At 72.9% G+C, this 101737-nt stretch carries 81 protein-coding genes, 2 tRNA genes, 2 rRNA genes and 1 riboswitch (1 of these 86 cut by a window edge); of the genes, 50 read left to right on the top strand and 35 right to left on the bottom strand.

Going from position 1 to position 101737, the window contains the following annotated elements; all coding sequences use genetic code 11:
• Positions 1-110: 110 nt before the first annotated feature.
• Together ACPYN7_RS02490 and rrf are read left to right on the top strand one after the other, a co-directional pair.
• Positions 111-3241: ribosomal RNA gene (locus ACPYN7_RS02490) — 23S ribosomal RNA — on the top strand.
• 216 nt (positions 3242-3457) lie between these two features.
• Positions 3458-3574, top strand: a 5S ribosomal RNA gene (gene rrf, locus ACPYN7_RS02485).
• Between the two features lie 179 nt (positions 3575-3753).
• Here rrf and ACPYN7_RS02480 read toward each other — a convergent pair.
• From ACPYN7_RS02480 to ACPYN7_RS02470, 3 genes are read right to left on the bottom strand one after another with little or no spacing between them, the layout of a single operon-like run.
• Positions 3754-5427, bottom strand: coding sequence for an FAD-binding oxidoreductase (locus ACPYN7_RS02480; RefSeq protein ID WP_424346589.1), 1674 nt, complete (start codon positions 5425-5427; stop codon positions 3754-3756).
• 36 nt (positions 5428-5463) lie between these two features.
• Positions 5464-6228: a lysophospholipid acyltransferase family protein gene (locus ACPYN7_RS02475; RefSeq protein WP_424346588.1), complete on the bottom strand. Its 765-nt coding sequence runs from the start codon at positions 6226-6228 to the stop codon at positions 5464-5466.
• 23 nt (positions 6229-6251) lie between these two features.
• The gene (locus ACPYN7_RS02470) at positions 6252-7040 is read right to left on the bottom strand and encodes an SDR family NAD(P)-dependent oxidoreductase (RefSeq protein ID WP_058874256.1); all 789 of its coding nucleotides are present in this window, start codon (positions 7038-7040) and stop codon (positions 6252-6254) included.
• A 148-nt stretch (positions 7041-7188) separates the two neighbouring features.
• Between ACPYN7_RS02470 and ACPYN7_RS02465 the strand changes: the two genes are divergently transcribed.
• Together ACPYN7_RS02465 and ACPYN7_RS02460 are read left to right on the top strand one after the other, a co-directional pair.
• Positions 7189-9447 carry an HAD-IB family hydrolase gene (locus tag ACPYN7_RS02465; RefSeq protein WP_058874257.1) on the top strand — a complete coding sequence of 753 codons (2259 nt, stop codon included), beginning with the start codon at positions 7189-7191 and terminating at the stop codon, positions 9445-9447.
• A 37-nt stretch (positions 9448-9484) separates the two neighbouring features.
• The gene (locus ACPYN7_RS02460) at positions 9485-10060 is read left to right on the top strand and encodes a TetR/AcrR family transcriptional regulator (protein ID WP_424346587.1); all 576 of its coding nucleotides are present in this window, start codon (positions 9485-9487) and stop codon (positions 10058-10060) included.
• Between the two features lie 22 nt (positions 10061-10082).
• Here the strand turns inward: ACPYN7_RS02460 and ACPYN7_RS02455 are convergent, their stop codons facing one another.
• Positions 10083-11360 (bottom strand): DUF4032 domain-containing protein, encoded by a 1278-nt coding sequence (locus ACPYN7_RS02455; RefSeq protein WP_424346586.1) that lies wholly within the window; start codon positions 11358-11360, stop codon positions 10083-10085.
• 86 nt (positions 11361-11446) lie between these two features.
• Between ACPYN7_RS02455 and ACPYN7_RS02450 the strand changes: the two genes are divergently transcribed.
• Positions 11447-12268, top strand: a complete 822-nt coding sequence (locus ACPYN7_RS02450) for a MurR/RpiR family transcriptional regulator (protein ID WP_424346585.1) — start codon at positions 11447-11449, stop codon at positions 12266-12268.
• 130 nt (positions 12269-12398) lie between these two features.
• Complete coding sequence (locus tag ACPYN7_RS02445; protein WP_058874261.1) at positions 12399-12602, top strand: hypothetical protein; 204 nt, start codon at positions 12399-12401, stop codon at positions 12600-12602.
• 95 nt (positions 12603-12697) lie between these two features.
• Here the strand turns inward: ACPYN7_RS02445 and ACPYN7_RS02440 are convergent, their stop codons facing one another.
• From ACPYN7_RS02440 to ACPYN7_RS02430, 3 genes are all read right to left on the bottom strand, one after another.
• Positions 12698-13837, bottom strand: coding sequence for an ABC transporter ATP-binding protein (locus tag ACPYN7_RS02440; RefSeq protein ID WP_424346584.1), 1140 nt, complete (start codon positions 13835-13837; stop codon positions 12698-12700).
• Positions 13838-13987: 150 nt separating this feature from the next.
• Positions 13988-14794, bottom strand: a complete 807-nt coding sequence (gene otsB, locus ACPYN7_RS02435; RefSeq protein WP_058874262.1) for a trehalose-phosphatase — start codon at positions 14792-14794, stop codon at positions 13988-13990.
• Entirely contained in the window at positions 14794-16257 is a 1464-nt protein-coding gene (locus ACPYN7_RS02430) for an alpha,alpha-trehalose-phosphate synthase (UDP-forming) (protein WP_424346597.1), read from the bottom strand. The genes otsB and ACPYN7_RS02430 overlap by 1 nt, the downstream gene beginning before the upstream one ends.
• 204 nt (positions 16258-16461) lie before the next feature.
• Between ACPYN7_RS02430 and ACPYN7_RS02425 the strand changes: the two genes are divergently transcribed.
• From ACPYN7_RS02425 to ACPYN7_RS02415, 3 genes are all read left to right on the top strand, one after another.
• On the top strand, positions 16462-17325 hold the full coding sequence (locus tag ACPYN7_RS02425) for a DsbA family protein (protein WP_424346583.1): 864 nt from the start codon (positions 16462-16464) through the stop codon (positions 17323-17325).
• Between the two features lie 170 nt (positions 17326-17495).
• Positions 17496-17572: transfer RNA gene (locus ACPYN7_RS02420), tRNA-Thr, on the top strand.
• Between the two features lie 443 nt (positions 17573-18015).
• The gene (locus ACPYN7_RS02415; RefSeq protein WP_424346582.1) at positions 18016-18639 is read left to right on the top strand and encodes a hypothetical protein; all 624 of its coding nucleotides are present in this window, start codon (positions 18016-18018) and stop codon (positions 18637-18639) included.
• 136 nt (positions 18640-18775) lie between these two features.
• Here ACPYN7_RS02415 and ACPYN7_RS02410 read toward each other — a convergent pair whose 3' ends face one another.
• Complete coding sequence (locus ACPYN7_RS02410; RefSeq protein ID WP_424346581.1) at positions 18776-19648, bottom strand: alpha/beta fold hydrolase; 873 nt, start codon at positions 19646-19648, stop codon at positions 18776-18778.
• A gap of 209 nt (positions 19649-19857) precedes the next feature.
• On the opposite strand from ACPYN7_RS02410, the gene opgC reads away from it, so the two are divergent.
• The 4 genes from opgC (at position 19858) to ACPYN7_RS02390 (ending at position 26848) form a co-directional block, all read left to right on the top strand.
• A complete protein-coding gene (gene opgC / locus ACPYN7_RS02405; protein ID WP_424346580.1) occupies positions 19858-22353 on the top strand; it encodes an OpgC domain-containing protein in 2496 nt (831 codons plus the stop codon).
• 255 nt (positions 22354-22608) lie between these two features.
• Positions 22609-23664, top strand: coding sequence for a glycoside hydrolase family 26 protein (locus ACPYN7_RS02400; RefSeq protein WP_424346579.1), 1056 nt, complete (start codon positions 22609-22611; stop codon positions 23662-23664).
• Positions 23665-23962: 298 nt separating this feature from the next.
• Positions 23963-24598: a hypothetical protein gene (locus tag ACPYN7_RS02395; protein ID WP_058874268.1), complete on the top strand. Its 636-nt coding sequence runs from the start codon at positions 23963-23965 to the stop codon at positions 24596-24598.
• Between the two features lie 21 nt (positions 24599-24619).
• Positions 24620-26848, top strand: coding sequence for a L,D-transpeptidase family protein (locus ACPYN7_RS02390; protein WP_424346578.1), 2229 nt, complete (start codon positions 24620-24622; stop codon positions 26846-26848).
• A 78-nt stretch (positions 26849-26926) separates the two neighbouring features.
• On the opposite strand, the gene ACPYN7_RS02385 is transcribed toward ACPYN7_RS02390, so the two are convergent.
• Both ACPYN7_RS02385 and ACPYN7_RS02380 read right to left on the bottom strand, forming a co-directional pair.
• On the bottom strand, positions 26927-27529 hold the full coding sequence (locus tag ACPYN7_RS02385) for a TIGR03085 family metal-binding protein (RefSeq protein ID WP_058874270.1): 603 nt from the start codon (positions 27527-27529) through the stop codon (positions 26927-26929).
• A gap of 309 nt (positions 27530-27838) precedes the next feature.
• Positions 27839-28294, bottom strand: a complete 456-nt coding sequence (locus ACPYN7_RS02380) for a DUF3817 domain-containing protein (protein WP_058874271.1) — start codon at positions 28292-28294, stop codon at positions 27839-27841.
• Between the two features lie 412 nt (positions 28295-28706).
• Here ACPYN7_RS02380 and ACPYN7_RS02375 point away from each other — a divergent pair, with 412 nt between their 5' ends.
• The 6 genes from ACPYN7_RS02375 (at position 28707) to ACPYN7_RS02350 (ending at position 36388) form a co-directional block, all read left to right on the top strand.
• Positions 28707-29498, top strand: a complete 792-nt coding sequence (locus ACPYN7_RS02375) for a DeoR/GlpR family DNA-binding transcription regulator (protein ID WP_058874272.1) — start codon at positions 28707-28709, stop codon at positions 29496-29498.
• Complete coding sequence (locus tag ACPYN7_RS02370; protein WP_424346577.1) at positions 29495-30469, top strand: 1-phosphofructokinase family hexose kinase; 975 nt, start codon at positions 29495-29497, stop codon at positions 30467-30469. Before ACPYN7_RS02375 ends, ACPYN7_RS02370 begins: the two co-directional genes overlap by 4 nt.
• A 65-nt stretch (positions 30470-30534) precedes the next feature.
• The gene (locus ACPYN7_RS02365; protein ID WP_424346576.1) at positions 30535-32667 is read left to right on the top strand and encodes a PTS fructose transporter subunit IIABC; all 2133 of its coding nucleotides are present in this window, start codon (positions 30535-30537) and stop codon (positions 32665-32667) included.
• A 68-nt stretch (positions 32668-32735) separates the two neighbouring features.
• Positions 32736-34436: a phosphoenolpyruvate--protein phosphotransferase gene (gene ptsP / locus ACPYN7_RS02360; protein WP_058874275.1), complete on the top strand. Its 1701-nt coding sequence runs from the start codon at positions 32736-32738 to the stop codon at positions 34434-34436.
• A gap of 80 nt (positions 34437-34516) precedes the next feature.
• Positions 34517-34795 carry an HPr family phosphocarrier protein gene (locus ACPYN7_RS02355; RefSeq protein WP_058874276.1) on the top strand — a complete coding sequence of 93 codons (279 nt, stop codon included), beginning with the start codon at positions 34517-34519 and terminating at the stop codon, positions 34793-34795.
• Positions 34796-35083: 288 nt separating this feature from the next.
• Positions 35084-36388 (top strand): ATP-grasp domain-containing protein, encoded by a 1305-nt coding sequence (locus tag ACPYN7_RS02350; RefSeq protein WP_424346575.1) that lies wholly within the window; start codon positions 35084-35086, stop codon positions 36386-36388.
• Here ACPYN7_RS02350 and murJ read toward each other — a convergent pair.
• A complete protein-coding gene (gene murJ / locus ACPYN7_RS02345; RefSeq protein ID WP_424346574.1) occupies positions 36304-37854 on the bottom strand; it encodes a murein biosynthesis integral membrane protein MurJ in 1551 nt (516 codons plus the stop codon). The genes ACPYN7_RS02350 and murJ overlap by 85 nt on opposite strands.
• A gap of 309 nt (positions 37855-38163) precedes the next feature.
• Between murJ and ACPYN7_RS02340 the strand changes: the two genes are divergently transcribed.
• Together ACPYN7_RS02340 and ACPYN7_RS02335 are read left to right on the top strand one after the other, a co-directional pair.
• Positions 38164-39246, top strand: coding sequence for a lipid II:glycine glycyltransferase FemX (locus ACPYN7_RS02340; RefSeq protein WP_424346573.1), 1083 nt, complete (start codon positions 38164-38166; stop codon positions 39244-39246).
• Between the two features lie 58 nt (positions 39247-39304).
• A complete protein-coding gene (locus ACPYN7_RS02335) occupies positions 39305-41257 on the top strand; it encodes a threonine/serine ThrE exporter family protein (protein ID WP_424346572.1) in 1953 nt (650 codons plus the stop codon).
• Between the two features lie 63 nt (positions 41258-41320).
• Here ACPYN7_RS02335 and ACPYN7_RS02330 read toward each other — a convergent pair whose 3' ends face one another.
• The 4 genes from ACPYN7_RS02330 to ACPYN7_RS02315 all read right to left on the bottom strand — a co-directional run bounded on the left by ACPYN7_RS02330 (position 41321) and on the right by ACPYN7_RS02315 (position 46638).
• Positions 41321-43282 (bottom strand): DUF222 domain-containing protein, encoded by a 1962-nt coding sequence (locus ACPYN7_RS02330; protein WP_424346571.1) that lies wholly within the window; start codon positions 43280-43282, stop codon positions 41321-41323.
• A gap of 366 nt (positions 43283-43648) precedes the next feature.
• A complete protein-coding gene (locus tag ACPYN7_RS02325) occupies positions 43649-44542 on the bottom strand; it encodes a siderophore-interacting protein (RefSeq protein ID WP_424346570.1) in 894 nt (297 codons plus the stop codon).
• A 37-nt stretch (positions 44543-44579) separates the two neighbouring features.
• Positions 44580-45257, bottom strand: a complete 678-nt coding sequence (locus tag ACPYN7_RS02320) for a uracil-DNA glycosylase (protein ID WP_058874282.1) — start codon at positions 45255-45257, stop codon at positions 44580-44582.
• A 115-nt stretch (positions 45258-45372) separates the two neighbouring features.
• Positions 45373-46638: a YihY/virulence factor BrkB family protein gene (locus ACPYN7_RS02315; protein WP_424346569.1), complete on the bottom strand. Its 1266-nt coding sequence runs from the start codon at positions 46636-46638 to the stop codon at positions 45373-45375.
• Between the two features lie 112 nt (positions 46639-46750).
• On the opposite strand from ACPYN7_RS02315, the gene ACPYN7_RS02310 reads away from it, so the two are divergent.
• The 7 genes from ACPYN7_RS02310 (at position 46751) to ACPYN7_RS02280 (ending at position 52568) form a co-directional block, all read left to right on the top strand.
• Positions 46751-47458: an SDR family oxidoreductase gene (locus ACPYN7_RS02310; protein ID WP_058874283.1), complete on the top strand. Its 708-nt coding sequence runs from the start codon at positions 46751-46753 to the stop codon at positions 47456-47458.
• The gene (locus ACPYN7_RS02305) at positions 47455-47790 is read left to right on the top strand and encodes a DUF3263 domain-containing protein (protein WP_331457114.1); all 336 of its coding nucleotides are present in this window, start codon (positions 47455-47457) and stop codon (positions 47788-47790) included. Before ACPYN7_RS02310 ends, ACPYN7_RS02305 begins: the two co-directional genes overlap by 4 nt.
• Complete coding sequence (locus tag ACPYN7_RS02300; protein ID WP_058874284.1) at positions 47787-48005, top strand: hypothetical protein; 219 nt, start codon at positions 47787-47789, stop codon at positions 48003-48005. Before ACPYN7_RS02305 ends, ACPYN7_RS02300 begins: the two co-directional genes overlap by 4 nt.
• A gap of 125 nt (positions 48006-48130) precedes the next feature.
• Positions 48131-48730, top strand: coding sequence for a GNAT family N-acetyltransferase (locus tag ACPYN7_RS02295; RefSeq protein WP_424346568.1), 600 nt, complete (start codon positions 48131-48133; stop codon positions 48728-48730).
• 250 nt (positions 48731-48980) lie between these two features.
• A complete protein-coding gene (gene groL / locus ACPYN7_RS02290; RefSeq protein ID WP_058874286.1) occupies positions 48981-50612 on the top strand; it encodes a chaperonin GroEL in 1632 nt (543 codons plus the stop codon).
• Between the two features lie 201 nt (positions 50613-50813).
• On the top strand, positions 50814-51521 hold the full coding sequence (locus ACPYN7_RS02285; RefSeq protein ID WP_424346567.1) for an MgtC/SapB family protein: 708 nt from the start codon (positions 50814-50816) through the stop codon (positions 51519-51521).
• A gap of 60 nt (positions 51522-51581) precedes the next feature.
• On the top strand, positions 51582-52568 hold the full coding sequence (locus ACPYN7_RS02280; RefSeq protein ID WP_424346566.1) for an RNase H family protein: 987 nt from the start codon (positions 51582-51584) through the stop codon (positions 52566-52568).
• Between the two features lie 9 nt (positions 52569-52577).
• On the opposite strand, the gene ACPYN7_RS02275 is transcribed toward ACPYN7_RS02280, so the two are convergent.
• The 5 genes from ACPYN7_RS02275 to ACPYN7_RS02255 are packed head-to-tail and all read right to left on the bottom strand — an operon-like array spanning position 52578 to position 58843.
• Positions 52578-54044 (bottom strand): sensor histidine kinase, encoded by a 1467-nt coding sequence (locus ACPYN7_RS02275; protein WP_058874289.1) that lies wholly within the window; start codon positions 54042-54044, stop codon positions 52578-52580.
• Between the two features lie 12 nt (positions 54045-54056).
• Positions 54057-54779: a response regulator transcription factor gene (locus ACPYN7_RS02270; RefSeq protein WP_058874290.1), complete on the bottom strand. Its 723-nt coding sequence runs from the start codon at positions 54777-54779 to the stop codon at positions 54057-54059.
• Between the two features lie 36 nt (positions 54780-54815).
• Positions 54816-56492 (bottom strand): DNA repair helicase XPB, encoded by a 1677-nt coding sequence (locus ACPYN7_RS02265; RefSeq protein ID WP_424346565.1) that lies wholly within the window; start codon positions 56490-56492, stop codon positions 54816-54818.
• Complete coding sequence (locus tag ACPYN7_RS02260) at positions 56480-58582, bottom strand: helicase-associated domain-containing protein (RefSeq protein WP_424346564.1); 2103 nt, start codon at positions 58580-58582, stop codon at positions 56480-56482. Before ACPYN7_RS02260 ends, ACPYN7_RS02265 begins: the two co-directional genes overlap by 13 nt.
• Before the next feature lie 3 nt (positions 58583-58585).
• Positions 58586-58843, bottom strand: a complete 258-nt coding sequence (locus ACPYN7_RS02255) for a hypothetical protein (RefSeq protein ID WP_058874293.1) — start codon at positions 58841-58843, stop codon at positions 58586-58588.
• A 153-nt stretch (positions 58844-58996) separates the two neighbouring features.
• Here ACPYN7_RS02255 and ACPYN7_RS02250 point away from each other — a divergent pair, with 153 nt between their 5' ends.
• The 3 genes from ACPYN7_RS02250 (at position 58997) to ACPYN7_RS02240 (ending at position 61291) form a co-directional block, all read left to right on the top strand.
• On the top strand, positions 58997-59380 hold the full coding sequence (locus ACPYN7_RS02250) for a cold-shock protein (RefSeq protein ID WP_058874294.1): 384 nt from the start codon (positions 58997-58999) through the stop codon (positions 59378-59380).
• 91 nt (positions 59381-59471) lie between these two features.
• Positions 59472-60026, top strand: coding sequence for a DUF3027 domain-containing protein (locus ACPYN7_RS02245; protein ID WP_058874295.1), 555 nt, complete (start codon positions 59472-59474; stop codon positions 60024-60026).
• Positions 60027-60079: 53 nt separating this feature from the next.
• Positions 60080-61291, top strand: a complete 1212-nt coding sequence (locus ACPYN7_RS02240; protein ID WP_424346563.1) for an MFS transporter — start codon at positions 60080-60082, stop codon at positions 61289-61291.
• Here ACPYN7_RS02240 and serC read toward each other — a convergent pair.
• Entirely contained in the window at positions 61288-62427 is a 1140-nt protein-coding gene (serC, locus tag ACPYN7_RS02235; RefSeq protein WP_058874297.1) for a phosphoserine transaminase, read from the bottom strand. The genes ACPYN7_RS02240 and serC overlap by 4 nt on opposite strands.
• 316 nt (positions 62428-62743) lie before the next feature.
• Here serC and ACPYN7_RS02230 point away from each other — a divergent pair, with 316 nt between their 5' ends.
• From ACPYN7_RS02230 to ACPYN7_RS02215, 4 genes are all read left to right on the top strand, one after another.
• The gene (locus tag ACPYN7_RS02230) at positions 62744-63430 is read left to right on the top strand and encodes a metal-dependent transcriptional regulator (protein ID WP_058874298.1); all 687 of its coding nucleotides are present in this window, start codon (positions 62744-62746) and stop codon (positions 63428-63430) included.
• A 405-nt stretch (positions 63431-63835) separates the two neighbouring features.
• A riboswitch (cyclic di-AMP (ydaO/yuaA leader) is annotated at positions 63836-64023 on the top strand.
• Between the two features lie 5 nt (positions 64024-64028).
• Positions 64029-64712 carry a C40 family peptidase gene (locus ACPYN7_RS02225; RefSeq protein ID WP_424346562.1) on the top strand — a complete coding sequence of 228 codons (684 nt, stop codon included), beginning with the start codon at positions 64029-64031 and terminating at the stop codon, positions 64710-64712.
• A gap of 265 nt (positions 64713-64977) precedes the next feature.
• Positions 64978-65883 carry a C40 family peptidase gene (locus ACPYN7_RS02220; protein WP_424346561.1) on the top strand — a complete coding sequence of 302 codons (906 nt, stop codon included), beginning with the start codon at positions 64978-64980 and terminating at the stop codon, positions 65881-65883.
• Between the two features lie 143 nt (positions 65884-66026).
• Complete coding sequence (locus ACPYN7_RS02215; RefSeq protein WP_058874301.1) at positions 66027-66293, top strand: hypothetical protein; 267 nt, start codon at positions 66027-66029, stop codon at positions 66291-66293.
• Here ACPYN7_RS02215 and ACPYN7_RS02210 read toward each other — a convergent pair.
• On the bottom strand, positions 66244-67602 hold the full coding sequence (locus ACPYN7_RS02210) for a DUF4031 domain-containing protein (protein ID WP_424346560.1): 1359 nt from the start codon (positions 67600-67602) through the stop codon (positions 66244-66246). The genes ACPYN7_RS02215 and ACPYN7_RS02210 overlap by 50 nt on opposite strands.
• Before the next feature lie 189 nt (positions 67603-67791).
• Between ACPYN7_RS02210 and ACPYN7_RS02205 the strand changes: the two genes are divergently transcribed.
• A tRNA-Arg gene (locus tag ACPYN7_RS02205) sits at positions 67792-67864 on the top strand.
• A 144-nt stretch (positions 67865-68008) separates the two neighbouring features.
• On the opposite strand, the gene ACPYN7_RS02200 is transcribed toward ACPYN7_RS02205, so the two are convergent.
• Positions 68009-68683, bottom strand: coding sequence for a hypothetical protein (locus ACPYN7_RS02200; RefSeq protein WP_424346559.1), 675 nt, complete (start codon positions 68681-68683; stop codon positions 68009-68011).
• Between the two features lie 150 nt (positions 68684-68833).
• Between ACPYN7_RS02200 and ACPYN7_RS02195 the strand changes: the two genes are divergently transcribed.
• Complete coding sequence (locus ACPYN7_RS02195; RefSeq protein ID WP_424346558.1) at positions 68834-69562, top strand: integrase; 729 nt, start codon at positions 68834-68836, stop codon at positions 69560-69562.
• Between the two features lie 55 nt (positions 69563-69617).
• Complete coding sequence (gene pcrA / locus ACPYN7_RS02190; protein WP_424346557.1) at positions 69618-72083, top strand: DNA helicase PcrA; 2466 nt, start codon at positions 69618-69620, stop codon at positions 72081-72083.
• 168 nt (positions 72084-72251) lie between these two features.
• Here the strand turns inward: pcrA and ACPYN7_RS02185 are convergent, their stop codons facing one another.
• Together ACPYN7_RS02185 and ACPYN7_RS02180 are read right to left on the bottom strand one after the other, a co-directional pair.
• The gene (locus ACPYN7_RS02185; RefSeq protein ID WP_058874304.1) at positions 72252-73700 is read right to left on the bottom strand and encodes a sugar porter family MFS transporter; all 1449 of its coding nucleotides are present in this window, start codon (positions 73698-73700) and stop codon (positions 72252-72254) included.
• Between the two features lie 336 nt (positions 73701-74036).
• Positions 74037-74786, bottom strand: coding sequence for a hypothetical protein (locus tag ACPYN7_RS02180; RefSeq protein WP_058874305.1), 750 nt, complete (start codon positions 74784-74786; stop codon positions 74037-74039).
• Positions 74787-75047: 261 nt separating this feature from the next.
• On the opposite strand from ACPYN7_RS02180, the gene sucC reads away from it, so the two are divergent.
• From sucC to ACPYN7_RS02135, 9 genes are all read left to right on the top strand, one after another.
• Positions 75048-76217, top strand: a complete 1170-nt coding sequence (sucC, locus tag ACPYN7_RS02175) for an ADP-forming succinate--CoA ligase subunit beta (protein ID WP_058874307.1) — start codon at positions 75048-75050, stop codon at positions 76215-76217.
• A gap of 40 nt (positions 76218-76257) precedes the next feature.
• The gene (sucD, locus tag ACPYN7_RS02170) at positions 76258-77175 is read left to right on the top strand and encodes a succinate--CoA ligase subunit alpha (protein ID WP_058874308.1); all 918 of its coding nucleotides are present in this window, start codon (positions 76258-76260) and stop codon (positions 77173-77175) included.
• A 266-nt stretch (positions 77176-77441) separates the two neighbouring features.
• Positions 77442-78401 carry a sugar phosphate isomerase/epimerase family protein gene (locus ACPYN7_RS02165; RefSeq protein ID WP_058874309.1) on the top strand — a complete coding sequence of 320 codons (960 nt, stop codon included), beginning with the start codon at positions 77442-77444 and terminating at the stop codon, positions 78399-78401.
• A gap of 34 nt (positions 78402-78435) precedes the next feature.
• Positions 78436-79347 (top strand): sugar phosphate isomerase/epimerase family protein, encoded by a 912-nt coding sequence (locus ACPYN7_RS02160; protein WP_058874310.1) that lies wholly within the window; start codon positions 78436-78438, stop codon positions 79345-79347.
• Positions 79344-80330, top strand: coding sequence for a 5-dehydro-2-deoxygluconokinase (iolC, locus tag ACPYN7_RS02155; protein WP_058874311.1), 987 nt, complete (start codon positions 79344-79346; stop codon positions 80328-80330). The genes ACPYN7_RS02160 and iolC overlap by 4 nt, the downstream gene beginning before the upstream one ends.
• Positions 80327-81265 (top strand): Cgl0159 family (beta/alpha)8-fold protein, encoded by a 939-nt coding sequence (locus ACPYN7_RS02150; RefSeq protein ID WP_424346556.1) that lies wholly within the window; start codon positions 80327-80329, stop codon positions 81263-81265. The genes iolC and ACPYN7_RS02150 overlap by 4 nt, the downstream gene beginning before the upstream one ends.
• Positions 81262-83232, top strand: a complete 1971-nt coding sequence (iolD, locus tag ACPYN7_RS02145) for a 3D-(3,5/4)-trihydroxycyclohexane-1,2-dione acylhydrolase (decyclizing) (protein WP_058874313.1) — start codon at positions 81262-81264, stop codon at positions 83230-83232. Before ACPYN7_RS02150 ends, iolD begins: the two co-directional genes overlap by 4 nt.
• Complete coding sequence (locus tag ACPYN7_RS02140) at positions 83229-84755, top strand: CoA-acylating methylmalonate-semialdehyde dehydrogenase (protein WP_424346555.1); 1527 nt, start codon at positions 83229-83231, stop codon at positions 84753-84755. Before iolD ends, ACPYN7_RS02140 begins: the two co-directional genes overlap by 4 nt.
• A gap of 99 nt (positions 84756-84854) precedes the next feature.
• Complete coding sequence (locus tag ACPYN7_RS02135) at positions 84855-85868, top strand: Gfo/Idh/MocA family protein (protein ID WP_424346554.1); 1014 nt, start codon at positions 84855-84857, stop codon at positions 85866-85868.
• A gap of 105 nt (positions 85869-85973) precedes the next feature.
• Here ACPYN7_RS02135 and ACPYN7_RS02130 read toward each other — a convergent pair whose 3' ends face one another.
• Complete coding sequence (locus ACPYN7_RS02130; RefSeq protein ID WP_424346553.1) at positions 85974-87005, bottom strand: LacI family DNA-binding transcriptional regulator; 1032 nt, start codon at positions 87003-87005, stop codon at positions 85974-85976.
• Between the two features lie 174 nt (positions 87006-87179).
• Here ACPYN7_RS02130 and ACPYN7_RS02125 point away from each other — a divergent pair, with 174 nt between their 5' ends.
• Together ACPYN7_RS02125 and ACPYN7_RS02120 are read left to right on the top strand one after the other, a co-directional pair.
• The gene (locus ACPYN7_RS02125) at positions 87180-88358 is read left to right on the top strand and encodes a Gfo/Idh/MocA family protein (protein WP_424346552.1); all 1179 of its coding nucleotides are present in this window, start codon (positions 87180-87182) and stop codon (positions 88356-88358) included.
• A complete protein-coding gene (locus tag ACPYN7_RS02120; protein ID WP_424346551.1) occupies positions 88355-89362 on the top strand; it encodes a sugar phosphate isomerase/epimerase family protein in 1008 nt (335 codons plus the stop codon). The genes ACPYN7_RS02125 and ACPYN7_RS02120 overlap by 4 nt, the downstream gene beginning before the upstream one ends.
• Positions 89363-89500: 138 nt before the next feature.
• Here the strand turns inward: ACPYN7_RS02120 and ACPYN7_RS02115 are convergent, their stop codons facing one another.
• The 4 genes from ACPYN7_RS02115 to ACPYN7_RS02100 form a co-directional block, all read right to left on the bottom strand.
• Positions 89501-89893, bottom strand: coding sequence for a tautomerase family protein (locus ACPYN7_RS02115; RefSeq protein ID WP_058874319.1), 393 nt, complete (start codon positions 89891-89893; stop codon positions 89501-89503).
• A 169-nt stretch (positions 89894-90062) separates the two neighbouring features.
• Entirely contained in the window at positions 90063-91445 is a 1383-nt protein-coding gene (locus tag ACPYN7_RS02110) for an MFS transporter (protein ID WP_424346550.1), read from the bottom strand.
• 98 nt (positions 91446-91543) lie between these two features.
• Complete coding sequence (iolB, locus tag ACPYN7_RS02105; RefSeq protein ID WP_424346549.1) at positions 91544-92461, bottom strand: 5-deoxy-glucuronate isomerase; 918 nt, start codon at positions 92459-92461, stop codon at positions 91544-91546.
• Positions 92462-92521: 60 nt separating this feature from the next.
• Positions 92522-93262 carry a GntR family transcriptional regulator gene (locus ACPYN7_RS02100; protein WP_424346548.1) on the bottom strand — a complete coding sequence of 247 codons (741 nt, stop codon included), beginning with the start codon at positions 93260-93262 and terminating at the stop codon, positions 92522-92524.
• A 170-nt stretch (positions 93263-93432) separates the two neighbouring features.
• Between ACPYN7_RS02100 and ACPYN7_RS02095 the strand changes: the two genes are divergently transcribed.
• Positions 93433-94488, top strand: coding sequence for a Gfo/Idh/MocA family protein (locus ACPYN7_RS02095; protein WP_424346547.1), 1056 nt, complete (start codon positions 93433-93435; stop codon positions 94486-94488).
• Between the two features lie 49 nt (positions 94489-94537).
• Here ACPYN7_RS02095 and purU read toward each other — a convergent pair whose 3' ends face one another.
• The 5 genes from purU to ACPYN7_RS02070 all read right to left on the bottom strand — a co-directional run.
• The gene (gene purU / locus ACPYN7_RS02090) at positions 94538-95404 is read right to left on the bottom strand and encodes a formyltetrahydrofolate deformylase (protein ID WP_058874323.1); all 867 of its coding nucleotides are present in this window, start codon (positions 95402-95404) and stop codon (positions 94538-94540) included.
• A 600-nt stretch (positions 95405-96004) separates the two neighbouring features.
• Entirely contained in the window at positions 96005-97150 is a 1146-nt protein-coding gene (locus tag ACPYN7_RS02085) for a VIT1/CCC1 transporter family protein (RefSeq protein ID WP_424346546.1), read from the bottom strand.
• 243 nt (positions 97151-97393) lie between these two features.
• The gene (locus tag ACPYN7_RS02080; RefSeq protein WP_058874325.1) at positions 97394-98632 is read right to left on the bottom strand and encodes a benzoate/H(+) symporter BenE family transporter; all 1239 of its coding nucleotides are present in this window, start codon (positions 98630-98632) and stop codon (positions 97394-97396) included.
• Positions 98633-98765: 133 nt separating this feature from the next.
• Positions 98766-100178: a TY-Chap domain-containing protein gene (locus ACPYN7_RS02075; protein WP_424346545.1), complete on the bottom strand. Its 1413-nt coding sequence runs from the start codon at positions 100176-100178 to the stop codon at positions 98766-98768.
• A gap of 190 nt (positions 100179-100368) precedes the next feature.
• On the bottom strand, positions 100369-101737 hold the final stretch of the coding sequence (locus ACPYN7_RS02070) for an SNF2-related protein (protein WP_424346544.1). The gene runs 1976 nt beyond the window's last position; only the last 1369 of its 3345 coding nucleotides appear in the window; the start codon falls outside the window, past its right edge — the gene reads right to left on this strand; its stop codon occupies positions 100369-100371.

Raw genomic sequence — 101737 nt, 5'->3', positions numbered from 1 at the left:
TGTGTTGTGGTGCCGTGTTCGTGATTGATCGCCGAGAACACTGCTGCGTCGCGGTTCCTGGGAACAGGGTCCGTGGGTGGTGGTGGGTATCGGTGTGTTCTGTGATCATGTGGCAAGTTTTTAAGGGCGCACGGTGGATGCCTTGGCATCAGGAGCCGATGAAGGACGCGGTAATCTGCGATAAGCCTCGGGGAGCTGATAAACGAGCTGTGATCCGAGGGTCTCCGAATGGGGAAACCCCGCCGCGTGTTATGCGTGGTGACCCGCACCTGAATTCATAGGGTGTGTGGAGGGAACGTGGGGAAGTGAAACATCTCAGTACCCACAGGAAGAGAAAACAACAGTGATTCCGTCAGTAGTGGCGAGCGAACGCGGAAGAGGCCAAACCGATGGTGTGTGATACCCGGCAGGGGTTGCATCATCGGGGTCGTGGGGCACGTCGTCTCAGGGTCTGCCGGCCCGGGCGCGTGAGTGCAGGACGATAGTCGAACCGGTGTGAGTGCCGGACCGCAGAGGGTGGGAGTCCCGTAGACGAAATCGTTGCTGCCGCGTGGAGCGTGTACCCAAGTAGCACGGGGCCCGAGAAATCCCGTGTGAATCTGCCAGGACCACCTGGTAAGCCTAAATACTACCTGATGACCGATAGCGGACCAGTACCGTGAGGGAAAGGTGAAAAGTACCCCGGGAGGGGAGTGAAATAGTACCTGAAACCGTGTGCCTACAAACCGTCGGAGCCTTACAAGGGTGACGGCGTGCCTTTTGAAGAATGAGCCTGCGAGTTAGTGTTACGTCGCGAGGTTAACCCGTGAGGGGTATCCGTAGCGAAAGCGAGTCTGAACAGGGCGAGTGAGTGGCGTGATCTAGACCCGAAGCGAAGTGATCTACCCATGGCCAGGTTGAAGCGCGTGTAAGAGCGCGTGGAGGACCGAACCCACTTCAGTTGAAAATGGAGGGGATGAGCTGTGGGTAGGGGTGAAAGGCCAATCAAACTTCGTGATAGCTGGTTCTCCCCGAAATGCATTTAGGTGCAGCGTTACGTGTTTCTTGCCGGAGGTAGAGCTACTGGATGGCCGATGGGCCCTACAAGGTTACTGACGTCAGCCAAACTCCGAATGCCGGTAAGTGAGAGCGTAGCAGTGAGACTGTGGGGGATAAGCTTCATAGTCGAGAGGGAAACAGCCCAGACCACCAACTAAGGCCCCTAAGCGTGTGCTAAGTGGGAAAGGATGTGGAGTTGCTCAGACAACCAGGAGGTTGGCTTAGAAGCAGCCATCCTTGAAAGAGTGCGTAATAGCTCACTGGTCAAGTGATTCCGCGCCGACAATGTAGCGGGGCTCAAGTACACCGCCGAAGTTGTGGCATTGCACCAATGATACCCAGCCAGGACCTGGTCCTGGCTCAGGTGGTGCGATGGGTAGGGGAGCGTCGTGTGGGCAGTGAAGCTGCGGGGTGACCCAGTGGTGGAGCCCACACGAGTGAGAATGCAGGCATGAGTAGCGAATGACGGGTGAGAAACCCGTCCGCCGGATGATCAAGGGTTCCAGGGTCAAGCTAATCTGCCCTGGGTCAGTCGGGACCTAAGGCGAGGCCGACAGGCGTAGTCGATGGACAACGGGTTGATATTCCCGTACCGGCGAAGAACCGCCCCTACCGAACCGGGGACACTAACCACCCGAACCGGGCCACGCGGTGACCATTGGTCGCCGCCGGCTCCGGGGAGCGTGGGACCTGAACCGGGGAGGTAAGCGTATTAACAGGTGTGACGCAGGAAGGTAGCCGAGCCGGGCGATGGTAGACCCGGTCTAAGCGTGTAGGGCGACCCGTTGGCAAATCCGCGGGTCATGTGCTTGAGACGTGACGGGACCCCCATCCGTGGGGGGATTCGGTGATCCTATGCTGCCGAGAAAAGCATCGACGCGAGGTTCCAGCCGCCCGTACCCCAAACCGACACAGGTGATCAGGTAGAGAATACTAAGGCGATCGAGAGAATCATGGTTAAGGAACTCGGCAAAATGCCCCCGTAACTTCGGGAGAAGGGGGGCCCCGACCGTGGACACCACTTGCTGGTGCGAGCGGGTAAGGGCCGCAGAGACCAGGGGGAAGCGACTGTTTATCAAAAACACAGGTCCGTGCGAAGTCGCAAGACGATGTATACGGACTGACTCCTGCCCGGTGCTGGAAGGTTAAGAGGACCTGTTAGCCTCACGGCGAAGCGGAGAATTTAAGCCCCAGTAAACGGCGGTGGTAACTATAACCATCCTAAGGTAGCGAAATTCCTTGTCGGGTAAGTTCCGACCTGCACGAATGGAGTAACGACTTCCCCGCTGTCTCAACCATGAACTCGGCGAAATTGCAGTACGAGTAAAGATGCTCGTTACGCGCAGCAGGACGGAAAGACCCCGAGACCTTTACTATAGTTTGGTATTGGTGTTCGGTGTGGCTTGTGTAGGATAGGTGGGAGACGGTGAAGCGGGCACGCCAGTGCACGTGGAGTCAACGTTGAAATACCACTCTGGTCACTCTGGACATCTAACTTCGGCCCGTGATCCGGGTCAGGGACAGTGCCTGATGGGTAGTTTAACTGGGGCGGTTGCCTCCTAAAGAGTAACGGAGGCGCCCAAAGGTTCCCTCAGCCTGGTTGGCAATCAGGTGTCGAGTGTAAGTGCACAAGGGAGCTTGACTGTGAGAGCGACAGCTCGAGCAGGGACGAAAGTCGGGACTAGTGATCCGGCGGTACATTGTGGAATGGCCGTCGCTCAACGGATAAAAGGTACCTCGGGGATAACAGGCTGATCTTGCCCAAGAGTCCATATCGACGGCATGGTTTGGCACCTCGATGTCGGCTCGTCGCATCCTGGGGCTGGAGTTGGTCCCAAGGGTTGGGCTGTTCGCCCATTAAAGCGGTACGCGAGCTGGGTTCAGAACGTCGTGAGACAGTTCGGTCCCTATCCGCTGCGCGCGCAGGAAATTTGAGAAGACCTGTCCTTAGTACGAGAGGACCGGGACGGACGAACCTCTGGTATGGCAGTTGTACCGCCAGGTGCACCGCTGCTTCGCTACGTTCGGAAGAGATAACCGCTGAAAGCATCTAAGCGGGAAGCTCGCTTCGAGATGAGATTTCCATACACCGCAAGGTGTGAGAGGCCCCCAGCTAGACCACTGGGTTGATAGGCCGGAGGTGGAAGCACGAACCAACGACGTGTGCAGCCGACCGGTACTAATACGCCGACAACTTACACCACACACCCCCACCCCCCGACACGCGTCGGGGACCCATGGTGGGGACACCACAGAACACCGCGTCCACTATACGGCTCCCAACCAACAACCCCACGGTTGTTCGGTGCACGGGAACCACAATTGAATACCGCCCACCACGGGCGGAGCACCACAGTGACTTACCCACCCCCGCCAGCCCGGCACGTAGTCGGCGGCCAGGGGGGGCGGGTACCAGAGTTACGGCGGTCATAGCGTGGGGGAAACGCCCGGTCCCATCCCGAACCCGGAAGCTAAGACCCACAGCGCCGATGGTACTGCACCCGGAAGGGTGTGGGAGAGTAGGACACCGCCGGACCACACCACACAAGGGTCGAGCCCCCGCACCACACGGTGCGGGGGCTCCCCGCATTTAACGAACCCACCACCGTCATCGCACCTGCTGACCACGCCGGTCCGCCGGCCCCTGTCACGGCCTCCGCACGGCGCAGGCCCCCACCGTGGCGGTGGGGGCCTGCGTCTCGCGGACGGCGGGGATCAGCCGACGATCTTGCCCGGATTGAAGTTGTGCCCGGGATCCGCGGCGGCGAACAGGCTGCGCATGAGGCGCACGCCCTCGGGGGAGACGTCCTGCTCCATCCACGGGCTGTGCTCCAGTCCCACCCCGTGGTGGTGGGACAGCGTCCCCCCGGCGTCGATGAAGGCCTGCTGGATCGCACCCTTGATCACGGCGTACTCGCCGTGCGGGTCCTCGCCGATCTCGTAGCCGAAGGTGAAGTACAGGCAGGCGCCGGAGTGGTACGAGTGGGACATGTGGGACATGATCCACCCCGTCTTGCCCTGCGACGCGAACGCCCGGTGTGCGGCCACGTAGACGGCCTGGTGCACGCTGGTGAGCCTGGACCACGGGGCGGCCGTCTCGGAGACGTCGCCGATGGTGTTCTGCTCGAGCAGGAAGTCGCGCAGGTACGGGGTGTCGAACTTCTTCTGGTCGTAGAGCGCGCCGGGGCCGGCGCCCAGGACCAGGGCGCCCTGCTTCTTCACGAGACCGGACACGGCCTTCTTCCTGCCCTCGACCTCCGCCTTGCTGCCCTCGAAGCACACGTAGGCGATGCACATGGCATCGGTGTCCCAGCCGCGGCGGCGCATGAGCTCCCACAGCAGGTCCTGGCCCTTGGCCGTGACCTTCTTCTTGAGGGTGGCCGGGGCCTTCTGGGTGGAGAGCGAGAACGCGGTCTCGTGGGCGTCGGAGACCCGGGCGAAGGTGGTGCTGACGCCGGACCGCGCGATCTCGCGCATCGCGGTGAGTGCCTGCTGCCACGTGGGGAACATGTACGCGATGACCTCGCGGTGCTCGGCGATCCGGTGCACGTGCACGTCGAGCTGGGTGATCACGCCCAGCCGGCCCTCGGAGCCGATGATCATCTCCCGCAGGCTCGGACCGGTGGAGGTCGAGGGGAGGGGCCGCAGCACCACGGTGCCGCCGGGGCGCACCACCCGCAGCCCGCGCACGATGTCGGCGATGTCGCCGTACTTGTCGGACTGCATCCCCGAGGAGCGTGTGGCGGCCCAGCCGCCGAGGGTCGAGTGGGTGAAGGAGTCGGGGAAGTGGCCCAGCGTCCACCCGCGGGCGTTGAGCTGCTCCTCCATGTCCGGGCCCAGCACCCCGGCCTGGATGGTGGCGAGGCCGGAGGTCTCGTCGAGGGACAGCACCTGGTTCATCCGGCCCAGATCCAGGGAAACGATCGTTCGTTCTTCATCGGCGTCCGGCTGCAGGCTGCGGGAGATGCTCGTGCCGCCGCCGAAGGGGATGACCACGAGGTCGCGCTCGACCGCCAGGCGCAGCACCTGGGCCACCTCGTCCTCACCGGCCGGGTAGACGACGACGTCGGGCACGCGCGCGAAGTCGCCCGCCCGGGTGAGCAGGAGCTCGGTGACGGACTTGCCGGCCCAGTGCACGACCCGCAGCTCGTCGTCGAGCGTCAGGTGCTCGGGTCCGGTGACGGCGGCCAGCGCGTCCAGGAGGGCGTCGTCCGCACGGGAGGCGGGGACGCGCACCGTGGAGAAGTCGATGGTGTCGCGCTGGCGGGGCCGCAGGTCCACGTCCAGCGCCTTCTTGACGAACGGTGCGAAGGCGGGCTTGTTGGCGTACTCGAAGTGCACGCCTTCCTCGCCCCACCCCCACCACTTCATGTGCTTCACGGGTGCCATCTGCGCAGTACTCTCCTGGTTCTCGGGGGTGGTGGTTCAGGCGTCGATGCGCGGACGGTGCTCGGCGTAGAGCGACCGCACCGAGGCCTCGATCCGGTCGTTGAACGAGGAGGTGGGCTCCTTCTCGCGCGCGGCCAGCGGCTCGCCGACGGCCACCACCACGCGGGGCCGGCCGCGGCGCGGCCAGCGCGCCCCGCGCGGCATCGCCTCGTACGCCCCGATCAGGGCCACGGGGACCACCGGGACGCCCACGGCCTTGGCCAGGCCCGCCGCGCCGATCTTGAAGGACCCCATCTTGCCCGTGCGTGACCGTGTGCCCTCCGGGAAGATGAGCAGCGGCACCCCCGCCTTCAGCAGCTGCTTGGACAGCCCGCGGTTCGCCCCGGTCCCCGTCCGGTCCACCGGGAAGGCGTTGAAGATCAGCTCGGTGAACATCCGCTTGTGCGACGCCGTGAAGAAGTAGTCCGCGGCCACCCCGGTCGCGAGGTCCCGGCGGATGCGCCGGGGCACCGAGCCCAGGACGAGGGGCGCGTCGAGGTGGCTCGAGTGGTTGGCGACCACGATGCAGGCCCCGTCCAGGGCGTCGGCCGCCGGGTGGGTCACCACGGTCCGGCGGACGGTGCGGTACGCCAGGCCCTGCAGGAAGATCCGCTGGGCGATCCGCCGGGCGAGGCGGCGCCTCGGGTCGCGGAAGCGCTCCGGGCTCAGGTGCGCGGAGGACGCGGGCGGTGCCTCCGGTGCGGCCTCGGCCGCGGAGGAGGGCCCTGCGCCGTTCCCGTCGATGGAGCGCTGGACCGGCACGGGCTCCTGGGGGCCGCGGCGCGTCACGACCCGGCCGCCCGTTCCTTCTGGCGGGCCGAGGCGACGAGCCCCGAGATCCGGCGCACCGCGGAGCGGGGCAGGTGCCGCAGGACGAAGCCGAGCAGCCGGTAGCGCTTGGTGGGCATCGAGAGCACCTTGCCGCGCGCCACGTCGTCGAGCGCCTCCTCGACCACGCGCTCGGGGCTGAGCCACATGAAGGAGGGGATCGAGGACCCGCTGATGCCGGCGCGCTCGTGGAACTCCGTGCGCACCCATCCGGGCAGCAGGGCGGTGACGTGGACGCCCGTCCCGCCGAGCTCGACGGCCAGGGCCTCGGTGAACGCGGTCGTGTAGGCCTTGATCGCCGAGTACGAGCCCATCGTGACGAGCCCCGCGGTGGAGGAGACGTTGATGATCCAGCCGGAGCCGCGCGCGGTCATCGCCCGGGCGGCCGCCGAGGACAGGACCAGCACCGCCCGGCACATGACCTCGAACGCGCGGTCGTGGGCGCCGGTGTCCGGGTCGGTGAAGCGGGTCTTCACGGAGAACCCGGCGTTGTTCACGAGCACGTCCACGGGGCGCTCGGGGTCCTCGACCCGGGCGGCGACCCGGTCCACGTCGGCGCGGTCGGAGAGGTCGGCGGCCAGGACCTCCACCGGCACGCCGTGCGCCGAGCGGAGCCCGGCCGCCGTCTGCTCCAGGCGTTCCGCGTCGCGGGCCACCAGGACGAGTGCATTTCCCCGGCGGGCCAGGGCCTCGGCGAACGCGGCGCCGATGCCGGACGTCCCCCCGGTCACGAGAGCGGTAAGCATGAGATCTAGGCTACACTACGGTAGCCGTAGCGCAGTCGGGTGCGGTCCGCTCGAGGGGCGCCGTCGTCGCCCGCCGGGCGGGATCCGCCCGCAGCCCCCCGCCCGCTCCGCACCGGCCGCGGACCAGCACACCACCGGAGGAACACCGTTGACCGAGACCCCCACCACGCGCGTCCTGCTGACGGGAGCCACCGGCTTCCTCGGGCAGGCGGTGCTCGAACGGCTGCTGTCCGACCACGAGGGGGTCCACGTCACGGCCGTCGTCCGGCCCAGGGGCAGCATCAGCGGCGCGCAGCGGCTGCGGCAGCTGCTGCGCAAGCCGGCCTTCCGCACCTGGCGCGAGGCCGTGGGCGATGACGAGGCCCAGCGGGTCTTCGCGGAGCGCACCGCGGTGCTCGAGGGGGACCTCTCCGCCCTCGCGGAGATCACGGAACCGTTCGACGTGGTGATCCACTCCGCCTCCACGGTGTCCTTCGACCCGCCCATCCACGAGGCCTTCAGCACGAACGTCGGCGGCGCCACGGGCCTCTACGACGCGCTCCTGGCCTCCGGGCAGGACCCGCACGTCATCCACGTCTCCACCTGCTACGTCGGCGGGATCGCGAAGGGCCTGCGCCCCGAGGCGCCCGTGGACCACGACGTCGACTGGGCCGCCGAGTACGCGGCCGCCCAGCGGGCGCGCGACGAGGCCGAGATGGCCTCCCGCACCCCGGAGCGGCTGCAGGCGATCATCGACGATGCCACGGCGCACCACGGCAAGGAGGGCCCCAAGTCGGTGGCCCGCGCCGCGGAGGCCGCGCGCGAGGAGTGGGTGCGCACCCGCCTCGTCGAGTACGGGCGCACCCGGGCGCAGTCCCTCGGCTGGACCGACATCTACACCTTCACGAAGGCCCTGGGCGAGCGCGTCGCCGAGCAGAAGTGGGCGGGCGGCGGGCACCGCCTCTCCGTGGTCCGGCCCTCGATCATCGAGTCCGCGCTGCGCCACCCGTACCCCGGCTGGATCGACGGCTACAAGGTGGCCGACCCCCTGATCATGGCCTACGCCAAGGGCGCCCTGCCGGAGTTCCCGGGGCTGCCGGACTCCGTGCTCGACGTCATCCCCGTCGACTTCGTGGTCAACGCGATCGTGGCGCTGGCCACGGACGGGCACCGCGGCCCGTCGGGCGAGGTCACCTCGGACGGGCAGCCGGAGCCCGCCCCCGCGTACTACCAGGTCTGCTCGGGCGCCTCGAACCCGCTCCCGTTCCACCAGATGTACGAGAACGTCCGGTCCTTCTTCCTCGCCCACCCGCTCGAGGACGCCGAGGGCAAGCCCATCCGCGTGCCCGAGTGGAAGTTCCCCGCCAACAACGCCGTGGAGCGCTCGCTCGCGGTCAAGGAGCGGCTCTCCGCGGTGGGCGGCCGGCTCACCTCGGCGCTGCCCGCGACGTCCCGCACCCGCGAGTGGGCGAGCTCGCTGCACCGCATGCAGTCCGGCCTCGGCTCCCTGCGCACCTACGTGGACCTGTACCAGTCCTACACGCGCACCGAGATGATCTTCGACGACGCCAGCACCCGGCAGCTCAACGACTCGCTGCCCGCCGGCACGCCCGAGGACCGGACCTTCGACGTCCGGTCGATCGACTGGGCCGACTACTGGCAGAACGTGCACCTGCCGGCCCTGACCACGATGACCAAGGCCTACGGCCGGCTCCAGGCGGCGTCCAAGCGGCGCAACGCGGTCCGGCGGGCGCTCAGCGAAGGCACGGACGTGCTCGCGGTCTTCGACCTCGAGGGCACCGTCCTGGACTCCACGGTCATCCGGCAGTACCTGCAGCTGCGCCGCCGGACCCTCCACCTCGCGAAGTGGCCCGCGGAGGTCGCCGACCTCGTCTCGAGCGCTCCGACCTACCTCAAGGCCGAGAAGCGGGACCGCGGGGAGTTCATCCGGGCGTTCATGCGCCGCTACCAGGGCGTGCCCGCCGGGACCGTGCGGGAGCAGGTGGCCGGCCCGCTCGGCCAGGACATGCGGCGCCTCCTGCGCCCCGGGGCCCTGGCCCGGATCGAGGAGCACCGCGCCGCGGGGCACCGGACGGTGCTGGTCACCGGGTCCATCGACCTCCTGGTGGAGCCGATCGCGCACCTCTTCGACGAGGTCGTGGCGGGCCGGATGGACGAGCGCGACGGCGTGATGACCGGCTACCTCGCCACGCCGCCCCTGGTCGACGAGGCGCGCGCCCAGTGGCTCAAGACGTACGCCGAGCAGGGCGGCTACGACCTGTCCCGCTCCTACGGCTACGGGGACTCCCACGCGGACGCCAGCTGGCTGCTGCTCATGGGCCACCCCTACACGGTCAACCCGGACCTGCCCCTGTACCGGCTGGCCCGGAAGAACCACTGGCCCATCGAGGACTGGAAGACCGCCTGACCGCAGGGGCGGCGGACGGCGAGCAGGAGGGGCACCGATGGGCGACGACGACCGGACCGATCCGCGGACCGTCTCCACCGACAAGAAGATCACCGCGGCGGCACTCGCCCTCCTCCGGGAGGGCGGGCCGCACCGGGTGAGCATCGAGGCGGTCTCGGCGGCCTCCGGCGTGGCCAAGACGTCGATCTACCGCCGGTACGCGAACAGCCTGGAGATGCTCGAGGGGGCCCTCGAGGACGCCGTGGCCACGTACTCGCCGCAGCGGCCGAGTTCCCCGGCGAGCTGGGAGGAGGGCCTCGCCGAGGCGCTGGACTTCCTGCTCCACGACATGGGCATCGGCGTGGCCGTCTCGCTGCTGAGCGACCCGGACTCGGAGACGTCCCGGATCCTGCGGGCGCACCTGGTCCGGCCGCGCGTGCAGCGGCTCAAGGAGCTCCTCGCCGCGGAGACGGCGGCGGGGCGGCTGAGCCCGGACCTGGACGTCGACGTCGTCCTCGACTTCGTGCTGGGCTCCGCCTACTCCCACGTGGCCCGCTACGGGAGCCTGGGCGACGACTGGCCCCTGCGGGTGCACCGGACGCTGACCGGCGTACTCCGGGCGCACCGGCCCTGACCGGTCCGCGCCGCCGCCCGGCTCAGAAGACCTCGCGCTCGTCCGGGCGCCGGGCCAGCTGCGAGGCCACGTAGTCCTCGACCGCCGTGTGCGTCGCCACGTCCTTGCCGGCCCGCTCGGAGAGGAACCACCGGTGCTCGAGCACCTCGTGCACGATCTCGGCCGGCTCGAGCTTGCGGCGCATCGGCGGGGTGACCGCCTCCATGATCGGGGAGAAGACCTCCCGCATCCACAGCTGGGCCACGAGCTCCTCGGGCAGGCCCGGGTAGAGGTCCTGACCGAGCTGGGCGATGTCGGTCAGGAGCCTGCGCGCCTGGTTCTCGTGGGCGCCCAGACCGGTGAGCCGCTGCAGGCGACGGGTGTGGTGGCCGGGCTCCACGACCTGCGGTCGCAGCCGGATCCGCCCGTCGACCGTGTCCATGGAGGCTTCCTCGACGTCGAAGCCGAGCTCGTTGAGCCGGCGCACCCGCTCCACCACGCGCCAGCGCTCGTCCATGCTGAAGGACTCCTCGACCGTCAGCTCGCGCCACAGGAACTCGTAGGTGGCGACGAGCCGGTCGGAGACCTCGAAGGGATCCACCACGTCCGCGATGTCGTGCCCCTCCTCGACAGCCCCGGCCAGCAGGTCCATGATCTCCCCGGCCACGTTGGTGCGGGCCAGCTCGATGTCGTACCCCCGCTGGCCGTCCGTGAGCTTCGGATGGATCTCGCCCGTCTCCGCGTCCACCAGATAGGCGGCGAACGCCCCGGCGTCCCGGCGGAACAGCGTGTTGGAGAGCGAGACGTCGCCCCAGTAGAAGCCGGAGAGGTGCAGCTGCACGATCAGCGAGGCGAGCGCGTCCACGAGCCGCTCGACCGTGGCGGCGCTGGGACCGGCGGAGAAGATGGCCCGGTAGGGCAGGGAGAAGCTCAGGTGGTCCGTCACCAGGGCCGCCGGCAGGAGCTCCCCCTCGGGGGTGTACCGGTCCGTGACCACGGAGTCCGGCACCACGGACGGGATCCCCATCCGCTGCAGCCGGCGCAGGGTCGCGTACTCGTGCCGGGCGTAGTGCGGAACGGTCTCCTTGACGGCGACGACCTTCTCGCCGGCGCGGGCGAAGCGCACGACGTGCCGGGAGATCCCCCGGGGCAGGGCGGCGAGGACGTGCTCCGGCCACTGCTCGAGCGGCGTGTCCCACGGCAGCTCGAGGAGCACCGGGTCCGGGAAGGCCGTCTGGATCGACACGCTCCCGGACCGTCCGCCGCGGGCGGGGCGGTGCTGGGGCGCGAGGGGGAAGCGGGGGCCGGGAGAACCCTTCATAACGGGCCATGCTAGCAACCGGGACGGCCCCGGTGCCGCCGCGGGCGCTCCCGCGCCCGGCCCCCGCGGTGGCTAGGGTGGTGAGGGTGTCGATCGAACAGCGCATCCACGCGCACTACGCCGGGCTCTCGCCGCAGGAGCAGCGGGCGGCCGACCTGATCCTGGACCACCTGGACGACCTCGCCCTGTACAGCTCGGCGGAGCTGGCGCAGATGAGCGGCGTCTCCCGGGCCACCCTCTCCCGGCTCTACCGCCACCTGGGCTTCGAGTCCTTCACCGAGCTCCGGGAGACCGCACGCACCCTGCGCCAGCAGGGCGTGCCCCTCGGCCCCGACGCCGATCCGGAGCTGAGCCGGCACCTGGAGCAGGAGCTCAAGAACCTGCGCAAGGTCCTGGAGCAGTCGGGGGAGGATCGCCCGGCCCAGGCCGTGCGCGCGCTGGCGGACGCGAGGACCGTCCTGCTCGTGGGGCTGCGCAACAGCTACCCGGTGGCGCTGCACCTGAAGCAGCAGCTGCAGCAGGTCCGGGACCGCGTGCGGCTCGCCCCCCTGCCCGGTCAGACCCTCGGCGAGGAGCTCGTGGACGTGGGCGAGGGCGACGTCGTCGTCCTGCTGGGCTTCCGGCGGCGCCCCCGCGGGTTCGAGCGCCTGGTGGAGGTCTGCGCGGCCACCGGGGCGCGGACCGTCCTCGTCGCAGACAGCACGGCCCGGCGCCATGCGTCAGCCGTGGACCTGTGGATCGAGTGCCCGCTCGACGGCCTGGGGCCGTTCGACTCCTACGCGGCGGCCATGAGCCTCGTGTCGGTGCTCGCCGACGGCGTGCTGGCCGCGGCGGGACCGGAGGGACGACGACGGGTGAGCCGCACGGCCGAGCTCTACGAAGAGCTCGAGGAGCTGGACCTGCGCTGAGCCGGGCCGTTCCGCTGGACGTCCGGTGCTGGACGCCCGGTGCGTCGACGGGATCCGTCGGCTAGAATCCGTCAGTTGGCTGATCAATCCTGACCGGAACGGGTCCGGTCGGCACCGAAAGGAACTCGCCATGCAGGATTCCCAGGCGCTCGCCCAGGCCGAGACGCATCTCATCCACGTGCTCGAGCACTCCGATCCGCCGCGCGACGCCAGCCGCTACAACGTGACTGCCGCCGCGCGGGCCTACCACGAGCGCACCGGGGACTGGGACGTCCGGAACGCCGACCCCCAGCTCGTCGAGGAGGTGCTCGCCGACCACCCCGCCCGGGACTGATCCGGCCCCGGACACGCCGCGGCGCCCTCCCCGGAGAGGGGAGGGCGCCGCGGCGCCGGTGCGGTGCGGCTGCTGCCGGTCCGCCCGCGCGGACGTCAGTCGGGGAGGCGGTTGCCGGTGGTGGTGTCGAACAGGTGCACGTGCTCCAGGTCCGGGGCGACCCAGATGGTGGTCCCGGCCCGCGGTGGGGTGCGGCCCTCGGCGCGCACGATGATCTCGTGCGCCCCCTCGGCGTCCTCGTCGACTCCCCCGGTCGGGTCCACGGGCACGATCGTGTTGGCGGCGGTGACCGGGGCGAGGTGGCCGTAGACGAAGGCGTCCGCGCCGAGCTCCTCGACCACGTCGGCCTCGATCGGCAGCCCGGTTCCCTCAGCCGCGGGGTGCAGGTCCTCGGGCCGGATCCCGACGGTGACCCGGTCCCCGGTCAGCGCCGACTGCTGCTCCCGGGTCAGTTCCAGGCGCATCGTGCCGAAGGTCGCCGTCCCGCCCTGGACCGGCACGCGGAAGAGGTTCATCGCCGGGGAGCCGATGAACCCGGCCACGAACTCCGTGGCCGGCCGGTCGTAGAGCGCCCGCGGGGTGTCGACCTGCATCAGCAGCCCGTCCTTGAGCACCGCGACCCGGTCGCCCATCGTCATCGCCTCGACCTGGTCGTGGGTCACGTAGACCGTGGTCACCCCCAGCCGGCGGGTCAGCGAGGCGATCTGGGTGCGGGTCTGCACGCGCAGCTTCGCGTCGAGGTTCGACAGCGGCTCGTCCATCAGGAACACCTGCGGGGACCGGACGATGGCCCGGCCCATCGCCACCCGCTGGCGCTGCCCGCCGGAGAGTGCCTTGGGCTTGCGGTCGAGGTAGTCGGTCAGATCCAGGATCTTCGCGGCCTCCTCGACCCGCCGGCGGCGCTCCTCGGGGGAGATCTTGGCGATCTTCAGGGCGAAGCCCATGTTCTCGGCCACGGTCATGTGCGGGTACAGAGCGTAGTTCTGGAAGACCATGGCGATGTCGCGGTCCCGGGAGGGGACGTCGGTGACGTCGCGGTCGCCGATGTAGATGTTGCCGCCGGTGACCTCCTCGAGGCCGGCGAGCATCCGCAGGGTGGTGGACTTGCCGCACCCGGAGGGGCCGACCAGGACGAGGAACTCCCCGTCGGCGATGTCCAGGTTCAGGTCGGTCACCGAGGGCCGCTCGGCCCCGGGGTACTGACAGGTGACGTTGGCGTAGCGCACAGAAGACATGGTTCACAGCCTCTTTCCCGGCAGGCACGTGCCGGACGATCCGAAGGAGAAGAGCTGCCCCCACAGGTGATGGGGACCACAGTGATCCTAGTCACTCCTGCCGTGCAGATGTCCCCGGCTCGCCGTCATCGGCGGTCATGTCGTCCGGGATCACTGCTGCGCGTCCCGGCGCAGCCCGGCCAGACGGGCCAGGGCCGAGGCCAGCTCCTCCGGCGAGGCGACACGGTGCGGGGCCACGGTCTCGCCCGTGCCCACCTTGATCCCGAGGTCGTCCGGGCCGAGCTCGCGCATGGCGTTCTCGTCCGTCACGTCGTCGCCGGCGAACAGGGTGACGTCCGCGCCGGTGGCCTGCATGAAGGCCGTGATGCCCTCGCCCTTCGTCGCGGAGTGCACCGAGGACTCGACCACGTGCTGGCCCGGGGTGATCTTCAGCCCCTCGAGCTGCTCGAACTGCTCGATCATCTCCTGCTCCGCCCGGGCGCACAGGGTCTGGTCCGCCATCGTGCGGGTGTGGAAGGCGGCTCCCGTGGGCTTGAGCTCCAGCTTGGACCCGGGGTACCGGGCCACCTGCGCCTCCACGAGCGCGGTGGCCTGCGCCAGCAGCTCCTCCTGCGCGGGGGAGAGCTGCAGCGCGGTGTCCGCGGCTGCCGCCCCCAGCGCGTCGAGGAGCAGCTCCGCCCCGTGCGAGCCGGACAGGAGCATCCGGCCCGCCGGATCCACCACGGAGCGCAGGAACCGCATGGGCCGCCCGGAGATGACGGCCACGTACGTGCGGTCCAGCCCCAGCAGCTCCTCGAACGCGGACTGGGCCTCCGGCAGCGCCCGGCTGTCGTCCGGGTCGTCCGTGAACGGGGCCAGGGTGCCGTCGAAGTCCAGGGCGACCAGCAGGGTCTCGGCCTCCGCCGCGCGGTGGAGGGACTCCTCGAGGGCCGTGCGGGTGTCGTCGTGCGCGTTCATCACTGCTCCTCCTCACCGGTCGTGCCCGGGCGGGTGCGGGCGAGGTCCCGCAGGAAGGCCTCCGACCAGTCGTTGACGTCGTTGCCCAGGACCTGCCGGCGCATCGAGCGCATCCGCTTCTTCGCCTCGGCGGCGGACATCTCCTTGGCCCGCAGCATCGCGTCCTTGAGCCCGTCGATGTCGTGGGGGTTGATGAGCAAGGCCTGTTTGAGCTGTTCTGCGGCGCCCGTGAACTCGGAGAGGACCAGCGTCCCGGACCCGTCCGTCTTGGCCGCGACGTACTCCTTGGCCACCAGGTTCATGCCGTCCCGGAGGGAGGTGACCAGCATGACGTCGGTCGCCAGGTAGAGCGCCACCATCTCCTCGAAGGGGTAGCCGTGGTGCAGGTAGCGGATCGCGGTGTGCGAGATGGTGTCGTGCTGGCCGTTGAGGTGGCCCACGAGACCCTCCACGTCCTCCCGCAGCTGGACGTAGGACTCCACGCGCTCCCGGGACGGATTGGCCACCTGGACCAGCACCGACGGCCCCACGGTCAGCTTGCCGTCCTCCAGCAGCTCCCCGTAGGCCTTGATGCGGTGCAGGATGCCCTTGGTGTAGTCCAGCCGGTCGACGCCCAGGAACACGGTCTCGGGGTCGCCGAGCTCGTGGCGGATCTCCCGGGCCCGCTCCTTGACCTCCGGCCGCGAGGCCAGCTCCTGGATCGCCTCCGCGTCGATGGAGATGGGGTAGGACCGGGCGTGCACGGTCCACCCGGCGTCGTCCGTGCCGAAGCGCGCCGCCCCGTTCTTGAACGGCACGTCCAGGAACCGCCGCACGCAGCGCTGGAAGTTCTGGGCGTCGCCCGGGCGCTGGAAGCCGATGAGGTCCGCGCCGGAGAGGCCGTCGAGGACGGCGCGCCGCCAGGGCAGCTGCGCGAAGATCTCCAGGGGCGGGAACGGGATGTGGTTGAAGAACCCGATCGTGAGGTCCGGTCGCAGCTCCCGCAGCATCTTGGGCACCAGCTGCAGCTGGTAGTCCTGCACCCACACGGTGGCGTGCTCGGCGGCGATCTCCGCGGTCCGTTCCGCGAAGCGGCGGTTGACCCGGCGGTAGGTGTTCCACCACGTGCGGTGGAACTCGGGCGGGGCGATGACGTCGTGGTAGAGGGGCCAGAGGGTCGCGTTGGAGAACCCCTCGTAGTAGGACTCCACCTCGTCGGCGGACAGCGGCACCGGCGCGAGGTGGAAGACGTCGTGGTCGAAGCGCTCCAGCGTCTCGTCGGCGGCTCCGTGCCAGCCCACCCAGGCGCCGGCGTTGCGGGCCATGACGGGGGACAGCGCGGCCACGAGCCCGCCGGGGGAGCGGCGCCAGGAGGACTCGCCGTGCTCCACGACGCGCTCCACCGGCAACCGGTTGGAGACCACGACGAAGTCGTAGCCCGCCTCCTGCGGCACGTCGGTCCGAGGTTCCGGCACCTGCTCCAGATCGTCCGAGGAGGCGGTGGGAGTCTGCTCTGCACTCACGGGGTGTCCTTCCGGTAGGTCGTCGTCGTCCTGGCCTCAGTCTATTCGTCAGTGTGCTCATGGTTCCGCCTGGGGATCCGCTGAGTCGGCGGGCCGGGAGAGGGTCCGATAATCTGGGCGACGACACGCCCCCATCCGCCCCCGAGGATCTTTCGAAGAGGACCCATGGCATCCAGCAGCAGCACGACCCCCGACCCCCGGAACCGCGACGCCGCCCGGGAGCGGGCGCGGCAGGTCGCGGACCAGCACGCACGGCAGGACAAGCGCTCCCGCCGGATCCTGCAGCTGGGCATCCTCGCCCTGGTCCTCGTCATCGTCGCCGTGATCGGCATCGTGGTGGCGCAGAACCGGGCTCAGCAGATCCCCGAGGCCGGGCCCGTCCCGGCCAGCGCCAACCAGTGGGGCGGCACGGTGCTGACGGCGGACGGGATCCGCACCGGCGAGTCGGAGGTCCAGGAGCGCGACCTCGGTGAGGTCCCCGAGCCCCCGGAGACCCCGGACGAGTCCGCCGTCCCGCCGGGCGTCGAGGCCTCCGGTGACGACGAGCCCGTGCAGGTCGTGATCTTCCAGGACTTCGAGTGCGTGCACTGCGCCGACTTCGAGACCGAGAACGGGGAGGCGATCGAGGAGGCCGTGACCTCCGGCGACATCACCCTCGAGTACCGCAACCTGAACTTCCTCGATCGCTCGACGCCGACGCAGTACTCGTCCCGGGCCGCGGCGGCCGCCTACGAGGTGGGCAACCAGGTCTCCACCGAGCAGTACCTGGCCTTCGTCGAGGAGGTGTTCTCCCACCAGGGCACCGGTGGGCTGGACGACGAGCAGCTCGTGGAGATCGCCTCCGCGCACGGCGCCGACATCGCGAGCGCGCTCGAGGAGAACACCTGGCGGCCGATGGTCAACGTGGTCTCGCAGGAGTCCCTCGCCAACGGCGTGTCCGGCACCCCGACCGTCTTCATCGACGGCGAGCGGCTCGGCAACGAGCCGTTCCAGGACGCCCTCGACGCCGCCGTGGAGGCCAAGGAGTAGGGTCCGCCCCCGCAGCAGCACGACGGCGCCGCGTCCCCGCCCGGGGTGCGACGCCGTCGTGCTGTACGAGCCGTGCCGGTGCGGGGGATTTCGGCGTCCCCCGGCGCGTCCGATATCCTGAGGAACCGGTTGCCCGGGCCGCACCCGTGCGGAGGCCCGAGAGCCGCTCCGCCTCCTTAGCTCAGCTGGCCAGAGCACCTGTCTTGTAAACAGGGGGTCACCGGTTCGAATCCGGTAGGGGGCTCCACCGGTCCACGACTTTGCGGTCGCGACCACTCATGACGTCACATGTTGCGCGGACATCTCGATCTGAGCTGTAAGCCTGCTGTCCTCCGTGCGGCCGTCCGACGAGGACGCGACCCGGCACGATCCGCCCGAGGCGTGTGCGCTCGGGAAGGATGCTCGCAAGATCCGCGCCAACACTGGGTTCCGGAGCGCGCAGTGCGGTGGCCGTCGCAAATCAGGCCGCGCGGGGACCGCGCCGGCGAGGGCCCGGGCAGGACGTGCCGCGCCGGGGATGCCACGAGACGAAACCGTGATGGCGATTGCCCTGGCCGGAGTCTTGAACCGTGACTCAGGACACTCCTACGGTGTTCATACCTATCTCATAGGTGAGACCTCTTGCCCAGGTCTCGGAACATCTCGATCGCATGACGATCCCCATGTCATGCCCTTTCCACAGGAGCAGCAATGAGCAGTCTGCGGAAGACCCTCGTCGGCGCGGCCATGGCCGCCGCCCTCGTGGGAGGAACGGTTGCCACCCCGGCGGTCGCGGGGTCAGGCAATGATAAGCCCGACGATAAATATAGCCATAGCACTTACGAAAAAAGAGATCAGGAACGCGGGGACCGGGACCGCGACAAGGATCGCGACAGGGATCGCGACAGGGATCGCGACCGGGACAGGAACTGGGAGAAAGACCGTCATCGCGATGGCGACCGGGACCGCGACCGCGACGACAAGGGCCGCCACGACCACGATCACGACCGGTACGACAAGGACCGCGACGGCAAGGACCGCGACGGCAAGGACCGCAACGGCAAGGATCGGCACGACCGCGACCGCCACGACCACGACCGGTACGACCGGGACCGCGACCACCGCCACGACAAGGACGGCGACGACAAGAAGTACAACGGCCACGATCACCAGGATCACTGGTGGTACTGCGAGAAGCACGAGAAGTGGCACTTCTACGACGACGACGACAAGCGGAGCCGGGACCACCACGAGGACATGAAGGACGACGGCAAGCACGAGCACAAGAAGGGCCACGACCACGACGACGACCACGAGTACGACCACAAGCACTGATCCGGTCGGCACCGGCTTCGACGCACGCGCACGGTCCGGAACCGGAGGCGGAGTCCACCGGCAGTAGGACCGGGATCCGTGCGAGGGAACGAGCGCCCCGTCCCGAGGTGGACGGGGCGCTCCCGTGCGCGGGGCGTCAGCCGGTCCTGCCGCCGTCGACCGCCGCCGTGTGCTCGAGGACGGCGTCGGCCAGGGGGCCGAGCACGCTGTGCGGCAGGGCGTGGCCCAGGCCGGGGACCGTCACGAGGCGGGCGGACCCGATCGACGCCGCGAGATGCTGGGCGTGGGGCGGCGGGTTCACCGGGTCCTCGGGCGCCTCGACGACCAGCACGGGCACCGTGACGCCGGCGAGTTCCCCGGCGCGGTCCAGGCCGGACTGGTCGGCCAGCGCGTGCGCCGCCGGGTTCTCCGCGGTTCCCGAGTGGACGACGACGCGCTCCTCCAGGCGCAGGAACTCCTCCGGGTCGAACGGCAGCGCGTCGCCGTTGAGGATCCGCCAGTGCTCGACCCGCCACAGGATCTCCTCATCCGGGTCGCGCGGGTCGGCCAGGTGCTGCCACAGCTCCAGCAGGCGCGGATCGGGCCCCGGCAGGCCGGTCTCCCCGGGCCCGGCCGGACCGGTGCCGAGCGCGGACGTCGCGAGGACCGTGGCGCTGAGCAGCCGGCCGGGGTGGTCGAGCAGGAGGAGCTGCACGAGCGTGCCGCCCATCGACATGCCCACCACGTGCGCCCGGTCGAGGCCGAGGGCGTCCAGGACCGCGACCGCGTCCTCGGCGAGGTCGCGCAGCGCGTACGGGTGCTCGGCGAAGGCGCGGGTGGATCGGCCGGTGTCGCGGTGGTCGTAGCGCACCACGCGGTGCCGGGCGCCCAGGCGGGCCACCAGCTCGTCCGGCCAGGTCGCGCCGGACGCGTTGGCGCCCATCACCAGGAGCAGGGGCGAGCCCTCGGGACGGCCCGTCTCCTCCACCCACAGCTCGTAGTGCTCGTCCGCCCGCACCGTCCGTTCCATGACGACCAGTATCGTCCCCCCGCGGGGGCGCCGACAGGGCCGACAGGGGAGGGGCCCGGAGGACACGGGCCGTGCTTCCGGGCGTCCGGCGCCGCGCCGTGATGCTATCGGTGGACGCGCGCGGGACGAGCTGCTCCCCGCGGCGTCCGTCGTCCGAGCCGGGCCCCCCGCACCTGTTCCGGCGCTCCCGGGCGACGGCTCCCCCCTGGGTGCACGACGCCGCACCCGCACCGACCCTGGAGGGCACCCTGGTACCCATCACCCGACGACGCGCGCGCCCCTCCGCCGCGGCGGCGTCGATCCTGTTGCTGCTCGTGCTCCTCGTCGCACCGGCCGGCCCGGCCCGGGCGGCGGAGCACGCCGAGCCCGACGGCCCGTATCTGGGGGCGCTGCTGGACTGGGGCGAGGACACGGCGGCCGGCCACGCCGAGCGCCTCGGCGCACCGGCGGCCGTGTACGGCCGGCCGGTTCCGCTGCCGATGAGCGAGCAGGAGCAGGGCCACCTGCGGGACTACTTCTCCCAGGTCTCCGGGCAGGGCGCCCACGCCCTGCTCACGATCCGTCCCGAGATCTCGCTCGGCCGGGTGGACGAGGCACGGGCCGCCGTCCTGGCGGAGCAGCTGGCGGACGCCGCCGAGGGATACGCCGGCAGGGTCTTCGTCCGCTTCGCCCCGCAGATGAACGCCTCCTGGGTGCCGTGGGGGCAGCAGCCCCGGGCGTACACGGAGGCGTTCCGGACGGTGGCGGCCGCCGTGGACGCCGAGCTCGGGGAGCCGGTCATGGTCTGGTCGCCCACGGCCGGCACGGACTACCCCTTCCGCGCCCCGTCCGGCGACCCTCCGCCGGGTGCTGACCTGGCGTCCCTGGACACGAGCGGCGACGGCGTCTGGGACCAGGACGACGACCCCTACGGTCCCTACTATCCGGGCGACGACGTCGTCGACTGGGTCGGTCTCGTGGCCCCGCACGACGAGACGGGCAGCGGACCGGCCCGCAACGTCAAGCCCTCGCCGGAGTCGTTCGGCGCCCTGCTGGGATCCGCGGGAGGGGCGGAGCCGTCGGAGGAGGACGACTTCTACGCCGCCTATGCCCTCGGCCGCGAGAAACCGCTCATGGTCGAGACGGGGGCCTTCTACAGCCGGGGAGCGGGCGGCCCGTCCGAGGAGGACATCAAGTCGGCCTGGTGGGACCAGGTGCTCTCCACGGTCTCCTCGGGCGACCACGACCGCGTCCGCGCGGTGGTGTGGAACGAGACGGTCGAGCAGCGCGAGAACGGTGCGGTGACCGTCGACTGGAGGATCACGGCCGACCCCGCCCTGGCCTCGGCGGCCGGCGACCGGATGCAGGACTCCGCCCTGGTCACCGGGCCCGTCACCGAACGGTCGGATCTGCCGGGCGCCGGTCCCGCGGCGACGGGGTCCGTGCTCCAGGGCCCGGCCGCGTGGGCAGGGGCGCTCGCCGTGCCGGCCCTGGCGACGCTGCTGTGGGTCCTCCCGCTCCGGGGGCCGGCGAGGGCGTGGGCGTACGCGGACCCCTCCCGGCGGGACCTCCGCATCGACATGCTGCGCGGGGCGGCCATCGTGTTCGTGGTGGTCAACCACGTGGGGATCACCTCGGTGTTCCAGCTGCTGACGCAGGAGACCGTCGGCGTCGTCTCGGGGGCCGAGCTGTTCGTCCTGCTCTCCGGGGCGGTCCTGGGCATGGTGCACGGGTCGCGGGCCAAGGACGAACTCGGGGTCGTGGTCGACCGCACCACCTCGCGGGCCTGGAAGCTCTACGTGACCGCCCTGGTCGTGGTGCTGGCCGTCTACGGGCTCAGCCTGCTCCCCTTCCTGGACGCGGGCGCCGTCACCACCTTCACGGACCAGGGCACCGGGGCCGCCGGGGTCGGTGCCGCGGGCGCCACGTACGACCTCTACTCCGGGATGGAGGGACTCCTGCAGTTCCCCGTTCCCGCCCACCTGATCCCGTCCCTGTTCCTGCTGCAGATCGGCCCGTGGCAGTTCAACATCATGGGGCTGTACGTGGTCCTGCTGCTGGTGAGCCCCCTGGTCCTCGCCGCCCTGGCGCGCGGGCGCGCGTGGCTGGTCCTCACCGTCAGCCTGGCCCTCTACGCGGCGGGCACCGTCTTCCGGATCCGGTTGCTGCCGTCCCAGTTCGAGGACTCGTTCCCCCTGCTGGTGTGGCAGGTGCTGTTCGTCCTCGGCATGACGGCCGGCCACCACCGGCGGCAGCTCGTCGACTGGTTCTCCCGGCACCGCCCCGTGCTGGGCGCGTGCCTCGCGCTGGCCGTCGCCCTCGCGCTCTTCTCCTGGACCAGCCCGTACCTCACCAACGCCTACGACGTCCGGCTGGCCCTGCTGCCGGAGTCGACGTTCCGCACGGTCTACGACGCCTTCTTCGGGCGGACCTACCTGGGGATCGGCCGGCTGGTGAACGTGCTCCTCGTGGTGGTGGCCGGCTACACCGTGCTCAGCGCCTACTGGCGCCCGCTCGAGCGCGCGCTCGGATGGTTCCTCGTCCCCCTGGGGCAGGCCACCCTGTACGTGTTCGTCATGCACGTGTTCCTGATCCTGGCCGTGGCCAACGTCCCCGCCCTGCAGCAGGGGAACCTGTGGGTCAACACCGTCGCCTACGTCCTGGTCCTCGGCCTGCTGTGGGGCATGGTCCGGACCGGATTCCTGTTCCGGCTCGTCCCCCGGTGAGATCCCGGGGGCCGGGCGGATCCGGCCGAGCGGATCCGGCCGAGCGGATCGGGGGTGCGGCGAGCGGACGGACCGCCGTTCATGACGGCCGGTCACCGCCTCCGGCCAGCACGTATGACGCCGCCGGCACGGACCCGGGGCGGCGGTGGCCGCCGGATGCTAGTTTGCGGCTGCTCATTCTCGTCGTTCCGGCGAGGCGCCACCCCCAGCGCGCTCGCCGTCGGCGGAGAGCCCGCTCCCCCCGGAAGGCCCCCCATGCCTGCTCCCGTTCCTCCCCGTGCCCTGTTCTCCCTCACGGCCGCCGCCGCCGCGGTCGCCCTGGGTCTGACGGCCGTCCCCGCGGCCCACGCCGGCCTGTCGGTCCACTCCCCGAGCGGTCCGACGGCGCTCGCCGCGGCGAAGAAGCCGGTCCGGTCCGTCGCGGTCGCGCCGGCCGAACCCCAGCTCCGCACGTGCCCGCTGCGCTTCGGCGTCGGCACGGCCGGTGGTCCCGGGGCCTCCGCCGAGCTCGCCGAGGTGGCCGCGCTGACCGGGGAGAAGCCCTCGATCGTGCTCTCCTACAAGGACGTCCGCCAGCCCGTGCCCTACTGGGAGCTGGAACAGACCCGCGCGTCCGGGGCGACCACCCTCCTGACCTGGGAGCCGTGGGTCTGGGGCGGCGGGACCGACCAGCCCGCCCACTCCCTGGACGCGATCGCCTCGGGCGCCCACGACGCCCACATCACCGACTGGGCCACCCGTCTGGCCGACTGGGGCTCCCCGGTGATGCTGCGCTTCGGCCACGAGATGAACGGGAACTGGTACCCGTGGTCCGAGGGGGTCAACGGCAACGGCGCCGGGGACTACGTGGCCGCCTGGCGGCACGTCCACGACATCTTCACCGCTGCCGGGGCGGACAACGTCCAGTGGGTGTGGAACCCGAACGTCCCGTACTACGGGTCCACACCCCTGGACGGGCTCTACCCCGGCGCCGGGTACGTGGACGTCGTCGCCCTGGACGGCTACAACTGGGGCACCTCCCAGACGTGGTCCAGCTGGCAGCAGCCGTGGGACCTGTTCGCCTACGGGCTGTCCGAGATGCGGCGCCTGGCCCCGGGCAAGGAGATCATCGTCGCCGAGACCGCCGGCGCCGAGGCCGGGGGCTCCAAGGCCGAGTGGAACGCCCACCTGGTGCACTACCTGGCGCAGCAGCCCGACGTCACGGGCCTCGTCTGGTTCCACCTGGACAAGGAGGTGGACTGGCGGATCGACTCCTCCACCGCATCGGCCCAGTCCCTGGCGGCCGAGCTCGCGAAGCGCCCCTGTCCGTGACGGCGGTGGCACGGCGCGCCACACGGTGTCACGCGAATCACAAAAGCAAACCGTCCGTGTAGCGTGACCCCCACGACCGGGGGCGGGGGCCCCCCCCGGCCGGGGGGGGGCGGGGGCGGGGGGGGGGCCCCGGGGGGGGGGGGGGGGGGGGGCCGGGGGCCCCCCGGGTTCGCGCGTCAACAAAACACACCCCCGCGCCGGGGGGGGCCCCCCCCCCCCGGGGCGCCGCCCCCCCGCTCGTCCGGAGGTGGCACGGCGCCGGTCGGTCCCCCCCAGGACCGTGTCGAGGAGTCCCCCCATGGCAGTCACCTTCCCCCCACCACCCGGCCGCCGGCTCGGACCCGTCTGCGCCGCCCTGCTCGTCGTCGCGCTGGCGGGATGCGCCGAGAACGAGGGGCCGAGTGCCACCACGGCCCCCAGCACGAGCCCGCCCGCGGTCTCGGACGGGCCCGCGCCCACGGCGACCGGCGCTGCCGCGACGCCGAGCGCCGGCCCCGCGCCGTCGGGCAACGACGTGGCCCCCTACGACGCCACCTCCACGCGGGACGCCGCCGGGTCCTTCGGCACGGCCCAGCGGCTCGACGGCTCCCTGGAGGCCGTGGTGGAAGGCCCCCGCCCCGCGACCACGGGGGAGCGTCCCGTCCGGGCCGCTCCGGGCACCCCGGTCCAGGTGTTCACGCTGACCCTCACCAACACCGGCAGCACCCCGGTCGACGCCGTGCCGTGGTCCTTCCCGGTCGCCGTCGCCGGTGCGGAGCCGGCGGTCCCCGTCTTCGACGAGTCCCTGGGCGTGCCGATGGAGACCTTCCCGACCATCGCCCCCGGGGAGAGCGCCTCCCTCGAGGTCGCCTTCGCCGCGGCGCACGACGCCGAGCTGGCCGTGCGCGTCTTCGCCACCACCACCCCCGACCACTACGTCGAGTTCACCGACTGATCGCCCAGCAAGGGACCCCCCATGAAGATCTCAGCTCTGCGCATCCCCGCCGCGGTCGCGGCCTGTTTCGCGGTCGTGCTCGCCGGTGCCCCGGGGGCGTCCGCGGCCCCGTCCGCTCCCGCTCCCGGCGTCTCGGCCGGTCCGACGACGACGCCCGGTCCCGCCGCGGGCACCGTCGCGGCAGCCGTCCGGCTCGAGCCGGTGGACGACGCGTCCACCGTGCCCGCCGGGCGCACCGCACTCCTCGACGTCCTGTCCAACGACGGTCTCGACGAGCCCTCGGCGGTGCGGCTCCGGCTCGTGGACCCCTCGGCCGACGACCCCGACGACGAGCTCGTCGACGCACTGCGCACGGACCTCGGGTCCCTGCGCGTGGTGTCCCCGGACGCGGAGCCCGAGTCCCTGCCCGAGGACTGGGAGCTCCCCGGGCACCCGGTCCTCGCCCTGGAGCCCTCCCCGGACCGGCCGGCCGACGCCCCGCCGGTGGAGGTGGCCTACGCGGTGGTGGACGCCTCGGGCGCCGAGGCGCGGGCCGTGCTCACGGTCGCCCCCGACCTCGAGAGCCAGGCGCCCCCGGGCCCCTCCGCCGGGCCCACCGGCCCGGCGGAGGAGAAGCTGCCGGCAGATCCGACGGGCTCGGCCGGACCGACCGCCCCGGCCGAGCGGGCGGTCACCGCCGAGCCGACCGCGGAGCCCTCCGCGGGAGCGGAGCCCGCCGAGGAGCGAGCGGCCGCACCGGAGGCCGGGTCGCAGGAGACGGCGGCCGCGGCCGCCGCGGAGGACGTGGACGTGCCCGTCGAGATCCGGGAGGCGCTCGAGGCCGCCGCGGTCCGGGCGGCGGCCCGGACCGGGGCGCCCACTGCGGGGATGCGCCCCTGGAAGGGCGGCTGGGAGTGGCCGCACGAGCGGGGCGTGGTCCTGTGGTCGGAGGCGCACGGCGCGCACTTCGTGCAGCTCCGGGGCGCGATCGGCCACCGCTGGACCCTCGGGGGCGGGGTCGACACCCTGGGCTGGCCCGTCGACGACGAGTCCTGCCACCTCGTGGGCGGCGGGTGCCGGCAGTCCTTCTCGAAGAACCGCACGGTCTTCTGGACCTCAGCCACGGGGGCCCGGACCGTGAACATGCGGGGCGCGATCGGCCACAAGTGGATCCGCGGCGGGCGCGAGGCCGGGACCTACGGGTACCCCACCACCGACGAGATCTGCGGGTCGTCCGGCGGGTGCCGGCAGTCCTTCTCGAACAACCGCACGGTCTTCTGGACCTCAGCCACGGGGGCCCGGACCGTGAACACCCGGGGCGCGATCGGCCACAAGTGGATCCGCGGCGGGCGCGAGGCCGGGACCTACGGGTACCCCACCACGGACGAGATCTGCGGCCTGGCCGGGGGCGGGTGCCGGCAGTCCTTCACCAGGGCCCACACGATCTACTGGAGCTCCGCCACCGGAGCGCGGGCCGTGAAGACGAACGGTGCCATCGGGCAGCGGTGGATCGCCACGGGACGCGAGCGGGGCTCCCTCGGCTACCCCGTCACGGACGAGATCGGCACCGGGAGCGTGCACCAGACCTTCCAGCGGGGACTCGTCACCTGGAGCCGCGCCACCGGGGCGCGGACGCACCTGTTCCGCGGGGAGTGCCACCACCTCAACACGGGGCGCTCCGTGCAGCCGACCCGCAACGCGGCGCGCGTGTCCCTGACCATCGCGGAGGGCTACGGGCGCTCCCAGGCCACCTTCGTCAACTGCGTGCGCATCGGCGGCAGCTACGTGGAGGAGTGGCGGACGTCGGCCTACGTGGGCGCGAGCGGCTTCAAGCGCCCCGGCGTGCCCTCGGGGCACACGCAGTACCTGTACTCGCCGCAGGGCTCGTACTCGGTCACGGAGTCCTTCGGGGTCTACAACCCGGGCACCGCGCTGCCCTACCGGCAGCTCAACCCGAACTCCCGGTGGGGCGGGCGCCTGGGCACGCTCTACAACAAGTACTTCGAGTCGACCGGCTACACCTGGCCGGACGAGAACATGTGGTACTTCTCGCTCTCCGGCGACTACCGGCTGGGCGTGGTGATCAACTACAACCGCCCGCCGGACTCGACCATCGTCCAGGGCAACGGCTTCGCGATCTTCCTGCACGCCAACAAGAAGCCCACCGCGGGGTGCATCGCCCTGCACGAGCACGAGGTGGCGCGGTACATGCGCACCGCGCGGCCCGGTGACCGGATCATCATGGGCGTCCGGGCGGACCTGTTCCGCTGACGGCCCGCGACGTCAGGAGGGGACCGCACAGCGCGGTCCCCTCCTGACGTCGTCTCCTGATGTCGTCGCGGCGCCGGGCTACTCGACCGTCTCCTCCACCTTGGCCTGACCACGGCGGCCGAGGGCCCACAGCAGCAGCTCGCTCGGCGCGGCGCGGAGCACGCGCACGGTCCCGGTCCGGCCGCGGCCGCCGCGGACGGCGCCGTAGGACGGGGCGATGAGCACCACGGTGTCCTCCTCATCCTTGAGCGCGACCTTGGCCAGCAGGCTCAGGGACCGCCACAGCGCCTGCTCCTCGTCGTGCAGCAGCGGACGCTCGTGCCACTGGGGCTGGGCCCGGCGGACGTCCTCGTGGTGGACGAAGTACTCCACGGTGTTCATCCGCTTGTCCACCGGCCCCAGCCGCGCGGGCGAGTACAGCGGAGGGTGCTCCACCTTCCGCACGAGCTCGTCCCACGGCTGGCTCGCGACGGCCTGCTCGGCACGGCGGGTGCGCTCGCCGAGCACGGGCACCCGCGGCAGCACCCTTCCGGCGAGCAGATCGGGGCGCCCCGCGCGCAGCACGAGGTGCACGGCGAGGTCACGGGTCCTCCAGCCTTCGCACAGGGTGGGGGCGTCAGGGCCCAGGCGGCGCAGGAGCGCGGCGAGGTGCCGGCGCTCGACGTTGGCGAAATTGGTCACGTGGATCCTCCTCGTGGCGCCGCCGCCGGTCGGCGGGGCCGTCCCGACGACCACGCTATACCGGGCGCCCCGCCGCCAGGAACCGGCGCGGCGCGCTCCCGGACCGTCCGCGCGGGAGCGGCGGGGCCGGGCACCATTTGCGGGGGCCGGTGGGCCAGGCACCATTTGCGGGGGCCGGTGGGCCAGGCGCCATCTGCGGGGAACCAGTGGGCCCGGGCACCATCCGCGGGGAACCAGTGGGCCCGGGCACCATCCGCGGGGAACCGGTGGGGCCGGGCACCATCTGCGCGGGGCCGGCAGGTGCAGGCCTCAGCCGCGCGGGACCGGCGGGCCCAGATACAGGAGCACCGAGGCGAGGCCTGCGACCACGACCGCGCCCGCCGCCACCGCCAGCCACGGGCTGCGGAGGGACCAGGCCTCCAGCCTCTCCAGCACGGTGGTGGGACGGTCGCCGCCGGGGGCCAGGCGCCAGCCGCCCTCGAGCCGGCCCGAGCGCTGTGCACGGCGCTCGAAGGGGATCGTGGCGTACGGGACGAAGGCGCTCGCCAGGCCCAGCGCCCCGAAGCCCGCGGTCCACCGCTGGTCCACCCAGACGAAACAGGTCACCACGCAGTACCCCAGGAACACCAGCCCGTGCAGCATGCCGAAGACGGGGACGAAGGCCGCCGAGACCCCCGTGTACTTCAGGACCATGCCGAGGATCAGCAGCGTCCAGGTCACCGCCTCCGCGAGGGCGAAGCGTCCGTAGAGCTCACGGGGTGTCATGGGCAGTGCTCTCCTGGGTCTCGGGGGTGTCGTCGGGCGCGTGGCCGGGGTGTCGTCCGGGGGCGTCGCCGGGCGCGTGGCGGGGCTTCGTGGCCAACGCTTGGAGGTCGACCCGGCCCGAGGGCCGCCGCGGCGCCCTGCTCCACGGTCCGGTCGTCCCCATCCAGGATATCTGCGTGCCGGACGGCGGCGGGACAGTGGTGGAACGGCGGCGGGACGGGGGCGGGACGGTGCTCGGGACCGGTGGCGGGACGGTGCCCGGGACCGGATGCGGGCACCGGAACCGGCTCCACCACCGAATGTGGCATTTCGTGAACTGGATCACCGACACCTCTAGCAAAACCACACGAACTCACATAAACTCAAGGGAACGCAAAGATCCACCATCCTTTCCGACCGTGAGGTGAACGCCATGTTCGCAGAAGAACGCCAGGCCGAGATCGCCGAGCTGGTGGTCGCGACCCGCCGGGTCAACGGCGCGGACCTGGCGCGCCGCTTCGACGTCACCATGGAGACCGTCCGTCGCGACCTCGCGGCCCTCGAGGCCGCGGGCAGGCTCCGCAGGGTGCACGGGGGCGCCGTCTCGGCGGACCAGTCGACGTCCGACGAGAAGGCCATCTCCTCCCGCAAGCACCTGAACACCCCGGAGAAGCGGCGGATCGCGCAGGCGGCGTTCGACCTGCTGCGCACCAGCGGGGCGGGGGCCGTCGTGCTCGACGCCGGAAGCACCGTCGAGGCCCTGGCCGACCTCATCGTCCGCACCGACTCCACCCTGCCGGACGGGCAGGAGCAGCTGATCATCACCCACGCCCTGCACATCGCCGCCAAGCTCGCCGACGCCACGGGCATCGGCCTCGAGCTCGTCGGCGGGCGGGTCCGCAAGCTCACCTGGGCCGCCGCCGGGGGGCGGGCCGCGGAGCACTACACCCGGCTGCGCCCGGACCTCGCGTTCGTGGGCTGCAACGGGATCCACGCCGCGTTCGGGCTGAGCACGCCGGACCCCATCGAGGCGGTCGTCAAGACCGCCATCATCCAGACCTCCCGGCGCGTCGTGGTCCTCTGCGACTCCGCCAAGCACGATCAGGAGACCCTCATGCGCTTCGCGTCGCTCGACGAAGTCGACACCCTCATCACCGACCGGGCCCCCGGTCCGGAACTGGCCGCCGCCCTCGAGGAGGCCGACGTCGAGGTGGTGATCGCGTGATCCTCACCCTCACCCTCAACCCCTCCCTCGACCGCACGGTCGAACTCCCGGCCCCGCTGCGCCGCGGCGCCGTCCAGCGCGCCGACGGCGCCCGGCAGGACGCCGGCGGCAAGGGCGTGAACATCTCCCGGGCCCTGCGCGCCAGCGGCGTCCCGACCCTGGCCGTGCTGCCGGGCGACCCCGGGGACCCGCTGCTGGCGGAGCTCGCCGCGGCCCAGGTGCCCTACGAGACGGTCCCCGTCGGTGCTCCGATCCGCTCCAACATCACGATCACCGAGCCGGACGGCACCACCACCAAGATCAACGCCCCGGGCGCGCCGCTGAGCCCCGGGCACGTCGACGCCGTCGTCGACCTCCTCGTGCACCGCGGCGCGGACGCCTCCTGGGTGGTCCTGGCCGGCTCCCTGCCGCCCGGGGCCCCCGAGGACGTCTACGCACGGATCGTCCGCCGCGTCCGGACGGTGCTGGGGGAGCGTTCGCCCCGGTTCGCCGTGGACACGTCCGGGGCGGCGCTGCGCGGTGCCGTGTCCGGGGACGACGCCCTGCCCGACCTCATCAAGCCCAACGGCGAGGAGCTCGCCGAGCTGGTGGGGACGGTCGACGGCGAACGGCTCGAGGCCGATCCCGACCTCGCGGCCGCGACCGCCGCGGCGCTCGTGGGGCGCGGCCTGGGCGCGGTCCTCACCACGCTCGGGGCCGGCGGTGCGGTGCTCACCGTGCCGGAGGGCTCCTGGCACGCCGTCCACGAGCCCGTGGCCGTGCGCTCCACCGTGGGCGCCGGCGACAGCTCGCTCTCGGGCTACCTCATCGCCCAGGAGCGCGGCGACGCGCCGTCCGAGTGCCTGCGGCAGGCCGTGGCCTCCGGGTCCGCGGCGGCAGCCCTGCCGGGCACCCGGGTCCCGGCCCTCTCCGAGACCACCCCGGAGGCGGTCACCGTGCGGGAGCTCCCCGCGCGCGCCGTCTCCAGCTGAACCAGACCCACTCCACCTCATCCGAACCACCCGGGCCACCGGCCCGGCCGCTCAAGGAGGACATCGTGTCCGAGCTCATCACTCCCGACCTGGTCTCGCTCGACCAGGACCTGGGAGCAGACAAGGAAACCGTCATCGGCCGGCTCGCCGACCTGGTGCAGCGCACCGGTCGCGCCGAGCAGCTGGACGGGCTGCTGGCGGACGCCATCGCCCGCGAGAACAAGACCGCCACCGGCATCCCCGGCGGCATCGCGATCCCGCACTGCCGCTCCACCGCCGTGCTCGAGCCGACCCTGGTCATGGCCAGGCTGGCGCAGGGCGTCCCCTGGGGCGCCAAGGACGGCCCCGCCGACATCGTCTTCTTCATCGCGGCGCCCGAGGGGGCCGACCAGACGCACCTGAAGCTGCTGGCCAAGCTCGCCCGCTCGCTCATGAAGAAGGACTTCGTGGCGGCCCTGCGCTCCGCGCGCTCCGAGCAGGAGATCGTCCGGATCGTCGACGACGCCCTGGGCCTCGGCGGGACGGCCGACACCGCACCCGCCGAGGGGGCCTCCGCGGCCGGCGCCACGTCCGCCACCGCGGTGCCCGCGTCCGTGGACGCCCGGTCCGAGGACGGCGGTGCCGCACCGGCGCCCGCCGCGGCGCAGACCGGGGGCGACGCCGAGGGCGCCGGCCCGCACGCCGGCAAGAAGATCGTGGCCGTCACCGCCTGCCCCACCGGCATCGCCCACACCTACATGGCCGCGGACGGACTGACCTACGCCGCCGAGGAGATGGGGGTCGACCTGCAGGTCGAGACCCAGGGCTCCGCCGGCTTCACCAAGCTCGACCCCGCCACGATCGCCGCGGCGGACGCGGTGATCTTCGCGACCGACGTCGACGTCCGGGACCGCTCCCGGTTCGCCGGCAAGCCCTACGTCGCCTCGCCGGTCAAGCGCGGCATCGACGAGCCGAAGGTCATGATCGAGGAGGCCCTGGCCAACGCCGGGAACCCGAACGCCAAGCGCGTGCAGGGAGCCGCCGGCGCCGCTGACGAGTCCGACTCCTCCGGCGGGCGCGAGGGGTGGGGGACCAGGATCCGCAAGGCCGTGATGACGGGCGTCAGCTACATGATCCCCTTCGTGGCTGCGGGCGGCCTGCTCATCGCCCTGGGCTTCATGATCGCCGGCGCGGACATCGCCAACGTCGCCGACGACATCCTGGGGACCTCCACCCTGTGGGCCCTCGGGGACGCCACCGTCGCCCAGTACATCGGGGCCGTGCTGTTCAAGATGGGCGCCCTGGCCATCGGGCTGCTCGTTCCGGCGCTCGCCGGCTACATCGCCTACGGCCTGGCCGACCGGCCCGGCATCGCGCCCGGCTTCGCCGCCGGCCTGGTCGCCAACTTCATGGGCGCCGGCTTCCTCGGCGGCATCGTGGGCGGCCTGCTGGCCGGCCTCGCCGCCTACTGGCTGGCCCAGCCGCGGCTCCCGCGCTGGCTCGGCTCCCTGATGCCGGTGGTCATCATCCCCCTGCTGGCCACGCTGTTCTCCTCGGGCCTGCTGCTGCTCGTCCTGGGCGGGCCGATCGCCACCTTCATGGCGTGGCTCACCGAGTGGCTCAACGGCATGACCGGCGCCAGCGCGCTGGCCCTCGGCGCGATCCTCGGCCTGATGATGGGCGCGGACCTCGGCGGGCCGATCAACAAGGTCGCCTACACGTTCGCCGCCGCCGGCCTGGGTGCCGCCACGGCCGTGAACACCGCCCCGCAGGAGATCATGGCCGCCGTCATCGCCGCCGGCATGGTCCCGCCGCTGGGCCTGGCCCTCGCCTCGCTCGTGGGCAAGCGCTACTTCACCGTGGCCGAGCAGGAGAACGGCAAGGCGGCGTGGCTGCTGGGCGCCTCCTTCATCTCGGAGGGCGCGATCCCGTTCGCGGCCGCGGACCCGCTGCGCGTGCTGCCCTCCACCATGGTGGGCGGCGCCGTGGCCGGCGCGATCTCCCTCAGTGCAGGGGCGCTCTCCCCGGCACCGCACGGCGGCGTGTGGATCCTGCCGCTGATCGGCAACCCGCTGATGTTCCTGCTCGCGGTGGTTGTCGGTACCTTGGTCACAGCAGCCGTCGTCGTCGCCCTCAAGCACGTGGGTGGAGCGCACGGGCGGGTGGCCGACGCCACCCGTTCGCGCGAGGATGCCGCCGCTGTGCCGACCACCGCCTGAGCGACGTGCACGGGCCCCATCGGGGGCCCGTGCACGGTCAGCTCTTTTTCTCGAGGAAGAGGAACACCATGCAGACACTGACAGGCGTGGGAGTGTGCGCGGGCCGCGTCATCGGCGAGCTCGTGAGCATGCCGGATCCCGTCTCCGAGCCGGCCGCGGGACTGGCCCTGCGGGACGAGGAGCCCGAGGCGGCGGTGGCCCGGCTGCAGGCGGCCGCGGCCGCCGTCAAGGCGGATCTCAAGGGGCGCGCCGAGGTCGCCGTCGAGAAGGACGCCGCGGACGTGCTCAAGTCCACGGCCCTCATGGCGGGGGACAAGGCGCTCCTGAAGAACGCCGCGAAGCTCATCACCGGGAAGGGGCTCGCCCCCGAGCGCGCCCTGTGGGAGGCCGCGAGCGACTACGCGGAGCAGATGCGCGCCCTGGGCGGCTACATGGCCGAGCGCGCCGCCGACATCGAGGACGTCCGGGCGCGGCTCGTGTCCCAGCTGCAGGGCCTGCCCATGCCGGGCGTGCCGCAGCGGGACGTTCCATTCGTGCTGACCGCCGAGGACCTGGCGCCCGCGGACACGGCGACCCTGGACCCCGAGATGGTCCTGGCGCTGGTCACCTCCGGCGGCGGGCCGCAGTCCCACACGGCCATCCTGGCCCGCAACCTGGGCCTGCCCGCGATCGTGGCGGCACGGGGTGTCGAGGCGCTCGCGGACGGCACGCGCGTGTTCGTGGACGGGGCCACCGGCGAGCTCCGTACGGAGCCGGGCGAGGAGGAGCAGGAGCTCGTGGAGGCGTGGGTGCGCAGCGCCGCGGCGCGCACCGCCTTCGACGGCCGGGGCGTGCTCTCGGACGGCACCGAGGTGCCGCTGCTCGCCAACGTGGGCACCCCCGAGGACGCCCGCACGGCGGCCGCGGCCGGCGCCCAGGGCGTGGGACTGCTGCGCACCGAGTTCTGCTTCCTGGGCCGGGACAAGGAGCCGTCCGTCGAGGAGCAGGTGGAGCAGTACACCGCGATCCTCGAGTCCTTCTCCGGGAAGAAGGTCGTGGTCCGCACCCTCGACGCCGGGGCGGACAAGCCCCTGCCCTTCCTCACCGACACCGCCGAGCCCAATCCGGCGCTCGGCGTGCGCGGCTTCCGCACCGACCGGTCGGTGCCGGGCGTGCTGGCCCGCCAGCTCGAGGCGATCGCGCTGGCCGAGCAGGCCACGGAGGCCGACGTGTGGGTCATGGCGCCGATGATCGCCACGACCTCCGAGGCCCGGGACTTCGCCGCCATGACGGCCGACGCCGGGCTGCGCGTTCCCGGGGTCATGGTGGAGACGCCGTCCGCGGCCGTCACCGCCGACCAGATCCTGCGCCACGTCGACTTCGTCTCGCTGGGCACGAACGACCTGACCCAGTACACGATGGCCGCGGACCGGATGATGGGCTCGCTCGCCGAGCTCAACAACCCGTGGCAGCCCGCCGTGCTGCGCATGATCCGCTACACCGTGGAGGGCGCCCGCCGGGCCGAGTCCGAGGGCGCCGGACCGCGCAACGTGGGGGTCTGCGGCGAGGCCGCGGCGGATCCCGCGCTCGCCGTCGTGCTCGTGGGCCTCGGGGTGCACACCCTGTCCATGAGCCCCCGGGGACTGGCCCCGGTGGCGGCCGTGCTGCGCAGCGTGGACCTCGCCACCGCCCGGGCCCTGGCCGAGCTCGCGATCGAGCAGCCCAGCGCGGAGGACGCCTCCGCTGCCGTGCGCGCCGAGCTCGACGTGCTCGCCGAGCTCGGTCTCTGACCCGCGGCCCGGGCCGCAACGCACCACCCCAACCCCCGGGGTCCGACACCCCGGACCCCGCAACCCGAAGGAGAACCACCATGGCAGAACGCACCGCCACCATCGCCTCGTCCGTGGGCCTGCACGCCCGCCCCGCCGCGATCTTCGCCGAGGCGGCAGGGGAGTACGACATCGAGATCACCATCGCCGCCGAGGGCGAGCCCGAGGACGAGGCCATGGACGCCTCAAGCGTCCTGTCGCTGATGTCCCTCGGCGCCGGCCAGGGGGACAAGGTCGTCCTCCGCGCCGAGGGCGAGGGCGCCGACGACGCGCTCGACAACCTCGTGCGGATCCTCGAGACGGACCACGACGCCGAGTAGGACCTCCCCGCACCGGCCCCACGGCGCCCGCCCACCGCACGGTGGGCGGGCGCCGTGCTGTGCCGTGCTGTGCCGTGCTGTGCCGTGCTGTGCCGTGCTGTGCCGTGCTGTGCCGTCCCGTCCCGTGCTGCCCTGCGCCGTGCCCTGCTGCGCCGTGCCCTCCTGTGCGGTTGCTCTCCTGCGCTGTGCCGAGCCCGGACCCGGTCCGTGGCCGCGCACGCGTTTCACGGTCTCCCACGTGCGGCGACTACCGTGGAAGGGATGCCCGCCCACCTCGATGGAGGACCGATGACCGCCGACCGACCACCGCTCGACCACCGCCGCCGGGAGTCGGAGAGCGCCGCGCCGGCGCAGCGACGGGCGCTCATCGTGGGCACGGGCAGGGACCGGGGAGCCCTCGCGGCGGCGCGCGCGCTCGAGCGGGCGGGCTGGCACGTGGGCGTCGGCACCCCGGACGGGCCCGGCATGCTCGGCGCCACGCGGGCGGCCGCGGTCCGCCACGAGGTGCCGCGCCCGCGCGGCGACGGGGCAGGCTTCATCGACGGCGTCCGCCGCGCCGTGGCGGAGGGAGCGTACGACCTCGTCTTCGGCGCCGGCGACGACTGGATGGCCGCGGTCTCCGCGTACCGTCAGCACATCCCGGCGGCCGTGGCGCACCCGGGCCCCGACGTGGTCGCGGCGGCCCTCGACAAGGTCGGCCTGGCGGACCGGGCGGCCCGGGCGGGGCTGAGCGCTCCCCGGACGCTGACGGCCACGGACGAGGCGCTCGCCGCCTGGGACGGCCCGGTCGTCGTCAAGTGCCGGGCGCACTGGGCGCCGGGGCAGACCCGGCCCCACCGCATCGAGGCCAAGCTCTTCCGGGACGCCCCCGCGGCGGCGGGACAGGTCCGGCGCATCCGGGAGGCCGGGGCCGAGCCGGTGCTCCAGGCACCGGTGCGCGGCACCCTCGGGGCCCTGATCGGGGTCCACCACGACGGACGCCTGCACGGCCGGGTGCAGCAGGTCACCTCCCGGCTGTGGCCCACCCCCAACGGCGTCTCGGCCCGCGCCCGGACGGTGCCCGTCGACGAGGAGCTCGCCGCGCGCGCCGAGGTGCTGCTGCGCGAGCTGGGCTGGTGGGGCCTCGTGGAGCTGCAGTTCCTCACCGGGGACGACGGCGTCCCGCAGCTCATCGACCTCAACGGCCGCTTCTTCGGTTCGATGGCTCTGGCCGAGGCCGCCCGCCCCGGGCTGGCCGACGCGTGGGGCAGGCTGGTCCTCGGCGGGCCCGTGCCGGACCTGCCGGACGCCCGGACCGGCGTCCGCTACGCCTGGCTCGCCGGGGACCTGCGCCGGGCGTCCGTGGAGCGCCGCGGCGGTCTGGCCGCGGACGTCGCCGACACCCTCCGCTGGGGCCGTGGCGCCCAGCACAGCGTGTGGGACCTGCGCGACCCCGGCCCCACGTGGCACCTGGCCACCTGGCGGCTCGGGAGCGGCATCCGCTCCCGGTCGGGCGGCCGGTCGGCTCGTCAGCGCCGTCGGCGCACCGTCCGCAGCGTCTCGCCGACGAGGCGGCGCTCGGGAGCCCGCAGCACGACGAGCCCGAGCAGGTAGGTCCCGCCCACGACGGCGGCGCAGAGCGCCGCGAGAACCAGCGACGGCAGCGCGGGCAGCGCCTCGCGCGCGCCCAGGCCCGCGGCGACCGCGACGGCCGCCAGCACCAGGGCCCGGAGCACGAGGGCGGTCGCCCCCCGGGTGTCCAGCCCGGCGTGGCGGCGGTGCAGCAGCCACGCGTTGAGCAGCGCCGCGACGACCAGGGACGCGCTCGTGGCCGCCGCGATGCCGGCGAGGCCCAGCACGGGGGCCAGGACGAGGTCGCCCACCACGTTGACGACCATGGCCAGCACCGCCACGACCACCGGCCCGCGGGAGTCGCCGAGGGCGTAGGACGCCCGGACCACCACCTGGCGGACGCCGAGGGCGAGCAGGGCCGGCGCGTACCAGGCGACCGCGGTGGCCGTCGCCGCGACGTCCCCGGCGTCGAACGCGCCGTGCCCGAAGGCCGTGGCGACCAGGGGCCCGGCCGCGACCACGAACACCGCGCACACCGGGGTGAGCACCGTGACGACCACGGACAGCCCGCGGTTCACGAGCCGGCGCAGCTCGGGGCGGTCGTCCGCGGCGGCGCCCAGCGCCGGGTACAGGGGGACGAGCAGGGCCGCGATGACGACGGTCTCCGGAAGGTCGACCAGGCGCCAGCCGTAGGTCAGGGCCGTGATCGTGCCGTCGCCGAGCGTGGAGCCCACCGCCCGGTCGACGAGGGTGTTGATGTTGACTACGGCGTTGCCCACCAGCATGGGCGGCACCAGCCGGGCGATCTCCCGGAAGCCCGGGTCCCGCAGCTCCCACCGGGGCCGGAGCCGGGTGCCGAGCGACCGCACCGGGGGCACCTGCATCAGCAGCCGCGCCGCGGAGCCCACCACGTAGCCCACGGCGAGCGCCGAGATCCCGTACCGGGGCCCGAGCAGGCCCGCCGCGGCGATCATGACCAGGTTGAACGGGACGCCCTGCAGGGAGGACCACGCGAAGCGGCCGTGCGCCTGCACGAGCGAGGCCAGCAGGTCGGTGCCGGCCACGAGCACCGTGGCGACGAGGACGATGCGGGTGAGCGAGGCGGCCGTGGCGGTCTGGGCGTCGTCGAACCCGGGAGCGAGCAGGGTCGTCACCGGTTCCGCGAGCAGGCCCGTCACCACGGCGGCCAGGCCCAGGACGACGACGGTGACGGTGAGGGAGACCTCGAAGCCGCGGTGGCCGCGGCAGCCCGTGCCGTCCGCGCGCTCCCGGGCGGCTTCCCGGGACGTCACCGGAGTCACGGAGCGGGCCATCGCCCAGGCGAGCAGGCCGAGGACCACGTTCAGCACGCCCTGGGCCACGAGCCACGCGTCGAGCTCGGCCCCCGCGCCGAAGACGGCGCCGACGACGACGTCCCGGAGAAAGCCGAGAACGGTGGAGACGGCGGTCAGTCCGGTCACGAGCACCGCGGCGCGCGCGATGCTCCAGCGCCCGCCCGGTCCACCCACGGCTTCGGCCACCTCCCTGCTCGGGACCGCTCCGGGGATCGGTGCGGGCTGCATCTGGTGCGAGCCGCGGACCTGCCGGTGCGAACCGCCTGAACAGAATACACAGCACGGTCCCCGGGGCCGTCCGGGGTCCGTCCGGGATCCGGGGCGGGGGAGCGGTCCGCGGGGGCGCGGACGGACGTCCGGCACGGCTCAGAAGCCGCTCAGGCCTGCGCGGTTAGACTGACCGGGGCCGGCCCCCGCCGGTGCACCGGTCCGCCGGCCGTCCCCGGCCGGCCGGCCCCGACGACCCCGACGATTGAGAGAGCCTTGCGAGAGTTCACCGCACGCTTCGCCACCGCCCAGGAGATCGCCGACTGGGACGCCCACGTCACGGCGAACCCCCACGGCGGCAACATGCTGCAGTCCGCGTCCTTCGCGGACGTGAAGGCGGACCACGGCTGGCGGCCCCGGCACCTCGTGCACGAGCCCGCCGACGGCGGGCAGGCCTCCTACAACCTGGTCCTCGAGAAGCAGGTGCCTGCCCTGGGCAGGCTGTGGTACATGATCAAGGGCCCCGACGTCGCCTCCGTCGACGACATCCCCGGGATCGCGGCGGCCAGTGCCCGGTTCGTGGCCGAGCAGCAGCTGAACGTGTTCGCGATCAAGATCGAGCCGGACGTGCTGGACTCCGACTACGCGCGGGGCGTGCTCGCGCGGGCCGGGCTGAAGAAGTCCTTCAACATCCAGCCCAACGACTCCACCGCGATCCTCGACACCGACCGCGACGAGGAGGCCGTGCTGAAGTCCTTGCACTCCCGTGGGCGCAACGCCGTCCGGCGGGCGCTGCGCGAGGGCTGCACGGTCGAACGCGTCGAGCTCACCGAGCAGAACATGCGCCGGATGTACGCGCTCATGGACACCGTGGGACAGGGCGACGCGAACGTGAACCTGCGCTCCTACGAGTACTACGCGAAGTTCTGGACGACGTTCGAGCAGGCCGGCCAGGGCCGGCTGTACTTCACCTACGAGGACGGTGAGCCGTCCGTGGGCGCCTACGTCATCGCCTACGGGAACAAGGGCACCTACAAGGACGGCGGGTCGAAGCCCCGGCGCCGCCAGTACGGTGACTCCCACCTGCTGCAGTGGACCGCGATCACGGACCTCATGCGGGAGCACGGGATCGTCGAGTACGACTTCTGCGGCACCCCGCCGAGCGACCAGCTCAAGAACAAGGAGCACCCCTACTACGGGCTGGGCCTGTTCAAGACGAGCTTCACCAAGACCGTCGTCGACTTCGTGGGCGTCCACGACCAGGTGCTGAGCCCGGCCAAGTACGCGGTCTGGACCAACGTGGCCGAGAAGGTCCAGCGCCAGCTGTGGGTCCGCCGCACGGGCCAGCCCTTCTACTGATCCGGCCCCGACCGTCCGGCGGCCCCCCGCCCCCGCGCCACGGAAGGAGGAACACCGCGTGGTGACCGACCAGCGCGCCCCCCTGCGCCCGTTCGCCGCCTACCCCTCGTCGGACGGGGGTGAGGAGCCCGAAGCCCACGTCGTCGAGCCGTTCGGGCCCGGCGGGGACACGACGCTCACGGGCGCCGCCCGCCCGGTCGCCCGGCACGGTGCGGGACTGCCGGCGGTGCGCCCGACCGAGGCCCAGGCCCTGCACGCCCGGCGCCGCGCGGGGACCGCAGCGGCCGACGTGGTGCCCGATGCCCCGCAGGCGCTGCCCGTGCTGAGCGTGGACCTGATCCGCCGGCACGGTGGCGTCCCCGAGCCGGAGCAGCGCCAGGAGCCGCTCACGGCCGCCGAGACCGTGCCCCTCGCGACGGCGGCCCGCCGGCGCCGCCGCACCGACACCGTTCCCGTCTCCCGCCCGGAGACGACGACGATGGGTCCCCTCCCGGCGCCCGGCAAGAGCTCCGATCGGATGCAGCGGGGCGCCTACCCCTCCACCCGGGCACAGGGGGCCCGGCCCGGCGGGCGCTCGCGGCTGCGGTCCATGCTCCAGGGGGAGGCGGCCCCCACAGCCCCCATGCGCGTGGTGGAGCGGCTCAACGCCTCGCCCTTCGCCAACCTGCGCCGGTTCGGGGAGTCCACCAGCCGGCAGGCCCGGCGCACCCTGAACTTCGCCCTGCGGCTCGCGGAGACGATGTTCCACTACGGCGCCGACGCCCTCGACGTCGAGAACGCCATCATCGCGGTCTGCGCCACCTACGGGGTCGAGAACGTCGAGGTGGACATCACCAACCAGGCCGTGACGATCAACTACATCGCCGACGACCAGCCGGACGGCGGGGACACCCGAACCCGCGAGGACGTCTTCAACGACCCGGACACCAACAGCCACACGGTCATGCGGGTCGTGCGCTCCTGGACGGACAACTACGCGGGGCTGGCCGAGACGCACCAGCTCGTCGCGGACATCACGGGCGGGGAGATGCCCCGCGGTGAGGCGGAGCGGCGGCTCGAGGCGATCAACGCCAAGCCCAAGCCCTATCCGCGGTGGATGGTGCGGGCGGCCACGACCGCCGCGGCGATGACCATCACCGCCGGCATCGGCGGCGGTGTCCTGGGCGCCCTCGTCGCCGGCCTGTCCTCGATCCTCAACCAGCTCGTGGCGCACCGACTGGGCGCCTGGCGGATCCCCGAGTTCTTCACCATGGCCGCCCAGTCCGGGATCCTCACCACGATGGCCCTGCTGCTGTCCTGGGGCGGCCTCGACCTGTCCCCGACACGCGTCATCGCGGGCGGGATCATCCTGCTCCTGCCCACCACGCGCATGGTCTCCACCATGCAGGACGCGATCAACGGCTTCCCCGTCACGGCGGCCGGGCGCCTGCTGTCCACGTCGATGGCGTTCCTCGGCATCGTCGCCGGGATCGCGGGGGGCATCTCCATCGCCGGGTACGCCGGCATGCCCCGGGTCGACGTCTCGCAGAGCGCCTTCGACCCGGTGAGCCCGCTGACCAACGCCGTGTTCATGCTGATCGCCACCGGGCTCATCGCGGTCACGATGCAGGCCAAGCCCCGGCACGTGCTCTCCACCGTGGTGGCCGCCCTCGGCGGCCTCGTGGTGTACCACACGGGCATGGCCGCCGGTGTGGGAGCCCGCCTGGACACGGCGCTCGCGGCGATCACGAGCGGGTGCGTGGCGACCGTGCTCGCGGCCCGGCACCGGATTCCCCAACTGGTCCTGGCCATCCCCGCGATGACGTTCCTGCTGCCCGGGCTGTCCATCTTCCGGGGCATGTACACCATCACGGTGGAGACGGACACCTACGGCCCCGGGATCGTGGGCCTCGTCAACGCCATGGCCTCGATCGTGGCCCTGGCCTCCGGGGTGGTGCTCGGCAAGTACCTCATGCGCCCCTTCGTGGGACACCTCAACGGCACCAGCTCCCGGCGCAACCGGCGCCGCTGACCCGCCGATCCGGGTCACTCGGTGCTGGCACCCGCATCGGAGCGGCAGCGAACCGGGGACGGTTCAGAACGGCGGTGGGTCGTCGTGGGGCCGGGGGCCGCAGGAGGACACCGGGCCTCGGAACGTCCACGGGGCCTCGGCCGACGGCGGCCGGGCTGTCGGTGGTCCGGACAGCGGTGGCGGTCCGGCCGATGGTGGTCCGGACAGCGGCGGTCCGGCCGTTGGTGGTCCGGACAGCGGCGGTGGCTCGGACCGCGGTGACCCGCACGGCGGCCGTGGATCGATGCGCAGGTCGTCGAGGATCCGCAGCGGTGTGAGCACGGGGTGGTGATGCTCCTGGGGATAGGTCACATGGACACGACCTGCCGGCGAAGTCCATTCCAGGACGCCCTCCGGGGTCCGCGGGTGGCGGTGCCGGACCTGCCAGCGCCCGAGCGGGCCGTGCCGGTGCTTGAGGACGTGGTGGTGGCGGCACAGGTGAGCGAGATTGTCAGCGGCGGTCCGCCCGCCGTCGACCCAGGCCACGGTGTGGTCGAGGTCGCAGCGCTCCGCCCGGCGCCGGCATCCGGGGAACCGGCAGGTGCCGTCCCGCGCTCGCAGCCGGCGCCTGAGGTCGGCCGGCACGGCGTAGGTGGTGCGGTCGTGGTCCAGGACCGTGCCGGTGACCGGATGGGTCAGCACTCTCGACCAGGACCCGGCGCCGGCGGCGATCCGCTCGGCCACGCTCACCGGGATCGGCCCGTAGCCGGCCAGTTCCGCGCAGTCGGTGGCCCCCGGCGGGTCCCCGGCGCAGGGGCCTCCGCCGGTGTCGAACGATCCGCTCGAGTGCCCGTCGCGGGGGTGTCCGGCGGTGGTCGGTGACCAGCCGGGGTGTTCGTTGCGGGGATCTCCACCGGTGTCCGCTGACCCGTCGGAACGGCCGTCGCGGGCGTGTCCGCCAGTGATCGGTGATCCGCCGGGGTGTTCGTTGCGGGGGCCCCGGCCGGTGCCCGGCGACCCGCTGGGATGCCCGTCGTCGGGCGTCTGCGCGCTGCGCTCCAGCAGGGCGAGCACCGGCACGGTGACCGTGACCTGTCCGCGGATCCCGCGCAGGTGCTCGGGCATCCAGGTGGGCTCCCCGTCCAGCAGCAGCGAGGCGAGCACGTCCGCGCGCAGCTGCCCCGCCGTGCGCCGGCCGCCCTCCCCGTGGCCCGGGTCGAGGTCCTTCCCGCCGCAGGGGCCGTCACCGGCAGCCCCCGGCCCGTCCGGTGGTGGGCTGTGCGGGTCCACCCGAGCGGCGATGGAGACGAGACGGTGCTGGACGGCATGGGCGGTGGCCGCGTCCAGGAGTGCGCACAGCCGCGCCATGCCGTCCTCCTCGGGCTCCACCCACACCCGGCGTCCACGGTGGGCCGCACGGTGGCGGGCCTCCTCGGAGCCGGCGAGCAGCCGAGCCCGCCGCCGCCGGGCCAGCGCCCGCAGCTGCGCCGCGGTGACCGCCGGCGCCTTCTCCAGCAGCTCGTCCGCGACGCGGGCCACGGCCTCGCCGGCGGCCCGCTGCTCGGGCACCCGGCCGGCACCGTCCACGACATCCCGCCACAGGTCAACGATCACCTCGGCCTGCCGCAGGGCGATGGTCCCGGCCTCGAGGGCCTGCAGGACCCGTGGCAGGGACTCCGCCAGCAGGATCGCGTTCTCCACCCGTCGCACCGCCGTGCCCGCCGGCAGCCGCAGGGCAGGACCGATCTCGTCGGCCACGTCCAGCACCGTGCGCTTCTCCGGTTCCGGGAGGTCCTGACCGCGACCACGGGCGCGCTGATGGCACCGGCGCGCCCGGTCCGTCTGCTGCTGCTCGTGGGCCTGCTCCTGCAGCTGCCACATCCGGTGGATCGTCCGGAGCTGCCGGCCTGCGGCCCGGGCCTCCGCCCGGGCGTCACCGACCAGCTCGGCCACGGCGCCCGCGTACTCCCGGTCGAACCCGGCCGCGGTCCTGTCCTCCCGGAGGGTGCCCTCCCGGTTCCACGGCCGTCCGGCGGTGATGGTCATAATCCATGGTCTCCACCAGGTCCGACACCACAAGGGCGGCTCCGGGCGGCTTCGACCGTGCATCCGGCGGCACCCGTCAGCACCTGGGGCGTCGACGTCCGGGGGCACCACGACGACGACGGTCCAGGCGGGCCCGCACCGGATGCCCTCAGCCGGTGCCGGCGCAGGGGTGAGCGCGGGACAGAATCCTGGGCCCGCACCCGATGGCCTCAGCCGGTGCAGGCGCCGGGGCGAGTGCGGGGCAGAACCCTGGTACCGCGCCTGCTCCGGCCTCGGGGACGAGGGGAGGCCTGCACGTACGGAAGCCGACGGTCCGACCGAGGGCGGACGCTCGCAGCGAGTGCGGCCGGCGCCCGCGGAGCCGGGTCAGATGATCTGGCCGACCGGCAGCTTCTTCTCCGCCTGGAAAGCGTCCTCGGTGCGGCCCCGCGCCCAGTAGCCGGACAGCGAGACCTGGTCCCGCTCCAGCCGGCGGCGGGTGAACAGCTCCTCGCGCAGGGCTTTCATGAGCTCCCGCTCGCCGTGGGCGAAGACCTGCACCCCTCCGGGGTCCGCGGGCCACCCGGCCTCGCGCACGGCCCGCACCAGGGCAGGATCCGCCCCGGGCCCGTCGTCCGCGCGGAAGACCCATCGCACCGCCATCCCCGCAGGACCGGAGACCGGCTGGACGTCGCGGGGCGAGTCCACCTCGAGGACAACCTCGCCCTGCGCCGAGGCCGGGAGGGCCTCAAGGACGGCGAGCGCGGCGGGGACCGCGGCGTCGTCGGCGGCGATCAGGGTCCACGCGGCGTCCGGGGAGGGCGTCCACCGGCCGCCCGGACCCAGGGCGATGATGCGGTCCCCGGGCTCGGCGCGGGCTGCCCACGGGCCGGCGAAGCCGTCGTCGCCGTGGAGCACGAAGTCCATCCACAGCTCGTGCCGCTCGGGCACGTACCGGCGGATCGTGAGGTGGCGGGTGACGGGCTGGCGGTCGCCCGGCAGGGTCTCCTTGAGCTCCCAGTAGTCCGGGTTCCGTCCGGGCTCCGCCGGGGTCGGCTGCGCCGTGCCGGGGTGCTCCGCATCGGGGTGCTCCGTGCCGGGGCGGAGGAAGACGAGCTTGACGTACTTCTCGGGCGGGTCGATGTCCGTGTAGCGCTCGGGCTCGTCGAGGCCCAGGACCACCCGGACCATCGACGGGGACAGCTGCTCGCGGGAGCGCACCGTCAGGTTCAGCTGCGGCTTGCGGGGTTTCGCGGGCCGGGCTCGGGGGGTCGTCGTCATGCCGCCCACCCTAACGGAGCCCCGCCGGCCGCCCAGCTCACAGCCGCCAGTCGACGGGCTCCGCTCCCTGCTGCTCGAGGAGCTGGTTGGTGCGGGAGAACGGCCGGGAGCCGAAGAAGCCCCGGGACGCGGACAGCGGGGACGGGTGCGCGGACTCGACGGTGGGGAACCCGTCCAGCCAGGAGGCCGTGCTGCGGGCGTCGCGTCCCCACAGGATCGCCACGAGCGGGGTCCCGCGGTCGGCGAGGACGCGGATGGCGCGCTCCGTCACCGTCTCCCAGCCCTGGCCGCGGTGGGAGGCGGGCGCCCCCTCGCGCACGGTGAGGACCCGGTTCAGGAGCATCACGCCCTGCCGCGACCACGCCGAGAGGTCCCCGTGCTCGGGCGGCTCGACGCCGAGGTCCTCCCGCAGTTCCCTGTAGATGTTCTGCAGGGAGCGGGGCACGGGACGGACGTGGGGCTGCACGGAGAAGGAGAGACCCATGGCGTGGCCGGGCGTGGGGTAGGGGTCCTGGCCGACGACCAGCACCCGCACCTGCTCCAGCGGGTCCTGGAAGGCCCGGAAGACCGCCGCGCCTTCCGGGAGCGTGCGGTGCCCGTCGGCGTGCTCCTCGCGCAGGAACCGGCCCATCTGCCGGATCTGCGGCTCGACCGGGGCCAGGGCCTCCGCCCAGTCGGGGGCCATGATCTCGTCCAGGGGCTGGGGCTCGCTCACGGTGCTCCTCGGTGCAGGTGGTCGGTGCGGGCGGTCGGTGCGGGTCTTCGGTGCTGGTCCCCAGCGCGGGTCACGGTGCGGATGCGGTGACGGCGCGGCGGTGCTGGGCACCACTCTAGGCCGGTCCCGCACGGTCCCCGGCCGGGGCGCCCGTCCCCGGAGCGGCGGCCCGGTACCGGGTGCTCCCGGAACCGGCGCCCCGGTGCTGGGTGCCCCCAGTGCCGGAGCCGGTGCTGGTGTCGGTGCTGGTGTCGGTGCTGGGGCTGCTGCCGGTGCCGGTGCTGCTGCTGGTGCTGGTGCTGGTGTCGGTGCTAGGGCTGGTGCCGGTGCTGGTGCCGGAGTGGCGGCGGCGCAGCGCCCGGCCCTCGGCGACCAGCTCCTGCTCCTTCGCCTCCAGCTTCCGGACGCCCCGGAGGTCCCGCGGCGGCAGCCGCAGGTTCTCCTCGGCCTCCATCCCCGCCTGGAGCTGGCGGCCGCGCTCGATCTCCGCGTTGAGCTCCGCCCCGGCGAGCAGCACGATGTTCATGATCCAGAGCCACAGCAGCAGGACGATCACCCCGCCGATGGCCCCGTAGGTGGCGTTGTAGTTGTTGAAGTTGGACACGTAGAAGCTGAACCCGGTGGTCGCCGCGACCATGACCAGGATGGCGACCACCGAGCCGATGCTGAGCCACCGGAACCTCGGCTGCCGGATGTTCGGGGTCGCGTAGTACAGCAGGGCGATCATGAAGACGAGCAGCATCAGCAGGACCGGGACCCGAGCGGCCTGCCACAGCTGCAGGGTCGCTCCGCCCAGGCCGATCAGACCGCCCAGGGCCTCGGCGACCGGACCGGAGAGCAGCAGGAGCAGCATCATGCCCACCACCAGGACCACCAGGGACAGGGTCACCCCGATCATCTGGGGGTAGAGCTTCCAGACCGGCCGCCCCTCCTCGACCTCGTAGATCCGGTTCATGGACCGCCCGAAGGCCCGCACGTACCCCGAGGCCGTCCAGAGGGCGCCGACCAGGCCGGTGACCAGGGCCAGGCCCGCGGACGGGAAGGCGGTGAGCTCGCCGATCGGCCCCTCCAGCACGGCCACGGCCCCCTCGGGAGCCCCGAACTCGTCCAGCAGGCGCAGCAGGGTCCTGGTGGTCGCCTCGGCCTGGCCGACGACGCCGAGCGTGGACACCACCGTGAGCAGCCCGGGGAAGACGGACAGCACGGCGAAGAACGTCATCACCGCCGCCGAGTCCGTGCAGGCGTCGCGGCGGAACTCGTGGACCGACCGGCGCAGGATGTAGCCCCACGAGGGCTTGGTGATCTGCGCCGGCGACGAGGGCTTGTCCGCGCTGTCCGGGTCCGCCCCGGGGTCTCCCGTGGGGTGGGGGTCGGCTGCCATGGGGCTCCTCCGCGTGGTCGGCTGCGGGTCAGGATACCGGGGCCGGCACCGCGCCGTCCCGTTCCCTCCCGGGGGAGGGCGGGAGCGGCGGGGGACTGGCTAGAGTGGGCGCATGAGTGCTTCCCCGACCGAGACCCGACCCCGCGCCGTCGTCACCGGGGCCACCGGAGGCATCGGCCGCGCGTGCGTGGTGGACCTCTCCCGCGACCACGACGTCCTGGCGCTGGGCCGCGACGCCGGCCGGCTGGCCGAGCTCGCCGATCTCCCGCACGTCACCGTCCGCGCCGCGGACCTGACCGACGTCGCAGCCCTGCCGGACGTCGTGGCCGACCTGGACCGGGTCGACGTCCTCGTGCACTCGGCGGCCCTCGCGGGGCGCACCACGGTGGAGGCCGCCTCCGTGGCGGACTGGCGGGCGCAGCTCGAGCTCAACGTGGTGGTCCCCGCCGAGCTGACCCGGCTCCTGCTGCCCGCCCTGCGGGCCGCCCGGGGCAAGGTCGTGTTCCTGAACTCCGGCTCGGGCCTCACCGCCCGCGGCGGGGACGCCGTCTACGCGGCCTCGAAGTTCGCGCTGCGCGCGCTCGCCGACTCGCTCCGCCAGGAGGTCGAGGCCGACGGGATCGTGGTCAGCTCGGTGCACCCCGGTCCTGTCGACACGCAGATGCAGCGCGACATCCAGGCGAGCCTGGGCAACGACTACGTCCCGGAGCGCTACATCCGCCCGGAGTCCGTGGCCGCGGCGGTGCGCGCCGTCGTGGACGCGGGCGAGGACGCGCAGCTGACGACCGTCTCCGTGCGGCCCCGGGCCGAGTCGCGGTGACCGGCGAGGACGACGCGCCCGGCGCCGGGCCGGAGCCGGACCGGGACACCGCACCCGAGCCGGTGCCGGACGAGGACGCCGCGGCCGGTCCGGAGCCGGACGGCGAGCCGTCCGGCACGGGGCTGGGCGACGTCGACCGTGAGATCCTCGCCCTCGAGAAGCTGCAGTGGAAGTACCAGGGGGCGAAGGAGATGGAGATCCGCCGCCGCCTGAAGCTCTCGCCCACGCACTACTACCAGCGGCTCAACGTCCTGATCGACACCCGCGCCGCCCTCGAGCACGACCCGATGCTCGTGGCGCGGCTGCGCCGGCAGCGAGGAGGCCAGGAGTGACCCAGTACCCGCACGACGAGTTCGACGACGTCCCCGAGGAGGGTCCCCGCCAGGGCGCCCACCGCGGTCTCCGGCCGACCGTCCGCGTGGGGGCCCGGGAGCTCGCCGCCATCGTCCTGGCCGGGGTGCTGACCCTGGGCGTCGGGGTGTTCGCGTTCCTCAACGCCCCCGCCGACGCCGCCCCGGCACCTGCCGGCACGTCCGCGGGCCCCTGATCCGTCCCGGGTCGCGGCGGACCGCGCTTCACCCACCCCGACGACGTCGGCCCCCGGCGTCACCCGCCTCGCACGACACCGACCCCCGACGACACCGACGCCTGACGCCACCGGAAGGAACCGCAGTGCAGATCGAAGGACGCAGAGTCCGCCTCCGCGACTGGACCGAGGAGGATCTCGCCGCCTACGAGAGGTGGATCATGCCGCCCGCCGGCGGCGGCGAGCACGAGTGGCAGCGCACGGACGGCCCGTTCTACCCCAACTTCACCGCGGAGGGCGCCCAGCGCTGGCTGGGCACCCTCCGGGCGCGCGTGGCGGCGGGGGACTGGCCGGACCCGCGCGAGACGATGGTCATCGCCGACGCCGCTGACGACCGGTTCATCGGGCAGGTGTCCTGGTACTGGTCGGAGAAGCCCACGGAGGACGCGGGGGACGGCACGCACCTGCTGCCGCTGCGCTCCCTGGGCATCACCGTGTACTCCCCGGAGCACTGGAGCGGCGGCTACGGCACCGAGGCCCTGCGCCTGTGGACCGACTACCTCTTCGCCCGCTCCGACTCCCACCGCCTCGACCTCGAGACGTGGAGCGGCAACGTGGGCATGTGCCGGGTCGCGGAGAAGCTGGGCTTCACGGAGGAGGCCAGGATCCGCCGGGCCCGCAGGGTCAGGGGCGAGTACTACGACCGCATGGTCTACGGCGTGCTCCGCGAGGAGTGGCAGGGCTGAGCGGAATCGGCTCAGGGGTTTGCACTCTCCGGGGACGAGTGCCAAGATTGCGATTAGCACTCAGTCGTGTGGACTGCTAATGGCTCGGTCCCCGGCCCGACCTGGGCAGCCACCGGCACAGGAGTGACACCTCAACCACCACGGTGAGGTGCCGCACGGCGTCGGGAAGACTCCGCCGTCGGGCGCACCGTCCGTCGCGGGCACCGTGGAGGTCGACCGTTTGTCTACCGTCCAGGAGGGACGAAGTCACATGGCAAAGATGATTGCTTTCGACGAAGAGGCACGCCGCGGTCTCGAGCGGGGTCTGAACACCCTGGCCGACGCCGTCAAGGTCACCCTCGGCCCGCGCGGCCGCAACGTGGTCCTCGAGAAGGCCTGGGGCGCCCCGACGATCACCAACGACGGCGTGTCCATCGCCAAGGAGATCGAGCTCGACGAGCCGTACGAGAAGATCGGCGCTGAGCTCGTCAAGGAGGTCGCCAAGAAGACCGACGACATCGCCGGTGACGGCACCACCACCGCCACCGTGCTCGCCCAGGCGCTCGTCAAGGAGGGCCTGCGCAACGTGGCCGCCGGCGCCGACCCGCTGAGCCTCAAGCGCGGCATCGAGAAGGCCGTCGCCGCGGTCACCGAGGAACTGCTGGCCTCCGCCAAGGAGGTCGAGACCGAGGAGCAGATCGCCGCCACGGCGTCGATCTCCGCCGGCGACCCCGAGATCGGCCGCCTCATCGCCCAGGCGATGGAGAAGGTCGGCAAGGAGGGCGTGATCACAGTCGAGGAGTCCAACACCTTCGGGCTGGACCTCGAGCTGACCGAGGGCATGCGCTTCGACAAGGGCTACCTGTCCGGGTACTTCGTCACCGACGCCGACCGCCAGGAGGCCGTCCTCGAGGATCCCTACATCCTCGTGGTCAACTCCAAGATCTCCGCGGTCAAGGACCTGGTCCCCGTGCTCGAGAAGGTCATGCAGGCCGGCAAGCCGCTGCTGATCATCGCCGAGGACGTCGAGGGCGAGGCCCTGGCCCTGCTGGTGCTCAACAAGATGCGCGGCTCCATCAAGTCCGTGGCCGTCAAGGCCCCCGGCTTCGGCGACCGCCGCAAGGCGCAGCTGGCCGACATCGCGATCCTCACCGGTGGCCAGGTCATCACCGAGGAGGTCGGGCTCTCCCTCGAGACCGCCACCGTGGACCTGCTGGGCCAGGCCCGCAAGGTCGTCGTGACGAAGGACGAGACCACCATCGTCGACGGCGCCGGCACTGCCGAGGAGATCGAGGGCCGCGTGGCCCAGATCCGCGCCGAGATCAACAACTCGGACTCGGACTACGACCGCGAGAAGCTGCAGGAGCGCCTGGCCAAGCTGGCCGGCGGCGTGGCCGTCCTCAAGGCCGGTGCCGCCACGGAGGTCGAGCTCAAGGAGCGCAAGCACCGCATCGAGGACGCCGTGCGCAACGCGAAGGCTGCCGTGGAGGAGGGCATCGTCGCCGGCGGCGGCGTGGCCCTGATCCAGGCCGGCCAGAAGGCGTTCGACAAGCTGCAGCTCACGGGTGACGAGGCCACCGGCGCGAACATCGTCAAGGTCGCCATCGACGCCCCGCTCAAGCAGATCGCCATCAACTCCGGCCTCGAGGCCGGCGTCGTCGTGGACAAGGTCCGCGGTCTGGCCCTGGGCCACGGCCTCAACGCCGCCACCGGCGAGTACGAGGACCTGATGGCCGCGGGCATCAACGACCCGGTCAAGGTCACCCGGTCCGCGCTGCAGAACGCGGCGTCCATCGCCGGGCTGTTCCTCACCACCGAGGCCGTCGTGGCCGACAAGCCGGAGCCCGCGGGCGCCGGCGCCGGTGCCGACGACGGCATGGGCGGCATGGGCGGCATGATGTGATCGACGGCTGACCCGTCGAGCGTGCCCAGCACGCATCCGGCACGGGCCGGGCGCCTCGCAGAGGTGCCCGGCCCGTCGTCGTCCCCGTGCCCGTCGTCGTCCCCGTGCCCGTCGTCGTCCCCGCCCCGTCGTCCCTGCATCCGGTGCCGCGGACCCGGAAATGGTGTTCAATCATCAGGACCAGCTGCCGGAGGAGGAGCCGTGGGCGTCGTCGTGTGGGACGCGGTCCCCGTCCAGCTCGCGCTCGTGCTGATCGCCTTCGCGCTCACCTCGCTGGTGGGCCTCGAACGGCGGCTCCGGCGCAAGAGCGCGGGCCTGCGCACGCACGCCCTGGTCGGCACGGGCTCGGCGGTCTTCACCCTCGTGTCCGCCTACGGCTTCGGCGCCCTGCCCGGCATCGACGCGGGACCGGACCCCTCCCGCGTGGCGGCCCAGATCATCACGGGCATCGGCTTCCTGGGCGCGGGCGTGATCTTCACGAACCGGGACGTGGTCCACGGGCTGACCACGGCCGCGAGCATCTGGCTCTCGGCGGCCATCGGGATGGCCTGCGGGGCCGGGCTCGTGCCGCTCGCCGTCGTCGCCACGGGACTGCACTTCGTCTCCGCGATCGTGCTGACCCCGCTCTCCCGCCGCCTGCCCGGGATGGTGGCCCCGCAGGGCCTCCGGCTGCGCTACGAGGACGGCCACGGCGTGCTGCGGGAGGTCTTCACGGTCGTCGACGAGCTGCAGCTGAGCGCCTCCGTGGTCTCGAGCCGGACGGTCGAGGGAGCGGAGGGCGCCGAGGTGGAGCTGCTCCTGCGGCTGGACGGCAAGACGGACCTGCGCACGGCGGCCGTGCAGCTGTCGAAGGTCGCCGGGGTGCGCGACGTCGCCCAGCAGCGGCTCGAGCAGGAGCCCGGCGACTGAGCCCGTGGCGCACCAGGGCCGTGGCGCACGGGGTCCCGGCGCCGTGAAAAGATGGGATCCATGACGATCACTGCTGCCGCCGACGGCTCCGCGCTGGGCAATCCCGGGCCCGCGGGATGGGCCTGGTACATCGACGACAACACCTGGCGGGCCGGCGGATGGCCCCACGGCACCAACAACATGGGCGAGCTGAAGGCCGTCCTGGACCTGCTCGAGGCCACGGCCCACCGCCGCGACGAGCCCCTGCGGGTGCTGTGCGACAGCCAGTACGTCATCAACTCGATCACGAAGTGGATGCCCGGCTGGAAGAAGAAGGGCTGGAAGAAGAGGGACGGCAAGCCCGTCCTCAACGTGGAGCTCATGAAGGCCCTGGACGCCGCGATGGCGGGCCGGGACGTGCACTTCGAGTGGGTCAAGGGTCACGCCGGGCACGAGCTCAACGAGGCCGCCGACCTCCGCGCCCGGGCCGTGGCCACCGCGTTCCAGACCGGGCGGCCCGCGCCCGAAGGACCCGGCTTCGACGGCGCCGCCCCGCGTCCGGACGGGCCGGGCCACCGGTCCCCGGCCTCCCGGCCGGTGGAGGGCCGGCACCGGGCGGAGGCCCCCGAGCCCGAGGCGCTGGAGGACCGCCACGACCCCGACCTGCTGAGCGAGCTGCTCGCCCACGAGGAGGAGCTGGCCCGCGGGCGGACGGCGGGGGAGACCGTCCAGGCCCTCGAGCGGGACCTGCTGCGCCCGGAGGTCAGGGCGGACCCCGGCCGGCTGGGGGAGCTGCTGCACGAGGGCTTCGCCGAGGTCGGGGCCTCGGGCTCGTGGTGGTCCCGGGAGGACGTCCTCGACCGGCTGCCCCGCGAACCGGCCCTCGGCGCGGTGGACGTCCACGTGCTGACGGCCACCGAGCTCGGTCCCGCGGCCGTGCACCTCGTCTACCGGCTCACGGCGGGGGACCGCACGAGCCTGCGCAGCTCGCTGTGGGTCCGGGAGGACTCCCGCAACGAGCTGGGGCCCTGGCAGCTGCGCTTCCACCAGGGCACCTACGAGTCCTGACGGGCCCGGTCACACCTCCGGGGCGTCGTCGGCGGGCTCGATGCCCGGCACGCGCACGGTCATCGTCGCGCCCCCGCCGGGGGTCTCGGTGAGCCGCACGGTGCCGTCGTGCTGCTGCACGATCGCGGCCACGATGGAAAGCCCCAGCCCTGTCCCGCCGGTCTCGCGCGTGCGGGAGGAGTCGGCCCGGTAGAAGCGCTCGAACACGCGCTCCGCGTCCTCGCCGTGGATGCCCGGGCCGTGGTCGCGCACCTGCAGCACGGCGTTGAAGGAGTCGTCGACCGAGCGCTCCACGCCCACCGCGATCTCGATCGGGGTGCCCTCCGGGGTGTAGCGCAGGGCGTTGGTCACGAGGTTCGCCACGACCTGGCGCAGCCGGAACTCGTCGCCGTGCACCCACGCCGAGACCGGTGTCCCGCCGCGCAGGCCCTCGACCGCGATCCGCCGGTCGGGGGCGGAGACCCGGGCGTCCCCGGCGGCGTCGAACGCGAGGTGGAGCAGGTCCACGTCGACGTTCTCGGCCGGCCGCCGCTCGTCGAGGCGCGCCAGCATCAGCAGGTCCTCCACGAGCTGCGTCATCCGCTTGGCCTCGGACTCGATCCGGGACATCGCGCCGGCCACGTCCTCGGGGTCCTGCAGGGCGCCGTGCCGGTAGAGCTCCGAGTAGCCCCGGATGGTCACCAGGGGCGTGCGCAGCTCGTGGGAGGCGTCGGCCACGAACCGGCGCAGCTTGGCCTCGGAGCGGGTGCGGGCGTCGAAGGCGTCCTCGATGTGGCCCAGCATCGCGTTGAGGGACGCCGAGAGCTGGCCGATCTCCGTCTGCCGGTTGTAGCCCTCCATGCGCTGGGAGAGGTCGCCCTCGGCGATGCGGGCGGCGGTCTGCTCCACCCGGTGCAGGGGCGCGAACGCGCGGGTGACCAGGACCCAGCCGACGGCCATGGCCGCGAACAGGGTCGCCACGCCGAAGCTCAGCGTCAGGAGGGTCACCGCGCTGAGCATGGCGTTCATGCGGTCGAGCGGCTCGGCGACCGCCACCACGAGGTTCAGCCGTTCCGTCTCGGCCGCGACCACCCGCCACCGGTGGTCCGGGGCGTCCACGGAGCTCACGGTCGTCGGCTCGAAGGGGTTCTCCCGCACGTGCTCGAGGTCGATCTGGGACAGGTCGGGCCGCCGCTCGAGCACTCCGTCCGGCGTGTGCACCGCCTCGGCGAGCATCTCGCCCTCGGCGTCGAGGAGGAACCCGGCGTGCGGCACCTGGGCCCCCTGCGCGCCGCCCATGTCGGCCACCAGCACGGTGGAGACCGCCTGGACGGAGTCCCGCAGCCCGCGGTCGATGTCGTTCAGGAGCGAGGTCCGCAGCACCGAGATCGCCACGAAGCTCGTCACGAGGATGGACAGCGCCAGCAGCAGGCCCGTGAGCACCATGAGCTGCGAGCGCAGGGAGGTCGAGCGCCACCGGGAGGACAGGGTGTGCATCCCGGGACCGGGTCAGTGGTTCTTGTGCGAGGACCGCAGGAGGTAGCCGACGCCGCGCTTGGTGTGGATCAGCGGGGGCAGCTCCGGGTCGTTGTCGATCTTCCGGCGCAGGTAGGAGATGTAGGACTCCACGATCGAGGCGTCCCCGTTGAAGTCGTACTCCCACACGTGGTCGAGGATCTGCGCCTTGGACAGCACCCGGTTCGGGTTGAGCATGAGGTAGCGCAGCAGCTTGAACTCGGTGGGGGAGAGATCGATCTCCCGCTCGCCCCGGAACACCTCGTGCGCGTCGTCGTCGAGGACCAGGTCGTCCACGCGCAGCCGGGAGTCGTCCTCCTCGGCGGGCTGGGTGCGGCGCAGCACCGCGCGGATGCGGGCGACGACCTCGTCGAGGCTGAAGGGCTTGGTGACGTAGTCGTCGCCGCCCACGGTCAGCCCCGTGACCTTGTCCTCGGTCTCGTCCTTGGCCGTGAGGAAGAGGATGGGGAAGTGCCGCCCGGACGCGCGCAGCCTGCGGGTCACGGAGAAGCCGTCCATGTCGGGGAGCATGACGTCGAGCACCGCGAGGTCCGGGTTCTCGGACTCCGCCTTGGCGAGGGCGTCACGGCCGTTGGCAGCGGTGACCACCTCGAAGCCGGCGAAGCGCAGGGACGTGGCCAGCAGCTCGAGGATGTTGGGCTCGTCGTCCACGACGAGCAGTTTCGCTTCAGGGTTGTCGTTCTTCACACCACCCATTTTCTCGGAACACCCTGAACGCCGCCTGAACGGCCGTCACCGGTCCTCGGGGAGTTCCCCGGGCGCCTCGAGGGCCGCGGCGTCGAGGATCCGGTAGGCGTAGCCCTGCTCCGCGAGGAAGCGGCGGCGCTTGGCCGCGTAGCCGGCGTCCACGGTGTCGCGGGCCACCACGGTGTAGAACGTCGCCGGACGGCCGTCCCGCTTGGGCCGCAGCAGCCGCCCCAGGCGCTGGGCCTCCTCCTGCCGGGAGCCGAAGGCCCCCGAGACCTGCACCGCGACCGAGGCCTCCGGCAGGTCGACCGAGAAGTTCGCGACCTTCGAGACCACCAGCACCGGCAGCTCCCCGGCGCGGAACGCGGCGAAGAGCCGCTCCCGCCGGGCCGTGCTCGTGCTCCCCTTGAGCACCGGGGCGCCGAGCAGCGCGCCCAGCTCGTCGAGCTGGTCCAGGAACTGCCCGATCACGAGCACCGGCTCCCCGCGGTGGCGTGCCGCGAGCCGGGCCACGACGTCGAGCTTGTGCGGGGAGGACGAGGCGAGGCGGTGCCGGTCGGCGTCCTCGGCGGAGGCGTAGGCCATCCGGTCCGCGAGCGGCAGCTCCACCCGGACCTCGACGCAGTCGGCGGGGGCGATGTGGCCCTGGGCCTCGATCTCGCGCCACGGGGCGTCGTAGCGCTTGGGCCCGATGAGGGAGAACACCTCGCCCTCGCGGTGGTCCTCGCGCACCAGGGTGGCCGTGAGGCCCAGCCGGCGCCGCGCCTGCAGCTCGGCGGTCATCCGGAACACGGGGGCGGGCAGCAGGTGCACCTCGTCGTAGACGATCAGCCCCCAGTCGTGGCCGTCGAGCAGCTCCAGGTGGGGGTGGATCCCGCCGCGGCGGGTGGTCAGCACCTGGTACGTGGCGATCGTCACGGGGCGGATCTCCTTGACGGCACCGGAGTACTCGCCGATCTCGTCCGCCGTGAGGGTGGTCCGGCGCAGCAGCTCGGCCTTCCACTGCCGCGCCGAGACCGTGTTCGTGACCAGGACGAGCGTCGTCGTGGAGCTCGCCGCCATCACGCCGGCGCCCACCAGCGTCTTGCCGGCTCCGCAGGGCAGGACGACGACGCCGCTGCCGCCCGCCCAGAAGTTCTCCACCGCGTGGCGCTGGTACGGGCGCAGGGACCAGGCCTCGCCCGTGAGCGGGTCCGTCTCCGTGAGGGCGAGGGGGTGTGGCGTGCCGTCCACGTAGCCGGCCCGGTCCTCCGCCGGCCAGCCCACGGTGAGCAGCAGCTGCTTGAGCTGGCCGCGCGCGCTCGCGTGCACCACCGTGGTGGAGCCGTCGATGCGGGGCCCGAGCAGCGGGGCGATCTTCCGGTGCCGGGCGATCTCCTCCAGCACCGGGGCGTCGGAGCTGCGCAGCACGAGCCCGTGCACGGGGTCCTGCTCGAGCACGAGCCGGCCGTAGCGGGACATCGTCTCGTCGATGTCCAGCAGCAGGGCGTGGGGGACCGGGAAGCGGGACCGGGTGAGGAGGACGTCGAGCACCTGCTCGGCGTCCAGCCCGGCGGCCCGGGCGTTCCACAGGCCCAGCGGGGTGATGCGGTAGGTGTGCACGTGCTCCGGGGCGCGCTCGAGCTCGGCGAAGGCGGCCAGCTCCCGCCGCGCGTCGTCGGCGTCCTCGTGGTCGAGCTCGAGCAGCACGGTCCGGTCGCTCTGGACGATCAGGGGTCCCACGGGGCGGCTCCTCCGCTGTCGGTCGGGTCGTCGGTCGGGTCGTCGGCCGGGTGCCGCGCCCGGTCCCGGCCGGTGAGCCGGTCCACCAGGTCCTGGACCTCCTCCGCGGAGGGGACGGGCAGGCGCGGGGCGGGCACCTCGAGCAGCAGGGCCGGGTCGGCGGCGGGGACCGGCGGGGCGGGCTCGGCGGGCGCGACGTCGAGCGCCGGTTCGGTGCCCGTGGCCCGGACGGCGGCGGTGAGCTCCCGGAGCCCGCCGTCCCGGGCGGAAGGGCCGCGGCGGCCGGGGGTCTCCGCACCGGCACCGACCACGAGCACGCCGGGCGCGGGCCGGCGCAGCCGGCGCCCCGCGAGCTCTGGGGAGCCGGCGAGCGCCTCCAGCAGCTCCTCCTCGCCCGTGAGCACCCAGTCCGCCCGGGTGATCCGGATCCGCCCGTGCCCCCGGCCGGCCTCCTCGACCAGGTAGGCCAGCGCCTGCGGCACCGGGCCCCGGCCGTGCTCCTCGAGCCACGCGAGGATCGAGGGCGGGGTCCAGCCCGCGTCGAGCGCGCGGTGCAGGGAGCGCTCGCTGAACCGGTGCCGCGGGACCGGCCCGTGGCCCTCCGGATCCGCCAGCCCGCCGAGGGCGCGGGCCACGTCGGGCGCGAGGTAGCCGGTGGCCGTGGCGGTGAGGTCGCTCTGCAGCAGCACCGTCCGCGAGGGCGCGGGCAGCCACCCCGCCACGGCGCGGACGGCGTCCTCGGGACGGTTCTCCGCGAGGGCCAGGCCGGGGGCGGTGAGGGCGTCGGCGCCCAGCAGGCCGAGCTCGGCGGCCTCCGTCAGCATTCCCGGGCCCCAGCGGTCCAGGGCCCTGCCCAGGCGCGGGCGCCGCCAGCGGGCCAGCGCCAGGACGTCCTCGGTGCCGTGGCCCCCCGGGGCCCGCTCGGCGGCCTCGGCGTGGGCCGCCAGCAGCGCCCGGCGCACGGCCGGGGCCTCCGGGGCGTGCGTGCCCCGCGTGAGGACCCCGACGACCGAGCCGTCGGCCAGGGGCAGCCCGACCGCGGAGGGGACGACGTCGGAGGCCAGCCACGACCGCACCACGTGCCACCACTGGTCGGGGCGCTCGGCGTCCTCGAAGGGGGCCGGCGCGGGGCGCCAGGCCGAGGTGTCCGGGTCCAGCCGGACGAGCCCGGTCAGCTCGCCCCGGCCGAGGAGGCGGACGAGCTCGGCGTGCTCGACGCCGAGGGCCGAGCGCAGGCGGCGCAGCTCGCGCACGCCGATCCCGCCCGCCCGCAGGGTGGTCAGCGGCCGGGCCCGCAGCTCGGCGCGCAGCGCCGCGGTGCGCCGCAGCAGCTGCTCGACCGCCGCGGCGGCGGCGTTGTCCCGCACGCGGTCGGGCACGGGCGCGCCCGGCCCGGCGGGCGGCTCCGGGGGCGTGGTGGCCCAGGGGTCGGGACCGCGCAGGAGCAGGCCGATCTCCCGCGGGAGCTCCACGTGGCGGGCGTCCACGGGGAACAGGACCCCGTGCGCCAGGAGCCAGTCGACCGGCCGGGCGCCGGCGTCGGCCGCGGGGTCGGCGCGGCGCAGGGCGCCGGGCAGGGCGCCCACGGGGTGGGCGCGGAACCGGTCGAGCACCTCCCGCGCCGGGGCGGGCCACTGCGCGAGCTCCTCGGCGGTGCGGGGCACGGACCCGGCGACCGGTGCGCCCGGTGCCTCGCCGCGCAGGCGTGCGGCGAGGACCGCGAGCACCTGCCTCGGCCGGCCGAGCCCCGCCGGGTAGCGGCCGAGGGCCTCAGCCAGCCCGGGCACCAGCCGCAGCACGTCGCCGTCCCGGTGCACGAGGCCCAGGCGGTGCAGCCGGTCCCAGGGCGGGCGGGCCGGCAGCGGCGCGGCGGGCCCGCCCAGCACTACGGCGCGCTCGACGGCGTCCAGCTCGGGCCGGGAGAGCTCGTCGAGGGCCCGGCGCAGGCCCGCGCGGGACAGCAGCGCCTCGGCGAGGTCCTCGACCGACTCCGTGCCCGGGCGGACGGCCTCCGGCCGGGCGGCCAGCAGCTCGCCCAGCTCGGCGGGGGAGCGGGACGCGAGATCCCGGAGCAGGCCGTCCGGGAGCACGGCTCAGGCCCGGCGGCGGCGCAGCAGGGAGCGCACCAGGACCGCGCAGAACAGCAGGAAGGCCACGGGGAACGCGAACCACGGGACGACGGTGAGCCCGTCCCAGGGGTCGGCACCGACGGCCTCGAGCACGAGCAGCAGGGCGAGGCACGCGGCGGACACCAGGCCGAGCACGACCGCGGAGGCGCCCAGGACGTCGACCCCGGGGCGTCGGGCAGGGCGGTCCGCGGGCGCGGCCGCGCGGTCGTCGGTAGCAGGCATGGCTCCAGAATACCGAGCGCGGCGGCGTGCTGGTGACCGCGCCCCGGCGGCTCCCGTCCGTGGGGCAGGGCTAGAATGGGATGTTCCACAGGGTGGCCCGCCGGCAGCGACCGGCGGGCCCCCGCCACGAAACACGAGGACGAGGGAGACAGCGTGCCCACCGGCAAGGTCAAGTGGTTCGATGCGAAGAAGGGCTTCGGGTTCCTGGCGGCCGACGACGGCCAGGAAGTGTTCCTGCCCTCCTCGGCGCTGCCCTCCGGGGCCACCACGGTGAAGCCGGGGACGCGGATGGAGTTCGGGGTGGCGCAGGGACGGCGCGGCGCGCAGGCGCTCTCCGCCCGGATCCTGGACCGCACCCCGTCGGTCGCGAAGAACGTCCGCAAGCCCGCCGACGAGATGGCGGTCATCACGGAGGACCTCATCAAGCTCCTGGACGACATGTCCAACGGCCTGCACCGGGGCCGCTACCCCGACTCCGCGCACGGGAAGAAGATCGCCGCGATCCTGCGCACCGTGGCCGACAACCTGGACGTCTGAGCCCACCGCACCGCCGTCCCGCTCCGCCCCGGCGCACCCGCCGCCGGCAACCGCCACCCATCGCCGACACCCAGCACGAGGGAGACCAGCAGTGACCGAGGAGACCGCCCAGGACGCGACCGCCGAGGCCGCGCCCGCGGCGCCCGAGCCGGCGGCACCGGCGCCCCGCCGCCGCCGGACCCCGAAGCACGACGCCCTGCTCGCGGCCGACGTCGCCACGGCCCGCGCCGCGGTCGAGCAGATCGCGGAGCCCGCGCAGATCGGTCCCGGGCACCGGGTGACGGCGGAGGAGGACCGGCTGGTCGTCCACCTCTTCGAGTGCGCACTGCCCGGGTACCGGGGCTGGAACTGGTTCGCGAGCCTGGCCCGCGCCCCCCGCAGCAAGGCCGTGACGGTCTGCGAGGTGGGCCTGCTGCCGGGGGAGGACGCCCTCCTGGCACCCGAGTGGGTCCCGTGGTCCGCCCGGGTGAGCCCCGAGGAGAAGGCGCAGGAGGAGCAGGACCGGGCCGAGGAGGAGGCCGGGGAGAACGCCGCGGCCGGTGCGCCCGGCGGCTCCGGGGACGCGGCCGGCGGCGACCGGGCCCCCGAGGACCGTGCGGCGGCCGAGGACGGGTCCGTCCCGCCGCAGGAGGGCGAGCGGCCCTGACCGCTCCACCGGGGACCGCCGGGACGGACGAGGCCCCGGAGCCCGCGCGCGGGATGTTCCGGTCCTTCCGGTTCCGCAACTACCGGCTGTGGTTCCTCGGCGCGCTCGTGTCCAACATCGGGACGTGGATGCAGCGCACGGCCCAGTCGTGGCTGGTCTTCGACGAGCTCTCGGACCAGGACGCCACCGCCATGGGCGTGGTGACGGCCCTGCAGTTCCTGCCCCAGCTCTTCCTCGCGCCCTGGGCCGGCGTGCTCGCGGACCGGCTCGACCGGCGGCGCCTGCTGCTGTGGACGCAGACGGCCATGGCGGTGCTGGCGGCCGGTCTGGGAGTGCTGGTCCTGACCGGCGCGGCCACCCTGTGGCACGTCTACGGCTTCGCCCTCGCCCTGGGTGTCGTCTCCACGATGGACGCCCCCGTGCGCCAGACCTTCGTCTCCGAGATGGTCGACGACGCCTACCTCTCCAACGCCGTGGCCCTGAACGCGACCTCGTTCAACACGGCCCGGATGATCGGGCCCGCCGTGGCCGGCGTGCTCGTCGCCTCGATCGGGTCGGGCTGGGTGTTCCTGCTCAACACGCTGACCTTCGGCGCCATGCTCGCCGCCGTCCTGGCGATCCGCACGGACGAGCTGCGCGGGATGCCGCGGTCCGGCCGGGGGCGGGGGCAGATCCGGGAAGGCCTGGCCTACGTCGGCAGCCGCCCCGACATCGTGGCCGTGCTGATCACCATCTTCCTCATCGGCACCTTCGGGCTGAACTTCGCGGTGTTCCTGGCGGCCATGGCCGGCCCCGAGTTCGGCCGCGGCCCGGAGACCTTCGGGCTGCTCAACTCGGTGCTGGCGGTCGGCACGGTGGCGGGGGCCCTGCTCTCGGCCCGGCGCCGCAGCGCCCGGCTGCGCTACGTCTACGGGGGCAGCGCCGTCTTCGCCGTCAGCTGCCTGGGTGCGGCGACGGCGCCCAGCCTGCCGCTGTTCGCGCTGTGGCTGGTGCCCTGCGGGCTGTCCTCCCTGACCATCATGACCACTGCCAACGCGTACGTGCAGTCGACCACCTCACCGGTGATGCGCGGACGGGTCATGAGCCTGTACATGGCCATCTTCATGGGCGGCACCCCGATCGGGGCGCCGGTCGTCGGCTGGATCACCGACGCCCTCGGGGCGCGCTGGGGCATGGGGGTCGCCGTGGCGGCGGGTCTCGGCGGGGCCCTGGTGGGCTTCGTCGTGTGGTGGCGGCTGCGCGCGGGGCGCGTGCCCGCCGGTTAGCGCCCCGACCGTCCGTGGAGCTGCTCGACGAGGTGGTCCACGCAGTGCAGCAGCCGGGCCACGTCGTCGGGCTCGATCGAGACGAACGTGGCGATCCGCAGCTGGTTGCGCCCCAGCTTGCGGTAGGGCTCGACGTCCACCACTCCGTGGGCGCGCAGGACCGCCGCGACACCGGCCGCGTCCACGGCGTCGTCGAAGTCCACGGTGGTGATCACGGTGGAGCGGTCCTCCGGGCGGGCCACGAACGGGCGCGCGAACGGGACCGCCTCCGCCCACGCGTAGACGAGGTCGGAGGACTCCTTCGTGCGGGCCGCGGCCCACGCCATGCCGCCCTGCTCGTTGAGCCACCGGACCTGCTCGTCGAGCATGACCAGGGTGGCCAGGGCGGGAGTGTTGTAGGTCTGGTTCTTCCGGGAGTTCTCCAGCGCCGTGGTGAGCTGCAGGAAGTCGGGGACCCACCGCCCCGAGGCGCCGATCCGCTCGATCCGCTCGACGGCGGCGGGGGAGAACGCGCCGAGCCACAGCCCGCCGTCGGAGCCGAAGTTCTTCTGGGGAGAGAAGTAGTAGACGTCCGCCGCGGCCAGGTCCGCGGCCATCCCGCCGGCCGCCGAGGTGGCGTCGACCAGCACGAGCGCCTCGTCCCCGGTGCCGGCGGGCCGCACCACGGGTGCGGCGACCCCGGTGGAGGTCTCGTTCTGGGGCCAGGCGTAGACGTCCACGCCCTCCTCCGCACGGGCCTCCGGGCGTGCTCCGGGGGCCGACTCCACGATCGAGGAGGCCTCCAGGAACGGGGCGCCGTCGGTGGCCTGGGCGAACTTCGCCCCGAACTCGCCGAACACCAGGTGCTGGGCCCTGCGCTGCACGAGCCCGAAGGCGGCGGCGTCCCAGAAGGCGGTTGCCCCGCCCAGGCCCAGCAGCACCTCGTAGCCCTCGGGGAGCCCGAGGAACTGCGCGAGGCCCTCGCGCACCGAGCCCACGAGCTCCTGCACCGGCGCCTGACGGTGGGACGTCCCGAGCAGGGCGGTCCCGGCGCGGGACACGGCCTCGACCTGGGCCGGGCGGATCTTCGAGGGGCCGGCGCCGAACCGGCCGTCGGCGGGCAGCAGATGCTGGGGGATGGTGACGTGTGCGGGCAACGGGCGCTCCCTCGGGATGACGTGCGGCGGGTGACGGGCGGTGGGCGCGGCCGCCGGGACGGGATGCTCGCGCCGTGCGCGCCTCGGCCCATTCTGCCCCACCCGCGGACGCCGGGCTCCGCGGGTGCCGGGTGCGGGGTGCGGTGGACGCCGGGCTGCGCGGGTGCAGTGGGCGGCCGGGCTCATCGGGCCCCGGGCTCCGCGGGTGCCGCTCTCCGTCCGGACCACAGCGGGGCTCTCGCACTAAGCTCGTGCAGGAAGACCGGACCGGGCAGGATCCCCGGGGCCGGACGGCCGGACGAAGGATGACTGAGGCATGAGCGACCTGATCGACACCACGGAGATGTACCTGCGGACCGTGCTCGAGCTCGAGGAGGAGGGGATCACACCGATGCGGGCCCGCATCGTGGAGCGTCTCGACCACTCCGGGCCCACGGTCTCGCAGACGGTGTCCAGGATGGAGCGGGACGGGCTGCTGACGGTGGGCCCGGACCGGTCGCTGCTGCTCACCGAGGCCGGCCGGGAGCGGGCCGTGCAGGTCATGCGGAAGCACCGGCTCGCCGAGCGCCTGCTCGCCGACGTCATCGGCCTGGACCTGGCACAGGTCCACGACGAGGCGTGCCGGTGGGAGCACGTCATGAGCGAGCAGGTCGAGCGGCGGCTCGTGGACCTCCTGCACAGCCCCCGGCACTCGCCGTACGGCACGCCGATCCCCGGCCTCGCCGCCCTCGGGGTGGAGGACAGCCCCGCCGCGGCGCACCCCTCCCTGCTCGACGCCGCCCGCCACGTCCCGGACGGCCCGCACACCATCGCGCTGCTGCCGGAGGTGGTCCAGGCGGACGCCGACCTGCTGGGCGTGCTGAGCGACGTGGGCGTGCTCACCGGGGCCGAGGTCAGGGCACGGGTGGACGGTCAGCTCGTGCGCATCGAGGTGCCGGCCACGGGACGGTCCGCGGAGGTCGACCTGCGGACCGCCGCGGCCATCCGCGTCCTCGCCTCCTGACGCCCCGCCGCGGGCGGCGGGAGATGTGCCTCGCCGCGGGCGGCGGGGGACATCTCCCGCGGTGCCTCCGGAGGCAGTGCGGCGTCGTCCCCGGTGCCCCGGAGCGCTCCGGGGAGCGGTCCCGTCCCGGATGTGTGGACGTTCACAAGCTACTTTCCGCCAGTCCGCTCCCCGACAGGCTCCCGGAGCGCACCGGCCCTGGTGGGACGCGGTTTTTGCGGGCTCCGAAGGGCACTGCACAGGGCGTCGCAGGGGCAAATTCTTCTTCTGTGAAGACTCAATTCCGCGGGATTGATATGGTGCTCGTTGCCTCTTCGTGATCGGTCGTGATCAAAACGTGACACTTCCGTAATCTGTCATGTACTGTTCAACGCGTGCTGATCACTGGTCGGATCGGCGCCCACGAAGCACATCGCCGAATTCTGCCGGTGCCCGTGGCCTCTACACAGAAACTGCTTGGCAGAAGCGGGGGAACCATTTTCGGTCCCGGTGATCCGGGTCCTTGGGGTTAAGTCGTCAGAGCGCGTGCGTTCTGCGGCCGGGTGTCTCCCACCCGAATCCGACAGCTCACCTCGTAGGCAAAGGGAGGAACTCAACCATGTCGCTTTTCCAGCAGAACTCTGCCCGCCACCGCGCCGAGAGCACCTCGCACGCCGTGCGCAACACCACCATCGCCGCCGCCGCCGGCGCCGCGATGATCGGCTCCATCGCCCCGGCCCAGGCCTACGCCCAGGCCCCCGTCGAGTCCGGCGCGGCCTACTCGGCCCCGGCCCCGGCGTCCGCCTCGCTGGCCGGCTACACCTCGTACACCTATGAGGCTCCGGTCGCCGCGCAGCCCGCGGCCCAGCCCGCCGCCCCGGCCTACGAGGCCCCGGCCCCGGCGCCCCAGCCGGCCGCCGCCACCGCGAGCGTGACCCCCCAGTCCACCGCCACCACGGCCATCTCCCCGGCCGCCGGCGGCATCGTGGGCACCGCGATGTCCGCGCAGGGCGCCGGCTACGTCTACGGCGGCACCGCCTACGGCGCCTGGGACTGCTCCGGCTTCACCCAGTGGGTCTTCGCCCAGAACGGCATCGACCTGCCCCGCACCACCTGGTCCCAGTTCGCGGCGGGCACCCCCACCGCCAACCCGCAGCCCGGCGACCTCGTCTCCCAGAACGGCGGCGCGCACGTGGGCGTCTACATCGGCGGCGGCAAGATGATCTCCGCCCTCAACCCGACCCAGGGCACCCAGGTCCACTCCGTCAACGCCATGCAGCTGGACGGCTACTACACCTTCTGATCGGTCCCGGCCGCCCGCACCCCTCGGGTGCGGGCGGCACCCGATCCCCCCAGGCACGGAGAGCCGCTCTCCCGGCTCTCCGTGCTTCCTGCTGTCCGCCCGGACAGCGACTCCTCCCCTCCGCTCGCCCGGCCGTCGTTCCCGATCCCGGAACACCGTCCTGCCGGACACCGGACCACCCCAGCATCCCCCGGGGCGATCCGTGCTGTCCCCGTGCCCTCCGGCAGGCCGGCTCGGCCCCGCCAGAAAGTCGTCTGAACTCCTCATGACCCGTGACCTGACCTCCTCCAACGGCATCGGCTCGCTCCTGACCGGCAAGGCCCGCACCGTGGCCGCCGTCGCGGCCTTCTCCGGCCTGGCCCTCGCCACCACCGTGTCCGTGCAGGCCGCTCCGGCCCAGGACGCCTCCGCCGACGCCCCGCTGTCCGCCGTGGCCGCCGCCACCCCCGCCGCGGCCCCCGCCGTGTCCCTCGAGCCCGTCGCCCACGTGACGAAGGCCGAGAAGCCGGCGTCGGAGAAGCCGGCCGCGAAGAAGGCTGAGAAGAAGGCGGAGAAGAAGGCCGAGCGGAAGGTGCAGACCCCGGTCGTCGCGGCTCCCGCCGTGGCCGCCCCGGCCCCGAAGCCGGCCGTGCAGGCCGCCCCCGCCCCCAAGCCGGTTGTGCAGGCCGCCCCCGCTCCGAAGCCGGCCGCCGCGCCCGCCCCGGCGGTGGCGGCTCCGAAGCCCGCTGCTCCCAAGCCGGTCGTGCAGGCCGCCCCGGCCCCGAAGCCCGCCGCCGCCCCGAAGCCGGTCGTGCAGGCCGCCCCGGCGGCCGAGCGCACCGTCAGCACCCAGAGCTCCGCCTCCGGCAAGGGCGCGACCATCTCCTCCGCCGCCATGGGCCAGCTCGGCGTGAGCCAGGACTGCACCGCGCTCGTCACGAACGCCCTGCGCGCCGCCGGGATCAACCACCACGGCTGGCCGGCCTCCTACCTGAGCCTCGGCACGCAGGTCTCCGCCGGCCAGGCGCAGCCCGGCGACCTCGTCTACTACGCCGACGGTGGCATGGGCGCGGCCCACATCGGCGTCTACATCGGCGGCGGCAAGGCCGTCCACGGCGGCTGGAACGGCGGCACGACCGTCATCGACAGCGTCAACGTGGGCTCCGGCCCCGTCTACGTCCGCGTGCGCTGAGCGCACGCGAGAGCACCGGTTCGGGTGCGCGGTTCCTGGTCGGCCAGACGGGAACCGCGCACCCGCTGTCGTTCCCGGGTCCTCCCCGGCGGCCGCTGCGGCGCCCGCTCCGGTGCCCGCCCGGCGGCCGATAGACTGGGACCATGTCCACCGACTACAGCCGCAACGCCCGCACGAGCCTCGATCGTGAGTACGCCTACATGGCCTACGGCATGATCGCCGGCGCCGTGCCCGGCATCGCGGCCGGGTTCGTGGTCGCCGCCTTCGTGGGCCACGCCGCGATGTGGCTCTCCGTCCTCGGCGGCATCGGGATCGTGCTGGGCCTGGTCACCGGGATCCTGCTCCACCGGCGGCGGCACGTCACGGCCGGGCGCCCGGACCGCCGGGAGGGCGGCGCAGCGCCGGAATGACGTGCTCCCGCAGCAGCGGGGCCAGGTCCACGGGGAGCGCGTCGAGGACGTCCTCGCCGACGGGCTGCCAGCGCAGCTCCTCGATCTCCGCGAGCGGCACGGGCCGGCCCGTCAGCGGCGCCGTGAACACGGTGCAGCGCACCCACGTGCGGTCCTCGTTCGCGGCCGGCGCCTCGAACTCCCCGAGCAGGCCCAGCTGAGCGGGGTCCAGCCGCAGGCCCACCTCCTCCGCCGTCTCGCGCACGGCCGCCGCCGCCGGGGACTCGCCCGGATCGAGCTTGCCGCCGACCAGCATGAAACGCTCCGTGCCGCGCTTGCGCACCGTCAGCAGCGCCCCGTCGTCGTCCCGCAGGCACACGGCGGTGATGGTCAGCACCGCGGCGTCCGCGGGGGGACCGGAGGGACCCGCCCCGACGGCCGCGCGCAGCCGGGCGATCTCGTCCTCGAGGTTGCGGCCCGCCGCGGTGCCCCACCGCCGCCGGGCGGCCGGGGTCCGGAACAGCGGGCGCCGGTCCCGGAGGTCCTCGAGCACACGCAACCGGGCCTGCGCGAACACCGCCTCCGGCACGTGCGCGTACTCCTTCCGGACCCCCGCGACATAGGCGGCGTAGCCCGCCGGGTCCGCCCCGAGCACCGAGAGATCGGCGTCGAGGAGCAGCCCTCCGGCGGTGTCGTCGTCGGTGACCCGGTGCCCGAGGGTGAGCAGCACCAGCCGTTCGACCTCCGCCGCGAGCGGCTCGGGGAAGCCGGCGGCGGTCAGCCGCGCACGGGCCAGCTCCGCGGACTCCTGCTCGTCGGACCCGGGGCGGCCCCGGTAGACCGCGTCGTGGAACCACGCGGCCAGGACCAGGGCCTCGGACCGGGCGGGGTCAAGCCGGGTCCCGGCCAGCAGCACGTCGAGGGCCTCGAGCACCGCGAGCAGGTGCGCCGGACCGTGGTAGTGCCGGTGCGGCTCGCTCCACCGGTGCACGAGCTCCTCGCCCAGCGCCGGGTGCGCCGGGAAACGGGCGGCCCACCGCCGCAGGAGGACCCGGGCGACTCGGTCCGGGCGCGCCCGCGCGGGAACGCGCAGCCCGCTGCGCACGAGCACGCGCGTGAGGTGCCGGCCGTCGACCGGCCGGGCACCCGCGGCCACCGCTTGCTCGTACCGGCTCTCCGGCACGTCGTAGTGGTCCCGGTCGAAGGCGCGCCGGGAAACCCCCAGCCGGTCCGCGAAGGCGTGCAGCTCCTCGTAGGAGGTGTCGGAGACCAGGTGCGAGAAGTGCGTGCCGTGGGCCGGCCACAGCGGCGGATCGATGTAGACGGGCATGCGATCGATCCTAGTGGGGCTGCACCGGCCGGCTCCCGGCGGGGCGGGCGGGTCCCCGGACCGTGGGCCGGTGGGCCCGCCGGGTCCGGACAAGCCGTGGGCCGGCGGGCCCCGCCGGGTCCGGACAGGCTCGGGTCCGGGCGCGGCCGGTTAGCGGGGGTCCGGGGGAGCCCCTAGACTGTTCGCGTCGCCCTCGTAGCTCAGGGGATAGAGCACGGCTCTCCTAAAGCCGGTGTCGTTGGTTCGAATCCAATCGAGGGCACGCACGGACGCCCCGGACCGCACGGTCCGGGGCGTCCGCCCGTCCGGGGCGGTTCCGAGACCGGAGCGCGGTCCGAGCGGGGCCGGGCGCAGTTCCGGCGCGGGGCCGCGCGCCCTGGGCCCCGTCGGCGCCCGGGCCCGCCGGTCAGCGCCGCGGGGCGGGCGCGCGGTCCCGGGGCGGGGCGTCGGCGGCGCCCGACCGGCGCCGGACCGCCTCCACGGCCACGGCCGCGGTCACGGCGAGCAGCAGCACGAGCAGGACCCAGCGGGCCACCACCAGCACGGAGGCCGTGGTCACGGCGGAACCGTCCCCGGGGTCCGCGAGAGCGGCGTCGATCGCAGCGTTGCCCGCCAGCGAGACGGCCGCGAAGCCGAGCACCACGGCCGAGCGCAGCCATCGCCGCGCGCGGGAGGCCGTGTTGACCGCCACGAACAGCAGCCACGCCAGTCCCACGAACAACGGGGCCAGCAGCCCGGACGAGCGGTGCACCGCCTCGTACTGGGCGCGCCCCTCCTCGCCGAGCGCCGCGGCGAGGCGCTCGGCGTGCTCCTGGCCGAACCCGCCCGGCATCCACTCGGGCAGGGCGAGCCCGCCGGCCGCCGCGGCGCCGAACCGGGGGAGGACCCAGACGTGCACGTACAGCCACAGGAGCGCCGCGACGGACATGGCCACGCCCACCACGAGAGCCGAGCTCGACCGCGTGGGCTCCGGCCGGAGTTCACCGGGTGCCGCCTGGTGCAGGCGCGTTCCCCGCGGCGGTCCCGCGGGTGCCGCGGCGCCGCCGTGCTTGCGTGCCTTCTGTGCGCGTGTCAGTCCCATGCCCCCATTATCCCGTCGTGCGCCCACCGCCCAACGCCGGGACCGAGGGGTAGGCTGGGGCCACCCGCACCGGTCCTGACGGACCGCACGGGGGGCGGCCCGGCCGAGGACGACCGGGCGCTCGACGAGGACGACACGGAGGTGCCGGTCATGGAACTGTCCATCGGACTCCCGGACGGCCTGCTCATGCGGCTGACCGAGGGCAACGTGCTGACGCTGTTCGAGAAGGACCACGAGACGGTGCGCCGCACGGTGGACTGCTCCGTCCTCGGCGGCGCCCCCATCGCGGACATGGTGTGGTCGCACAAGCTCTCGGCCGTGATCGTGGCGGTGCCCTCCCTGCACCGGCTCTTCCGCTGGGACCCGTACACCGACGTGCTGTACGAGTTCGCGGGCACGGGCGAGTCCGGACGGCGGGACGGCAAGGCGGCGCAGGCGAAGTTCGCCGCCACCGTGTCCATCACCGAGGACGGCGGCGGCACCCTCTGGCTCATCGACCGGGACTCCTCGTCCCTGCGCTGCATCGAGATCGACACCGACAAGCCCGACGGCGGCCCGCAGGTCTGCACCGTCGTGGGCCGGGCGGGCGCCGGCTTCACCGACGGCCCCACGGACGTTGCGCAGCTGGACCACCCCGAGGACCTGCAGATCCTCTACGACGGCTCCGTCGTGATCGCCGACACCGGCAACGACGCCATCAGGCACCTCGACCCGGCCAGCCGGGAGCTCGACACCGTCTACGGCGGAGGGGCCGAGAACTCCGTCGAGTTCGACGACGACATCCGGCTGCACCGGCCGGTCCGGGTCACGGTCGCCGACTCGGAGCTGTGGGTCGAGGACGACAACGGCCGGCACCGGCTCGAACTGCACTTCGTCTGAGGACCGTCCCCCGCCCGGCCCGGCTGTCTCCGGGCCTCGGTAGACTGGGCCCACGATGGACTACCTCTTCGACAACCCGCTCCTGCCCTCCGCGTCCGTGGCCCGCCCCGGCACCGCCGCCCCGCCGCGGCGCGGCACCGCCTCCGCCGACGCCCTCGTGGAGGGGCTCAACGAACCGCAGCGGGCCGCCGTCGAGCACTCCGGCTCACCGCTGCTGATCGTCGCCGGCGCCGGCTCCGGCAAGACCCGCGTGCTGACCCACCGGATCGCGCACCTGCTGGCCACCGGACGGGCCCACCAGGGCGAGATCCTCGCGATCACGTTCACGAACAAGGCCGCCGCCGAGATGCGCGAGCGCGTGGTGGAGCTCGTGGGGGACTCGGCGAGGTCGATGACGATCTCCACCTTCCACTCCTTCTGCGTGCGCGTGCTGCGGCGGGAGGCCGCGAGCGTGGGCCTGAAGTCGACCTTCTCCATCTACGACTCCGCGGACTCCCTCCGGCTGATCACGCTCGTGGCCAAGCAGCACGACCTCGACCCCAAGCGCTTCGCGCCGAAGAGCATCCAGCACCGGATCTCCGCGCTGAAGAACGAGCTCGTCGACGACGAGACACACCTGTCCCGGGCCTCCGAGAGCGACCCCTTCGAGAGCGCCGTGGCCCAGGTCTACCGCGGCTACACCGAGCGGCTGCGCGCGGCCAACGCCATGGACTTCGACGACCTCATCAGCCAGACCGTGCACATGCTCCGGGCGTTCCCGCAGGTGGCCGAGTACTACCGGCGGCGCTACCGGCACGTGCTCATCGACGAGTACCAGGACACCAACCACGCGCAGTACGCGCTCGTCCGGGAGCTCGTCGGGACCGGCGCGGACACCGGGCCGGGGGCGAGCCCCGTGCCGCCCGCCGAGCTGACCGTCGTGGGCGACTCGGACCAGTCGATCTACGCGTTCCGCGGGGCCGACATCCGCAACATCGTCGACTTCGAGCAGGACTACCCCCAGGCCCGCACGATCCTGCTGGAGCAGAACTACCGGTCCACCCAGAACATCCTCACCGCGGCCAACGCGGTGATCGCCAAGAACAAGGGGCGCCGGGACAAGCGGCTGTGGACGGCCTCGGGCAGCGGCGAGAAGATCACCGGCTACGCCGCCGAGAACGAGCACGAGGAGGCCCGCTTCATCGCCGAGGAGATCGACCGCCTCCAGGACGAGGACGGCTACCGCCCCGGTGACGTGGCCGTGTTCTACCGCACCAACGCGCAGTCCCGCTCCCTCGAGGAGATCCTCATGCGCGTCGGGCTGCCGTACAAGGTGGTGGGCGGCACCCGCTTCTACGAGCGCAAGGAGATCAAGGACGCCCTGTCCTACCTGCGCGCGATCGTGAACCCGGACGACGACATCAACGTCCGCCGGATCGTGAACGAGCCCAAGCGGGGCATCGGCGACCGCGCGGAGGGCGCCGCCGCGGCGCTCGCCGAGCGCGAGCGGATCTCCTTCATGGCCGCCCTGCGCCGTGCCGACGAGGCACCCGGGATGGCGACCCGTTCGCTCAACGCGGTCAAGGGGTTCGTCCAGCTCATGGACGACCTCGCCTCGGTCGCCGAGGGCTCGGGGGCCGCCTCCGTCCTCGAGGCCGTCCTGGAGCAGTCCGGCTACCTCGCGGCCCTGCGCCAGTCGCAGGACCCCCAGGACGAGTCCCGGGTCGAGAACCTCGCGGAGCTCGTGGCCGTGGTCCGGGAGTTCGAGCGGGACCGCCCCGAGGCAGGGCTGCCCGAGTTCCTCGAGCACGTCTCCCTCGTGGCCGACGCCGACCAGATCCCCAACCGGCCCGCCGCCGGGACCGAGGGCGGGCCGAGCGCCGAGCAGATCGCGGCGGAGGTCGCCGAGGCCCGTGCCCAGGGCGTGGTCACCCTCATGACGCTGCACACCGCGAAGGGCCTCGAGTTCCCCGTGGTCTTCCTGACCGGGATGGAGCACGGGCTGTTCCCGCACCAGCGCTCCCTCACGGACGAGAAGGAGATGGAGGAGGAGCGGCGCCTCGCCTACGTGGGTCTCACCCGGGCCCGCGAGCGCCTCTACCTCACCCGGTCCGAGTTCCGCTCCATGTGGGGGCAGTCCCAGTACAACCCGGCCAGTCCGTTCCTGGACGAGATCCCGGCCGAGCTGCTCGACTGGAAGCGCGAGGGCTCCTCCGCCCCGGCCTCGTGGGGCTCCGCGCTGCACGGCGGCGGCTCCGGGCAGCGGGACCCGATGCGGGGCTCGTACTGGGGCGCGGCGGCGGCGTCGAACGCGGCCTTCGAGCGGATGGCCCCGTCCCGGGCCACCACGGCGGGCCGGGTCCAGCCCAACAAGGAGATCCCGAGCCTGTCCGTCGGCGACACCGTCGACCACAAGGCGTTCGGGAAGGGCACGGTGGTGTCCCTCGAGGGTGCCGGCGACAAGACCGTGGCGAAGGTGCGGTTCGGGGCCGACGAGAAGCGTCTCCTGCTGCGCTACGCACCGCTGACGAAGGTGGGCTGAGCCCGGCGGGCCCGCGGCGGTCCCGTCCGGCGAGCCGCCGCCCGCCGCGGACGCGTGCGGCCGGCGGCCGTGCCGGGACGGAGGAGCCCCCGTGGTGGGGACGGCCCTGTCGACGGGCCGTCCCCACCACGGGGGCTCTGCGCGCGGCGCACCGCCGCGGTCCGGTGCCTAGGAGGTGGGCGCTTTGACCTGGTAGATCGCGCCGGTCGAGACGTCCTCCTCGAGCGCCTCGAGGGTCCGGCCGCGGGTCTCCGGGACCTGCGTGTAGACGAAGATCAGCGCCAGCACGCCGACCCCGGCGAAGAGGAAGAACGTCCCGGTGATCCCGACCGCGTCGACCAGGGAGGGGAAGTAGAGCGAGAGGACGCCGTTGGCGACCCACAGCATGAACACGGACACGCCGATCCCGAAGCCGCGCATGTGCAGCGGGAAGACCTCCGAGAGGTACACCCACACCGCGACGTTGAGGAAGGTCTGCATGGAGCCGACGAAGGCGACGACCAGGGCCAGGATCACCCAGGGGCGCAGCGGGTTGTCCGCGCCCATCGTCATCGCGGCGATCCCGATCAGCAGGTGGCAGGTGGTCGTGAGGCTCAGGCCGATCATGAAGGTCTTCCGCCGGTCGAGCCGGTCCATCATGTACAGCGCGATGAAGCCGCCGACCACGGCGATGACACCGGGGGCGATGTTGGCGATCAGGGCCGCGCTCGCGCTGAAGCCGGACTCGATGAGCACGATCTGCCCGTAGTACATGATCGAGTTGATGCCGGTGAGCTGCTGGGCGATGCCCAGGCCGATGCCGACGAGCATGATCCGGATCAGGTGCTTGTTGGTCAGGATCGTGCCCAGGCCGATCCGGTTCTCCGCCCGCTCCTCCTCGGCGACGTGCTCGACCTCGCCGAGCTCGGCGACCGCCCGGTCCTCGGAGCGCACGGTCTTGAGCACCTCGAGGGCCTCGGCGTGCCGGCCCTTCTCGACGAGCCAGCGCGGGGACTCGGGCATCCGGAGCATCCCGATGAACAGCGCCACGGCCGGCAGCGCGGAGATCGCGAACATGATCCGCCAGACGCCGGTGACATCGCTGAAGACGTTGCCGATGATCGCGTTGATCACGAACGCGGAGAGCTGGCCGATCACGATGGCCACCTCGTTGCGGCCGGCGATCGAGCCGCGGATCTCGTACGGGGCCAGTTCCGAGAGGAAGACGGGCACAACGGCCGAGGCGCCGCCGACGGCCAGGCCCAGACAGATGCGCCCGGCCACCAGGATCTCGTAGGACGGGGTGAAGACGACGATCATCGTGCCGACGAAGAACAGCACGGCCAGCAGGAGGATCGTCTTGCGCCGGCCCCAGGCGTCCGAGATCCGGCCTCCGGAGAGGGCGCCGACGGCGGCGGCGAAGACGAGCGAGCTGGTGACCACGCCCTCCGTGAGCGGGGTGAGGCCGAGCTCGGCCGACATCGGGCGCAGGGCGCCGTTGATCACGCCGGTGTCGTAGCCGAACAGCAGGCCGCCGAAGCAGGCGACGATGGAGATCAGGCCCAGGCGCTTGCGGTGCGGCCCGGAGGTGAGCGGAGGCAGCGTGGCGGCTGCTTCGCGCGGTGACGATGTGGCCATCGGAGGTTCCTTTGTTCGTGCGCAGCCGTGGCGCTCTTCATGATGCGGATCGGTCAGTGCGACGGATCACCGGGAGCGTGACGCAGATCTCACTGATGCTGATGTCACTATGTTAGGACATATGGGTGGGTCAGGGAACCCTGTCGGACGGATTTTTGTGACGGCCGCAACATCCGTCGTCGTCGCGCCCGGAATCGGGTCCTGGACTGGGTCCTGGGCCGGGCCCTGGACCGGACCCGGACCCGGGGGCGACGCCCGGAGCGGAGCCCTGTCCGGGGACGACGGAGGCGAACCCGGCCCGGTGCGGGGAGGGCACGGGTCGGCCGGCGGGTGCCCTCAGACGAACAGCAGCACCGCCACGGCCGCGGGGGCCGTCCAGCGCAACGACCTGCCGGTGAGATTGTGCACCGCGCCCAGCAGGGTGCAGCAGACCACGGCCGTGGCGACGGAGGCCCAGCCGCCGAGAAGCAGTCCGGGCAGGGCGAGCAGGAGTCCGAGGACGAGCCCGCCCACCGGCGCGGCCTGTGCCCAGCGCAGAGGCCGGCGCAGCTCCACGGCCCGCTGCACGCACGTCAGGACCAGCGCCAGGAGCAGGGACCGGCCCACGTGGTAGGCCGCGAAGCCCACCATGCCCAGCCACGCGCCTCCGCCGTAGTCGGCGTAGAGGTCCAGGTAGAGCTGGATCGGCTGGACGCGCCACTCGCCCACGAGGAAGACGGGCAGGATCACCCCGAGCAGGACCGCCAGCACGAACAGGAACAGGGCGGTGGTGGTCCGCCGGTGATCGACCGCGGGGGAGGGAGAAGGGGTCGAGGGTGGGGGAACACCGGGGTCCAGCGCCCGGTGGCGCAGCCACGCCACGAGACCTCGCTGGATCCCGACCCATGCCGCGCCCAGGCAGAGCCAGGCGAAGACCTGCCAGCCCAGCGGATAGACGTCGGGGATCTCGCCGGTGAGGGTGAGCACCGTGCCGTCGACCACGGCCTCGAGCCCGAGGGCCACGAACGCGAAGGTCGCGATCGAGACGAGGAAGCCGGGGTCGGCGGGGGCGAACGCCCGGTTCTCGGGGGGATCGACAGAGCTCATGGGGTCAGTCAATCAAGAAACGCCGGGCCGCACGCGCGCGTCCCCGGTTGTGGCCGCCGATTCGGCATGCACTACAGTCTCGTACAGGGAGTGCACCGGAAAGTCCCGCGCCCGGAACGGCTCCGCGGAACGGTCCGGGCGCATCCGCCGGGCCTCGGCCGGGAGGATGCGGGCGCTCCGTTCACCATCCGGTCGGAGGACGACCCGCGTACTGCCCGGGTCGCCGCCGCCCACGACTTCGACGAAGAAGGGCATATACCCGTGGACCTGTTCGAATACCAGGCACGCGACCTGTTCGAGAAGCACGGCGTCCCCGTGCTCCAGGGCATCGTCGCGACCACCCCCGAAGAAGCAAGGGCCGCCGCCGAGAAGATCGGCGGAGTCACCGTCGTGAAGGCCCAGGTCAAGGTCGGAGGCCGCGGCAAGGCCGGTGGCGTCAAGGTCGCCAAGAACGCCGACGAGGCCTACGAGTACGCCCAGCAGATCCTCGGGATGGACATCAAGGGCCACACCGTCCACCGGGTCATGATCGCCCAGGGCGCGGACATCGCCGAGGAGTACTACTTCTCGATCCTGCTGGACCGCGCCAACCGCTCGTACCTGGCCATGTGCTCCGTCGAGGGCGGCGTGGAGATCGAGCAGCTCGCCGTCGAGCGTCCCGAGGCCCTCGCCCGGGTCGAGGTCGTCCCGACCGAGGGCATCACCGAGGCCAAGGCCCAGGAGATCGTCCGCGAGGCCCGGTTCGACGAGGAGACCGCCGCGAAGGTGGCCCCCGTCCTCGTGAAGCTGTGGGACGTCTTCAAGAAGGAGGACGCCACGCTCGTCGAGGTCAACCCGCTCGTGAAGACCGGCGACGGGCAGGTCATCGCCCTCGACGGCAAGGTCACCCTGGACGAGAACGCCGAGTTCCGCCAGTCCGAGCACGCCTCGCTCGCGGACAAGTCCAGCGCCGACCCCCTCGAGGAGAAGGCCAAGGAGCACGACCTCAACTACGTCAAGCTCGACGGCGAGGTCGGCATCATCGGCAACGGCGCGGGCCTGGTCATGTCCACCCTGGACGTCGTCGCCTACGCCGGGGAGAAGCACGGCAACGTCAAGCCGGCCAACTTCCTGGACATCGGCGGCGGGGCCTCGGCCGAGATCATGGCCGCCGGCCTGGACGTGATCCTCAACGACCCGCAGGTGAAGTCCGTGTTCGTCAACGTCTTCGGCGGCATCACCGCGTGCGACGCCGTGGCCAACGGCATCGTGAAGGCGCTCGAGATCCTCGGCGACGAGGAGGACAAGCCGCTGGTGGTCCGCCTGGACGGCAACAACGTCGAGGAGGGCCGGCGCATCCTCGCCGGCGCCAACCACCCGCTGGTCACCCTCGCCGAGACCATGGACGAGGGTGCGGACAAGGCTGCCGAGCTCGCCCACGCCGCCAACTGATCCGCCGACACGGACGAACACTTCTAAGGAACGAACAGCAATGGCTATCTTTTTGAACAAGGACTCCAAGGTCATCGTTCAGGGCATCACCGGCGGCGAGGGCACCAAGCACACCGGGCGCATGCTCGCGGCGGGGACCCAGGTCATGGGCGGCGTGAACGCCCGCAAGGCCGGCACCACCGTGTCCCACCAGGACAAGGACGGCAACAGCGTCGAGCTGCCGGTCTTCGGCACGGTCGCCGAGGCCGTCGAGAAGACCGGTGCGGACGTGTCGATCGTCTTCGTCCCGCCGGCCTTCACGAAGGACGCCGTGATCGAGGCCATCGACGCCGAGGTCCCGCTGGTGGTCGTCATCACCGAGGGCATCCCGGTGCAGGACTCCGCCGAGTTCTGGGCCTACGCCAAGTCTAGGACCGGTGCGGACGGCCAGCAGACCACCCGCATCATCGGCCCGAACTGCCCCGGCATCATCACCCCCGGCGAGTCGCTGGTCGGCATCACCCCGGCCAACATCACCGGCAAGGGCAGGATCGGGCTGGTCTCCAAGTCCGGGACCCTGACCTACCAGATGATGTACGAGCTGCGGGACATCGGGTTCACCACGGCCATCGGCATCGGCGGCGACCCGGTCATCGGGACCACCCACATCGACGCCCTCGAGGCGTTCGAGGCGGACCCCGAGACCGAGGCCATCGTGATGATCGGCGAGATCGGCGGCGACGCCGAGGAGCGCGCCGCGGACTTCATCAAGGCCAACGTGTCCAAGCCCGTGGTCGGCTACGTCGCCGGCTTCACCGCTCCCGAGGGCAAGACCATGGGCCACGCCGGCGCCATCGTCTCCGGCTCCTCGGGCACCGCGCAGGCCAAGAAGGAGGCCCTCGAGGCCGCGGGCGTGAAGGTCGGCAAGACGCCGTCCGAGACCGCCCAGCTCATGCGGGAGATCTTCGAGGGCAAGTGACGCCCCGGGCCCCGGCCCGCTGATCCTGCACGCACCAGGCCCCGTCCACGCACCGTCGTGGGCGGGGCCTGGTGCGTGTCCGGGGCCACGCCGGCGCGCCGCGTGACCGGGCGCCGGCCGGCGCCGGCCACGCCACGACGTGAATAAGACGGTATGTCTTTACAAACTGACCTGATGTCGTATCCTGGTTGTGATCCGGAACACTGATCGACCCGGCCTCCGGCACCCGCCCGGAGCACCGGCCCGGCACCAGAAAGCAGGTCACCATGGCGCAGCAGAACGCGACCCCCCGGACCGTCGACACGGCGGCCCAGCAGAAGAACCCCGTGCTGATCGGCACCGCCCCGGACTCGTGGGGCGTGTGGTTCCCCGACGACCCCCAGCAGACGCCCTGGGAGCGCTTCCTCGACGAGGTGGCCGAGGCCGGCTACTCGTGGATCGAGCTGGGCCCCTACGGCTACCTGCCCACCGACCCCGCCCGGCTCGCCGACGAGCTGGCCCAGCGCGACCTCAAGGTCTCCGCCGGCACGGTCTTCACCGCCTTCCACCGGGGCGCCGCCCAGTGGGACGAGGCCTGGGAGCCCGCCCGCAGGGTCGCCGAGCTGACCGCCGCCATGGGCGGCGAGCACATCGTGGTGATCCCGGCCATGTGGCGCGACGACGTCACGGGCGAGGCCCTCGAGAACGAGCACCTGAGCACCGAGCAGTGGAACGCCCTGTGCACGGGCCACGACCGGCTCGGCAAGGTGCTGCGGGAGGAGTACGGCCTGCAGCAGCAGTTCCACTCCCACGCCGACTCCCACGTGTGCGGCCAGCCCGACATCGAGACCTTCCTCCAGCGCACCGACCCCGAGCTGGTCACCCTGTGCCTGGACACCGGCCACGCCGAGTACGGGGGAGCGTCCTCCGTGGACCTGATCCGCAAGTACCCCGAGCGGATCGGCTACCTGCACCTCAAGCAGATCGACCCGGTGGTCCTCGAGCGCGTGCGCCGGGAGAACCTGACCTGGGCCGCGGCCAACCTGGCCGGTGTCATGGTCGAGCCGCCCGCCGGCCTGCCCGACCTCGCGGAGGTCATCGCGGAGGTGGAGAAGCTGGAGCGGCCGATCTTCGGCATCGTCGAGCAGGACATGTACCCCGTCCCCTCCTTCGACGTCCCGCTGCCCATCGCGACCCGTACGCGCTCCTACCTGCTGGGCTGCGGCTCCCGCACCCGCGTCCGCTGACCCGTCCGCGCACCACAGACCTGGAGAACCGTCCATGAAGATCGCCCTCGATCCCACACCGTTCCACTCGACCCACTCCCTGCTCGAGTTCCCGCGGCTCGCCGCGGACCTGGGCTACGAGTACCTGCAGCTGACGCCGCACGCGGACTTCCTGCCCTTCTTCAACCACCCCAAGGCCGACGACCGGCTCGTCGCGGACCTGCGGACGGCCTGCCGCGACGCCGGGGTGCAGATCGCCTCCGTGCTCCCGGTGCTGCGCTGGTCCGCGCCGGACCCGGACGCCCGGGAGGCGGCCGTGCGCTACTGGAAGCGGGCCGTCAGGATGACCGTGGACCTCGGGGTGCAGCAGATGAACACCGAGTTCCAGGGCCGGCCCGAGCGGGCCGAGGAGTCCGAGCGGGCCTTCTACCGGTCCATGGAGGAGCTGCTGCCCCTCGTCGAGGCCGAGGGCGTGCACATCGCGATCGACCCGCACCCCGACGACTTCGTGGAGCAGGGCCTGGCCGCCTGGCGCGTGATCCGGGGCGTGAACTCCCCGAGCCTCGGCTTCGCCTACGTGGCCCCGCACACCTTCCACATGGAGGACGCCCCGCTGGAGATCATGGCCGCCGTGGGGGACCGGCTGCGCGTGGTCCACGTAGCCGACTCCATGGACCACCACCGCTCGCACGGGCTGCGCTACATCACCAACCCGCCGGGCAGCAGCGCCCGGGTGCACCAGCACCTGAAGATCGGCGACGGGGACGTCGACTGGGACGAGTTCTTCGGCGGGCTCGCGGCCAACGGCTTCCTCGACCGCGAGGACTCCGTGATGGTCTCCTCGGTCTTCGCCGAGAACGAGAACGCGATGGAGGTCTCCCGCTACCAGCTGGAGCAGATGACCGAGCGGGCCGCCGCGGCCCGCTCCCAGCAGCAGAACGCGCAGAAGGCGGAGGCCCACGCATGAGCTACGACGTCGTGACCCTGGGGCGCATCAGCGTCGACATCTACCCCGACGACATCGGCGTCGGCCTGGAGGACGTGACCACGTTCCGCAAGTACCTGGGCGGTTCGCCGTCGAACGTCGCGGTCGCCGCGGCCCGCCACGGCGAGTCCGCCGCGGTGATCACCCGCACCGGCGACGACCCGTTCGGCGCCTACCTGCACCGGGAGCTCACCCGCTACGGCGTGGACGACCGGTTCGTGAGCCCCGTGCCGGGGCTGCAGACCCCCGCCACGTTCTGCGCGATCCGCCCGCCGGAGGACTTCCCGCTGTACTTCTACGGCCGGTTCCCCACGGCCCCGGACCTGCAGATCCGGCCCGAGGAGATCGACGCCGAGGTCGTGCGCGACACGCGCATCCTGTGGTCCACCGTGACCGGCCTGTGCCAGGAGCCCTCCCGCTCCGCCCACTTCGCCGCCCACGAGGCCCGGCCCCGCGAGCAGCTGCGGAACGACCAGCACACGATCCTGGACCTCGACTACCGGCCCATGTTCTGGGAGTCCGAGGAGGACGCCCGCGCGCAGGTGCACGAGCTGCTCCAGCACGTCACCATCGCCATCGGCAACGACAAGGAGTGCGCGGTGGCCGTGGGGGTGGGCACCCCGGACGAGCAGGCCGACCGGCTGCTGGAGGCCGGCGTGCGGATCGCCGTGGTCAAGCTCGGCCCCGAAGGGGTCATGGCCAAGACCCGCGACGAACGCGTGGTCTCGGCTCCCGTCCCCGTGGAGACCGTCAACGGCCTCGGCGCCGGGGACTCCTTCGGCGGGGCCTTCTGCCACGGCATCAACCAGGGCTGGAGCCTCGAGCAGGTCCTGGACTACGCCAACGCCTCCGGCGCGATCGTGGCGTCGAGGATCTCCTGCTCCGATGCCATGCCCACCCCCGACGAGGTCTTCCGGCTGCTGCTCGAGCGCGGCCGCGCCGTTCCCGAAGGAGCCACCCGATGACCACCACGTCCACCCTCGAGCTCGACACGGCCGATCCGCGCCGCTACGAGCACCTGAGCCGGACCCGGCTCGAGGACCCGCGCGCCGTCCAGCGCGCCGCCGACACCCGCCGGCGCCACCCGGGCCTCGTCCACGGCAAGCAGAACTTCGTGGTCGCCGCGGACCACGCGGCCCGCGGCGCCCTGAAGGTCCGCGACGAGCACGACGCCATGGCCGACCGCCGCAGCCTGCTCGACCGGCTGCAGATCGCCCTGGCGAACCACCGGGTCGACGGCGTGCTGGCGTCCCCGGACGTGCTCGACGACCTGCTGCTGCTGGGCGCCCTCGACGGCAAGCTCGTCTTCGGCTCCATGAACCGCGGGGGGCTGCCGGGCCTGGTCAACGAGATCGACGACCGCTTCACTGGCCACACCGCGGCGGCGCTGGACCGGGTCGGTGCCGATGGCGGCAAGATGCTGACCCGCATCTGCTTCGAGTCCCCGGACACCACCTCCGTGCTGGAGAGCACGGCGCGCGCGGTGGACTCCCTGGCGGCGCTCGGGCTGATCGCGATGGTCGAGCCCTTCATCTCCCGGATCACCGACCGGGGCATCGTCAACGACCTCTCCGCCGACGCGGTGATCCAGTCCGTGGCCATCGCCCAGGGCCTGGGCGGGAGCTCCGCGCACACGTGGATGAAGCTGCCCGTCGTCGAGGACATGGAGCGCGTCATGGCGGCCACCACCCTGCCCACGGTCCTGCTCGGCGGCGACCCCAGCGGCCGGCCCGACGAGGTCTTCGCGACCTGGGAGGCCGCCCTGGCCCTGCCCGGTGTGCAGGGCCTGACCGTGGGCCGCACCCTGCTGTACCCCGAGGACGGCGACGTCGCCGGCGCCGTGGCCACCGCCGCGTCCCTGCTCAAGGGGCACCCCGTCGAGGAAGGAGCCGCCCGATGAGCACCCGCACCCTCTCCGTGTCCCAGGCGCTCGTGGAGTTCCTGGCCAACCAGTGGACCGTCGACCGGATCGGCGGCGAGGAGTACCGGCAGCGCACGATCCCCGGGATGTTCGGCATCTTCGGCCACGGCAACGTGGCCGGGGTGGGACAGGCCCTGAAGCAGTACCAGGCCGAGGACCCCACGGTCATGCCCTACTACCAGGGCCGCAACGAGCAGGCCCAGGTGCACCAGGCCGTCGGCTACGCCCGGCACACCCGGCGCCGGGCGACCTTCGCGGTGTCCACCTCGATCGGGCCCGGAGCCACGAACATGGTCACCGGCGCCGCCCTGGCCACCACGAACCGGCTGCCCGCGCTGCTGTTCCCCTCGGACCAGTTCGCCTCCCGGCGGCCGGACCCGGTGCTCCAGCAGCTCGAGCGCCCCGACGCCAACGACATCACCGTCAACGACGTCTTCCGGCCGGTCAGCCGCTACTTCGACCGCGTGTGGCGGCCCGAGCAGCTGTTCTCCGCGCTGCTCAACGGGATGCGGGTGCTCACGGACCCCGCCGAGACCGGCGCCGTGACCATCGCGCTGCCGCAGGACGTGCAGGCCGAGGCCCTCGAGGTGCCGGAGGAGTTCCTCGCGCCCCGCGAGTGGCGGATCCGCCGGCCCGCCCCGGAGGAGGAGGACGTCCGGGCGGCCGTCGCGGCGATCCGCGCGGCCGAGCGGCCGGTGGTCATCGCCGGCGGCGGGGTCCACTACGCCTTCGCGACCGAGGCGCTGCGCGAGTTCGCCGAGGCCACGGGCATCCCCGTCGCCTACACCCAGGCCGGCGTGGGCGTCCTGGACTGGGACCACCCGCAGTGCCTCGGCGCCGTCGGCTCCACCGGCTCCACGGCCTCCAACGCCGTGGTGGCCGAGGCCGACCTCGTGATCGGCATCGGCACCCGGTACGAGGACTTCACCACGGCCTCCCGCACCGCGTTCCAGCACCCGGACGTGCGCTTCGTCAACGTCAACGTGGCCGCGTTCGACGCGTACAAGCAGGGCACGGCCGTGCCGGTCGTCGCCGACGCACGCAAGACCCTCGTGGAGCTGACGAAGGCGCTCGGCGGGTACCGGGTGGGCGCGGACCTCGCGGCGACCGTCGAGGCCGAGAAGCAGCGCTGGGACGCCACCGTGGACGCCGCCTTCGGCGAGCGGCACCTGCCGCTGCCCAGCCAGAACGAGATCATCGGGGCCGTCAACGAGGCCATGGACGAGCGCGACGTCGTCGTGTGCGCCGCGGGCTCGCTGCCCGGCGACCTGCACAAGATGTGGCGGGTCAAGGACCCGTACGGCTACCACGTCGAGTACGCGTTCTCGTGCATGGGCTACGAGATCGCCGGCGGGCTCGGGGTCAAGCGGGCCGCAGTGGCCGAGGCGGACCGGGCCGGAGCGCCCCGGGACGCGCGGGACGTCGTCGTCATGGTCGGGGACGGCTCCTACCTGATGATGCACACCGAGCTCGTCACGGCCGTGGCCGAGGGGCTCAAGCTCGTGGTGGTGCTGATCCAGAACCACGGCTACGCCTCGATCGGCGCCCTCTCGGAGCAGCTGGGCTCCCAGCGCTTCGGCACCAAGTACCGCTACCTCGACGGGGAGCGGCACAGCTTCGACGACGGCTCGACCCTGCCCATCGACCTCGCCACCAACGCCGAGTCCCTCGGGGTGCGGGTGCTGCGGGTCGAGCCCGGCGAGGGCGTGATCGACCGGCTGCAGGCGGCCGTCGCGGAGGCCAAGGCCGTGCCGGAGGGCTCCGGCCCCGTGCTCGTGCACGTGGAGTCGGACCCCCTGATCGACGCGCCCAGCTCCGAGTCCTGGTGGGACGTGCCCGTGACGGGCACCGCCACCCTCGCATCCACCCACGAGGCCCACGAGGTCTACCAGCAGCACAAGTCCCGGCAGCGTCCGCTGCTCGGGGAGTCCAGGAGGAACGCATGAGCCAGCAGACCCAGCAGCAGACCCAGCACGTCGAGCACTTCATCGACGGCAGGCGCACCCCCGGCACCGGGGACCGCACGCAGGAGATCTACAACCCCGCCACCGGGCAGGTGTCCGGCATCCTGCACCTGGCCACCGACGAGGACCTGCAGACCACGGTGGCCGCGGCCCGCAGGGCCGCCGACTCGTGGGGCGACGTCTCCCTGGCCAAGCGCACCGCCGTGCTCTTCAAGTTCCGCGAGCTCGTGGCCGCCCACACCGACGACCTCGCCGCCCTGATCACCGCCGAGCACGGCAAGGTGCTCTCCGACGCCAAGGGCGAGGTGGGCCGCGGCCTCGAGGTCGTGGAGTTCGCCTGCGGCATCGCCGAGCAGCTCAAGGGGGAGTTCTCCGACCAGTTCTCCACCGGCATCGACGTCTACTCCTTCCGCCAGCCCCTCGGCGTGGTCGCGGGCATCACCCCGTTCAACTTCCCCGTCATGGTGCCGCTGTGGATGGCCCCGGTGGCGATCGCCACCGGCAACGCGTTCATCCTCAAGCCCTCCGAGCGGGACCCCTCCCCGTCCCTGCTGATCGCCGAGCTGTGGCAGCGGGCCGGCCTGCCCGACGGCGTCTTCCAGGTCCTGCACGGCGACAAGCAGGCCGTGGACGGGCTGCTGACCCACCCGGACGTCGACGGCATCTCGTTCGTGGGCTCCACCCCGATCGCCCAGTACGTGCACGAGACCGCCACGAAGCACGGCAAGCGGGTCCAGGCCCTCGGCGGGGCCAAGAACCACGCCATCGTGCTGCCGGACGCGGACATGGACTCCGCGGCGGACAACCTCACCGCGGCCGCCTTCGGCTCCGCCGGGGAGCGCTGCATGGCCGTGTCCGTGGCCGTGGCCGTGGGCGAGGCCGCGGACCTGCTCGTGGACAAGCTGGCGGAGCGCGCCAAGGACATCACCGTGGGCAACGGCATGGACGCCTCCTCCGACATGGGCCCGGTCATCACCCCCGCCTCCCGGGACCGCGTGCGCCGGATCGTCACCGCCGCCGAGGAGGCCGGTGCGGCCGTCGTCGTGGACGGGCGCGACCTGATCGTGGCCGACCACGAGAACGGCTTCTTCGTGGGCCCGACCGTCCTCGACAAGGTCCGGCAGGACATGGAGGCCTACGAGGAGGAGATCTTCGGGCCCGTGCTCGTCGTGCTGCGCGTGGACAGCCTCGACGAGGGCATCGAGGTCATCAACGCCAACCCGTACGGCAACGGCACCGCGATCTTCACGTCCTCCGGCGCCTATGCCCGGCAGTTCAAGCGGCGCGTGACCGTGGGCATGATCGGCGTCAACGTCCCGATCCCCGTGCCCGTGGCCTGGCACTCCTTCGGCGGCTGGAAGGCCTCCCTGTTCGGCGACCACCACATCTACGGGCCCGACGGCGTGCGCTTCTACACCCGCGGCAAGGCCGTCACCGAGCGGTGGCCCGAGCCGCACCACGCGTCCGGGGCGTCCTTCGCGTTCCCGTCCTCGGGCGACCACTGAGCCGACCGCACCCGAGCCCGTCCCCGCCGGTCCCGCGACCGGCGGGGACGGGCCCCCAGACCACCCCGCCCTGCGAGGGGCACAGAGAGGACACAGACCATGAACACTCCGTTGCGCGTAGCCGTCGTCGGAGCGGGCCGCATGGGCGCCGACCACATCGACCGGATCCACCACCGCACCACGGGCGCCGAGGTGGCGGCCGTCGTCGACATCGACCGGCCCCGGGCGGAGGCCGCCGTCGCCCACATCGACGGCGCCCTCGCCGGCACGAGCTTCCAGGAGGTCCTGGACCGTGGTGACATCGACGCCGCCCTGATCGCCACCCCGGGGTTCCTGCACGAGGACGTCCTGCTCGCCGTGATCGAGCACGGCCTGCCCACCCTGTGCGAGAAGCCGCTGACCCCGGACGCCGCCTCGGCGTGGCGCGTGGTGCAGGCCGAGGCCGCCGCGGGCCGGAAGCTCATCCAGGTGGGCTTCATGCGCCGCTTCGACGCCGGCTACCGGTCCCTGCGCCGGCTCATCGAGGAGCAGACCTACGGTGAGCTGCTGACCCTGCACCACCAGCACCGCAACCCGACCACCCCCGCGGGCTTCACCAACGAGATGATCATCAACGACTCCGTGGTGCACGAGTTCGACGCGGTGCGCTACTTCACCGGGGAGGAGATCACCTCCGTCCAGGTCCGGATCGGACGCTCCACCCGCAACGCCCCCAACGGTCAGCGCGACCCGCAGCTCGTGCTGATGGAGACGGAGTCCGGGGTGCTCGCCCAGGTGGAGGCGTACGTCAACGCCCAGTTCGGCTACCAGGTGGCCACCCAGGCCTCCTTCGAGACCGGTGTCGTGGGCATCGGCGGGGACACCGAGCCCTACGTCCGCACGGCCGGCACGTGGGGCGGCAGCATCACCCCCGGCTTCGAGGAGCGCTTCCGGGACGCCTACGACATCGAGCTCCAGGACTGGGCCGACGCGGCCGCGCGCGGCGAGCTGGGCGGGCCCTCCGCCTGGGACGGCTACGCCACCGCGGCGTGCTGCGAGGCCGGTGTCCGGGCCCAGGCCAGCGGGGAGATCGTCCCCGTGCAGCTCGAGGAGAAGCCGGAGCTCTACCGGTGAGCCCGCTCCAGCGGTGATCTCCCACCGCTGGGCCCCCGCCCCGGGCCGGTCCCGGAGCCGCCGCGGCGGCTCCGGGACCGGCTTCTCGCTCTCCTGCGCGGACCCTCAGCCGCTCCGGGGCGCCGCGCACGAGCTGCGCAGCACCAGGCGGGGCGTCAGCAGCGCGGTCCGCACCGGGGCCGCCGCCGTCGTCGTCGCCCGCTGCACGAGGCGCTCGGCGGCGGCGGCCCCGACCTCGGCGTTGCGCCCGTCGACGGTCGTGAGCCGCAGCAGGTGGGTGGCCGCCACGGGGGAGTCGTCGTAGCCGATCACGGACAGGTCCTCCGGCACCCGCAGCCCGCTCTCGCGGGCCGCCGCCAGCGCCCCCATCGCCATGGTGTCGTTGGCCGCGAAGACCGCGGTCGTGGCCGGCGCCTCGGCCAGCAGCCGCAGCGCGGCCCGATAGCCGTCCTCCTCCGTGGTGCCGCCCGCGCCGCGCACCACCGGCGCACGCAGGCCCCGCTCCCGGAGCGCGTCCCGGAAACCCCGGGCCCGCAGCTCCGCCGCCCCGCCGTCACCGGTGAGGTGGCCGAGCCGCCGGTGGCCGAGCTCCAGGAGGTGCTCCGTGGCCAGCCGGCCGCCGAGACGGTCGTCGTCCGCCACGACGTCCGCGCCGGGGATCACGCCACGCCGGCTGCCCGCGACCACCACGGGCAGTCCCTCCGGCACGCGCATGGCGGGCGTCGGTTCCGTGGCGATGACCAGGCCGTCGACGCGCATGGCCAGGAAACCGTCCAGCGGGCCGGTCTCCACGTGCGCGTTCAGCGTGTGGTCGGAGACCGCGATGCGGAAGCCGTGCGGGGCCAGCCCGTCCTGCAGCCCCTGCAGGAGGGAGACGAACCAGAGGTTCCGGAAGTCGTCGAGGACCACGCCGATGGTGCGCGTGGCGGCTCCGGCCAGCGCCGCGGCCGCCTGGCTGGGGCGGTAGCCCAGCTGCTCCACCGCTTCCAGGACGGCGGTCCGCCGGGCCTCGGACACGCTGGGGGAGCCGCGCAGGACGAGGGAGACGAGCGACTTGGAGACGCCCGCGGCCCGGGCGACGTCGTAGATGGTGGGCGGGCGGGGCGGACGCGAGTTCACCACAGCATTCTCTCCCATCTTGTCCTGACAAACCTCTTGACCGGGTCCCGAGGAGATCCTACGCTCGTTGGAGCGCTCCAAAATGTGGCCCGGCACACAATGTCCGGCTCCACGGTGCCGCTCTTTCCCGTCTCACCCCGCGCGTTCTCCCCGCATTCCCCGTTCGTCCCGTCCCCGCTCCAGGAGAGAAGCATGACCGACAGCATCGGCATCGCCGTCATCGGCGCCGGCATGGCCGGGCAGGCCCACACGGCCGCCTACCGTGTGGCGCCCACCCTCTACGATCCCGTCCTGCCCCCGCTGCGCTACGTCGCCGTCGGCGACGTCAACGAGACCCTCGGCGGCCACGTCGCCCGCCGCTACGGCTACGAGAAGGCCGTCGGCTCCTGGGAGGCGATCGCGGCGGACCCCGAGATCGACGTGGTCAGCGTCGTCATCGCCAACCGCTTCCACCGCCGGGCGGTCGAGGGCCTGCTGGAGGCCGGCAAGCACGTGCTGTGCGAGAAGCCGCTCAGCGACACCCTCGAGGACGCCCGCGCCATGGCCGCCGCCGCCGAGCAGGCAGAGTCCATCGCCCGGATCGGCTTCACCTTCCGGCGCACTCCCGGCATCGCCGCGATCCGCGACCTGATCCAGGGCGGAACGCTGGGGAAGGTGCTGCACTTCAGCGGCCGGTACTGGACCGACTACGGCGTGAACCCCAAGGCGCCCATGAGCTGGCGGTACCAGGGCGGCCCCGGCTCCGGGGCGCTGGCCGACGTCGGCAGCCACCTGGCCTACGTCGCGGAGTTCCTCTGCGGCGACATCGCCTCCGTGTCCGGCGGACGCCTGGCCACCACCATCACCGAACGCCCGCTGCCGGTGGGAGCGGTGACCGGGCACGACATCGGCGAGGTCAGCGACGTCCACGAGCCGGTCGAGAACGACGACTACGCGGCCTGCTCCGCCGAGTTCGCCTCCGGCGCCGGCAGTCTGGAGGTCTCCCGGGTGGCCGCGGGGCACCCCAACACCCTGACCTTCGAGGTGTTCTGCGAGAAGGGCGCGGCGCGGTTCACCCAGCTGCGCCCGGCCGAGATCGAGCTGTTCCTGCGCGAGGGGCCTGAGGCCACCAACGGCTATCGCACCGTCAACCTCGGCCCCGGGCACCCCTACCTCGGAGGCGGCCTGGCCATGGACGCCCCGGGCGTGGGCTTCGGGCAGAACGACGCCTTCGGCTACCAGGCACGGGCCTTCCTGGAGGAGGTCGCGGGTCTGGACGAGTCCGTCTCGCTGCCGCGCAACGCCTCCTTCGACGACGGCGTGCACAACATGGAGGTCCTGGCTGCGGCCGTGGAGTCCGCCACCAACAACGGAAAGAAGGTCGTCCTGTGAAGCTCGGCGTCTACAACGCAATCCTGCACGACCGCCCCCTGCCCGAGGCCCTGAAGGTCATTGCCGACCTCGGCCTGACCGGCATCGAGATCAACACGGGAGGTTTCCTGCCGGCCGTCCACGTCCCGGACATGGACGAGATCCTCGTCAGTGACGCCGCCCGCGACGACTACCTGGGCGTCTTCGAGGGCACCGGCGTCTCGATCGCCGGCCTCAACTGCAACGGCAACCCGCTGCACCCCAAGCCGGCGATCGGCGAGAAGCACGCCGAGGACATCCGCCGCTCCATCCGGCTGGCCGAGCGGCTGGGCCAGGACCGCGTGGTGACGATGTCCGGGCTGCCCGGCGGGGAGCCCGGGGCCACGGTGCCCAACTGGATCGTCAACGCCTGGAACTCGGCCTCCCTGGACGTGCTGGACCACCAGTGGGGCCTCGTCGCGGACTTCTGGCGGGAGACCGACCGGATGGCCGCCGACCACGGCGTCAAGGTGGCCCTGGAGCTGCACCCGCAGAACGTCGTGTTCAACACCGCCGACGTCCGCAAGCTCATCGAGCTGACCGGCGCCACCCATGTGGGGGTGGAGCTCGACGCCTCGCACCTGTTCTGGCAGCAGATGGATCCGGTCGCCGTGGTCCGCGAACTCGGCCCGCTGATCTTCCACGCGGCGGCCAAGGACGTGCGGATCAATCGTGAGAACGCCGCGCTCTACGGCGTCCTGGACAACAGCTTCCGCCGGCTCGGCCCCGAGGAGGAGCGCACCAACCTCGGCGGCGACGAGTGGGCCAACGAGTGGCCGACGGATTCCGCCTGGGACTTCGTGGCGCTCGGGCGCGGCCACGACACCGCGTACTGGGCGGAGTTCCTCGCCGCCCTGCACGAGGTCGACCCGGACATGGCGGTCAACATCGAGCACGAGGACGTGTCCCTGGGGCGGATCGAGGGGCTCGAGATCGCCGCGGGCGTCCTGAAGGACGCCGCCGCGTCCGTCCCCGCCCTGCGCTGACCGCGGCCGCCCCTCCGGCGGGTCCCCTCCGGCTCCGGAGGGGACCCGCCCGCTGTCCGGAGGGGACCCGCCTGCGCTCCGGGGCTGCCGCCGCGGCCCTCCGTCCCGGAGCCGGCCGCGGGACGGAGGGCCGCGCGGCTAGAGCTCTCCGGTGAGGAACTGGGCGGTGCCCAGGCCGAAGGACCAGTCCTCGCGGGTGTTCTCGGTGACGGAGACGATGAGGTCCTGCGGGTCCAGGCCGGTGCGCTCCTCGAGGCGGTCGGCCAGGGCGCGGTACATGGCCTGCTTCTGGGCCTCGCTGCGGCCCTGCTGGGTGACCTGGACGACCACGAGGTCGTCGGTGCGGGTGTAGCCCAGCCCGGTGTCCTCGGCGATGATCTGCCCGGGCCGGTGCTCGGTGATGATCTGGTAGCGGTCGCGGGGCGGGGCGGCGAAGGTGTCGAGCATCACGTCCTGGACGGTGTCGGCGAGCTCGCGGAGCTGGGCGGGGGAGCGGCGGTCCTGGACGACGTCGATGCGCACGAGGGGCATGGTCGGAGCCTTTCGTTCGGTGCGGGCGGGAGGGGTGGGTGCGGTGCCGGGCGGTCCTGCAGGGGTGGTCCGGACGGTGCAGAACTCTGCTATGAGAATTTGACCATATGTCAGGACATATTGGAAGAGTGCACGGCATGCCCGACGACGCCGTGGACGCGGCGCCCGGTCAGCCCCGGCGTGCGGACCGAGCACCCCGGGGCGGCCGCTCGGTGACGTGTGCGGCCGCCGTGGGGGAGAGCCGCAGGGCACCGAGCAGGGGCACCAGGAGCAGGGCGGCCACGGCCACGAGGGCGGCACGGTGCGGGAACAGTTCGCCGGTCCCGGGGAGTGCGTCCGCGGTGGCCGCGGACAGCTGCAGGACGAGCGCGCCCAGGGCGATCCCGAGCCCGGTGGCCAGCTGCGCGCTGGTGGCGGACAGGGCGTTGGCGGAGGAGAGCTGCTCCGGTCCCACGTCCGCGAACTGCAGGGAGTTGTAGGCGGTGAACCCGACGGAGCGCAGCGCCCCGCTGAGCAGCAGGAGGCCGGTGACGAGCCACAGGGGCGTTCCCGGGGTGAGCAGGGCGAGCGCTGCCACGGCCGCCGCGCCGCCCGCGACGGAGCCGACGAGGACGGTGCGGAACCCGAACCGGCGCAGCAGCGGAGTGGTCGCGGGCTTGACCCCCACGTTGCCCACGAACACCGCGGTCACGAGCAGTCCGGACTCCACGGGCGAGCGGCCGAAGCCGTCCTGGAGCAGCAGCGGCAGCAGGAACGGCACCGAGCTCACGGCCGCCCGGTAGGCGAGGCCGCCCGAGTTGGCCGCCCGGTAGCCGGGGATCCGGTAGACCCGCAGGTCCAGCAGGGGGTTCTCGGTGCGCAGCAGCCACCGGACGGCCACGGCCCCGCTGAGCGCCGCGGCGCCGAGCAGGACGACGGCGGCGCCGGCCCACTGCCGGTGCGGCAGGAGCTCCAGTCCGGCGACCAGACCGAACACGGCGGTCGTGCACCAGAACAGCCCCGGCACGTCGAGGGGTCGCGGCTCGGTCCCGGTGTCGCGGACGAGCCACAGCGCCGCGACGAGGGCCGCCGCGCCCACCGGGACGTTGACCAGGAAGATCCAGTGCCAGCTCGCCCAGGACGTCAGCAGTCCGCCCACGAGCGGTGCGAGCACGGGCGCGAGCAGCGCGGGCCACGTGATCCAGGCGATCGTCCGCAGCAGGTCCCGCCGGTCCGTGGCGCGCAGCACGATGAGCTGCCCGACCGGGACCATCAGGGCGCCGCCGAGCCCCTGCAGGGCCCGCCCGGCCACCAGGGCCGGGAGGCTGCCGCTCACCGCGCACAGCACGGAGGCCAGCGTGAAGACGGCGATGGACGTGCAGAACACCCGCCGGGGGCCGAAGCGGCCCGCGAGCCATCCGCCCACGGGGATGAACGCGGCCACGGTGACGAGGTAGACGGTCATCGTGAGGCCGACCTCGGCGCTGCCGACGCCGAGGTCGGCCGCGATCCGCGGAGCCGCCGTGACGAGGATCGTGCCGTCGAGGTGCTCCATGAACAGCACCGCCGCCACGAGCAGACCGAGCCGGCGGCTCCACGGGGGAGGGCCCGCCGGCTCGGCCCCGGGGCGGGCCCGGGCGTGGACGCCCGGACGGGACGCCGCGGAGCCGCTCAGCGGCCGAAGGGCAGCCGGGGGTCGACCGCCGACTCGTCCCAGGTCCGGCGGATCCAGCCGTGGTGGGGGTCGTCGCTGATCAGCCACTCCCGCACCCGGCCGGGGCCGGCCATGACGTTGAGGTAGTACAGGTCGTAGCCGGGGGTCGCCATGGCGGGCCCGTGCCAGCCGTAGGGCACCAGGACGACGTCGCCGGAGCGCACCTCGGCGCTGACGTCGATGGGCCGGTCGTCCGAGGCGTAGACGCGCTGGTAGCCCATCGGATCGGTGCCGTGGCCCTCCGGGGCGGGCATGCCCTCGGCGAGCTGCGTCTCGAAGTAGTAGATCTCCTCCAGCGCCGTCTCCCCGTCCTTCTCCTCGTCGTGCTTGTGCGGCGGGTAGGAGGACCAGTTGCCCGAGGGGGTGAGCACCTCGCACACGATGAACCGGTCGGCCTCCAGGGCCGCGGGCGTGCCGAAGTTGTGCACCTGGCGCGAGCAGTTCCCCGCCCCGCGCAGCTCCACCGGGATCTCGTCGCGGCTCACGAGCCGCGTCGGGTGCTCCGCACGGGCGGGCGCCGAGGCCACGGCCACCCGGCCGCCGGTCGGGGTGGACACGGTCAGGTCCCGGCCGATCCCGGTGTAGAGCACGTCGGTGGGGCCGGCGAAGACGGACGAGCGGCCGGCGAGGTCGTAGCTCTCCCCGCCCGTCTCCGCCGTGAAGCTGCCCGTGAGGGGCACCACGATGCGCTCCTCCTCCGCGGCGTCCAGGCTGATCCGCTCGCCCGGGCCGAGGTCGGCCACGCGCAGGCCCGTGTGGGCCCAGCCGGGGACCTCGGTGGTGGAGTCGTGGCCGCCCAGGGAGACGAACCAGCCGTCCTGGGCGGCGGAGTCCTTGGGATGGACCCAGTCGGGGCGGGAGCTGTCGGTGTGCATGAGTGGGTGTGCCTTCCGGTGTCGTCGTCGTGCGGTGGTTCCGGGCCGGAGCGCCGGCGCTCAGCGCTGGACGAGGGTGAGCTCGAACGTGTACTTGTCGGCCCGGTACACGTGCCGGCCGGTCTCGACCTGGCGGCCGAGGTCGTCCATGGCCGTGCGGTGCATGCTGACCAGCGCGGCCCCGGGCTCCACCCCCAGCTGCTCCGCCTGGAACTCGTCGGCCGAGACGGCGCCCACCCGCTGGTGGGCCAGCTGGAAGTTGACGCCCTGTCCGCGCATCAGCGAGTACAGCCCCTCGTTCTCGAGCTGCTCGCGCGTGAGCTCGCAGAGCCCGCACGGGATCCAGTTCTCCATGAGGGCCAGCGGCTCGCCGTCCGTGCTCCGCCGGCGCACGAGGTGGTAGACCTCGGCGCCCGGGGCGAGCCCGAGCAGCAGCGCCACCTCGTCGTCAGCGGGGACCCGGGCGAAGTCCAGCACCGTGGTGCTGGGCCGGCCCCCGCTGCGCTGGAGGTCCTCGTGCAGGCTGGTCAGCTCGAGCGAGCGCCGGACCTGGCTGCCCACCACCTGGGTGCCCACCCCGCGCTTGCGCACCAGCAGCCCGGCGCGGACGAGCTGGTCCATGGCCTTGCGCATGGTGGGGCGGGACAGGTTGAGCCGGTTCGCGAGATCGATCTCGTTGTCCAGCTTGGTGCCCGGGGGCAGCTCACCGCTGCGGATGGCGTCCTCGAGCCCCTGCGCCACCTGGTGGTAGAGGGGCACGGGGGAGGTCTTGTCGACCGTGAGGTGGAGCGGGCCGGACATGGGGACCTCCAGGGGCGGGACCGTGCGTGCAGGACTGCGGACGCCCTCCATTGTGGCCGATGGAATGTGTGCATGTCCATACAATGTGTTGACATTGGTGAGCCGGGTCACCCAGGATGAACCGCGGGCCGGTCCCGGTCCGACCCCCGTCCCGCGAGAGGACCCCTGCCATGACCGTCCGGATCGGACTGATCGGCGCCGGCCGCATCGGCGCCATGCACGCCGCCAACCTCGCCGCCCTGCGCACTCCGGAAGGCGCTCCGGCGGTGCGGCTGAGCATCACGGACGCCGTGCCCGAGCAGGCGGCCGCCGTGGCCGCCCGGACGGGGGCGGCCCTGCGGCCCACGGTCCGGGCGCTGCTCGACGACGGCGTGGACGGCCTCGTCGTGGCGACCGGCACGGCCTCCCACCCGGAGCTGATCCGGGCCGGGCTGCAGGCCGGGCTGCCGGTCTTCTGCGAGAAGCCCGTGGCGCTGTCGGTCGAGGAGGCGATGCCCCTGCTCGACGAGATCGAGCGCGTGCAGGGCGTGGTGCAGATCGGCCACCAGCGCCGCTTCGACCCCGGCTACGTCCGCGCCCGGGAGCTCCACGCCTCGGGGGCGCTGGGGTGGTTGCACACCGTGCGCGCCGTGACCGGTGACATGACCCCGCCGCCCGTGGAGTTCCTCGCGACGTCGGGCGGGCTGTTCCGGGACTGCTCCGTGCACGACGTCGACGTCCTCCGGTGGATCACGGGCCGGGAGGTCACTGAGGTGTACGCCCGCGGGTCCAACCGCGGGGACCCCCGGATCGGCGAGGTGGGCGACGTCGACACCGCGCTCGCCGTGCTCACCCTCGACGACGGCACGGTGGCGACCGTGGCCGCGACCCGCTACAACGGGGCGGGCCACGACGTGCGGCTCGAGCTGCAGGGCTCCCAGGGCTCGGTGGCCGTGGGGATGGACGAGCACATGGCCATGCGCTCGGCCGAGCCGGGCGTCGGGTTCCCCGCGGGGCCGCCGCACACGACGTTCCACGACCGCTTCGCCGAGGCCTACCGCCGGGAGATGGCCGCCTTCGTGCAGGTGGTGCGCGGGGAGATCCCGAGCCCCTGCACGGCCCGGGACGCCGTGGCCGCCTCCCGGGTGGCCGATGCCGCCCAGCGCTCCCTCGAGACGGGCGCCGCCGTCCGGGTGGAGCCCCTCGAGGCGGCCCCCGGGGCGGGACGGGCGGCCGGCCGCCGGTGACCGCGCCCGCCGACGGCCCCGGCGAGGCCGGCCGGGCGGACCAGGTCGTTCAGACCAGGACGATGGTGCGGTTGCCGGAGAGCACCACGCGGCCCTCGGCGTGCCACTTCACGGCGCGGGACAGCGCCTGCATCTCGGCGTCGCGGCCCACCGCCACGAGGTCCGCGGGAGTGTGGGCGTGGTCCACGGGCATGACCCGCTGGGCGATGATCGGGCCCTCGTCGAGGTCCGCCGTCACGTAGTGGGCCGTGGCCCCCACCATCTTCACGCCCCGGGCGTAGGCCTGGTGATAGGGCTTGGCGCCCTTGAACGAGGGCAGGAACGAGTGGTGGATGTTGATGCACCGCCCCGACAGCTCGCGGGTCAGCTCGTCCGAGAGCACCTGCATGTAGCGGGCCAGCACGACCAGCTCGACGTCGTAGCGGTCCACGAGGTCCAGCAGCCGGCCCTCGGCCTGCGGCTTGGTCCCGGCCGTGACGGGGATGTGGTGGAAAGGGATCCCGTGCCACTCCACGAGGCTCCTGTGGTCGAGGTGGTTGGAGACCACCGCCACGATCTCGATGGGCAGCTCGCCGATCCGGGTGCGGTGCAGCAGGTCCGTCAGGCAGTGGGAGAAGCGGGAGACCATCACGAGCACCCGCGTCCGGCGCTGCACGGAGACGAGCCGGAACCGCATGCCGTGCTGCTCCGCGACGGGGGCGAAGCCGTCGGTCAGGGACTCGACGGTGGCCGTGCCGGCCTCGCTGACGGTGTGGCAGCGGATGAAGAACTCGTCGGTGAAGCGGTCGGAGAAGTGCTTCACGTCGAAGATGTCGCAGCCCTGCTGCGTCAGGTTGGACGTGATGGCGCTGACGAGCCCGTGGGCCTCGGGGCAGTGGACGGTCAGGACGTGTTCGACGGTCCCCTGGGCGGGCATGGGCGGGCTCCTCGGCGCTGGTGACGGGTGCGCCGCGCGGTGCGGCCCCGGCTGGGGCGTGCGCGGCCCTCCGATCCTAGCCCCAGCGGGCCGGGACGGTGTGCCGGGCGCGGTGTAGACCGATGGCCGCGGGAACGGGCGGTAGGAGTCCGCCCGGCGCGGGGAGAGATGCGCCTCCCATGGAGGACCCGCGGCCATCGGCAGGCGTTGCACGCCTCAACAGAGGAGAGCCGTGGGCTGAGCGGCTTTCAGAACACGGATGCCGCAGACGGTGCACCCCCCAGTGCGTCCGAATCGGTCCGATCCGTGCAATTTCCCCCATTGCTGTGGTTCTCACCACGTTTGCAACTTTATCCGACGCGGCACCGCGTCCGCACCCGCTTTCCCCAGAAGATTCCCGGAACGGGGCGTGCAGGGCGGGGGAGCGCCGCCCGGTGGGCCGGCCCGGCAGCCTCCCGAGGCCGCGGATCCGCCGGAAATACGGCTCCCACCAGCCCTTTCGCGCCGGGAGCGGCCGGCGTCCGCTGCGGGGGGTGCCGGCCGCTGTCCCCCGAAGTACGGACAGGACCGGTGCGCCCGCACCACCCCGCGGCGGGCGGGTCAGGCGACGCTCGTGTTGAACAGCAGGCCGAGGAGATAGGTGGCCAGGGCGGCGCCGTAGCCGATGGCGAGCTGGCGCAGCCCGCGCTTCCAGGGCGAGGCCCCGGAGAGCAGTCCGACGAGTCCCCCGGTGACCAGCAGGGCGATCCCGACCAGGACGAGGGCCACGGCCATCGCGGGGATCCCCGTGAGGCCCGCGAGGTACGGCAGGATCGGGATGATCGCCCCGGAGGCGAAGAAGCAGAAGCTGGACGCCGCCGCCCCCAGGTCCGTGCCCAGGGCCACGGTGGAGTGCTGGGCCGGCTCGTCCTCGACGGTGTCCTGGAACGACCGGGAGGGATCGCAGTCGCACTCGTAGTAGCCCAGCCGCTCCGCGGCGCGGTGCTCGGCGGCCTCCTCGCTCATGCCCCGGGCCCGGTAGATCAGCACGAGCTCGTTGGCGTCCAGATCCAGGTTCGGGGCCACGTGCAGCGTCACCTGGGTCGGCTGGGAGGCGTCGAGCAGCTCGCGCTGCGAGCGCACGGAGACGAACTCCCCGGCCCCCATGGACAGCGCGCCCGCGAGCAGGCCGGCGATCCCCGCGAAGAGCACCATCCCGGAGGAGGTCCCGGTGGCGCCCACGCCCATCACCAGGGCGAGGTTCGACACCAGGCCGTCGTTGGCTCCGAAGACCGCCGCCCGGAAGTTGCCGGAGAGCTTGTGCCGGCCCTCGGTGGCGAGCGCGCGGATGATCTCCTCGTGCACGGCCTCGTCCGCCGCCATGGCGTCGGACGCGTCCTGCTCGCGCTCGTAGGGGGAGCGGCTCTCGGCCCGCTGGAGCAGGGCCAGGACGAAGACGGAGCCGAAGTGCGCGGCGAGGAAGATCAGCAGCCGGGAGTACAGGGACGGCCGGGCCTCGGACCCGGCGTGCGGGCCGAGGAGCCGGACCCAGTGCTCGGCGTGGCGCCGCTCGGCCTCGGAGACCTGGTGCAGGATCTCCCGCTCCCGGCCGGTGCTGCGGGCGGCGAGGAGGGCGTAGATCCGTGCCTCGGCGCGCTCCTCCGCGAGGTACTTGCGCCAGCGGCGGATCTGCCCCCGCTCGGATCGGCTCGGGTGGGAGGTGTCCTCCCGCGAGGTGGGGGAGTCGGCGTCGGGTGCGGGTGTCATGGGGCCTTCCTCGGGCCCGCGGCGGCAGGGGGCGCGCGGGGTCCGACCGGGGTGCGTACGGTGTGCTGCGGAGGGGCCTGTCCGTCCGCGGGCACGGGCGGACCGTCGGCACCGGTCGTCGGGCCCGGGACGGCGGCGGGCCGACGGGCGGCGGGCACCCGGGAGCGGCTCCCCTTCGCTACCCGACGAGTGTAGACCCGCGGGGGCGCCGCCGGAACTCGGGGCCGGTGCCTTGCGGACCGCTCAGCGGGAACCGGCCGCCGCGGGGCGGCGCAGGATCGCGTACGCGGCGATCCCTGCGAGCATGCCCCAGAACGGGGAGACGATGCCGTAGGGGGCGATCCCGGAGACCGTGACCACCAGGGTGATGAGCGCCGCCTCGATGACCGCCGGCTGGTGCCGGCCGGGGTGCATGCTGTCGAAGAAGGAGCCCTGCAGCGCGCCCAGCAGGGCCACGCCGGCGAGGGCGGTGATCATCCCCGGAGGGATCGCCGAGAACGCGGCCACGATGGTGTCCGCGAACAGGCCGAACAGGACGTAGAAGAACCCGCACGAGACGCCGGCCACGTAGCGCCGGGCGATGTCCGGGTGGGACTCGGGACTGGTGGCGATGCCCGCGGTCACGGCCGCGAGGTTGAGGGCGTGGCTGCCGAAGGGCGCGAAGGCGACCGACGCGACGCCCGAGGCGCCGAGCAGCAGGCGGTCCCGGGCGTCGTAGCCGGCCGTGTGCATCATGGCCAGGCCCGGGGCGTTCTGCCCGGCCGCGGTCACGATCAGCAGCGGAATGCTGATCCCGGCGATCGCGTCCCACGAGAACGTGGGCAGCGTCAGCACCGGCTCGGTGAGGGAGAGGTCCAGGACCACGGGTTCGATCCGTCCCCGGACGAGCGCCGCCAGCACGCCCAGCGCCAGCGCGGCGAACACCGCGTAGCGGGGGAAGAACCGCCGGCCCAGGAGATAGCCGAGGACCAGGGCGCCCGCCACCCACGGGTTCTCGACGACGGCCGCGGCCACCTTGATGGAGAAGGGGAAGAGGACGCCCGCCAGGACGGCGGCGGTGATGGGCTTGGGCACCGCGGCCAGGATCCGGCCGATCAGCCCGGTCACGCCCAGGAGCAGGCCCAGGACACCGGTGACGACGTAGGCGCCCACGGCGTCGGAGAAGGAGTAGTTGCCGAGCGAGGTGATCAGCAGCGCCGCCCCCGGGATGGACCACGCCACCATGACGGGCTGGCGGGTCCACACGCTCATGAGCGCGCACGTGAGACCCGAGCCGACCGAGATGGCCCACAGCCAGGAGGAGGTGAGCTCCGGGCTGAGCCCGCCCGCCCGCGCGGCCTCGAGGACCACGAGCACGGGCCCCGAGTAGGAGACGACCACGGCCACGAGGCCCGCGAGGACCGCCGACGCGGACCAGTCCCGCCGGAGCCCGCGGCCGGAGTGCCCGGCGGACCGGGTGGTGCTCGGCACGTGGCGGCTCATGGAGTGCTCCCGGATGACAGAACGCGCAGCGGTGGAACGGCGGACCGTGCCAGCCTAGGACCTCGCCCCGCGGGAGATAAATATCAGTCCCGCATGATTCCCGGTGCACAGCATATGAGTGCTCCGGCGGGCGTCAGGAGTCGACGGTGTCCGGCGCCGCCGGCGTGCGCCACTGCCGGCGGTCGGGGGCGATGACGTCGGCCTCGTCACGGGTCTCCGCGGGGAAGGACCCCACGCCCCAGTGGAAGCGGTACGGGTCGGCGCAGCCCCAGCCGAAGCGCAGGCCCTCGACGAGCTTCTGCGCCGCCTCCGGGAAGCCCAGCGGCGCGGTGGTCCACGGCTGGTCCCAGCCCGCGGGCTCGTTCCACTCGTCCTCGTGGAAGAAGGTGGCGTCCACGGGCCAGGCCGCGTTCGCGAGCTGGCCGCCCGAGAGCACGGCGCACTCCACGCCGTGCGGGCCGACCCCGGCCCACGCGACGGGCGCCTCCGACCGGTCGTCGCAGCGCTCGTACTCCACGACGAGGAAGTCGTTCCAGGGCAGCCGGGCGAGCACGGTGGCGATGAGCCGGCGCAGGTCCTCCCAGACGTCCTCGCCGGCCACCGGGGTGGTCTCGTCCGGGAGGACCACGCCGATGCCGGCGCGGCCGAGCATCTCCTGGGCCTCCGGGGTGGCCAGGTCGGACCAGGTCCTCGTGTCGGCGAAGCCGTCCCCGGCGGGCTCCCCGGCGGGCTGGCGGGCGGAGGCGAAGCGCATGGCCTCCTCCCACGAGCCGAAGAACCGGCGGACGCCGTCGAAGTAGGGCCTGCGGGTGCTGTGCGCCTCCTGCTCGACCACCCACCGGCCGTAGCGGGCCGTGGTCGGGTGGTGGCCGGCGCTGCGGCAGTGGGAGAGGAACGCCGTGACGGCGGTCGTGTACTCCTCCTCCGTGAAGGCGCGCTCGAGCGCCGGCTCGGCGCCGGCCCGCAGCCCGATCCGCTCGAGCGCCACGTCCCAGCGGCCGCCGCCCAGGCGCTGGGCCACGGTGCGGTCGGGCACGGGCCAGTGGTGGGCGAGCGTGCACAGGAACTCGGAGTCCGTGCACAGCCCCAGCCGCGCGATCTCGTAGCTGTGCGCGCTGAGCGGACGGCAGGCGGTCTCCCGGGCGCAGTGCTGCTGGGCCGCGCCGATCAGGCCGAGGGTCCGCCGGGTGAGGGAGCCGTCGGCGTCGGAGACCGCGAGGAGCCCGGTGACGTCGCGGACCAGATCCGTGCTGAGGTTCAGCGCGGCGTAGTCGGGGGCCGGGGTCAGCCCGAGGTGCTGGGCCATGACCAGCCACACGCCGGCGCCGACGGCGCCGTCGTTGATCTCGGGGGCGGCGGTGTCCTGCGGGAACCGCTGCCCGAGGTGCGCGATCGCCGCGTCCAGCAGGGCGGCCGGCTCCTCCGGGAACAGCAGCTGGAAGCGCATGCGCACCTGGCCGCGGGTCATCCCGCGGTCGGCCATCGCGTGGATCAGCGAGCCGTAGCGCTGCACGAAGGCTGCGAGTCCCGCCACGGCGTGAGGCATGGAGGGTCCTCCGGTCGAGTGGTCGGACCGGCTCGGGGAAGGCGCCCGGGCCGAGGGGGTAGCGCCGTCGCACGGCACCGACACCGCCGCACGATACCGCGCACCTCCGATGCTAGTGCCTGCCCGCCGCTTCCCGCTCGTGCGGGGGAATGTGACGGGCCCGCAACCCCTCCGCCGGCGCAGCCGCAGGTCAGGGAGTCAGCAGGCCCCGGATGTCCTCGGCCGTGAGGGCGCTGGAGAACATCCTGTCGTCGTCCAGCACGGCCGTGAACAGCCTGGCCTTGCGCTCCTTGAGCGCCATGACCTTCTCCTCGATCGTGTCCCGGGCCACGAGCCGGTAGACCATCACCTTCTTCTGCTGGCCGATGCGGTGGGTCCGGTCCACGGCCTGCTCCTCGGTGGCCGGGTTCCACCACGGGTCCAGGAGGAAGCAGTAGTCGGCCTGGGTGAGGTTGAGCCCGAAGCCGCCCGCCTTGAGGCTCACCAGGAACACGGGGACCTCGCCGGACGTGAACCGCTCGAGCACCCGCGCGCGGTCCGTCGTCGAGCCGTCGAGGTAGGCGTAGGGGATGCGCAGCTCGTCCAGGCGGGCGGCGGCCTTCTTGAGGAAGCTGGTGAACTGGCTGAACACCAGGGGCCGGTGCCCCTCCGCCACGATCTCGGGCAGGTGCTCGAAGAGCAGGTCGAGCTTGCTGGAGGAGACGTCGGCCGCGGGGTCCACGAGGGACGCGTCGAGGCTGAGCAGGCGCAGGGTGGTCAGGGACTGGAAGATGGTGAACCGGTTGCGGTCGAGGTCGCGCAGCAGGCCCAGGACCTTCTGCCGCTCCCGCTGCAGGCGCGTGTCGTAGATCCTGCGGTGCGCGGGGGAGAGCTCCACCTCGATGGTCTGCTCGAGCTTGGGCGGCAGCTCGAGGTCCACGGACTCCTTGGTGCGGCGGAGCATGAGCGGCTTGACGCGGCGGCGCAGCCGGGCGAGCGCCGCGGCGTCCTGTCCGCGCTCGATGGGGCGCTGGTAGGTCTCCGTGAACTTCCGCCGGGACGGGAACAGCCCGGGCGCGGTCAGGGACAGCAGCGCCCACAGCTCCACGAGGCTGTTCTCGAGCGGGGTGCCCGTGATCGCCAGCTTGAACGGGGCGTCGAGGTCCTTCACGGCCCGGTGCGCCTTGGTCCGGGGGTTCTTCACGAACTGCGCCTCGTCGAGCAGCACCCCGGCCCAGGAGATCCCCCGGTAGGCGGCCTCGTCCAGGCGCAGCAGGGTGTAGGAGGTCACCACCACGCGGGCGCCGCCGGCGGAGTCCGCGAGCGCGGTGCCGGCCTTGGCCTGCGTGTCGGTCACGCCCACGACCGGCAGGGACGGGGCGAAGCGCCGGATCTCCGCCGTCCAGTTGGGCACCACGGAGGTCGGGGCGACCACGAGGAACGGCGGCAGGTCCGGGTCCTGCTCGACGGCGCGGCAGATCAGGGCGATCGCCTGCACGGTCTTGCCGAGGCCCATGTCGTCGGCGAGGATCCCGCCCAGGCCGTGGTCCCACAGCACGCTCAGCCACGAGTAGCCCTCG

Origin of the sequence: Kocuria sp. CH-021 (assembly GCF_049716185.1) — a bacterium.
In the GTDB taxonomy this organism is placed as follows: Bacteria; Actinomycetota; Actinomycetes; order Actinomycetales; family Micrococcaceae; genus Kocuria; species Kocuria cellulosilytica.
The sequence above is the reverse complement of the archived record's forward strand: the minus strand, read 5'-3'. Positions and strand labels throughout refer to the sequence as shown.

Excerpts from the sequence above, each read along its gene's own strand:
- ACPYN7_RS02480 (WP_424346589.1), bottom strand. The coding sequence starts at position 5,427 with ATGGCACCCGTGAAGCACATGAAGTGGTGGGGGTGGGGCGAGGAAGGC.
- ACPYN7_RS02470 (WP_058874256.1), bottom strand. The coding sequence starts at position 7,040 with ATGCTTACCGCTCTCGTGACCGGGGGGACGTCCGGCATCGGCGCCGCG.
- ACPYN7_RS02460 (WP_424346587.1), top strand. The coding sequence starts at position 9,485 with ATGGGCGACGACGACCGGACCGATCCGCGGACCGTCTCCACCGACAAG.
- ACPYN7_RS02455 (WP_424346586.1), bottom strand. The coding sequence starts at position 11,360 with ATGAAGGGTTCTCCCGGCCCCCGCTTCCCCCTCGCGCCCCAGCACCGC.
- ACPYN7_RS02445 (WP_058874261.1), top strand. The coding sequence starts at position 12,399 with ATGCAGGATTCCCAGGCGCTCGCCCAGGCCGAGACGCATCTCATCCAC.
- ACPYN7_RS02440 (WP_424346584.1), bottom strand. The coding sequence starts at position 13,837 with ATGTCTTCTGTGCGCTACGCCAACGTCACCTGTCAGTACCCCGGGGCC.
- otsB (WP_058874262.1), bottom strand. The coding sequence starts at position 14,794 with ATGAACGCGCACGACGACACCCGCACGGCCCTCGAGGAGTCCCTCCAC.
- ACPYN7_RS02425 (WP_424346583.1), top strand. The coding sequence starts at position 16,462 with ATGGCATCCAGCAGCAGCACGACCCCCGACCCCCGGAACCGCGACGCC.
- ACPYN7_RS02415 (WP_424346582.1), top strand. The coding sequence starts at position 18,016 with ATGAGCAGTCTGCGGAAGACCCTCGTCGGCGCGGCCATGGCCGCCGCC.
- ACPYN7_RS02410 (WP_424346581.1), bottom strand. The coding sequence starts at position 19,648 with ATGGAACGGACGGTGCGGGCGGACGAGCACTACGAGCTGTGGGTGGAG.
- ACPYN7_RS02400 (WP_424346579.1), top strand. The coding sequence starts at position 22,609 with ATGCCTGCTCCCGTTCCTCCCCGTGCCCTGTTCTCCCTCACGGCCGCC.
- ACPYN7_RS02395 (WP_058874268.1), top strand. The coding sequence starts at position 23,963 with ATGGCAGTCACCTTCCCCCCACCACCCGGCCGCCGGCTCGGACCCGTC.
- ACPYN7_RS02390 (WP_424346578.1), top strand. The coding sequence starts at position 24,620 with ATGAAGATCTCAGCTCTGCGCATCCCCGCCGCGGTCGCGGCCTGTTTC.
- ACPYN7_RS02380 (WP_058874271.1), bottom strand. The coding sequence starts at position 28,294 with ATGACACCCCGTGAGCTCTACGGACGCTTCGCCCTCGCGGAGGCGGTG.
- ACPYN7_RS02375 (WP_058874272.1), top strand. The coding sequence starts at position 28,707 with ATGTTCGCAGAAGAACGCCAGGCCGAGATCGCCGAGCTGGTGGTCGCG.
- ptsP (WP_058874275.1), top strand. The coding sequence starts at position 32,736 with ATGCAGACACTGACAGGCGTGGGAGTGTGCGCGGGCCGCGTCATCGGC.
- ACPYN7_RS02355 (WP_058874276.1), top strand. The coding sequence starts at position 34,517 with ATGGCAGAACGCACCGCCACCATCGCCTCGTCCGTGGGCCTGCACGCC.
- ACPYN7_RS02350 (WP_424346575.1), top strand. The coding sequence starts at position 35,084 with ATGACCGCCGACCGACCACCGCTCGACCACCGCCGCCGGGAGTCGGAG.
- ACPYN7_RS02330 (WP_424346571.1), bottom strand. The coding sequence starts at position 43,282 with ATGACCATCACCGCCGGACGGCCGTGGAACCGGGAGGGCACCCTCCGG.
- ACPYN7_RS02325 (WP_424346570.1), bottom strand. The coding sequence starts at position 44,542 with ATGACGACGACCCCCCGAGCCCGGCCCGCGAAACCCCGCAAGCCGCAG.
- ACPYN7_RS02315 (WP_424346569.1), bottom strand. The coding sequence starts at position 46,638 with ATGGCAGCCGACCCCCACCCCACGGGAGACCCCGGGGCGGACCCGGAC.
- ACPYN7_RS02310 (WP_058874283.1), top strand. The coding sequence starts at position 46,751 with ATGAGTGCTTCCCCGACCGAGACCCGACCCCGCGCCGTCGTCACCGGG.
- groL (WP_058874286.1), top strand. The coding sequence starts at position 48,981 with ATGGCAAAGATGATTGCTTTCGACGAAGAGGCACGCCGCGGTCTCGAG.
- ACPYN7_RS02280 (WP_424346566.1), top strand. The coding sequence starts at position 51,582 with ATGACGATCACTGCTGCCGCCGACGGCTCCGCGCTGGGCAATCCCGGG.
- ACPYN7_RS02275 (WP_058874289.1), bottom strand. The coding sequence starts at position 54,044 with ATGCACACCCTGTCCTCCCGGTGGCGCTCGACCTCCCTGCGCTCGCAG.
- ACPYN7_RS02270 (WP_058874290.1), bottom strand. The coding sequence starts at position 54,779 with ATGGGTGGTGTGAAGAACGACAACCCTGAAGCGAAACTGCTCGTCGTG.
- ACPYN7_RS02255 (WP_058874293.1), bottom strand. The coding sequence starts at position 58,843 with ATGCCTGCTACCGACGACCGCGCGGCCGCGCCCGCGGACCGCCCTGCC.
- ACPYN7_RS02240 (WP_424346563.1), top strand. The coding sequence starts at position 60,080 with ATGTTCCGGTCCTTCCGGTTCCGCAACTACCGGCTGTGGTTCCTCGGC.
- ACPYN7_RS02230 (WP_058874298.1), top strand. The coding sequence starts at position 62,744 with ATGAGCGACCTGATCGACACCACGGAGATGTACCTGCGGACCGTGCTC.
- ACPYN7_RS02225 (WP_424346562.1), top strand. The coding sequence starts at position 64,029 with ATGTCGCTTTTCCAGCAGAACTCTGCCCGCCACCGCGCCGAGAGCACC.
- ACPYN7_RS02220 (WP_424346561.1), top strand. The coding sequence starts at position 64,978 with ATGACCCGTGACCTGACCTCCTCCAACGGCATCGGCTCGCTCCTGACC.
- ACPYN7_RS02215 (WP_058874301.1), top strand. The coding sequence starts at position 66,027 with ATGTCCACCGACTACAGCCGCAACGCCCGCACGAGCCTCGATCGTGAG.
- ACPYN7_RS02210 (WP_424346560.1), bottom strand. The coding sequence starts at position 67,602 with ATGCCCGTCTACATCGATCCGCCGCTGTGGCCGGCCCACGGCACGCAC.
- ACPYN7_RS02200 (WP_424346559.1), bottom strand. The coding sequence starts at position 68,683 with ATGGGACTGACACGCGCACAGAAGGCACGCAAGCACGGCGGCGCCGCG.
- ACPYN7_RS02195 (WP_424346558.1), top strand. The coding sequence starts at position 68,834 with ATGGAACTGTCCATCGGACTCCCGGACGGCCTGCTCATGCGGCTGACC.
- pcrA (WP_424346557.1), top strand. The coding sequence starts at position 69,618 with ATGGACTACCTCTTCGACAACCCGCTCCTGCCCTCCGCGTCCGTGGCC.
- ACPYN7_RS02185 (WP_058874304.1), bottom strand. The coding sequence starts at position 73,700 with ATGGCCACATCGTCACCGCGCGAAGCAGCCGCCACGCTGCCTCCGCTC.
- ACPYN7_RS02180 (WP_058874305.1), bottom strand. The coding sequence starts at position 74,786 with ATGAGCTCTGTCGATCCCCCCGAGAACCGGGCGTTCGCCCCCGCCGAC.
- sucD (WP_058874308.1), top strand. The coding sequence starts at position 76,258 with ATGGCTATCTTTTTGAACAAGGACTCCAAGGTCATCGTTCAGGGCATC.
- ACPYN7_RS02165 (WP_058874309.1), top strand. The coding sequence starts at position 77,442 with ATGGCGCAGCAGAACGCGACCCCCCGGACCGTCGACACGGCGGCCCAG.
- ACPYN7_RS02160 (WP_058874310.1), top strand. The coding sequence starts at position 78,436 with ATGAAGATCGCCCTCGATCCCACACCGTTCCACTCGACCCACTCCCTG.
- iolC (WP_058874311.1), top strand. The coding sequence starts at position 79,344 with ATGAGCTACGACGTCGTGACCCTGGGGCGCATCAGCGTCGACATCTAC.
- ACPYN7_RS02150 (WP_424346556.1), top strand. The coding sequence starts at position 80,327 with ATGACCACCACGTCCACCCTCGAGCTCGACACGGCCGATCCGCGCCGC.
- iolD (WP_058874313.1), top strand. The coding sequence starts at position 81,262 with ATGAGCACCCGCACCCTCTCCGTGTCCCAGGCGCTCGTGGAGTTCCTG.
- ACPYN7_RS02140 (WP_424346555.1), top strand. The coding sequence starts at position 83,229 with ATGAGCCAGCAGACCCAGCAGCAGACCCAGCACGTCGAGCACTTCATC.
- ACPYN7_RS02135 (WP_424346554.1), top strand. The coding sequence starts at position 84,855 with ATGAACACTCCGTTGCGCGTAGCCGTCGTCGGAGCGGGCCGCATGGGC.
- ACPYN7_RS02130 (WP_424346553.1), bottom strand. The coding sequence starts at position 87,005 with ATGGGAGAGAATGCTGTGGTGAACTCGCGTCCGCCCCGCCCGCCCACC.
- ACPYN7_RS02125 (WP_424346552.1), top strand. The coding sequence starts at position 87,180 with ATGACCGACAGCATCGGCATCGCCGTCATCGGCGCCGGCATGGCCGGG.
- ACPYN7_RS02115 (WP_058874319.1), bottom strand. The coding sequence starts at position 89,893 with ATGCCCCTCGTGCGCATCGACGTCGTCCAGGACCGCCGCTCCCCCGCC.
- iolB (WP_424346549.1), bottom strand. The coding sequence starts at position 92,461 with ATGCACACCGACAGCTCCCGCCCCGACTGGGTCCATCCCAAGGACTCC.
- ACPYN7_RS02100 (WP_424346548.1), bottom strand. The coding sequence starts at position 93,262 with ATGTCCGGCCCGCTCCACCTCACGGTCGACAAGACCTCCCCCGTGCCC.
- ACPYN7_RS02095 (WP_424346547.1), top strand. The coding sequence starts at position 93,433 with ATGACCGTCCGGATCGGACTGATCGGCGCCGGCCGCATCGGCGCCATG.
- purU (WP_058874323.1), bottom strand. The coding sequence starts at position 95,404 with ATGCCCGCCCAGGGGACCGTCGAACACGTCCTGACCGTCCACTGCCCC.
- ACPYN7_RS02085 (WP_424346546.1), bottom strand. The coding sequence starts at position 97,150 with ATGACACCCGCACCCGACGCCGACTCCCCCACCTCGCGGGAGGACACC.
- ACPYN7_RS02080 (WP_058874325.1), bottom strand. The coding sequence starts at position 98,632 with ATGAGCCGCCACGTGCCGAGCACCACCCGGTCCGCCGGGCACTCCGGC.
- ACPYN7_RS02075 (WP_424346545.1), bottom strand. The coding sequence starts at position 100,178 with ATGCCTCACGCCGTGGCGGGACTCGCAGCCTTCGTGCAGCGCTACGGC.